This window comes from Amycolatopsis sp. NPDC098790 (genome assembly GCF_044759945.1).
Classification (GTDB): Bacteria; Actinomycetota; Actinomycetes; order Mycobacteriales; family Pseudonocardiaceae; genus Amycolatopsis.
Window position 1 is genome coordinate 1 of record NZ_JBIWAI010000012.1, and the last position, 109,762, is coordinate 109,762.

General features: G+C 71.8%; 93 protein-coding genes and 1 other RNA gene. 33 read left to right on the plus strand and 61 right to left on the minus strand.

All coding sequences use genetic code 11. The features are described from left to right. Nucleotides 1–409 precede the first annotated feature (409 nt). The 3 genes from ACIQWX_RS49215 to ACIQWX_RS49225 all read right to left on the minus strand — a co-directional run bounded on the left by ACIQWX_RS49215 (nt 410) and on the right by ACIQWX_RS49225 (nt 4,807). Complete coding sequence (locus tag ACIQWX_RS49215; protein WP_400886888.1) at nt 410–1,966, minus strand: amidase; 1,557 nt, start codon at nt 1,964–1,966, stop codon at nt 410–412. Beyond that, on the minus strand, nt 1,966–3,309 hold the full coding sequence (gene glnA / locus ACIQWX_RS49220) for a type I glutamate--ammonia ligase (RefSeq protein ID WP_086676528.1): 1,344 nt from the start codon (nt 3,307–3,309) through the stop codon (nt 1,966–1,968). The genes ACIQWX_RS49215 and glnA overlap by 1 nt, the downstream gene beginning before the upstream one ends. Before the next feature lie 217 nt (nt 3,310–3,526). Continuing rightward, complete coding sequence (locus tag ACIQWX_RS49225) at nt 3,527–4,807, minus strand: MFS transporter (protein WP_400886891.1); 1,281 nt, start codon at nt 4,805–4,807, stop codon at nt 3,527–3,529. An 87-nt stretch (nt 4,808–4,894) separates the two neighbouring features. Here ACIQWX_RS49225 and ACIQWX_RS49230 point away from each other — a divergent pair, with 87 nt between their 5' ends. Further along, a complete protein-coding gene (locus tag ACIQWX_RS49230) occupies nt 4,895–5,551 on the plus strand; it encodes an LppX_LprAFG lipoprotein (RefSeq protein WP_400886894.1) in 657 nt (218 codons plus the stop codon). Between the two features lie 25 nt (nt 5,552–5,576). Here the strand turns inward: ACIQWX_RS49230 and ACIQWX_RS49235 are convergent, their stop codons facing one another. Next, entirely contained in the window at nt 5,577–7,133 is a 1,557-nt protein-coding gene (locus ACIQWX_RS49235; protein ID WP_400886897.1) for an alpha/beta hydrolase, read from the minus strand. A gap of 156 nt (nt 7,134–7,289) precedes the next feature. Here ACIQWX_RS49235 and secA2 point away from each other — a divergent pair, with 156 nt between their 5' ends. The 3 genes from secA2 to ACIQWX_RS49250 all read left to right on the plus strand — a co-directional run bounded on the left by secA2 (nt 7,290) and on the right by ACIQWX_RS49250 (nt 12,052). Further along, nucleotides 7,290–9,641 (plus strand): accessory Sec system translocase SecA2, encoded by a 2,352-nt coding sequence (gene secA2 / locus ACIQWX_RS49240; protein WP_400886900.1) that lies wholly within the window; start codon nt 7,290–7,292, stop codon nt 9,639–9,641. Between the two features lie 78 nt (nt 9,642–9,719). Then, on the plus strand, nt 9,720–10,271 hold the full coding sequence (locus ACIQWX_RS49245) for a DUF5565 family protein (protein WP_400886903.1): 552 nt from the start codon (nt 9,720–9,722) through the stop codon (nt 10,269–10,271). Nucleotides 10,272–10,330: 59 nt separating this feature from the next. Further along, nucleotides 10,331–12,052 carry an NAD+ synthase gene (locus ACIQWX_RS49250; RefSeq protein ID WP_400886906.1) on the plus strand — a complete coding sequence of 574 codons (1,722 nt, stop codon included), beginning with the start codon at nt 10,331–10,333 and terminating at the stop codon, nt 12,050–12,052. On the opposite strand, the gene ACIQWX_RS49255 is transcribed toward ACIQWX_RS49250, so the two are convergent. Together ACIQWX_RS49255 and ACIQWX_RS49260 are read right to left on the minus strand one after the other, a co-directional pair. Continuing rightward, nucleotides 12,049–12,663 carry a VOC family protein gene (locus tag ACIQWX_RS49255; RefSeq protein ID WP_400886909.1) on the minus strand — a complete coding sequence of 205 codons (615 nt, stop codon included), beginning with the start codon at nt 12,661–12,663 and terminating at the stop codon, nt 12,049–12,051. The two genes, ACIQWX_RS49250 and ACIQWX_RS49255, sit on opposite strands and share 4 nt — an antisense overlap. A gap of 7 nt (nt 12,664–12,670) precedes the next feature. Further along, entirely contained in the window at nt 12,671–13,999 is a 1,329-nt protein-coding gene (locus ACIQWX_RS49260) for a S8 family peptidase (RefSeq protein ID WP_400886911.1), read from the minus strand. Between the two features lie 91 nt (nt 14,000–14,090). Between ACIQWX_RS49260 and ACIQWX_RS49265 the strand changes: the two genes are divergently transcribed. Then, complete coding sequence (locus tag ACIQWX_RS49265) at nt 14,091–14,615, plus strand: methylated-DNA--[protein]-cysteine S-methyltransferase (protein WP_400886913.1); 525 nt, start codon at nt 14,091–14,093, stop codon at nt 14,613–14,615. 4 nt (nt 14,616–14,619) lie between these two features. On the opposite strand, the gene ACIQWX_RS49270 is transcribed toward ACIQWX_RS49265, so the two are convergent. From ACIQWX_RS49270 to lysX, 3 genes are all read right to left on the minus strand, one after another. Then, nucleotides 14,620–15,210 (minus strand): DinB family protein, encoded by a 591-nt coding sequence (locus ACIQWX_RS49270; RefSeq protein WP_400886915.1) that lies wholly within the window; start codon nt 15,208–15,210, stop codon nt 14,620–14,622. A gap of 74 nt (nt 15,211–15,284) precedes the next feature. Then, complete coding sequence (locus ACIQWX_RS49275) at nt 15,285–15,860, minus strand: hypothetical protein (protein ID WP_400886918.1); 576 nt, start codon at nt 15,858–15,860, stop codon at nt 15,285–15,287. A gap of 64 nt (nt 15,861–15,924) precedes the next feature. Further along, complete coding sequence (gene lysX, locus ACIQWX_RS49280; RefSeq protein WP_400886920.1) at nt 15,925–19,248, minus strand: bifunctional lysylphosphatidylglycerol synthetase/lysine--tRNA ligase LysX; 3,324 nt, start codon at nt 19,246–19,248, stop codon at nt 15,925–15,927. A gap of 238 nt (nt 19,249–19,486) precedes the next feature. Here lysX and panB point away from each other — a divergent pair, with 238 nt between their 5' ends. Then, nucleotides 19,487–20,350: a 3-methyl-2-oxobutanoate hydroxymethyltransferase gene (gene panB, locus ACIQWX_RS49285; protein ID WP_400886923.1), complete on the plus strand. Its 864-nt coding sequence runs from the start codon at nt 19,487–19,489 to the stop codon at nt 20,348–20,350. Here the strand turns inward: panB and ACIQWX_RS49290 are convergent. Next, on the minus strand, nt 20,347–21,219 hold the full coding sequence (locus ACIQWX_RS49290) for a cytochrome c oxidase assembly protein (RefSeq protein WP_400886926.1): 873 nt from the start codon (nt 21,217–21,219) through the stop codon (nt 20,347–20,349). The two genes, panB and ACIQWX_RS49290, sit on opposite strands and share 4 nt — an antisense overlap. Then, nucleotides 21,209–22,135 (minus strand): undecaprenyl-diphosphate phosphatase, encoded by a 927-nt coding sequence (locus ACIQWX_RS49295; RefSeq protein WP_400886928.1) that lies wholly within the window; start codon nt 22,133–22,135, stop codon nt 21,209–21,211. The genes ACIQWX_RS49290 and ACIQWX_RS49295 overlap by 11 nt, the downstream gene beginning before the upstream one ends. A gap of 412 nt (nt 22,136–22,547) precedes the next feature. On the opposite strand from ACIQWX_RS49295, the gene pip reads away from it, so the two are divergent. After that, complete coding sequence (pip, locus tag ACIQWX_RS49300; RefSeq protein ID WP_400886930.1) at nt 22,548–23,486, plus strand: prolyl aminopeptidase; 939 nt, start codon at nt 22,548–22,550, stop codon at nt 23,484–23,486. Here pip and ACIQWX_RS49305 read toward each other — a convergent pair. Then, a complete protein-coding gene (locus ACIQWX_RS49305; protein ID WP_400886931.1) occupies nt 23,472–24,023 on the minus strand; it encodes a TetR/AcrR family transcriptional regulator in 552 nt (183 codons plus the stop codon). The genes pip and ACIQWX_RS49305 overlap by 15 nt on opposite strands. A gap of 59 nt (nt 24,024–24,082) precedes the next feature. On the opposite strand from ACIQWX_RS49305, the gene ACIQWX_RS49310 reads away from it, so the two are divergent. After that, nucleotides 24,083–24,862, plus strand: a complete 780-nt coding sequence (locus tag ACIQWX_RS49310; RefSeq protein ID WP_400886933.1) for an SDR family NAD(P)-dependent oxidoreductase — start codon at nt 24,083–24,085, stop codon at nt 24,860–24,862. Here the strand turns inward: ACIQWX_RS49310 and ACIQWX_RS49315 are convergent, their stop codons facing one another. The 6 genes from ACIQWX_RS49315 to ACIQWX_RS49340 form a co-directional block, all read right to left on the minus strand. Continuing rightward, nucleotides 24,863–25,057: a hypothetical protein gene (locus ACIQWX_RS49315; RefSeq protein WP_400886936.1), complete on the minus strand. Its 195-nt coding sequence runs from the start codon at nt 25,055–25,057 to the stop codon at nt 24,863–24,865. Nucleotides 25,058–25,223: 166 nt separating this feature from the next. Then, entirely contained in the window at nt 25,224–26,021 is a 798-nt protein-coding gene (locus ACIQWX_RS49320; RefSeq protein WP_400886939.1) for an ABC transporter permease, read from the minus strand. Between the two features lie 8 nt (nt 26,022–26,029). Further along, nucleotides 26,030–26,869: an ABC transporter permease gene (locus tag ACIQWX_RS49325; protein WP_400886942.1), complete on the minus strand. Its 840-nt coding sequence runs from the start codon at nt 26,867–26,869 to the stop codon at nt 26,030–26,032. A gap of 76 nt (nt 26,870–26,945) precedes the next feature. Then, nucleotides 26,946–28,148: an ABC transporter substrate-binding protein gene (locus ACIQWX_RS49330; protein WP_400886945.1), complete on the minus strand. Its 1,203-nt coding sequence runs from the start codon at nt 28,146–28,148 to the stop codon at nt 26,946–26,948. Nucleotides 28,149–28,165: 17 nt separating this feature from the next. Then, nucleotides 28,166–29,227: an ABC transporter ATP-binding protein gene (locus tag ACIQWX_RS49335; protein ID WP_400886948.1), complete on the minus strand. Its 1,062-nt coding sequence runs from the start codon at nt 29,225–29,227 to the stop codon at nt 28,166–28,168. An 8-nt stretch (nt 29,228–29,235) separates the two neighbouring features. Continuing rightward, nucleotides 29,236–30,657: a gamma-aminobutyraldehyde dehydrogenase gene (locus ACIQWX_RS49340; protein WP_400886951.1), complete on the minus strand. Its 1,422-nt coding sequence runs from the start codon at nt 30,655–30,657 to the stop codon at nt 29,236–29,238. A 111-nt stretch (nt 30,658–30,768) separates the two neighbouring features. Between ACIQWX_RS49340 and ACIQWX_RS49345 the strand changes: the two genes are divergently transcribed. Both ACIQWX_RS49345 and ACIQWX_RS49350 read left to right on the plus strand, forming a co-directional pair. Continuing rightward, nucleotides 30,769–31,497, plus strand: a complete 729-nt coding sequence (locus ACIQWX_RS49345; RefSeq protein ID WP_400886953.1) for a FadR/GntR family transcriptional regulator — start codon at nt 30,769–30,771, stop codon at nt 31,495–31,497. A 34-nt stretch (nt 31,498–31,531) separates the two neighbouring features. Next, nucleotides 31,532–32,245 (plus strand): cache domain-containing protein, encoded by a 714-nt coding sequence (locus ACIQWX_RS49350; protein ID WP_400886955.1) that lies wholly within the window; start codon nt 31,532–31,534, stop codon nt 32,243–32,245. 11 nt (nt 32,246–32,256) lie between these two features. On the opposite strand, the gene ACIQWX_RS49355 is transcribed toward ACIQWX_RS49350, so the two are convergent. Further along, nucleotides 32,257–33,720 carry a PucR family transcriptional regulator gene (locus ACIQWX_RS49355; protein WP_400886957.1) on the minus strand — a complete coding sequence of 488 codons (1,464 nt, stop codon included), beginning with the start codon at nt 33,718–33,720 and terminating at the stop codon, nt 32,257–32,259. Nucleotides 33,721–33,819: 99 nt separating this feature from the next. Between ACIQWX_RS49355 and gabT the strand changes: the two genes are divergently transcribed. Together gabT and ACIQWX_RS49365 are read left to right on the plus strand one after the other, a co-directional pair. Further along, on the plus strand, nt 33,820–35,175 hold the full coding sequence (gabT, locus tag ACIQWX_RS49360) for a 4-aminobutyrate--2-oxoglutarate transaminase (protein ID WP_400886960.1): 1,356 nt from the start codon (nt 33,820–33,822) through the stop codon (nt 35,173–35,175). Continuing rightward, nucleotides 35,172–36,599: an aldehyde dehydrogenase family protein gene (locus tag ACIQWX_RS49365; RefSeq protein ID WP_400886962.1), complete on the plus strand. Its 1,428-nt coding sequence runs from the start codon at nt 35,172–35,174 to the stop codon at nt 36,597–36,599. Before gabT ends, ACIQWX_RS49365 begins: the two co-directional genes overlap by 4 nt. On the opposite strand, the gene ACIQWX_RS49370 is transcribed toward ACIQWX_RS49365, so the two are convergent. Next, complete coding sequence (locus ACIQWX_RS49370; protein ID WP_400886965.1) at nt 36,571–37,344, minus strand: helical backbone metal receptor; 774 nt, start codon at nt 37,342–37,344, stop codon at nt 36,571–36,573. The two genes, ACIQWX_RS49365 and ACIQWX_RS49370, sit on opposite strands and share 29 nt — an antisense overlap. After that, nucleotides 37,341–38,741: an RNB domain-containing ribonuclease gene (locus tag ACIQWX_RS49375; RefSeq protein ID WP_400886968.1), complete on the minus strand. Its 1,401-nt coding sequence runs from the start codon at nt 38,739–38,741 to the stop codon at nt 37,341–37,343. Before ACIQWX_RS49375 ends, ACIQWX_RS49370 begins: the two co-directional genes overlap by 4 nt. A 132-nt stretch (nt 38,742–38,873) precedes the next feature. Between ACIQWX_RS49375 and ACIQWX_RS49380 the strand changes: the two genes are divergently transcribed. Next, complete coding sequence (locus tag ACIQWX_RS49380) at nt 38,874–39,818, plus strand: AAA family ATPase (protein ID WP_400886971.1); 945 nt, start codon at nt 38,874–38,876, stop codon at nt 39,816–39,818. Nucleotides 39,819–39,824: 6 nt separating this feature from the next. On the opposite strand, the gene ACIQWX_RS49385 is transcribed toward ACIQWX_RS49380, so the two are convergent. From ACIQWX_RS49385 to ACIQWX_RS49445, 13 genes are all read right to left on the minus strand, one after another. After that, on the minus strand, nt 39,825–40,022 hold the full coding sequence (locus ACIQWX_RS49385; RefSeq protein ID WP_400886974.1) for a hypothetical protein: 198 nt from the start codon (nt 40,020–40,022) through the stop codon (nt 39,825–39,827). A gap of 31 nt (nt 40,023–40,053) precedes the next feature. Continuing rightward, nucleotides 40,054–43,680 (minus strand): hypothetical protein, encoded by a 3,627-nt coding sequence (locus ACIQWX_RS49390; protein ID WP_400886977.1) that lies wholly within the window; start codon nt 43,678–43,680, stop codon nt 40,054–40,056. Nucleotides 43,681–43,781: 101 nt separating this feature from the next. Further along, nucleotides 43,782–44,783 carry a C40 family peptidase gene (locus ACIQWX_RS49395; RefSeq protein WP_400886980.1) on the minus strand — a complete coding sequence of 334 codons (1,002 nt, stop codon included), beginning with the start codon at nt 44,781–44,783 and terminating at the stop codon, nt 43,782–43,784. A gap of 2 nt (nt 44,784–44,785) precedes the next feature. After that, complete coding sequence (locus ACIQWX_RS49400) at nt 44,786–45,385, minus strand: hypothetical protein (protein ID WP_400886983.1); 600 nt, start codon at nt 45,383–45,385, stop codon at nt 44,786–44,788. 3 nt (nt 45,386–45,388) lie between these two features. Further along, a complete protein-coding gene (locus ACIQWX_RS49405; protein WP_400886985.1) occupies nt 45,389–47,467 on the minus strand; it encodes a magnesium transporter in 2,079 nt (692 codons plus the stop codon). Between the two features lie 94 nt (nt 47,468–47,561). Next, nucleotides 47,562–50,531, minus strand: coding sequence for an ATP-binding protein (locus ACIQWX_RS49410; RefSeq protein WP_400886988.1), 2,970 nt, complete (start codon nt 50,529–50,531; stop codon nt 47,562–47,564). 3 nt (nt 50,532–50,534) lie between these two features. Then, nucleotides 50,535–51,005 carry a hypothetical protein gene (locus tag ACIQWX_RS49415; RefSeq protein WP_400886991.1) on the minus strand — a complete coding sequence of 157 codons (471 nt, stop codon included), beginning with the start codon at nt 51,003–51,005 and terminating at the stop codon, nt 50,535–50,537. Nucleotides 51,006–51,014: 9 nt separating this feature from the next. After that, nucleotides 51,015–51,281, minus strand: coding sequence for a hypothetical protein (locus ACIQWX_RS49420; protein WP_004562703.1), 267 nt, complete (start codon nt 51,279–51,281; stop codon nt 51,015–51,017). 449 nt (nt 51,282–51,730) lie between these two features. After that, entirely contained in the window at nt 51,731–52,588 is an 858-nt protein-coding gene (locus tag ACIQWX_RS49425; protein WP_400886993.1) for a hypothetical protein, read from the minus strand. A gap of 85 nt (nt 52,589–52,673) precedes the next feature. Beyond that, nucleotides 52,674–53,078: RNase P RNA component class A (gene rnpB, locus ACIQWX_RS49430), an RNA gene on the minus strand. 80 nt (nt 53,079–53,158) lie between these two features. Next, nucleotides 53,159–54,409, minus strand: a complete 1,251-nt coding sequence (locus ACIQWX_RS49435) for an NAD(P)/FAD-dependent oxidoreductase (protein WP_400886996.1) — start codon at nt 54,407–54,409, stop codon at nt 53,159–53,161. Then, nucleotides 54,406–55,191 (minus strand): ferredoxin, encoded by a 786-nt coding sequence (locus ACIQWX_RS49440; RefSeq protein WP_400886999.1) that lies wholly within the window; start codon nt 55,189–55,191, stop codon nt 54,406–54,408. The genes ACIQWX_RS49435 and ACIQWX_RS49440 overlap by 4 nt, the downstream gene beginning before the upstream one ends. Nucleotides 55,192–55,199: 8 nt before the next feature. Next, nucleotides 55,200–55,877, minus strand: a complete 678-nt coding sequence (locus ACIQWX_RS49445; protein WP_400887002.1) for a DUF4142 domain-containing protein — start codon at nt 55,875–55,877, stop codon at nt 55,200–55,202. Between the two features lie 234 nt (nt 55,878–56,111). Between ACIQWX_RS49445 and ACIQWX_RS49450 the strand changes: the two genes are divergently transcribed. From ACIQWX_RS49450 to ACIQWX_RS49465, 4 genes are all read left to right on the plus strand, one after another. Then, nucleotides 56,112–56,690 (plus strand): sigma-70 family RNA polymerase sigma factor, encoded by a 579-nt coding sequence (locus ACIQWX_RS49450; RefSeq protein WP_400887003.1) that lies wholly within the window; start codon nt 56,112–56,114, stop codon nt 56,688–56,690. Continuing rightward, a complete protein-coding gene (locus tag ACIQWX_RS49455) occupies nt 56,687–57,328 on the plus strand; it encodes a zf-HC2 domain-containing protein (RefSeq protein WP_400887006.1) in 642 nt (213 codons plus the stop codon). Before ACIQWX_RS49450 ends, ACIQWX_RS49455 begins: the two co-directional genes overlap by 4 nt. A 31-nt stretch (nt 57,329–57,359) precedes the next feature. Next, nucleotides 57,360–60,140 (plus strand): AAA family ATPase, encoded by a 2,781-nt coding sequence (locus ACIQWX_RS49460; protein WP_400887009.1) that lies wholly within the window; start codon nt 57,360–57,362, stop codon nt 60,138–60,140. A gap of 189 nt (nt 60,141–60,329) precedes the next feature. Continuing rightward, entirely contained in the window at nt 60,330–61,571 is a 1,242-nt protein-coding gene (locus tag ACIQWX_RS49465; protein ID WP_400887011.1) for an SLC13 family permease, read from the plus strand. On the opposite strand, the gene ACIQWX_RS49470 is transcribed toward ACIQWX_RS49465, so the two are convergent. The 4 genes from ACIQWX_RS49470 to ACIQWX_RS49485 all read right to left on the minus strand — a co-directional run bounded on the left by ACIQWX_RS49470 (nt 61,555) and on the right by ACIQWX_RS49485 (nt 66,229). Then, the gene (locus tag ACIQWX_RS49470) at nt 61,555–63,297 is read right to left on the minus strand and encodes a hypothetical protein (protein WP_400887014.1); all 1,743 of its coding nucleotides are present in this window, start codon (nt 63,295–63,297) and stop codon (nt 61,555–61,557) included. The two genes, ACIQWX_RS49465 and ACIQWX_RS49470, sit on opposite strands and share 17 nt — an antisense overlap. Before the next feature lie 184 nt (nt 63,298–63,481). Then, on the minus strand, nt 63,482–64,663 hold the full coding sequence (locus tag ACIQWX_RS49475; protein ID WP_400887016.1) for a bifunctional RNase H/acid phosphatase: 1,182 nt from the start codon (nt 64,661–64,663) through the stop codon (nt 63,482–63,484). Then, nucleotides 64,660–65,397, minus strand: coding sequence for a zinc ribbon domain-containing protein (locus ACIQWX_RS49480; RefSeq protein WP_400887018.1), 738 nt, complete (start codon nt 65,395–65,397; stop codon nt 64,660–64,662). Before ACIQWX_RS49480 ends, ACIQWX_RS49475 begins: the two co-directional genes overlap by 4 nt. Nucleotides 65,398–65,407: 10 nt before the next feature. After that, nucleotides 65,408–66,229 (minus strand): Nif3-like dinuclear metal center hexameric protein, encoded by an 822-nt coding sequence (locus ACIQWX_RS49485; RefSeq protein ID WP_400887021.1) that lies wholly within the window; start codon nt 66,227–66,229, stop codon nt 65,408–65,410. Between the two features lie 31 nt (nt 66,230–66,260). On the opposite strand from ACIQWX_RS49485, the gene ACIQWX_RS49490 reads away from it, so the two are divergent. The 4 genes from ACIQWX_RS49490 to ACIQWX_RS49505 all read left to right on the plus strand — a co-directional run bounded on the left by ACIQWX_RS49490 (nt 66,261) and on the right by ACIQWX_RS49505 (nt 69,105). Beyond that, nucleotides 66,261–66,818 (plus strand): chorismate mutase, encoded by a 558-nt coding sequence (locus tag ACIQWX_RS49490; RefSeq protein ID WP_400887023.1) that lies wholly within the window; start codon nt 66,261–66,263, stop codon nt 66,816–66,818. Between the two features lie 267 nt (nt 66,819–67,085). Continuing rightward, the gene (locus tag ACIQWX_RS49495) at nt 67,086–67,544 is read left to right on the plus strand and encodes a low molecular weight protein-tyrosine-phosphatase (RefSeq protein WP_400887025.1); all 459 of its coding nucleotides are present in this window, start codon (nt 67,086–67,088) and stop codon (nt 67,542–67,544) included. A 60-nt stretch (nt 67,545–67,604) separates the two neighbouring features. Beyond that, on the plus strand, nt 67,605–68,438 hold the full coding sequence (locus ACIQWX_RS49500) for an SURF1 family protein (RefSeq protein ID WP_400887027.1): 834 nt from the start codon (nt 67,605–67,607) through the stop codon (nt 68,436–68,438). A 49-nt stretch (nt 68,439–68,487) separates the two neighbouring features. Next, nucleotides 68,488–69,105: an FMN-binding negative transcriptional regulator gene (locus ACIQWX_RS49505; RefSeq protein WP_400887028.1), complete on the plus strand. Its 618-nt coding sequence runs from the start codon at nt 68,488–68,490 to the stop codon at nt 69,103–69,105. A 730-nt stretch (nt 69,106–69,835) separates the two neighbouring features. On the opposite strand, the gene ACIQWX_RS49510 is transcribed toward ACIQWX_RS49505, so the two are convergent. Both ACIQWX_RS49510 and ACIQWX_RS49515 read right to left on the minus strand, forming a co-directional pair. After that, complete coding sequence (locus ACIQWX_RS49510; RefSeq protein ID WP_400887030.1) at nt 69,836–70,726, minus strand: cobalamin biosynthesis protein; 891 nt, start codon at nt 70,724–70,726, stop codon at nt 69,836–69,838. Between the two features lie 73 nt (nt 70,727–70,799). Continuing rightward, nucleotides 70,800–71,483: a FadR/GntR family transcriptional regulator gene (locus tag ACIQWX_RS49515; protein WP_400887033.1), complete on the minus strand. Its 684-nt coding sequence runs from the start codon at nt 71,481–71,483 to the stop codon at nt 70,800–70,802. Between the two features lie 103 nt (nt 71,484–71,586). On the opposite strand from ACIQWX_RS49515, the gene ACIQWX_RS49520 reads away from it, so the two are divergent. The 4 genes from ACIQWX_RS49520 (at nt 71,587) to ACIQWX_RS49535 (ending at nt 74,358) form a co-directional block, all read left to right on the plus strand. Then, the gene (locus tag ACIQWX_RS49520) at nt 71,587–72,081 is read left to right on the plus strand and encodes a gluconokinase (protein WP_400887035.1); all 495 of its coding nucleotides are present in this window, start codon (nt 71,587–71,589) and stop codon (nt 72,079–72,081) included. Then, nucleotides 72,078–73,445 carry a gluconate:H+ symporter gene (locus tag ACIQWX_RS49525; RefSeq protein ID WP_400887037.1) on the plus strand — a complete coding sequence of 456 codons (1,368 nt, stop codon included), beginning with the start codon at nt 72,078–72,080 and terminating at the stop codon, nt 73,443–73,445. Before ACIQWX_RS49520 ends, ACIQWX_RS49525 begins: the two co-directional genes overlap by 4 nt. 86 nt (nt 73,446–73,531) lie before the next feature. Further along, nucleotides 73,532–73,855 carry an ArsR/SmtB family transcription factor gene (locus ACIQWX_RS49530; protein ID WP_400887039.1) on the plus strand — a complete coding sequence of 108 codons (324 nt, stop codon included), beginning with the start codon at nt 73,532–73,534 and terminating at the stop codon, nt 73,853–73,855. Beyond that, the gene (locus tag ACIQWX_RS49535) at nt 73,852–74,358 is read left to right on the plus strand and encodes an SRPBCC domain-containing protein (RefSeq protein ID WP_400887041.1); all 507 of its coding nucleotides are present in this window, start codon (nt 73,852–73,854) and stop codon (nt 74,356–74,358) included. The genes ACIQWX_RS49530 and ACIQWX_RS49535 overlap by 4 nt, the downstream gene beginning before the upstream one ends. Nucleotides 74,359–74,413: 55 nt before the next feature. Here ACIQWX_RS49535 and ACIQWX_RS49540 read toward each other — a convergent pair whose 3' ends face one another. From ACIQWX_RS49540 to ACIQWX_RS49565, 6 genes are read right to left on the minus strand one after another with little or no spacing between them, the layout of a single operon-like run. Continuing rightward, nucleotides 74,414–75,382 carry an N-acetylglucosamine kinase gene (locus tag ACIQWX_RS49540; protein WP_400887044.1) on the minus strand — a complete coding sequence of 323 codons (969 nt, stop codon included), beginning with the start codon at nt 75,380–75,382 and terminating at the stop codon, nt 74,414–74,416. Beyond that, complete coding sequence (locus ACIQWX_RS49545; protein ID WP_400887046.1) at nt 75,379–76,644, minus strand: 6-phospho-beta-glucosidase; 1,266 nt, start codon at nt 76,642–76,644, stop codon at nt 75,379–75,381. The genes ACIQWX_RS49540 and ACIQWX_RS49545 overlap by 4 nt, the downstream gene beginning before the upstream one ends. Then, on the minus strand, nt 76,641–77,531 hold the full coding sequence (locus ACIQWX_RS49550; RefSeq protein WP_400887047.1) for a carbohydrate ABC transporter permease: 891 nt from the start codon (nt 77,529–77,531) through the stop codon (nt 76,641–76,643). The genes ACIQWX_RS49545 and ACIQWX_RS49550 overlap by 4 nt, the downstream gene beginning before the upstream one ends. After that, entirely contained in the window at nt 77,528–78,514 is a 987-nt protein-coding gene (locus tag ACIQWX_RS49555) for a carbohydrate ABC transporter permease (RefSeq protein ID WP_400887049.1), read from the minus strand. Before ACIQWX_RS49555 ends, ACIQWX_RS49550 begins: the two co-directional genes overlap by 4 nt. After that, nucleotides 78,511–79,872 carry an extracellular solute-binding protein gene (locus tag ACIQWX_RS49560; protein WP_400887050.1) on the minus strand — a complete coding sequence of 454 codons (1,362 nt, stop codon included), beginning with the start codon at nt 79,870–79,872 and terminating at the stop codon, nt 78,511–78,513. The genes ACIQWX_RS49555 and ACIQWX_RS49560 overlap by 4 nt, the downstream gene beginning before the upstream one ends. An 11-nt stretch (nt 79,873–79,883) precedes the next feature. Continuing rightward, the gene (locus tag ACIQWX_RS49565; RefSeq protein ID WP_400887096.1) at nt 79,884–81,095 is read right to left on the minus strand and encodes an ROK family protein; all 1,212 of its coding nucleotides are present in this window, start codon (nt 81,093–81,095) and stop codon (nt 79,884–79,886) included. A gap of 233 nt (nt 81,096–81,328) precedes the next feature. On the opposite strand from ACIQWX_RS49565, the gene ACIQWX_RS49570 reads away from it, so the two are divergent. Continuing rightward, nucleotides 81,329–81,805 (plus strand): hypothetical protein, encoded by a 477-nt coding sequence (locus ACIQWX_RS49570; RefSeq protein WP_400887052.1) that lies wholly within the window; start codon nt 81,329–81,331, stop codon nt 81,803–81,805. On the opposite strand, the gene nudC is transcribed toward ACIQWX_RS49570, so the two are convergent. The 5 genes from nudC to ACIQWX_RS49595 all read right to left on the minus strand — a co-directional run bounded on the left by nudC (nt 81,777) and on the right by ACIQWX_RS49595 (nt 88,775). Further along, complete coding sequence (gene nudC, locus ACIQWX_RS49575; protein ID WP_400887054.1) at nt 81,777–82,796, minus strand: NAD(+) diphosphatase; 1,020 nt, start codon at nt 82,794–82,796, stop codon at nt 81,777–81,779. The two genes, ACIQWX_RS49570 and nudC, sit on opposite strands and share 29 nt — an antisense overlap. Next, nucleotides 82,796–84,175 (minus strand): M16 family metallopeptidase, encoded by a 1,380-nt coding sequence (locus ACIQWX_RS49580; RefSeq protein WP_400887056.1) that lies wholly within the window; start codon nt 84,173–84,175, stop codon nt 82,796–82,798. Before ACIQWX_RS49580 ends, nudC begins: the two co-directional genes overlap by 1 nt. Continuing rightward, nucleotides 84,172–85,464 (minus strand): M16 family metallopeptidase, encoded by a 1,293-nt coding sequence (locus tag ACIQWX_RS49585; RefSeq protein ID WP_400887057.1) that lies wholly within the window; start codon nt 85,462–85,464, stop codon nt 84,172–84,174. The genes ACIQWX_RS49580 and ACIQWX_RS49585 overlap by 4 nt, the downstream gene beginning before the upstream one ends. Nucleotides 85,465–85,527: 63 nt before the next feature. Further along, nucleotides 85,528–87,060: a DUF2207 family protein gene (locus tag ACIQWX_RS49590; protein WP_400887059.1), complete on the minus strand. Its 1,533-nt coding sequence runs from the start codon at nt 87,058–87,060 to the stop codon at nt 85,528–85,530. 2 nt (nt 87,061–87,062) lie between these two features. Then, nucleotides 87,063–88,775: a DUF2207 domain-containing protein gene (locus ACIQWX_RS49595; protein WP_400887061.1), complete on the minus strand. Its 1,713-nt coding sequence runs from the start codon at nt 88,773–88,775 to the stop codon at nt 87,063–87,065. Nucleotides 88,776–88,886: 111 nt separating this feature from the next. On the opposite strand from ACIQWX_RS49595, the gene ACIQWX_RS49600 reads away from it, so the two are divergent. Further along, nucleotides 88,887–90,569, plus strand: a complete 1,683-nt coding sequence (locus tag ACIQWX_RS49600) for a neutral zinc metallopeptidase (RefSeq protein WP_400887064.1) — start codon at nt 88,887–88,889, stop codon at nt 90,567–90,569. On the opposite strand, the gene ACIQWX_RS49605 is transcribed toward ACIQWX_RS49600, so the two are convergent. Continuing rightward, complete coding sequence (locus tag ACIQWX_RS49605) at nt 90,566–91,558, minus strand: RDD family protein (RefSeq protein ID WP_400887065.1); 993 nt, start codon at nt 91,556–91,558, stop codon at nt 90,566–90,568. The genes ACIQWX_RS49600 and ACIQWX_RS49605 overlap by 4 nt on opposite strands. 34 nt (nt 91,559–91,592) lie before the next feature. Here ACIQWX_RS49605 and ACIQWX_RS49610 point away from each other — a divergent pair, with 34 nt between their 5' ends. Further along, nucleotides 91,593–92,600, plus strand: a complete 1,008-nt coding sequence (locus tag ACIQWX_RS49610; protein ID WP_400887066.1) for a stage II sporulation protein M — start codon at nt 91,593–91,595, stop codon at nt 92,598–92,600. Here ACIQWX_RS49610 and ACIQWX_RS49615 read toward each other — a convergent pair. Genes ACIQWX_RS49615 through ACIQWX_RS49635 form a run of 5 tightly spaced genes read right to left on the minus strand, consistent with a single transcriptional unit; the run spans nt 92,597 to nt 97,838 of the window. After that, nucleotides 92,597–93,889, minus strand: coding sequence for a DUF58 domain-containing protein (locus ACIQWX_RS49615; RefSeq protein WP_400887069.1), 1,293 nt, complete (start codon nt 93,887–93,889; stop codon nt 92,597–92,599). The genes ACIQWX_RS49610 and ACIQWX_RS49615 overlap by 4 nt on opposite strands. Before the next feature lies 1 nt (nt 93,890). Then, on the minus strand, nt 93,891–94,856 hold the full coding sequence (locus ACIQWX_RS49620) for an AAA family ATPase (protein ID WP_400887071.1): 966 nt from the start codon (nt 94,854–94,856) through the stop codon (nt 93,891–93,893). Further along, a complete protein-coding gene (locus tag ACIQWX_RS49625; RefSeq protein WP_400887072.1) occupies nt 94,853–95,992 on the minus strand; it encodes a DUF4350 domain-containing protein in 1,140 nt (379 codons plus the stop codon). Before ACIQWX_RS49625 ends, ACIQWX_RS49620 begins: the two co-directional genes overlap by 4 nt. Next, the gene (locus ACIQWX_RS49630; RefSeq protein WP_400887074.1) at nt 95,989–96,630 is read right to left on the minus strand and encodes a DUF4129 domain-containing protein; all 642 of its coding nucleotides are present in this window, start codon (nt 96,628–96,630) and stop codon (nt 95,989–95,991) included. Before ACIQWX_RS49630 ends, ACIQWX_RS49625 begins: the two co-directional genes overlap by 4 nt. After that, the gene (locus tag ACIQWX_RS49635) at nt 96,624–97,838 is read right to left on the minus strand and encodes a hypothetical protein (RefSeq protein ID WP_400887077.1); all 1,215 of its coding nucleotides are present in this window, start codon (nt 97,836–97,838) and stop codon (nt 96,624–96,626) included. Before ACIQWX_RS49635 ends, ACIQWX_RS49630 begins: the two co-directional genes overlap by 7 nt. A gap of 250 nt (nt 97,839–98,088) precedes the next feature. Here ACIQWX_RS49635 and ACIQWX_RS49640 point away from each other — a divergent pair, with 250 nt between their 5' ends. Beyond that, on the plus strand, nt 98,089–99,105 hold the full coding sequence (locus ACIQWX_RS49640; RefSeq protein WP_400887080.1) for a neutral zinc metallopeptidase: 1,017 nt from the start codon (nt 98,089–98,091) through the stop codon (nt 99,103–99,105). Here ACIQWX_RS49640 and ACIQWX_RS49645 read toward each other — a convergent pair. Next, nucleotides 99,098–99,526: a hypothetical protein gene (locus ACIQWX_RS49645; RefSeq protein WP_400887099.1), complete on the minus strand. Its 429-nt coding sequence runs from the start codon at nt 99,524–99,526 to the stop codon at nt 99,098–99,100. The two genes, ACIQWX_RS49640 and ACIQWX_RS49645, sit on opposite strands and share 8 nt — an antisense overlap. Before the next feature lie 77 nt (nt 99,527–99,603). Further along, the gene (locus tag ACIQWX_RS49650) at nt 99,604–100,686 is read right to left on the minus strand and encodes a potassium channel family protein (RefSeq protein ID WP_400887082.1); all 1,083 of its coding nucleotides are present in this window, start codon (nt 100,684–100,686) and stop codon (nt 99,604–99,606) included. 79 nt (nt 100,687–100,765) lie between these two features. On the opposite strand from ACIQWX_RS49650, the gene ACIQWX_RS49655 reads away from it, so the two are divergent. Both ACIQWX_RS49655 and ACIQWX_RS49660 read left to right on the plus strand, forming a co-directional pair. Next, nucleotides 100,766–101,134: a hypothetical protein gene (locus ACIQWX_RS49655; RefSeq protein WP_400887085.1), complete on the plus strand. Its 369-nt coding sequence runs from the start codon at nt 100,766–100,768 to the stop codon at nt 101,132–101,134. Nucleotides 101,135–101,256: 122 nt separating this feature from the next. Next, entirely contained in the window at nt 101,257–101,775 is a 519-nt protein-coding gene (locus ACIQWX_RS49660; protein ID WP_400887087.1) for a hypothetical protein, read from the plus strand. A 3-nt stretch (nt 101,776–101,778) separates the two neighbouring features. On the opposite strand, the gene ACIQWX_RS49665 is transcribed toward ACIQWX_RS49660, so the two are convergent. Together ACIQWX_RS49665 and ACIQWX_RS49670 are read right to left on the minus strand one after the other, a co-directional pair. Continuing rightward, nucleotides 101,779–105,018 (minus strand): ATP-dependent helicase, encoded by a 3,240-nt coding sequence (locus tag ACIQWX_RS49665; RefSeq protein ID WP_400887089.1) that lies wholly within the window; start codon nt 105,016–105,018, stop codon nt 101,779–101,781. Nucleotides 105,019–105,106: 88 nt separating this feature from the next. After that, a complete protein-coding gene (locus ACIQWX_RS49670) occupies nt 105,107–108,280 on the minus strand; it encodes an ATP-dependent helicase (protein ID WP_400887102.1) in 3,174 nt (1,057 codons plus the stop codon). A gap of 172 nt (nt 108,281–108,452) precedes the next feature. On the opposite strand from ACIQWX_RS49670, the gene ACIQWX_RS49675 reads away from it, so the two are divergent. After that, the gene (locus ACIQWX_RS49675) at nt 108,453–108,776 is read left to right on the plus strand and encodes an MGMT family protein (RefSeq protein ID WP_400887091.1); all 324 of its coding nucleotides are present in this window, start codon (nt 108,453–108,455) and stop codon (nt 108,774–108,776) included. Nucleotides 108,777–108,804: 28 nt separating this feature from the next. Beyond that, nucleotides 108,805–109,662, plus strand: a complete 858-nt coding sequence (locus ACIQWX_RS49680) for a siderophore-interacting protein (protein WP_400887094.1) — start codon at nt 108,805–108,807, stop codon at nt 109,660–109,662. Nucleotides 109,663–109,762 lie beyond the last annotated feature (100 nt).

The following is a 109,762-nucleotide window of genomic DNA, read 5'->3' on the forward strand; positions in this document are numbered from 1 at the left end:
ATTTAATGCTCTCAAAGGAACCTCATACGAGGTTCAATACATAAGCTCTACTGGCTTAGTTCACTAGCACACTGTTGAGTTCTCAAGCAACACACTCCGGACTCACCGCCTTATCAGCGGCTTTGTCCTCGGCAGTTGTTCCAAGCGATATTCAAAGCTTTTGGTCGAGCATGCCTCAGCCTACGGTGTTAGTCGTAGGGATTCGGCGGCCGCTCGTGGGCCGACGCTGAACATTACCCGGTCCGATCCGCGGTGTCAACCCGCTCGGCCCGGCCGGATCTTCGGGGCTTGCGGCCCCGGGGCGACCCGGTGTTCCTGGCGACGAAGAGAAGATTACATGCCCCGAAACCGGTCCCGAACAGGGGGGTCACTTAACGCCATTGCTGCAGGTCAGAGCGTGTCCAACGCCCTACGACGGCAAGGTCGCCAGGTAACGCGGCGGGACGCGGGCCGGAGCCACCCGCGAGAAGTCCGCCGCGAGCGCCAGCATGCGGGCGTCCGACCACCGGGCGCCCATGAACGAGATACCCACGGGCAGCGGTCCGGCAAACCCGGCCGGCACGGTCACGTCCGGGTAGCCCGCGACCGCGGCCGGGGTCGACGACGGGATCACGTCGTTGTCGCCCACCGCGCAGTCGGTCTTCCACGCCGGCGGGTTGGTCGGCGACGCGATCGCTTCCAGGTGGTACTTCGCCAGGGTCTCGTCGAGCGAACGCCGCGCGAGGTCCGACAGCTCGGCGCGGCCGGCCAGGTAACCCGGGTCGGTCGGCGGCGGCGCGGCCAGTGCCTGCTCGAACAGCTCCTGCCCGGCGAAGCACGTCCGCTCGAGCGGGTCCGCGCGGTTGTAGGCGATCAGGTCGGCGAGGTTCCGCGGACCGGTCGGGCGGGTCGCGAGGTAGGCGTCGATGTCGCGGTGAAACTCCGTGAGCAGCGCCGGGAACTCCAGTTCCAGGAGCCGGTCCTGGTACGGCGGGGTCACTTCGACGACCGTCGCACCAGCCTTGACCAGGGAGTTCTTCGCCGACGTCATGATCGCGTCGGTGGCCGGGCCGAGCACCGGGAGGCGCCACAACCCGATCCGCGCGCCGCGCAGCACGCCCGGCCGGAGCAGCTTCGCGTAGTCCGTCGGCTGGGAACTCGGGTACTTCAGCGTGGCCGGGTCCGAAGGGTCCCGCCCCTGCAGGACCGACAGCGTGAGCGCGACGTCGACGACGTTGCGGGCGATCGGCCCGGCGGTGTCCTGCTCGGCGGAGATCGGCACCACGCCGGTGCGGCTGACCAGGCCGAGGCTGGGTTTGTGGCCGACCGTCGCCGTCATGCCCGCGGGGCAGACGATCGAGCCGTCGGTCTCCGAACCGATCGCGACCTGCGCCAACGACGCGGCGACGCCGGCCGCGGACCCGGCGGACGACCCGCACGGGTTGCGGTCCAGCACGTACGGGTTGTTCGTCTGCCCGCCCACGCCCGACCAGCCCGACGTCGGCTTCGCGGCGCGGAAGTTCGCCCATTCGGACAGGTTCGCCTTGCCCAGGATGACCGCTCCGGCGTTCCGCAACCGGGTGATCAGCGTGGCGTCCTTCGCCGGGTAGCTCCGCAGGGCGCGCGAGCCGGCGGTCGTCCACTGGTCGCGCGTGTCGACGTTGTCCTTGACCAGCACCGGGATGCCGTCGAGCGGTCCGCGGAGGCGGTGCGCGCGACGCCGGGCGTCGCTTTCGGAAGCCTGTCGCAGGGCCGAGGGGTTGAGCGCCAGGACCGCGTTGACCTTGCCGTCGAGCCGGTGGATCCGGTCGAGGTACGCGCCGGTCAGGCCCACCGCGGTGAGCCGGCCGGCCGCCATCCGCGTCTGGAGTGACGGGATGTCGGCGGAGTCGAGGTCGAACTTCGGCGGCGACGCCACCGCGGGCGCCGCGGGGACGAGCACGAGTGCGGCGGCCAGGATCGCGAGGAACACCGGCCGCCGCCCCATCAGAGCACCGGGAGGAGCGTTCGGAGTTCGTACGGGGTGACCGCGCTGCGGTAGTTGTCCCACTCCACGCGCTTGTTCCGGAGGAAGAAGTCGTAGACGTGCTCGCCGAGCGCTTCCGGCAGGAGTTCGGACTTCTCCATCTCGGCCAGCGCCTCCCCCAGGTTCTGCGGCAGCTGGGCGTACCCGGCGGCGCGCCGCTCGGCGTCGCTCAGCTGCCAGATGTTGTCCTCGGCGGGTGGCGGCAGCTCGTAGCCCTTCTCGATCCCCTTCAGCCCGGCGGCCAGGATGACCGAGTACGCCAGGTACGGGTTGCACGCCGAGTCCAGGGTACGGATCTCCACCCGTCGGGATGACGCCTTTCCGGGTGAATACATCGGGACGCGGACCAGCGCCGAGCGGTTCGCGCGGCCCCACGAGACAGTCGTCGGGGCTTCACTGCCGCTGATCAGGCGTTTGTAGGAGTTCACCCACTGGTTCGTGACCGCGGAGATCTCCTTGGCGTGGTGCAGCACCCCGGCGACGAAAGCCTTGCCGGTCTCCGACAGCTCGTGCGGGTCCTCGGCGTCGTAGAAGGCGTTGCGGTCGCCTTCGAACAGGCTGACGTGCGTGTGCATGCCCGAACCGGGCTGGTCGGTGAACGGCTTGGGCATGAACGTCGCGCGCACGCCCTGGGTCAGCGCGACCTCCTTGACGACGTAGCGGAACGTCATCACGTTGTCGGCCATCGTCAGCGCATCGGCGTAACGGAGGTCGATCTCCTGCTGGCCCGGTGCCCCTTCGTGGTGGCTGAACTCGACCGAGATGCCCATCGCCTCGAGGGTCTCGATGGCGTGGCGGCGGAAGTGCGTCGCCGTGGCGTGGCTGGCCTGGTCGAAGTAGCCGCCGTTGTCCGCGGGCTCCGGCTCGCTGCCGTCGTCGGGCATGGTCGAGAGCAGGAAGAACTCGATCTCGGGGTGGACGTAGCAGGTGAAGCCGGCTTCGGCCGCCTTCGACAGCTGGCGGCGCAAGACGTGCCGCGGGTCGGCCCACGACGGCGAGCCGTCCGGCATCGCGATGTCGCAGAACATGCGGGCCGAGTAGGGGCCGCCGTCGGGGGTTTCCCACGGCAGGACCTGGAAGGTGGCGGGGTCGGGCTTGGCGACCATGTCCGATTCGTAGACGCGCGCGAAGCCCTCGATGGCCGAGCCGTCGAAGCCGATGCCGTCGTTGAAAGCGCCTTCGAGCTCCGCCGGCGCGACCGCGACGGACTTGAGGAACCCCAGCACATCGGTGAACCAGAGACGGACGAAACGGATGTCGCGCTCCTCGAGCGTGCGGAGCACGAATTCCTGCTGGCGATCCATGGCCGCACCCTAACGACAGCGTGTTAACGGGATGTTTCACGACGCGCCGGGGGTGGCGAAGTCACGTCGCGAGCACCGGGACGGGCTTCTTCGCGCGGGCGATGGTGGGCTGAAGGTGCCCTTCAGCGCGCCCGATGCGGTGAAGGGCACCTTCCGCGCGTCACATGGGAGGAAGGTGCCCTTCAGCGCACCGCGAGACGCGCCGGGGGTGGCGAAGTCACGTCGCGAGCACCGGGGCGGGCTTCTTCGCCCGTGAGATCGCCAGTGACGCCACCGAGGCGAGCACCGCCAGGACCGCCGCCGAGTACCAGGCCACGTTGTAGTTCCCGAGCTGGTCGCGGACCAGGCCGGCCGCCGAGGCCGCGAACGCCGCGCCCAGCTGGTGGCTGGCGAAGACCCAGCCGAACACGATCGGGCCCGCGTCGCCGAAGGCTCGGACGCACAGCGCCACCGTCGGGGGGACCGTTGCCACCCAGTCGAGGCCGTAGAACAAGATGAACGCCCACATGCTCGGCTGCACCGAGTCCGTGAACAGCTGCGGCAGCAGCGCCAGTGACAACCCGCGCAACGCGTAGTAGACGCCCAGCAGGATCCGCGGGTCGACGCGGTCGGTGAGCCAGCCCGAGAAGATCGTGCCGACCACGTCGAACACGCCGACCAGGGCCAGCAGGCCCGCCGCCGTCGTCTGGGGCATGCCGTGGTCGTGCGCGGCCGGGACGAAGTGGGTTCCGACCAGGCCGTTCGTCGTCGCGCCGCAGATCGCGAAGCCGATCGCCAGCAGCCAGAACGTGCGTGTGCGAGCAGCCTGGCCGAGCACCGAAAGCGCCCGGCGGGCCGAGCCGGTCTTCGACGCCGGGCGTGCGACCGCCGCCTCCGCCGGTGCGCCGTACGCCGTGGTGCCGATGTCGGCCGGGTGGTCGCGGATGACCAGCAGGACCACCGGGACCACCGCCAGCGCCGCGATCGCGATCACCAGCGACGCCGTCCGCCAGCCCGAGCCCACCGCGAGGTTCGCGATCAGCGGCAGGAAGATCAGCTGGCCGGTCGCGCCCGCCGCGGTCAGGACGCCGGTGACGACGCCGCGGCTGCGGACGAACCACCGGGTCGCGACCGTCGCCGCGAAGCTCATCGCCATCGAGCCCGTGCCCGCGCCGATGAACACGCCCCAGCAGAGGATCAGCTGCCAGCTCGCGCTCATGAAGACCGTGCCGGCCGCGCCGACGGCGATGACGAACAAGGCCGTCGCCGAGACGCGGCGGATGCCGAACCGCTCCATCAGCGCCGCCGCGAAGGGCGCGAAGAGGCCGTAGAGGACGAGGTTGACCGAGACGGCCGAGCTGATCGTGGCCGTGGACCAGCCGAACTCCTGGTGCAGCGGGTCGATGAGGACGCCGGGGGCGGAGCGGAAGCCGGCGGAGGCGAGCAGCGCGACGAACGCGGCACCGGCGATCAGCCAGGCGCGGTGCAGCTTCGGGGCGGGACGGGTCTCAACAGTCACCCAGGCAGTCTCGCCGCGCGCGCGAGACGTCGAAAGTGGCCGGAAGGACAGCGCTCGAAAGGATCGGGCCAACAGTAGGCTCGGGGGATGTCCCGCTTCGCCCTCCTGCTCGTGCTCCTGCTGACGGCCGGCTGCACCGGATCACCGGACACCCGCGGGCCGTTCCCGGCGGGGTCCGAGCTGATCCGCGACGCGGCGACGTCGTTCGCCGAGGTCCGGAGCGTGCACTTCGCCGCCGGCGTCAACGGCGTGCTGCCCGGCTTCCCGCTCCGGCTGATCGAGGGCGACGCGACCCTCGACGGCGGCGGGGCCGCGACCGGCACCGCCGACGTCCAGGACGGCGAAGGCCACACCAAGTACCGCTTCACCGTGCGGGACGGCCAGGTCAGCACCGAAGCCGGGAACGCGCCGCTGCCCGAGATCTACGCGGTCGGCCGCTTCCTCGGCCCGTCCGCCGGCTTGAAACGGCTGCTCGACGGCGTCACCGACGCGAAGACCGAGGGCCGGGAGAACGTCGACGGCGCCGCCGCCCTGCGCGTCGGCGGCCGGGTGCCCGCGGCCGTCGCGCACGGCGTGCTGCCGCAGGTCGACGCCGACGTCATCGTCAAGGTGTGGGTGTCGGCCGAGGGGCCGCGACGGTTCGCGCGGCTGTGGGTGCAGATCCCGCCGGCCGGGGACCACCTCAGCCCGGTGATGATCGAACTATCGCTGACCAGGCAGAACGAGCCGGCGGACCTCGGCTAGCAGGGGGTCTCGGCGGCCGTTCCGCCTACTGCGCGGTGCACCGGGTCCCGTCCGGCGGCAGCGTCCCGTCGACGAGGTAGTCCGCGCCCGCCTCGTCCACGCACTTCACGCCCTGCAGGAACACCGTGTGCTGGGTGCCCTCGAAGGTCAGCAGCGCGCCCTTCAGGCCCTTCGCGAGGTTGACGCCGGCCTGGTACGGCGTCGCCGGGTCGTTGGTCGTCGAGATGACCAGCGTCTTCGCCAGGCCTTCGACGTTCGGCACGTGCGGTTCGGAGGTGTTCGGCACCGGCCAGAACGCGCACGCGTCACGGGCCGCCGACGCCGGGCGGCCGTCGTCGAGGAACGGCGCCACCTGCACGTACTCCTCCTGCGCCTTGAGGATGACGGCCGGGTCCGTGACACGCGGGTCGTCGACGCAGCGGATCGCCGTGAAGGCGTCCTGCGTGGTGCCGTACTTGCCGTCGGTGTCGCGCTCGTTGTAGACGTCGGCGAGCTTCTCCAGCGTCGCGCCGCGCTGCTGGCGCAGCTCGTTGAGGCCCGAGTTGAGCGTGTCCCAGAGGCTTTCCTGGTAGAGCGCCTGGATAACGCCGGTCGTCGCGTCCTCGTAGGAGAGCTTGCGGCCGTCGCCGACCGGGACCGGGAACTCGATCAGCGGCCGGACGAGGTCCTGGAACGCCTTGACCGCGCCGTTCGCGTCCTGGCCGAGCGCGCAGTCCTGCTGGGCGGTGCACCACTTCGCGAACTGGGTGAACGCCGTCCCGAAGCCCTGCCCCTGGGCGACCAGCGACTCGACCGCGTCCTGCTCGGGGTCGACCGCGCCGTCGAGGATCATCGCGCGGACGTTCTTCGGGAACGCTTCGGCATAGGCCGACCCGATCCGGGTGCCGTAGGAGTAGCCCAAATAGGTCAACTTTTCGTCGCCGAGGACCGAGCGGAGGACGTCCAGGTCCTTCACGACGTCCCGGGTGCCGACGTTGGCCAACATCCCGGTGCCGTCGTCGGTGCGCTCGGCGCACTTCGCGGCGAAGTCCTTCTCCTGCGCTTCCTGCTTGAGGACGCCGGCCGGCGAGCCGTCGGTCTCGCTGTCGTCGGCGCGGTCGGCGTCGCGCTCCTGGTCGGTCAGGCAGTGGATGGCGGGCTGGCTCGCCCCGATCCCCCGCGGGTCGAAGCCGACCAGGTCGAAGCGCTTGGCCAGGCCGGTGCTCGCGGCCGGCTTGGCCAGGCCCGCGGCCGCGACCATGCCCGACGCGCCCGGGCCGCCGGGGTTGACCACCAGCGAGCCGATCCGGTCGCCGGTCGCCTTCTGGCGGAGCAGGCCCAGCGTGATCGTGTCCCCCGCCGGCTTGGCGTAGTCCAGGGGCACGGTCAGCCGGGCGCACTGGACGTCCTTCGCCTGGAACGCCGACCTGCTGTCCTCCGACGTCGCGTAAGGTGCGCAGTCGCCCCAGCTCAGGCTCTGGCCGTAGAACCGCTCCAGTCCGGCGGGGACCGGCCCGGACGGCGGGTGCGACTCGGTCGTCGGCGCGACCGGTGCCGGCTTGCCGGTGGACGTGCAGGCGGCCAGCGAGGCCGCGATCAGCACGGATGTCGCAATTGCGGTGATCCGGCGACGTCCGGACCTGGCGCTGGGATGAGGGAACACGGTTGGATCGTCCCATCCGGCCGCGGAACTCGAACGCACCACCGCCACGTTGGGTGGGGCAGGCCGGTCGAGCGAAGAGAGAACGGGAGACCAGGGGTGGCAGCACTGATCAGCCGGGTGGGCAAGAAGCTCCGCCGGATCATCCAGCGGCCGGGCAGCGTCGAGCTGACCCGCTACGAAGCACTGCTGCCCGCGGTCGAGAAGCTCGAACCCGAGCTCGAGAAGCTCTCCGACGCGGAGCTGACCGAGCGGGCGGGCGAGCTGCGCGAGAAGCTGAAGGACACCGCCTTCGGCGACGACCAGCTGGTCGAGGTGTGCGCGCTGGGCCGCGAGGCCGCCCGCCGGGCGCTGGGCGAGCGCGCGTTCGACGTCCAGGTGCTGGGCACGATGGGCCTGCTGACCAAGCACGTCGTGCAGATGGAGACCGGTGAGGGCAAGACGCTCGCCGGCGCGCTCGCCGCGGCCGGGTACGCGATCCGCGGGAAGCGCGTCCACGTCGTCACGGTCAACGACTACCTGGCCCGACGCGACGCCGAATGGATGGGCCCGGTCTACGCCCTGCTCGGCGTGTCGGTCGGCTGGGTCGAGCCCGCGCACTCACGCGAAGAGCGTCGTGAGGCCTACGCCAAGGACGTCACGTACGGCGCCGTCGCCGAGATCGGCTTCGACGTGCTGCGCGACCGGCTGGTCACGAACGTCGACGACCTCGTCCAGCCGGCCCCCGAGGTCGCGATCGTCGACGAGGCGGACTCCGTGCTGGTCGACGAGGCCCGCGTCCCGCTGGTGATGGCCGGCTCGATCGACCACACCGACGCCGACGAAGAGGTCGCCAAGGTCGTCCGGCGGCTGCGCCTCAACCTGCACTACGAAACCGACAGCGAGGGCCGCAACGCCTGGCTGACCGACGCCGGCGCGTCCGTCGTCGCGAAGTCGCTCGGCCTGGAGGTCGACGACCTCTACGGCGAGACGGCGTCCGACCGGCTCCCCGCGGTGAACGTCGCCCTGCACGCGCACGCGCTGCTCACCCGCGACGTCGACTACCTCGTGCGTGACGGCAAGGTCCAGCTCATCAACGCCGCCCGCGGGCGCGTCGCCGAGCTGCAGCGCTGGCCGGACGGCCTGCAGGCGGCCGTCGAGGCGAAGGAGCAGGTCACCGCGACCGACCGCGGCGAGATCCTGGACTCGATCACCGTGCAGGCGCTGCTGGCGCGCTACCCCGAGGTCGCCGGCATGACCGGTACCGCGGTCGCCGTCGCCGAGCAGCTGCGCGAGTTCTACGAGCTCGAGGTCGCGGTCATCCCGCCGAACACCCCGAACATCCGCGAAGACCAGGAAGACCGCGTCTTCGCGTCGCCGTCGCAGAAGCTGCGGGCGATCGAGGAGGAGATCCGCACGGTCCACGAGACCGGACGGCCGATCCTCGTCGGCACCCAGGACGTCGCCGAGTCCGAAGAGCTGGCCGAGAAGCTCGCGAAGGTCGACCTCGAGTGCGTCGTGCTCAACGCGCGCAACGACGCCGAAGAGGCCGCGATCATCGCCGAGGCCGGCAAGAAGGGCGCGGTCACCGTGTCCACGCAGATGGCCGGCCGCGGTACCGACATCCGGCTGGGCGGCACCGACGGCGCGTCCCGCGACGAGGTCGTCGAGCTGGGCGGGCTGCACGTCATCGGCACTGCGCGGTACCCGTCCAGCCGCCTCGACGGCCAGCTGCGCGGCCGCTCCGGCCGCCAGGGCGACCCGGGCAGCGCGATCTTCTTCGCGAGCCTGAACGACGAGCTCGTGCTGTCGAACGCGCCGGACGTGCCCGAGGGCATCGTCGACGACGAGGAGACCGGCGAGATCACCGACAACGCGGCGCTGCGGCAGCTCAACCACGCCCAGCGCGTCGCCGAGGGCGTCGACCTGGAGATCCACCGCAACACCTGGCGCTACACGCGGCTGATCGAGCGGCAGCGGCGCGACCTGCTGGTGCACCGCGACAAGGTGCTTCGCACCGCGTACGCGGCGGAGCAGCTGGAGAAGGCGCACCCGGAGAAGTTCGCCGAGCTGAAGGAGAAGCTCGGCGACGGCGAAGAAGGCCAGGAGAAGCTGGAGCAGATGTGCCGCGAGGTGCTGCTGTTCCACGTCGACCAGCTGTGGTCGGACCACCTGGCGTACCTGACCGACGTCCGCGAGAGCATCCACCTGCGCGCGCTGGCCCGCGAGACGCCGCTGGACGAGTTCCACCGCGCGGCGATCCCGGAGTTCCACAAGATCATCGGCGAGGCCGACGCGCGGGCGGCGAAGACCCTCGAAGAGGCCGAGCTGACCGACGAGGGCATCGACCTCGGCGAGGCGGGCGTCCGGCGGGCCAACACGACGTGGACCTACCTGGTGCACGACAACCCGTTCGACTCCGACTTCGAGCAGACCATCAAGAAGGTCCGGAGCATGATCAAGCGGAAGTAGCCTTTTTTCCGCGAAAACCCCCGTCCGGTTAGCCCGGGCGGGGGTTTTCTCGGTTGCCCGGGCCGGAAGAATCGGGGCATGCGCAAGATCCCGACTCTGTTCCGTCGCGACCCCGAAGACCTCCGGCGCGTCACCCGCGAAGTGCACCCCGAGTGCCAGTGGGTGCTCGACGGCCAAGGCGTGGCCACCCGCAAGTACGACGGCACCTGCGTCCGGCTCGACGAGTCCGGCACCTGGTGGGCGCGGCGCGAGGTGAAGGCGGGCAAGGACGCGCCGGACGGGTTCGAAGCCGTGCAGACCGACCCGGAGACGGGCAAGACGGTCGGCTGGGAGCCGGTCGGGCAGTCGCCGTTCGCCGCGTTCTTCGACGAGGCGCTCGACGGGCTCTTCGGTGCGGCGCCCGGCACCTACGAGCTGTGCGGGCCGAAGGTCAACGGCGATCCGGAGAAGCTCGGCGCGCACCGGCTGGTCCCGCACGCGACCGCGCAGGAGTTCGCCGGCGTCCCGCGCGACTTCGACGGGCTGATGGCGTGGCTGCTCGCGCACCCGGAGTTCGAGGGCGTCGTCTGGCACCACCGCGACGGGCGGATGGCGAAGCTCAAGCACCGGGACGCGGTCGCGTCCACCTAGCGTGGCGTTTCGCCCACATTCGCTCGGCCTCCCGGGTGACGGTGGGACAGAATGGCGGCATGCCGCAACTGCGCATTGCGCTCGCCCAGGTCAACCCCACCGTCGGCGACCTCGACGGCAACGCCGACCTGCACGTCTCCTGGACCCGCCGGGCCGCCGAGGCCGGCGCCCACGTGGTCGTCTTCCCCGAGATGTCGCTGACCGGCTACCCCGTCGAGGACCTTTCGCTGCGCAAGACGTTCGCCGCCGCGTCCCGGGAGGGCCTCGAGTCGCTGGCGCGCCGCCTCGACGACGCCGGGTGCGGTGAGGTGCTGACCTACGTCGGCTACCTCGACCTCGACGAAGTCGGCCCGCGCGACGCCGCCGCCGCGCTCTACCGCGGCGAGGTCGTCGCGCGGCAGTTCAAGCACCACCTGCCGAACTACGGCGTCTTCGACGAGCACCGCTGGTTCAAGCCGGGCACCACGCTCGACGTCGTCCGGTTCCACGGCCTCGACATCGGCATGGTCGTCTGCGAGGACATCTGGCAGGACGGCGGGCCGATCTCGGCGCTGGGCCGCGCCGGTGTCGACCTGGTCGTCGCGCCGAACGCGTCGCCCTACGAGCGGTCCAAGGACGAGCAGCGGCTGCCGCTCATCGCGCGCCGCGCCGCCGAGGCCGGGGCGCCGCTGGTCTACACCAACCAGGTCGGCGGGCAGGACGACCTCGTCTTCGACGGCGACTCGCTCGTCGTCGGCGCGGACGGGACGCTGCTGGCGCGCGCACCGCAGTTCGTCGAGCACCTGTCCGTGCTCGACATGGACCTGCCGAAGACCGGGTACGCGGGCGACGGTGCGTACGAGGGCCTGGAGGTCCGACGGCGCGTCCTGAGCGAAGAACCGCTGCCCGCCTATGAGCCCACCGCCGAGCCGGTGATCAGCGAACCGCTGTCGGACGAGGCCGAGGTGTGGCACGCGCTGGTCATCGGGCTGCGCGACTACGTGCACAAGAACGGCTTCTCGTCGGTGACGTTCGGGTTCTCCGGCGGCATCGACTCGGCGGTCTGCGCGGCGCTGGCGGCGGACGCGCTGGGCGGCGACAACGTCTACGGCGTCTCGATGCCGTCGAAGTACTCGTCGGGCCACTCGAAGGACGACGCCGAGGACCTCGCGCGGCGGATCGGGGCGCACTACCGCGTCGAACCGGTCGAGGACATGGTCCGCGTGTACGTCGAGCAGCTTTCCCTGACCGGCCTGGCCGAGGAGAACATCCAGGCGCGGACCCGCGGCATGCTGCTGATGGCACTGTCCAATCTGGATGGTCACCTGGTGCTGGCCACGGGCAACAAGACCGAGCTGGCGGTCGGGTACTCGACGATCTACGGCGACGCGGTCGGCGCGTTCGCCCCGATCAAGGACGTCTTCAAGACGCACGTCTGGCAGCTCGCGCGGTGGCGCAACGCCGAAGCGGCCAAGAACGGCGAGACCCCGCCGATCCCGGAGAACTCGATCTCGAAGCCGCCGTCGGCCGAGCTGCGGCCGGGTCAGGTGGACACCGACTCGCTGCCGGACTACGCGCTGCTCGACGACATCCTCGACGACTACGTCGAGGGCGACCGCGGGTACGCCGACCTGGTTTCCGCGGGCTTCGACCCGGAGACCATCGACCGCGTGGTGCGGATGGTCGACAAGGCCGAGTACAAGCGGCGCCAGTACCCGCCGGGCACGAAGATCACGTTCAAGGCGTTCGGCCGCGACCGGCGGCTGCCGATGACCAGCCTGTGGCGCGAGGGCAAGGCCTAGCTCAACGCGACCTGGCGGCCCTCCGGGGTGCGCAGCGCCGCGGTCAAGGTCGCCTTTTCCGTGCGGCGCACCAGGAACTCCAGGCCGAGCGCGTCGGTCGCCGTGTGGACCCAGGACGGGTCCGGGTGCGTCGCCGTCACCATCAGCAGCGGGAGCGACGGCAGGCCGCGCGTCGTCGGGTGCGGGGTCGTGCCCCAGTCGATGAGGAACGGGCGGAGCGTGCCCGGGGCGCTCGGCGGGGTCAGGCGCCAGTGCAGCGTCTCGCCCTCGGCCGTCGCGCGGGACATCTCCAGCGCGTCGCCCGGGTCGAAGCCGTGCGCGCGGGCCTCGGCGATCGTCGCGTCGAGGTCGGTCGTGCGGACCGCCCAGGCGACCAGCGCGGGCTCGGCCAGGTCGTCGATGCCGAACGGCCGGGGCACGTCCGGGTCCGGCTGCGCCGGGTCCGGGCCGATCACCTCCAGGTACATCCCCGCCCCGAGGTCGGCGAGGTGGTTGGCGGTGCCGAGGCCGACGTGGCTGCCGCCGGGCGCCGGGGTGACCCCGGTCAGCTCGGCGACGCGGGCGACGGCGTCGGCCAGATCGGGACCGGCGTAGACGAGGTGATCGAGCACGCCGTCATCATCCCGCGCCGACCGCGCTCGCCGCATCGACCACCCCGTGGCCGTAGTACGTCGTGCCTGCCGGGGTCGCCCGGCACACGGCGTCCGGGCACGGCAGCGGCGTCGCGGACGCGTAGAGGGCACGCTTGACCCGCTCGGCGCTCCACCACGGGTGTTCGCTCGCGATCAGGGCGGCGACGCCGCTCGCGTGCGGCGCGGCCATCGACGTCCCGCTCGCGGAGCGGTATTCGCCGTTCGGCCACGTCGACCAGACGCGCGCGCCGGGTGCCGCGACGCTGATCCGGGACGCCGAATAGTTCGAGAAGCTCGCCTTGACCAGCTTCTCGTCCAGCGCGCCGGTGCCGACGACGCCGGGCAGCTCGTGCGGCAGCCGGGTGCACGTCGGGTCGATCGCGCGTTCCACCGGCGTGCTGTCGGCCGGGCTTTCGCGGTCGACCGAGCGCGTGTCGAGGTCGATGCCGGCGTTGCCCGCCGAGGCGACCACGAGGACGTTCCGGCGCTGGGCGTAGGCGACCGCGCGGCCGACGGCCAGCTTCGCCGCGGCCTGGTCGGGCTGGTCGTCGCAGTTGTAGCGCCACGGGATCGAGCGGTAGCTGTTGTTGGTGACGGCGAAGCCGTGTTCGGCGGCCCAGACGAACCCGCAGACCATGCTCTCGGCCGTCTCGGTGTCGTCGAGTTCGGCGAGCTTCACCGCGGCGATGCGGACGCCGGGGGCGACCCCGACGACGCCGGATCCGTTGCGCGCCGCGGCGATCGTGCCGGCGACGTGCGTGCCGTGGCCGTCGAGCGTCGGCCGCCAGGCGCCGGGACTGCGGTCCGCCCAGCCGGACAGGCACGACACGGAATCCCCGCGGTCGAAAGCGCCGGCGAGGTCGGGGTGGGTGTCGTCGACGCCGACGTCGAGCACGCCGACGACGGTGCGGCGGCTGCCGTCGGTGACCTCGTGCGCTTCGGGCAGGTGCAGCGCCGGGACGTCCCACGCGGTGCCCTCGGGCGGGACCAGGCCGGTGTTCGGCGAGTTCGGCCCGGTGTAGCGGACGTCCTTGCGGGGCGCGAAGAACTCCTTCGGGATCTTCGCGGTGCGCGTCGCGCCGACGGCGTCGATGCCCGGCGTTTTCCGGACCTTCGCGGCGAAGTCGTCCTTCGCCGTGTACGCGACGACCACGCCGATCTGCGGGTACGCGGCGACGACCGTGCCACCGGCCTTCTGCACGGTCAGCGCGGCCCACCACGCGTTGTGGGCGACGACGACGTGCGGCATGACGAGCGGGTCGGCCGCCGCGGACAGGCCGAGCAGGACCGCTGCCACCAGGATCGCGCGTCGCACCGACTGCCTCCTCGAACTCGGCAATTGCCCCAAACCGAACCTAGCGGTCCGGCGCCTCCGGGGGACCCCTCTTCGGTCGTAGGCTGATCGCATGACAACGGGGTTCACGGTGTTCGCCACGGCGATCGGGCCGTGCGGGCTGGCGTGGCGCGACGACCTCGTCGTCGGGACGTCGCTGCCCGGTACCGACCTGCGCGCCCGGCTTGCGAAGCGCTTCCCGGACGCCGTCGAAGGCCCTCCGCCGCCTTCGGTGCGGACGGCCGTCGACGGCATCGTGGCGCTGCTGGCCGGCGCACGCGAGGACCTCGCCGCGGTTCCCCTCGACCTCGCCGGCGTGCCGGAGTTCCACCGCCGCGCCTACGAGGTCGCGCGCGCGATCCCGCCGGGCAAGACCCTCACCTACGGCGAGATCGCGCACCGCCTCGGCCTGCCCGGGTCGGCGCAGGCCGTCGGGCAGGCGATGGGGCACAACCCGTTCCCGATCATCGTGCCGTGCCACCGCGTCCTCGCCGCGGGCGGCAAGGACGGCGGCTTCTCGGCGCACGGCGGGGTCGCGACCAAGCGCCGGATGCTGGTGATCGAAGGCGCGCTGGCCGACGAGCCGACCCTGTTCTGACCGGCTAGGCCGGCGTGGTCGCCGCCTGCCACGGCTTGATGAACGGGGACTCCGGCCAGCCTTCGGCCGCCGCCATCAGGGGCATCGCCGTGCCGCCGTCGACGTGCTCGCGGACGATGTCCGCGTGACCCGCGTGGCGGGCCGTCTCCTGGATCAGGTGCAGCAGGACCCAGCGGACCGACCAGGCGTCGACGTCCCGCGGGAACCACGGCACGCCCTTCGGCACCGGGACCGCCTGCCCCAGGTCCTCGATCCCGCCGATGACCTCGGCCGTCCGCGCCGCGACCTCGTCGTAGCGGGCCAGCACGCCCGCCAGGGTCTCGTCCGGGAGCAGGCGGTGCGCGTCCTGGTACTCCGCGATGCTCTCCGCGAACGGCTTCTGCGGCACCTGGAGCACCGTGTCCATCCAGCTGTACTCGGTCGCCGCGACGTGCTTGATCAGCCCGCCCACCGAGAGCGAGCTCTTCGTGGACGCCGCTCTCGCCTGATCGTCGGTCAATCCGTATGCCGCCAGCTTCAGCACGTACCGCTGCTGCTCCAGGAAGCTCAGCAGCCCGTCCCGCTCGTCGGCCACCGGACGCACGTTTCCCGCCATGTCGATCCACTCCTTCGCGTTCGTTGGATGGATCGTGCCACCCGGCACCGACGATCCGGGCGCGAACGGCGCGATCAGAGGCCGCCGCGGGGGGTGTGCCGCGGCGCGGGCTTCACGAACGCGTACGCCCCGCCGACGCCGTAGAGGACGGCCCGCACCACCTGCTCGAGCCGGCTGACCACCCCCTCGGCGGTGTCCAGCTGCCGCGCGAGCACGAGGGCGGCCCAGGTGCCGAGCACGACCACGAGCCCGGCGACGGCGAGCGCGCGCCAGCCCGGCGGCCACCACAGGATCAGGCTGATCACTCCGACCACGAGCACGACGGTCGCCAGTGACGAGAACGCGGCGCTCTGCTCGGGGTAGGCGGCCTGCAGCAGCGCGACCAAGCCGAACGCGCTCACCGAGATCGAGCTGAACCGCGCCGTCCACTGGACCGGGCCGAGCCGGTGCAGCGGCGGCCCGGCGAGCAGGAACGCGACCCCGGAGACGGCCAGCAGCACGCGGAACACCGGAGGCCCGTTCAGCAGCGCCTCGACCGGGTCGTGCACCGGCGAGACGCCCGTCGGGACGAAGAACTCCAGGAGCCACCCCGAATACGCCAGCACGGCCAGTCCCATGAGGAGGGCCGAGGTGATCCGAGCCGTGCGCACGAGGCACACATTAAGCGACCCCGCCGGTTCCGGCGGTACCAGCGTGATCAGATCGATCGACTCGTTATGCCTGCGGACGGACGAAGGGGAACAGGACCGTCTGGCGGATCGAGGCCCCCGTGAGCATCATCAGCAGCCGGTCGACGCCCAGTCCGAGCCCGCCGGTCGGCGGCATCCCGTGCTCCAGGGCGAGCAGGAAATCTTCGTCCAGCTCCATCGCCTCGACGTCGCCGCTGGCCGCGCGCAGGGACTGCGCCTCCAGCCGCCGCCGCTGCTCGACCGGGTCGGTCAGCTCGGTGTAGGCCGTGCCGACCTCGGAGCCGAACGCGATGAGGTCCCAGCGCTCGGCCAGCCGCGGGTCTTCGCGGTGCTGGCGGGTGAGCGGCGAGACGTCGGTCGGGTAGTCCGTGTAGAAGGTCGGCAGCACGGTCGCGCCTTCGACGAGGTGCTCGAACGCCTTGAGCACCAGGTCGCCGTGGCTCGGGTCCTCCCCCACCGGCACGCCCGCCGCGTGGCAGAGCCGGCGCAGGTCGGCCACCGGCGTCGCCGAATCGACCTGCTCGCCGAACGCCGCGGAAACGGCGTCGTGCACCGTGATCACCGGCCAGTCGCCGGAGATGTCGTGCTCGGCGAGCTTGCCGTCGGCCCCGGGCCGGCGCACGATCTGGGCGCCGTACGCCGCTTCGGCCGCGTGCTGGACCAGCTCGCGCGTCAGTGTCCGCATCGTGTCGTAGTCGGCGTAGGCCTGGTACGCCTCGAGCATCGTGAACTCGGGGTTGTGCGTCGCGTCGACGCCTTCGTTGCGGAAGTTGCGGTTCAGCTCGAAGACCCGCTCGACGCCGGCCACGCACAGCCGCTTGAGGTACAGCTCGGGCGCGATCCGCAGGTACATGCGCATGTCGTAGGCGTTGATGTGGGTGACGAACGGGCGGGCGTTCGCGCCGCCGTGGACCGTCTGCAGCATCGGCGTCTCGACTTCGAGGTAGTCGGCGTGGTGCAGCCGGTCGCGCACCGCGCGGACCACCGTGGACCGCAGCCGCAGCATGTTCGTCGAGTCCGGGTTGACCGCGAGGTCGAGGTAGCGCTGCCGCACCCGCGTCTCCGGGTCGGTGAGGCCCTTCCGCTTGTCCGGCAACGGGTGCAGGCACTTCGCGGTGACCGTCCACTCGTCGACGAGCACCGAAAGCTCGCCCCGCTTGGACGTCACGACCTGGCCGCCGACGCCGACGTGGTCGCCGAGGTCGACCCCGGTCCGCCAGCCGTCGAGGTCGAGCGCGCCGGCTTCCAGCATCAGCTGGATCTCGCCGCTGAAGTCCTTGACGCGGGCGAAGCACAGGCCGCCGAAGATGCGCAGGTTCAGCACGCGCCCGGCGACCCGGACGCGGTGGCCGGTGGCGGTGTCCGGGGCCAGGTCGCCGAACTTGGCGACGACGTCGCCGATGTGGTCGTCGCGGCGGAAGCCGACCGGGTACGGGTCGATCCCGGCCTCGCGCAGCTTGGCCAGCTTCGCCATCCGGACGCGGACCTGTTCGGGCCGCCGCACCGGCTTCGCCGCCGGGACGGCCGCGGACTCCTCGATCTCCCGGACGTGCGCGACGAAGTCGTCGCCGACCGTCTCCAGCCGCAGCGACCGCGACCGCCCGGTCGGGACGAACCCTTCGAGCGCGCCCGCGACGATGCCGACGCGCGGGAGCCGCCGCGCCGAGGAGTAGCAGAGGAACCGCGGTTCCCACTCCGGCCCGTACTTGGCGTTGGACCGGTACAGCGACTCCAGCTGGAAGAACCGCGAAGCGACGCTCAGGATCCCCTTCCAGGCCCGCAGGACCGGGCCGGCGCCGATGCGCTCGCCTTCGGAGAAGACCGCGCGGAACATGGCGAAGTTGAGCGAGATCCGTTGCGCACCCAGGTGCGGCCCGGCCGCGACGACCTCGGCGATCATGTACTCGTTGAGGCCGTTCTCGGCGTCGCGGTCGCGGCGCATGAGGTCGAGCGAGAGCCCGCGCCTGCCCCACGGCACGAACGACAGCAGGCCGCGCAGGTCGCCTCGGGCGTCGTAGGCCTCGACCATCACGCTGCGGCCGTCGCTCGCGTCGCCGAGGCGGCCCAGCGCCATCGAGAAGCCGCGTTCGGTCTCGGCTCCACGCCAGGCCTGGGCGCGGGCCAGCAGCTCGGCCATCTCCTCGTCGGGGATCTCGCCGTGCCGGCGGACCTTCGACGTGTAGCCGGCGCGCTCGATGCGTTTGACGGCTTGGCGGACCGAGCGCCGCTCCGGCCCGGCGAGGCTGAACTCGCGGACGTCGAGCACGGCTTCGTCGCCGATCTCCAGGGCACGCAGGCCCGCGCCGGTGTACGCCTTCGCGCCGCGCTCGCTCGCGCCGAGCACGCCGGGCGTCCAGCCGTAGGTGCGCGTCTCGTCGAGCCACGCGCGCACGGCGTCCGGCCACGCCTCGGGGTCGCCGATCGGGTCGGCGCTGGCGACGCTGGTGCCGCCGAGCACGCGGTAGGTGACCGCCGCGCGGCCGTTCGGCGAGAAGACGACGCTCTTGTCGCGCCGGGTCGCGAAGTAGCCGAGGGAGTCGTCCTCGCCGTGCTCGGCGAGCAGCTCGCGCACGCGAAGCTCTTCTTCGTCGGTACGCAGGCGACGGCTGCGCACGCCGCGGAAGAGCATGTACAGCGCCGCGGTGGCGACGGCGGTGGCGCCGAGGTCGAGGAAGACGTCGAGCCAGGCCGGCCCCTCGCCGACGCCGATCCGGCGCAGCTGCAGGTTCTCGCCGGTGGCGTGGTTGACGACCCAGGCGAACCGCTCCCACGAGTCGCCGAGGTGGCCGGGGAACGCCTCCGCGAGCGCCCAGCCGACGAGGATGAGCGCGGTGAACCCGCCGAAGAGCATCGCCAGGCCGTCGCGCCAGGCGCTCGGCGCGAGCCGGGCCGGGAACGCCGGGCGCAGGGCGAGCAGGAAGAAGATCAGGACGACCGACAGGACGTCGGCGACCGTGAGGGCCCACAGCTGGACCGGGATGTGCCGGACCTGCCGCGACCCGAGCGAGAGCAGCTCCGGCGACCACAGCAGCGTCGCCTGCAGGGCCAGGGTGAGCACCAGCCCGACACCCTGGAACAGCACCAGCGTGTACAGCGCGGCCTTCTTGCGGCGGCGCAGCGCCCCGCCCAGTACGACCAGCAGCAGCACCATCACCAGGCTCGCGCTCGTCGGCACGCTCAGGCTGGAGAAGGCCATGTCGACGCCGTTGAGCAGGCGCCCGTGCGGGCCGTTCGTGAACAGGAGGAGCACCGAGAACACCGCGGCCAGCTGGACCACGGTCGCGACGATGCCGCCCGCCTTCGCCTTCCAGGCCGGCAGGCGCGGGCGCGTGCTCGCGAGGGTTCCCATCGTTGCTTTCGTCGCCTTTCGCGGCCGATCGGTGGTCATGCCTGCTTATTGACGTAAGTGAACACAGGTTGGTTGTCCCCGGGCATCAACCTGAAGGCTGACGACCCCTGCTACCCGGGGGTGTGAAGCTGGTCGCACGGGGTTGGGGCCGCTCCGGGGCCGTGTCACGCTTTGAGACGCCTCTGCTCCACGACCCGGGGACCTCGCCGAGGCCTCGAGGGAAGGACGGTCGACGACGATGTCTGCCAGCGCCGAAGAACCCGCCCCGTACGGCACCGGATCCGGCCCCAAGCCGGCGACGGGCCGGAAGGTCCGCGTCCACCACCTGCGTGAGCTCAAGGAACGCGGCGAACCGTGGCCCATGCTCACCGCCTACGACATGTACACCGCCGCGCTGTTCGACGAGGCCGGGATCCCCGTGCTGCTCGTCGGCGACTCCGCGGCCAACAACGTCTTCGGCTACGACACCTCGCTGCCGGTGACGGTCGACGAGCTGCTGCCGCTCGTCCGGGCGGTCACCCGGTCGGTCAAGCGGGCCCTCGTCGTCGCCGACCTGCCGTTCGGGTCCTACCAGCTCTCGCCGCAGCAGGCGCTGGAAACCTCGGTGAGGTTCATGAAAGAGGGCCGCGCGCACGCCGTCAAGCTCGAAGGCGGACGGCGGTTCGCCGCGCACGTCGAGGCGCTGACGTCGGCGGGCGTGCCGGTGATGGGCCACATCGGGTTCACCCCGCAGAGTGAACACAACCTCGGCGGCTACCGGGTGCAGGGGCGCGGCGAAGCGGCGGACGTGCTGCTCGCCGACGCGCTGGCGCTGCAGGAGGCCGGGGCGTTCGCGGTGGTGATGGAGATGGTGCCCGCCGAAGCCGCCAAGCGCGTCACGGCGGAGCTGAAGATCCCGACGGTCGGCATCGGCGCCGGCCCGGACTGCGACGCGCAGGTGCTCGTCTGGCAGGACATGGCCGGGCTGCGCCGCGGCAAGGCACCGCGGTTCGTCAAGCGGTACGCCGACGTCGCGACGGTGCTGCAGAACGCGGCGACGGCGTTCGCGGAGGACGTCCGCCGCGGTGAGTTCCCGGCCTCGGAGCACGCTTTCCACGACTAACCCCGGTTCCGGAACCGCTCGGCGAGGTCCGGGTCGTTCTCCCACCACAGCCCCGATGTCGTTGCGGCGCCCGAAGCGGCCTCTTCGTCCAGCTGGACGTCGATCTGCTTCGCGCGCCGCTCGTCGTCGCGGGCCCAGCGGACGAACAGCGCCACCACGAACGGCAGGCCGGCGACGTCGCCGCCGATCCACAACACCCCCGCGCCGATGATCTGGTCGGTGCGCGGGTCCGGGCCGTGGCCCGGGTGCGCGGCCGCGTAGTGCGCGGGCGCGAGCAGCGGGCCCAGCCACAGGACCAGGCCGAGCGCGCCGTCGAAGATCACCTCGGTGAACGCGATCCACACCGACACCAGGTGCGGGTCGCGCCGCGGGGTCGGGTCAAGGCCGAGCCGGGTCCAGAAGTAGACGAACCCGGCCAGCACGAGTGCCAGCCGGACCAGGCCGTCGACGAACGACGACCGCAGCACCAGGTCGTAGAGCGGGGTCAGGTACAGCACGAGCACCGGCACGACCAGGGCGAGCGTGACGACCGGCGGGAACGTCAGGGCGCGGGCGAGCGGGCCGCGGCCGTGCCTGCGCAGCCAGGGGGCCGCAACGGTGTCGAGGAGGAGCCGGATCGGCGAGCCCAGGGCCAGCAGCAGCGGCGTGATCATCAGCAGCGTGACCGTCTGGACCGCGCGGACCCAGAAGTACGTCGTGTCGTAGACGGCCAGCGGCGAGCAGGTGACCAGCAGGATCGTCGCGAGGCCGGCGACGAACGCCGTCGTGCGGCCGCGCGGCCACCCGCGCCCGTGCGCCGCGCGGACGTAGAGCGTGCCGAGCACGAGGACGGCGAGCAGCGCGGGGACGTCGAGCACGTCAGACCGCAAAGAAGAGCAGGCTGCCGATTCCGGCGACCACGCAGTAAATGGCGAACGGGGTCAGAGTGCGCGTTTCGAAGTAACCGGTGAGGAAACGGACGGAAATGTACGAAGCGACCCCGGCGACGACGCTGCCGACGAGCGCCGGGCCGAGCGACGCGTGGTTTTCCGGGGCGAACAGCGTCGGCATCTTGAGCACGCCGGCCGCGAGGATGACCGGGGTGGCGAGGAGGAACGCGAAGCGCGCGGCGTCCTCGTGGCCGAGCCCGCGGCGCAGGCCGGCGACCATTGTGATGCCGGATCGGCTGATGCCCGGCAGCAGCGCGAGGATCTGCGCCGCGCCGATCAGCACCGCCTCGCCGACGCGCAGTTTCGCCAGCCGGACGTCGGTCCGCTCCTCGACGGTGACCGCCCGCATGACGAGCGTCTCCTCGGTCGAGAAGTCCACTGTGTCCGCTTCTTCGGCCGGCTTCGCGCGCGAGAACTTCTCGGCGGCGTAGAGGACTCCGCCGTTGAGCGCGAGGAAGATCGCCGACGGCACCGGCTTGCCGAGGAAGTCGCGCAGCAGCCCTTCGAGCAGCAGGCCGGCCAGCCCGACCGGAATGGTGGCGAGCACGAGCAGCCACGCGAGGCGCTGGTCGGGCGTGCGGACTTCGCGGTGCCGGATCGACGTCCAGAGGCCGCGGATGATCCGCACCCAGTCCTTCCGGAAGAACAGCACGAGCGCCAGCGCGGTGGCGACGTGCATCGCGACGAGCACCGCGAGGTACGGCGAATCCTTGCCGATCGACAGGTCCCGCTGCCACGATCCGCCGAGCCAGGCGGGCAGCAGGATGCTGTGGCCGAGACTGGACACCGGAAACAATTCCGACACCCCCTGCAAGGCGCCGACGACAATCGCCTCGAGATAGGTCACCGCGGACATTCCGTGCCTTTCCGTACGGCTTTTCGAAACCCCGACACCGGAAAGTACCGGCCCATTCGTTAACGACCAGCAAGCGACCCCGGCGCGCTCAGCGTCCTCTCAGCGCATGTTCACGTATATGAACTTCAATCATGTCCTTGACTAGTGTTCGAGGTGTGGCTTAGCGTTTAGCCCGTCGCCGCCACGACGAAGATTCGGACCCTCGACGAGGAGGACGGGAATGCTGCGTGTGCGGATCGTCATCAACGCCCCCTTCTCGCCGGACCCGGCCGCTTCGGGCGGCTGACCCCCGGACCGGGAGCCCGCTCAGCCCGGCGGCGGGGGCGGGCTCCCACCTTTCTTGGTCGTCGTCCCGGCTCTCGGCGGCGGGGTGTCGGGGCGACGGCCAGGACCCTCCGGCAAAGTGTCGGGCATGGACGAGCTGTACCCGCCGATTCCCGCGCGTGCCGAAGGGTTCCTGGACGTCGGCGACGGCCACCGGATCCGGTGCCAGGAGGCGGGCAACCCGGCCGGGAAACCGGTCGTGGTGCTCCACGGCGGGCCGGGCAGCGGGATCGCGCCGATGGCCCGGCGGCACTTCGACCCGGCGGCCTACCGGATCGTCCTGTTCGACCAGCGGGGGTCCGGCCAGTCGACGCCCGGAGCGGACGACCTGCGCGCGAACACGTTGTGGCACCTGGTTTCCGACATGGAGAAGCTGCGCGAGCGACTCGGCATCGAGCGCTGGCAGCTCTTCGGCGGTTCCTGGGGTGCGACGCTCGCGCTCGCGTACGCCGAGACGCACCCTTCGCGCGTCAGCGAAATCATCCTGCGAGGCGTCTTCACCGTCCGGCAGAGCGAACTCGACTGGATCTACCGCGGTGGCGCGGCCAACCTCTTCCCGCGCGAATGGGAAGCCTTCCTGGCGCCGATCCCGGTCGCTCTCCGGGACGACCCCCTCGCCGCGTACGCCTCCCTGCTCGAGGACCCCGAAGTCCGCCACCGGGCCGCGATCGCGTGGAGCACCTGGGAAGGCGCGACGGTTTCCGTGCAGCCGCAGGACTCCTTCGTCAGGCAGTACGCGGACCCGGCGTTCGCGCTGACGTTCGCGCGGCTCGCGGTCCACTACTTCCGCCACGGCGCCTGGCTGGAGGACGGCCAGCTGATTCGCGACGCCGGAAAGCTCGCGGGCATCCCGGGCGTGCTCGTCCAGGGCCGCTACGACACGGTGTGCCCGCCGACCACGGCGTACGAGCTGCACCGGGCGTGGCCGGGTTCGGAGCTGAAGCTCCTGGAGGGCGCCGGGCACGCGGTGACGGACCCGGGTGTGCTGGCCGCGTTGCGCGCGGCGACGGACTCATTCCGCGAGTAGCACCGCGAACACCCGCTCGAGCTTGGCCTGCAGCACGGCTTCGTCGGCGTGCGCGAGCGCGGTGCTGCCGAGGAGCGTGCGCATCACCCAGAACCCGGCGATCACGGACAGGGCCAGCGCCGGGCTCGCGTCCTCCCGCCCCGGGAGCCGGTCGACCAGGTGCTTCTCGACGTGGCTTTCGATGCCGGCCCGCAGGATTTCCGCGGCCCGCGGGTTGGGCGCCGAGCGCAGCATCAGCAGGAACGGGTCGAGCCGCTCGGCGTCCGGAGCCGTCCGGCGCACGAGCGACGCCGCGAGGTCCGCGGCGAGCGTCGCCGGGTCGTCGGTGAGCACGGTCCGCTCGGCCATCGCCGCCTCGACGACCTCGGCGAAGAGGCCTTCTTTCGAGCCGAAGTAGCGGTTGACGAGCATCGCCGTGACGCCGGCGGACTCGGCGATCTCGCGCACGCCGACGCCGTCGTAGCCGGCGCGGGTGAACGCTTCGAGCGCGGAGTTCAGGATCGCTTCCCTGGTCGCGGCGGCGTTGCGGGGTCTCATGTATACGAGTGTAGACTTGAACTAAGTCTACAGGTGTATACCTCTTGGGAAGGTTCCTCATGGATCTCGAAATCGCTGGTAAAAGGGCTCTCGTCACCGGATCCAGCGCAGGTTTGGGCGAGGCGATCGCGCGACTGCTGGCCGCGGAAGGCGCGTCGGTGGTCGTGCACGGCCGGGACGTCGCTCGCGCTTCACGGGTCGCTTCGGAGATCGGCGCGTCCGCGGTGGCGATCGGCGACTTGTCGACCGACGCGGGCGCGGACGCCGTGGCTTCCGCGGCGGGCGACGTCGACATCCTGGTCAACAACGCCGGCTCGTACGACCACCTGGGGTGGACCGACGCGACGGCCGCGGACTGGACGGCGATGTACGAGGCGAACGTCGTCTCGGCGGTCCGCATGATCCACCGGTGCGTCCCGGGCATGCGCGACCGCGGCTGGGGCCGGGTGATCCAGATCGGCGGCGGGCTGGCGATCCAGCCGATGGCGATGCAGCCGCACTACACGGCGACGCTGGCCGCGCGGCACAACCTCGCGGTGTCGCTGGCCCGGGACCTCGCGGGCACGGGCGTGACGTCCAACGTGGTCTCCCCGGGCGCGATCCTGGTCGACTCGGTCCGTGAGCTGCTGACGTCGATCGCCCCTGCCCACGGGTGGGGTACCTCGTGGGAGGAGATCGAGAGCGCGGCGGCCCGCGACCTGGTGCCGAACGACATCGGGCGGCTGGGCCGTCCGGAGGAGATCGCGGCGGCGGTGGGCTACCTGGTGAGCCCGGCGGCGGCGTACGTGAGCGGCGCGACGATCCGCGTGGACGGCGGCACGATCCGCTCAGCGCACTAGTCACAGCAGCCCGGCCTGGTGCAGTTTCAGCACTGCGCCGGCCAGGGCGGGTGCGGCGCCGATCAGCAACAGCCTCAACACGCGCACCGCGCGGTCGGCGCGACGGTGGTTGCGGTCGAGCACTGCCACTGCAACGACGAACGAAAGCAGCAACAGCAGGTAGCCGGCAGCCGCCGCGATGAGCCAGTCCCGCATCGCACTCCTTCCTCACCTGAAAGATCAGGTGAGGGCACGACTTTCGGGCCCGCTTCGCTTCCTATCCGATCAATTACAATCTGGCAAACCTGAGTATGCATATCCGCCATGCATCATGCGCATCGATTCGACGATATGGCTCACGTACGCGTCCGGGCTCAGCGCACTAGAGCCGACCGCCTGAAGCTGTGTCGCCGGACAGGCGCTGTGCCAAGTACACCGGGACCGTCGACACCACGATCAGCACCGCCGCGACGACGTTCACGATCGGCGCCTGGTTGGGCCGGAACAGGTTGTTGTAGATCCAGATCGGCAACGTTTCCATGCCCGTGCCCAGGGTGAACGTCGTCACGATGATCTCGTCGAACGACAACGCGAACGCCAGCAGCCCGCCCGCCAGCAACGCCGAGCGCAGCATCGGGAACGTCACCAGCCGGAACGTCGTGAAGCCCGTCGCGCCGAGGTCCATCGACGCCTCCTCGAGGCTGCCGCCCATCCGGCGCAGCCGCGCGACGACGTTGTTGAACACGACCACGATGCAGAACGTCGCGTGCGCGATGATCGCCGTCAGCAGGCCCAGGTTGATGCCCAGGATCGTCCGGAACGCGTTGTTCAGCGCGATGCCCGTGACGATCCCCGGCAGCGCGATCGGCAGGATGATCAGCAGCGACACGGGGTTGCGCCCGAAGAAGCGGTAGCGCTGCAACGCGAACGCCGCCATCGTGCCGAGCACCAGGGCGATCGCCGTCGCCGCCAGGCCGGCCTGGACGCTCGTCCACAGCGCGTTCAGCGCTCCTTCGTTGGACGCCGCCCGATTCCACCACTCGAGGGTGAACCGGGTCGGCGGCCAGCCGAACGTCGTGTCCGCGTTGAACGAGTTGAGCAGCACCACGACCAGCGGGAAGTAGATCACCGCCAGGCCGAGCCCCAGCGCCGTCCACAGCACCACCCGGGAGGTACGCACATGAGCTCCTAGAGGTTGTCGAGCGCGCCGGTGCGCCGCACCGCGGCCAAGTAGCCGAGCATGATCACGACCGGCACCGTCGCGACCGTCGCCGCGAACGGGAGGTTGTTGGCCGCGCCGATGTTGTCGTAGACGACGTTGCCGAGCATCTGGGACGTGCCGCCGACGATCTTCACCGCGATGTAGTCGCCCAGGGACAAGGAGAACGTGAAGATCGAGCCGGCCACGATCGCCGGGAACGTCAGCGGCAGGATCACCGAGCGGAACGTCCTCAGCGACTTCGCGCCCAGGTCACCCGAAGCGTCCACAAGGGAGTCCGGCAGCCGGTCGAGGCCCGCGTAGATGGGCAGGATCATGTACGGCAGCCAGAGATACGACAGCGTCACGATCGTGGCGGTGACGCCGTACCCGGGCGAGATCGAGCTCAGGGCGCCGTTGCCGGAAAACATTGAGCGCCACGCGTACGCCTTCACGAGGTAGCTGGCCCACAGCGGGGTCATCACCAGGATCACGAGGATCCGTTGTGCCCGCGGCGAAGCGAGCTTGGCCATCGCGTACGCCATCGGGAACGCGACGACCGCGTCGATCACCGTGACCAGCGCCGCGATCCCGACCGTGCGGAAGGTGATCGTGCGGTACACCGCGTCGGTGAACAGCGTCTTGAAGTTGTCCAGCGACCACTCGATGACGACCTGGCCGGTGAAGCTGTCGGTGTGCCAGAACGCCGTGACGAACAGCGCGGCGAGCGCGCCCAGATAGGCCAGGCCGAGCCACAGCAGCGGCGCCGAGAGCAGGAAACCCAGGCGCAGCTTGGGTTTCCGGTAGAAGAAGGCCGAGACGGCGGTCATCACACCTCGCAGGGAAAGGTCCGGGGCGGCGGGCGGAGTGGGGGGACACAGCCCGCCGCCACCGGGGTTCGGAGGGTCAGCCCTTGATTTCGGTCCAGGCCTTCGTCCACTCGCCGTAGTCCTTGCACTTGACGTCCGTGCGGCCGTCGAGGCACTGCTGGATCGGCGTGGTCCAGTACGCGATCTTCGCCGCGTACCCGGCGTCGTTGGCGTGGTAGGTGTCGCAGAGCGTCTTGTCGGTCATCTCCGCGCACGCCTTGGGGTTGGCCGGCGCCTCGCCGAAGTACTCGGCGACCTGGGCGTTGACCTTCGGGCTGATGATGTAGTCGAGCCACTTGTACGCGCACGTCTTGTGCGCCGACTTCGCCGCGACCATCCAGGTGTCCGACCACCCGGTCGCGCCTTCGCTCGGCACCGACGCCTCCAGCGGCGCGCCCTCGCCCTTGGTCAGGTTGACCGTGACCTGCCAGGCGGTCCCGACGACGGCGTCGGCGTTCTTCAGCGCCTGGGATTCTTTCAGGTAGTCCGACCAGTACTCGCTCACGAGCGGACGCTGCTGCTTGAGCAGGTTGACCGCCGCGGTGAACTGCTTGTCGTCCAACGCGTACGGGTTCTTGATGCCCAGATCCGGCTGGTGCGCCTGCAGGTACAGGGCAGCGTCGGCGATGTAGATCGGCGAGTCGTAGGCGATCACCTTGCCCTTGTAGGGCGAGTTCGCGTCGAACATCACCGACCACGACGTCGGCGCCGGCGTCACCTTGTCCGTGCGCCAGGTCAGCAGGTTCGCGCCCCAGCCGTGCGGAATGCCGTAGGAGACGCCGCCGACGCTGTTCCAGGACTTGTCCTTCAGGAACGGCTGGACGTCGGCGTAGTTCGGGACGAGCGCGGTGTTCACCGGCTCGGCGTCGCCGGAAGCGACGAGCCGCAGCGACGCGTCACCCGACGCGGAAACGACGTCGTACTGCCCGGTCTTCATCAGCGTGACGGCTTCGTCGGACGTGCCGAACGGCTTGACGTTCACCTTGCAGCCGGTCTGCTGCTCGAACGGCGTCACCCAGTTGACCTTCGGGTCGTTGGAGCCGTTCTCCGCGTACCCCGGCCAGGCCAGCACGTTCAGCTGGCCTTCCGGCTGCCCGAGCGCCTTGAGCGCTTCCAGCTTCGGCGGGGTGAACCCCTGCGCGCCGGGCGGCGCGGACGAACTCGTGCCCGACGTGCCACATGCAGCCAACAGCAGGCTGGCGCCGAGCAGGCCGGCAAGCCGCGTCTTCCTGTTCTTCATGGCAACCCTTTCGAGGACTACTGGACCTGGAAGCTGTGTTCGTTCCGCCAGCTCAGGCGGACGCGGCCGTCCGCCAAAGCGCCTTCGGTGTTCTGTTGGACGACCGAAAGCTGCCCGCCGGCGTCGAGCGCGACGGCGTACCGCACGGTCGCCCCGGCGTAGACGACGTCGGTGACCGTGCCGGTCGCGCTGGTGTGCCCGGCCGCCGCGGGCTCGGACAGTTCACCGTCGATGCGGATCTTCTCCGGCCGGATGCTGAACAGCCCCGGCCGGCCGATCACGGACTCGGCGCCGCGCCCGCCCAGCAGGTTCGACGTGCCGACGAAGCCGGCGACGAACGCGCTGGCCGGGCGTTCGTAGACGTCCTCGGGCGTTCCGAACTGCTCGATCCTGCCGTCGTTGAACACCGCGATGCGGTCGCTCATGGTGAGGGCTTCGTCCTGGTCGTGGGTGACGAAGACGAACGTGATGCCGACGTCCCGCTGGATCTGCTTCAGTTCGAGCTGCATGGCCTGGCGCAGCTTGAGGTCGAGCGCGCCGAGCGGCTCGTCGAGCAGCAGCACCTTGGGCCGGTTGACCAGCGCGCGGGCGAGGGCGACGCGCTGGCGCTGCCCGCCGGACAGCTGCGCGGGCTTGCGCGAGCCGTAGTCGTCCAGCCGCACGGTCTTCAGCGCTTCGAGCGCGCGCTCCCGGCGTTGCTGCTTCGGGACGCGCTTGACCTTCAGGCCGTACTCGACGTTCTGCTGCACGGACATGTGCGGGAACAGCGCGTAGTCCTGGAACACCGTGTTGACGTCGCGCTCGAAGGGCGCGAGGCGGCTGACGTCCCGGCCGTCCAGCTCGATCGTGCCCTCGGTGGGCAGCTCGAAGCCGGCGATCATGCGCAGCACCGTCGTCTTGCCGGAGCCGGACGGACCGAGCATCGAGAAGAACTCGCCGGGCGGGATGTCGAGGTCGACGCCGTCGACCGCGTGGACGTCGCCGAAGTGCTTGCGCAGCCGGGAAAGCCGGATCGCCGGGCGCGTGCTTTCCGGCGCCGCGGGCTCTTCCCGCGTCTCGGACGGTGCTTGGTTGGGCATCGCGACCCTCACAGTGCGCTCATCACGTGCTTGACGCGGGTGTAGTCCTCGAGGCCGTACAGCGAGAGGTCCTTGCCGTAGCCCGACTTCTTGAACCCGCCGTGCGGCATCTCGGCGACCAGCGGGATGTGGGTGTTGATCCAGACGCAGCCGAAGTCGAGCTTCGCCGCGAGGCGCATCGCGCGCTGGTGGTCGCGGGTCCAGACCGAGGACGCGAGGCCGTACTGCACGGCGTTCGCGGACTTGAGCGCTTCGGTTTCGTCGGCGAACCGCTGGACGGTGATGACCGGGCCGAAGATCTCGTTCTGGCTCAGCTCGTCGTCCTGCTTGAGCCCCGAGACGACGGTGGCTTCGTAGAAGTAGCCCTCGTCGCCGGCGCGGTGTCCTCCACAGTGGACGGTCGCGTGCTCCGGCAGCCGGTCGATGAACCCGGACACCTTCTCCAGCTGGGCTGCGTTGTTGAGCGGACCGTAGGCGACGTCTTCGTCGTCGGGCTTGCCGGTCTTCGTGCTCTCGGCCTGCCGGGAGAGCGCCGCGACGAACGTGTCGTGGACTTCGTCGGCGACGAGCACGCGGGTCGCGGCGGTGCAGTCCTGGCCGGCGTTGAAGTAGCCGGCTACGGCAATGGCCTCGGCGGCCGCTTCGAGGTCGGCGTCGCCGAAGACGATCACCGGCGCCTTGCCGCCGAGTTCGAGGTGGACGCGCTTGACGTCGTTGGCAGCACTGCGAGCGACTTCGATGCCGGCCCGGACCGAGCCGGTGATCGACACCATCGCCGGGATGTCGTGCTCGACCAGCGCCCGGCCGGTGTCGCGATCGCCGCAGACGACGTTGAACACGCCCGGCGGCAGGAACTCGCCGGCGATCTCGGCGAGCAGCAGCGTCGACGCCGGCGTGGTGTCGGACGGCTTGAGCACGACCGTGTTGCCGGCCGCGAGCGCGGGCGCGATCTTCCAGATGGCCATCAGCAGCGGGTAGTTCCACGGCGTGACCTGCGCGCAGACGCCGACCGGCTCGCGGCGGACGAACGACGTGTGGCCTTCCAGGTACTCGCCCGCGGACCGGCCTTCGAGCACACGCGCGGCGCCCGCGAAGAACCGGACCTGGTCGAGGATCATCGGGATCTCTTCGGCCATGGTCAGCGCGATCGGCTTGCCGGTGTTCGCGGACTCGACCCGGACGACCTCTTCGGCGCGGGCCTCGAGGGCGTCGGCGATCTTCAGCAGGGCGAGCTGGCGCTGGGCCGGCGTCGTCGCGCGCCAGGTCTCGAACGCGGTCGCGGCGACCTGCAGCGCGTTGTCGACGTCCTCGGGCCCGGCGATCGGCGCGGTGCAGTAGGGCCGCCCGGTGACCGGGTCGATGATCTCCGCCGTCCGGCCCGACTTGGACTCGACGTACGCGCCGCCGACGTAGTGCTTCAGCTCCTGCACGGTGCCTCCTGGCTGCGGTCGGGAGCTAAAACATATGAGTTCATATGTAATAGGACAAGAGGATCAGGCAAGATTGGTGCGAACGGGTTGCCGGCTAGGCGAAGGGTCACGATGCGCAAGGGCATGTCGCACAGCGCGCGGTCCGCCATGTTCGCGCCGCTCGGCCAGGTCGGCCGGGCGGAGGCGGTGGCGGCGCGGCTGGCCGACGCCATCACGCTCGGCCTGCTCGCCGACTCCGAACAGCTGCCCAGCGAAGCCGACTTGAGCGCGCAGTTCGGCGTCTCGACCGTGACGGTCCGGGAAGCGCTCGTGGCGTTGCGGCAGCAGGGGCTGGTCGAGACGCGGCGGGGACGCAGCGGCGGCAGTTTCGTCCGCGCGCCGGCCAACCCTCCCCCGGACGAGTGGCGCTCGCGGCTGCGCGAAGTGTCGCTGTCCGATTTGCGGGACGTGGGCGACCACTACCTGGCGATCGCCGGGGCGGCGGCGAAACTCGCGGCCGAACGCAGCTCGCCCGAGGACATCGAGCGGCTGCGCCTGGCGGCCGACGACCTCCGGACGGCGCACGGCATCGACTTCACGCGGGCGGAGCGGCAGTTCCACCTGGAGGTCGCGGCGGCCGCGCAGTCGCCGAGGCTGACGCACGAGGAACTCCAGCTGCAGACCGAGCGCGGCGGGCTGCTGTGGTTGCCGCTGGGCGCGCATCCGCACGAGGAGCACGTGGCGATCACCGCGGCGATCGCGGCCGCGGACGGCGAGCTGGCCCGCAAGCTGACCGAGGAACACATCCTCGGCGCGCTCGACCGGCTCGCGGACGTGCACCTCGACCTGCTCGCCCCCTAAACTCCGCTTTACTCCGCGCATCGAGGTGAGCACCGTGAACGACACCCGCACGCTGGCCGGCGACGAGGTCGTCGAGCAGGTTTCGGCGCTGGTGGAAGGGGTCTTCGAACGGCTGAAGCCCCTGCTGGCGGCGGCCGAGTCGGTGCTGGCCGAGGCGCCCGCCGCGGCGGCGTTGCACCGGATCCGCCCGCAGGTCATCGAAGCCCTCGGCGGCCTGGTCGTCGGCGCGGGCTTCGTCAGCGCCCCGCGCGTGCTGGCCGACTCGGAGTTCGGCTTCGAGTGGTGGACCGCGGGTTCGCCGCCTTCGCAGCTGTTCATCAGCCTGGACCCGGCCGCGGAGAACTTCCTGGACTACACGCGCCAGTCGTGGTTCACGGTCCCCCGCGACACCGGCCGGCGGCACATCAACGGCCCGTACGTCGACTACCTGTGCACCGACGAGTACACGCTGACGTTCACGATTCCCGTGTCCCGCAGGGGTTCCTTCGCGGGAGTGGTGGGCGCGGACGTGTACGTGCGCGAGTTCGAGAGGGCGGTGCGTCCCCGGCTGCGGTCGCTGGGGCGCGGGGCCGCGTTGCTGAACGCGCAGGGGCGGGTGATCGTCTCCAACAGCGTGCGCCAGCCGACGGGGTCGCTGGTGCGGGAGGCCGACGTCCCGGCGTGGTGGTCCGCGGGCGCGGAACCGGGGCCGTCCTTGCGGCGGTGCGGGGATTCGCCGATCGTGCTCGTGAGTGAGAAACAGGGTTAGAACACTGTTTCTCACTCACGAGCCTGCAGCGCCACCCAAAGTTCCGCGCGCACACCCGGCGAGTCCAGGTCGCGGCCCAGCAGTTCGCCCGCCTTGCGGATCCGGTTCCGCAGCGTGTGCCGGTGGACGCCCAGCCGGGCCGCCGCGACGTCCCAGTGGCCGTGGTGCTCCAGCCAGCAACGCAACGACTCGAGCAGGTCTCCGCGCCCCGACTCGTCGTGCTGGCGCAGCGGGGCCAGCAGGTTCTCGCCGTAGATGCGGGCCACCACCGGGTCGATCAGGGACAGCAAGCCGCGGGCCGAGTGTTCGGCGTAGGTGACCAGCGGCTTGCCTTCGGCCTCCGCCGCGCGGGCCGCGAGGTCGGCTTGCTCCGCTCCCGCCGCGAAGTTCTCCAGCGACACCGGATCGGCCAAACCCGCGTACATCGGCCCCACCGTCGCCGCCGCGGCGAGCGCGCGGTCCAGCACGTCGCCGCCCGACCGGCCCGCCACGAGCACGGCCGAGCCCGACTCGGCGAAGAACAACGACGGCTCCCCCTCCAGCGCATCGCACACCCGCCGCCGCTGGCCGGGACCGCCGGCCAGCGCGACCAGCGCCCACGGCGGCTCCGGCGGCTCGCCCCACACCGTCGTCATCACCCCGAACGCCAGCTCGTGCTGCCCCGCCGCCAGCAGGTCGACCAAGCCGGTCCGCAGGAGCCGCCACGCGTGCGTGAGCTTCGAATCCTGTTCCAGCGCCAGGGAAAGCAGGGCGACGGCGGTGTTCACGACGTGCCGTCCGGCGGTGTCGAGCGGCACGGCCGTGCCGACCGCGAGCGCCCGCCGCGCCCGCGTCGGAAGGGTCTGCAGCACGACTTCGTGCCCGTCGAGCTCGAAGACCCGCGTACCCGAGCGAAGCTGCTTCAGCTCTTCGCGCACTTCGTCGGCGTAGGACATCCCGTGGCCCGCTCCCTCGGCGCCCGCGGTGTCGAGGAGCAGCACCCAGCCGTCGACGAGCTTCGCCAGCTTGCGCAGCACCCCCGACGGGCCGCCGCGACCCACCGCTGTACGCGTCAGCTCCTGCTGGGCGCGGCCGATCCGGACCGTCGTCGCGTACTCGTCGGCCGCCACCGCCCGGGACACCGCGCGCGTGATCGCGATGAACGGCGTCTCGCGCGGCACCTCCAGCACCGGCAGCCCCACGGACGCCGCCGTCTCGACGAGCGAGCGCGGCACGGACTCGTGGCTCAGCCCGACGCCGAAGCCGAGCGCCGCCACCCCCGCGTCGACCAGCCGGCGGACGTACGCCGGCGACGTCTGCTCGTCCAGGGCCAGCCCGGTCGTGAGCAGCAGCTCGCCGCCTTCGAGGAACGCTTGCGGGTCGGTCAGCTCCGTCGGGTGGACCCAGCCGATCGGGCGGTCCAGGAGGTCGTCGCCGGTCAGCACCCGCAGCCCGAGCGGGCGGTCGGCGGCCAAACCGGCCAACGTCAGTGCCATAACGGCCAACTATACGCGCCGATATCGCCAGAACGGCCACCTGACGACCGTCCGGTAACCGCTCATCCTGAGGACGTCCACCGACTTCAGGAGCACGCCGTGACCGCAAGCACCACCGCCGAGCCGCAGGCCCCGGCGCCCCGGCAGCGCAGGCTGCGCACCGAGATCCCCGGCCCCGCCTCGCGCGAGCTGCAGGAGCGCCGCGCGAACGCCGTCGCCGCCGGGGTCAGCTCGGTGCTGCCCGTCTACGTCACCTCCGCCAGCGGCGGGCTGCTCACCGACGCCGACGGCAACGTCCTGATCGACTTCGGCTCCGGCATCGCGGTGACCAACGTCGGGCACTCCGCGCCGGCGGTCGTCGACCGCGTCCGCAAGCAGGCGTGCTGGTTCACCCACACCTGTTTCATGGTCACGCCGTACGAGGGGTACGTCGAGGTCTGCGAGGCGCTGGCCGAGCTGACGCCGGGCGACCACGCGAAGAAGTCGGTGCTGTTCAACTCCGGCGCCGAAGCCGTCGAGAACGCCGTGAAGATCGCCCGGACGGCGACCGGGCGCCAGGCCGTCGTCGTGTTCGACCACGCCTACCACGGCCGCACCAACCTGACGATGGGCATGACCGCGAAGTCCGTGCCGTACAAGCACGGCTTCGGCCCGTTCGCGCCCGAGGTCTACCGCGTGCCGGGCTCGTACCCGTACCGCGACGGCCTGTCCGGCCCCGAAGCCGCCGCGCTGGCGATCGACCGGATCGAAAAGCAGATCGGCGGCGACCAGGTCGCGGCCGTCGTATTAGAGCCGATCCAAGGCGAAGGCGGTTTCATCGAGCCCGCGCGCGGCTTCCTGCCCGCGATTTCGGCGTGGTGCCGCGAAAACGGCGTCGTGTTCGTCGCCGACGAGGTCCAGACGGGCTTCTGCCGCACCGGTTCGTGGTTCGCGTCCACCGACGAGGACGTCGTCCCGGACCTCATCGCGACGGCCAAGGGCATCGCGGGCGGCCTGCCGCTGTCGGCGGTCACCGGCCGCGCTGAGCTGCTGGACGTCGTCGGGCCGGGTGGCCTCGGCGGCACGTACGGCGGCAACCCGATCGCGTGCGCGGCGGCGCTGGGCTCGATCGAGACGATGAAGACCGAGAACCTCGCGGACTCGGCCAAGCGCATCGAAAACGTTGTCCTGCCACGGCTTCGCGCGCTGGCTTCCGAGACCGGCGTGATCGGTGACGTCCGCGGGCGCGGCGCGATGCTGGCCGCGGAATTCGTCAAGCCCGGGACGACCGAGCCCGACGCCGACCTCACCAAGCGCGTCGCGGCGGCCTGTCACCGGGCCGGCGTGGTGGTGCTGACCTGCGGCACCTACGGCAACGTCGTCCGGTTGCTGCCGCCGCTGTCCCTGTCCAACGACCTGCTCGACGAGGGCCTCTCGGTCCTCGAGCACGCTGTCCGCACGGAGGCTCGCGCATGACTTTCCCCTTCTGGGTCGCCGGAAAGCCGGTGACCGGCGGTTCTTCGGTCGACGTCCGCCACTCCTTCGACGGCTCGACGGCGGGGTCGCACTTCGTGCCGTCCACTTCGGACGTCGAAGCCGCGGTGCAGGCCGCGCACGACGTCGCCGACGAGTTCGCGACGCTGCCCGCGCACGTCCGCGCCGGCGCGCTGGACCACGTGTCCCGGGCGTTGGGTGAGCGGTCCGAGGAGATCGCCCAGCTGATCACGGCCGAGTCCGGCAAGCCGCTGAAGTGGGCCCGCGGCGAGGTCGGGCGCGCGGTGTCGACGTTCCGCTGGGCCGCCGAGGAGGCCCGCCGGTTCTCGGGCGAGCTGCAGCGCCTCGACACCGACCCGGGCGGCACCGGCCGGCTGGCGCTGGTCCGGCGCGTCCCGCGGGGCCCGGTGCTGGGCATCACGCCGTTCAACTTCCCGCTGAACCTGGTGGCCCACAAGGTGGCGCCGGCGATCGCGGTGGGCGCGCCGATCGTGCTGAAGCCGGCGCCGGCGACGCCGCTGACGGCGTTGCTCCTGGGCGAAATCCTGGCCGAGACGGACCTCCCGGCGGGCTCGTGGTCGATCCTGCCGGTGGACAACGAGACGTCGTCGCGGCTGGTCGAGGACCCCAGGCTGCCGGTGGTGTCGTTCACCGGCTCGGTCCCGGTCGGCTGGGCGATCCGCGACCGCGTCCCGCGCAAGCACGTGGCGCTGGAGCTGGGCGGCAACGGCGCGGTGCTCGTCTGTCCGGATTGGACAGATCTCGACTTCGCGGCGCAGCGGATCGCGACGTTCGCGATGTACCAGGCGGGGCAGTCGTGCATCTCGGTGCAGCGGGTCTACGTGCACTCGGATGTGTACGACGCTTTGGCTTCGAAGGTCGTCGAGCAGGTCGCGTCCTTGCGCACCGGCGACCCGCGGGCCGAGGGTGTGGACGTCGGCCCGCTGATCAACTCCGCTGCCGCCGAGCGCGTGGAATCCTGGGTGTCCGACGCGGTTTCGGCGGGCGCTCGCTTGCTGACCGGCGGCGGGCGCTCGGGAGCCACCGTGGAGCCGACGGTGCTGGCGGACGTCCCGGAGGACGCGTCGGTGATGGCCGAGGAGGTGTTCGGGCCGGTGGTCTCGCTGGTCCGGGTGTCCTCGGTGGCCGACGGGGTGGCGCGGATCAACGCGTCTCGCTTCGGGCTGCAGGCGGGCGTGTTCACCCGCGACCTGCCGACGGCGTTCGAGGTGTCGGCGGCATTGAAGGTGGGTGGCGTGCTGGTCGGTGACGTGCCGAGCTTCCGAGCCGATCAGATGCCGTACGGCGGGGTGAAGGACTCCGGAGTGGGCCGCGAGGGCCCGGCGTCCGCGATGGCGGACTTCACCGAGGAGCGCGTCACGGTTCTGACGGGATTGACGCTGTAAGAGCCGCGTGGGCCTCGACGAGTGATGGTCCGTACCACGTGAGGTGGCGGCCCGAGACCAGGACGTACCGCGCGTCCGGGAAGTGGTCCGGGCCGTCCTCCTCCGTGAACAAGTACGGCTCGTCCGGCAGGACCAGCAGATCCGCGTCCGCCGTGAAGTGCGCCCGCAGCTCCTCGATCTCCGGTCGCGGGTACCGCTCGTCCGAACCCGCGTACACGTTCGCCACGCCCACGCGGCGCAGGACGTCGCCGCCGAAGGTGTCGCGGCCCAGGACGATCCACGGCTTGCGCCACACCGGGACCACCGCGTGGAACCGCACCGGCCGGGTCTCGCGCCAGAGCTCCTCCGCCGACACCAGCCACTCCGGCTCGTCCAGCTCGTACGCCTGCGTCAGGATCCGCCGCAGCGAGCCCAGCGCGGCCGGCACCGACGCCGCCGCGGCCATCACCCACACCGGGATCCCGTTGGCGCGCAACCGTTCCACGTCCTCCGGGCGGCTCTCCTCCGAGTTGGCCAGCACGAGGTCGGGCGCCAGGTCCAGGACCCGGTCGAGCTTCGGGTACTTCGACCCGCCCACCCGCGGCACGTCCAAAGTGGACGGATGCGTGCAGTAGTCCGTCGCACCGATCAGGCGGCCTGGCGCGCTCAGCTCGACCGCTTCGGTCAACGACGGCACCAGCGAAACCACGCGCGAAGCCGGGCCGGACAACGGGACCGGCTCGCCCAGATCGTCGACGAGAGTCATGCGCGTTCGAACGACACCTTCCGCTTCTCGACGTCCACCGCGGTCAGCCGGACGCCGATCCGCTCCCCCGCGGTCAGCTTCTCCCCCGCGCACTTCGCCATCACGGTCGGGTCCTCGACCAGGATCTCCGCCTTGTTCTCGTCCGCGCGCAGCACCACCGCGCTGAACTCGCCGCCGATGTGCTCGGCCAGCACCCACGCCTCGACCTGGTCGATGCACGCGCGCTCGACCTTCGCGGCCAGCGTGTCCGACGCCGTCATGCGGTCCGGGACGTCCGCGAGCGCCGCCCGCACCCACGCCGGCACGTCGCGCCCGGCCGAGACGGCCAGGCAGATCTCCGTCGCGAACCGGTCGACCAGCCGCCGGATCGGCGCCGTCACGTGCGCGTACGCGCCGCCGATGCCCGCGTGCGTCGTCAACGCGGGCAGTTCGCCGTCGAACGCCGTGTAGCCCGCGCCGCGCAACAACCGCGTCGTGTCCGCGTAGAGCGCCATCGACGCCGGCTGGCCCGGGTCCAACCGGGACAGGAACTCCGAGACGGTCGTCTCCGGCGCCCACGCGATGCCCAGCGCCTCGGCGGAGCGGCGCAGCCAGTCGACGGCCTCGGGTTCCGGGTCGGGCAGCGTGCGCAGGACGCCGACCCGCGCGTCGATCATGATCTTCGCCGCGGCCATCCCGGTGAGCAGCGAGATTTCGGCGTTCCACGCGTCGACGACGGTGCGCGGCCGGCGCGCGAGGACCCAGCCGCCGTCCGGGTCGCCGCTGATCTCCTGCTCCGGCAGCTGCAGCTCGACGGCGCCGCGCCGGACGGCCAGTTCACGCCGCCGCCGGCCCAGCTCGGGCAACGCGGCCACCGACGGGTGCGGGTTCCCGGCGTCGAGCGCGGCCTGGACGGTCTCGTAGTCGAACTGCTCGGTGGACCGGACCAGTGCGCGGCGCACCCGGGTGGCCGTCGGCTCGCCCGCTTCGTCGGTCTCGATGGTCCAGAGCACCGCGGGCCGGATCTCGCCGGGCAGCAGGCTCGCGGCGCCTTCGGACAGGACCGGCGGGTGCAGCGGGACGTTCCCGTCGGGCAGGTACAGCGTCTGGCCGCGCAGGCGCGACTCGCGGTCGAGCGCGCCACCGGGCGGGACGAACGAGGCGAGGTCGGCGATCGCGTAGTGCACGCGAAAGCCGTGCGCGGTCTTCTCGACGACCATCGCCTGGTCGAGGTCCTTGGCGCCAGGCGGGTCGATGGTGACGAACGGCAGGTCCGTCGCGTCTTCGCGGCGCTCGGCCAGCGGATCGAGGACCGCCGCCTCCGCCTCGGCCAGCACGTCGGGCCCGAACGACTCCGGCAGCGAAAACTCGGCGCGCAGCGGACCGAAGTCCCCGCCCGCCGAGTGTGTCCTGATCACCAGGGGAGGCACCCCCCAACCCTAACCCCGGAAGGGGCCGATGATCGCCCGATCGGGCGCGGGCCGGTCGGGTGTACGTTGACTGTCAATAATGAAAACCGTCTTCATTCTCATTTTCGGGAGGGGCTCCTCGTGAAGATCGCGTTCGTCGGCAAGGGCGGCAGCGGCAAGACCACGTTGTCGTCGCTGTTCGTCGCGTACCTCGCCGACGCCGGCCGTCCGGTGCTGGCCATCGACGCCGACATCAACCAGCACCTCGCGGTGGCGCTCGGCGCGACCGAGGAGGAAGCGCTGGCCTGGCCGACGCTCGGCGACAACATGGCGCTGATCAAGGACTACCTGCGCGGCGACAACCCGCGGATCCCGGACGCGGCGTCGATGATCAAGACGACGCCGCCGGGCCGCGGGTCCCGGCTGGTCCGGCCGTTCGAGGACAACCCGGTGTTCTCGGCGTGCTTCCGGCAGCTGGGCGGCGTGCGGCTCGGCGTCACCGGGCAGTTCGACGAGGACGACCTGGGCGTCAAGTGCTACCACTCGAAGGTGGGGGCGGCGGAGCTGCTGCTCAACCACATGGTGGACGTCGAGGACGAGTACGTCGTGATGGACATGACCGCGGGGGCGGACGCGTTCGCGTCGGGGCTGTTCACGCGGTTCGACGTGACGTTCCTGGTGTGCGAGCCGACGGTCCGCAGCGTGGGCGTGTACCGCCAGTACGCGGACTACGCACGCGACTACGGCGTGCGGCTGGTGGTGGTCGGCAACAAGGTGACCGACGCCGACGACGTCGAGTTCCTGCAGGACCAGGTCGGTCCGGCGCTGCTGGGCTGGATGTCGGCGTCTGGGCACGTGCGGGCGGCGGAGCGCGGCACGGCCCGGCCGATCACCGAGCTCGAGCCGCGCAACCTTTCGACGCTGCGCTCGATGCAGGCGGCGGTGGACGCGGAGCACCGCGACTGGGCGCGTTACCAGCGCCAGGCGGTGGAGTTCCACCTGCGCAACGCGCGCGCTTGGGCGGGCGCGGACTTGGCTGCGCAGGTGGATCCGGAGTTCGTGCTCAGTCCGGAGTTGGCGGTTTAGCCGCCGTCACTCGTCGTTCCACGAGGCATCGGCGGCGTCGGCCTGCCGGGTCCGTTCCTTGGCGATGTCGAGCGCCCGCCGGGCGGTGGCTTCATCGGGGTACGGGCCGAGCAGGTCGACGCTGCGGCTGCGTTCGAGGTGCTCGACCTGGTGGGTGCGGGTGTTGTAGTACCACCCCTGGTCCGGGTTCGGGTCTTTGGACATGGACTCAGGTTCGCACTCCCGGGCCGTTTTTTCAGCGCTTGTACCGGTAGGGGATTTCGGTCGGCTGCCCGGTGGGGCCGAAGTCCGGCGGTTCTTCGGGGTCTTTGGACTCGGCGAACTCGTCGAACCACCCGCGCGGGGTCCCGCGTGGTGGGGTCGGGGGGTCCTGCTGGTCTTTGGAGGGTTGCGGGAGGGGGGTGTCCGGACCGGGGAAGACGGGCCGCGCGGTGGGTGGGGTCGGCGGCATGGTGCCGGGGCCCGGGAAGACAGGGCGCGCGGGGGCGGCGTGTCGGGTCGGGAAGGGCTGGGGGGTGGACTCCGGGCCTGGGAAGACGGGTTTGGCGGGCCGAGCAGGCGGAGTGGGATTGGCCTTCCACGGCGGCGCGGCAGGTTGCTGCGGCAACCCGCTGGGCGGTTGATGCTGAGCCGCAGGCGACTGCCGCTGAGCCGCGGCGGGCTGCTGCTGTGGGGCAGGCTGTTGCTGAGCCCCAGCAGGCGACTGCGGCGAGGCAGGCGGTTGCTGAGCCCCAGCAGGCGGCTGCTGTGGACCAGGCTGTTGCTGAGCCGCAGCGGGCAGCTGCTGCGAGGCAGGCTGCTGCTGAGCCGCAGCGGGCAGCTGCTGCGAGGCAGGCTGCTGCTGAGCCCCAGCGGGCTGCTGCTGCGAGGCAGGCTGTTGCGACCCGGCAGGCTGCTGCTGGGCAGGCTGTTGCGACCCGGCAGGCGGCTGCTGCGAGGCAAAGGGAGCCTGTTGCGACCCGGCAGGCGACTGTTGCGAGGAAGGCTGCTGCGACCCGGCGGAAGGTTGCTGCGGGGTGCCGAGCGACTGCGCCCCAACAGGCGGCTGAAGGCCCTTGGGCCGCTGCGGGGCAGGCGACTGGAGGCCGCTGGACGGTTGCTGCGAGCCAGACGGCGGCGGCCCAATGAGCGATTGATGCTGAGCCGCAGCAGGCGACAACGGCGGAGCAGGCTCCTGAGCCGCGGCGGGCAGTTGCGACTGCGGCTTCGGCCCAACGGGCTGCTGATGCCCGGTCGGACGCGGTTCGACAGGCGGCGCCGGCTCGGCAATCGCCTGCGGAGCAGGCTCCTGAGGCCGCTCCGCCGACTCAACATGCGAGTGCGGCGAAGCCACGACAGGCAACTCAAGAGGCGGTTGCGACTCCACCACCGACTCGGCAACCGGTCGCGGCTGATCCTCGACCACCGGCTTCGACTCACCAGGCCGCTGGGGCGCCACTTCCGACTCGGCAACCGGAGGCGGCTGGTCAGCGGCCGCCGAAGGCGGCTCCGACGCGGCAGGCGATTGCTGGTCTTTGGCTGTCGAACCCACTTGAGATTCACCAGACGACTGCGGCTGCGCCGCCGACTCGGCAGGCGGTTGCCCCTGTTCCGTGGCCACGGACTGCGGCTCCGGCTCGACAGGCTGAGCCCCACCAGGAGACTCCGGCTGCGACTCAACAGACGGCCGCGACTCCACCGCCGATTCAGTGGGCGATTGCTGCTGATCCACGGCCTCCGGCGGCGGCTCAACCGGCCGATGCGGCTGGGCCGACGGCTCGACGATCGGTTGCTCGTGAACCGTGGCCGACGATTCCGACTGCAAGTCGACGGGCAGTTGCTGCTGCGCCGGCGCCTCGGTGACCGGTTGCTCCTCGCCCTCGGCAGCCGGCTCCAGCCCCTTCTCAACGGGCAGTTCCGGTCGCAGGTCCGACTCCGCGACCGGTCGCGGCTGGTCAGTGGCCGCCGACGGCGACTCCGGCTCGACACTCGGCTCCGGTTGCGCCCCCGACTCGGCAGGCGATTGCTGCTCGCCCGCGGCCGCCGGCTCAACCGGCGGCACAGGCTGCACCGTCCATTCGGCTGGTGATTGCTGCTGAGTCAAGCTCGACGATTCCGACTCAACAGCCCGCTCGCGCTGTGCCTCCCACTCGGCGACCGGTTGCAGCCGGTCATCGGCCGCCGACTTCAGCTCGAAGGTCGGCTCCGGCTCCGGCTCCGGCTCCGGCTCCGGCTCCGGCTCCGGCTCCGGCTCCGGCTCCGGAGGCGATTGCCGCTCATCCGCGGCGTCCGGCCCCGGAAGCGACTCCGGCTCGGCAGCCAGCTCCTGCCGCGCTTCGGACTGCGCGGACGATTGCTGCTCGCCCGCGGCGGCCGACTCTGGCTCCGGCTCGACAGTCGACGCCAGCTCCGTAGGCAATCGCCGCGGCTCCGCAGCCGCGGACTCCGGCTCGACAGCCGACGTCGGCTCAGCAGCCAATTGCCGCCGCTCCGCAGTCGCCGACTCCGATCCAACGGGCGAACGAGGCTGCACCGTCGACTCGGCCGGCGACTGCTGCGGGGCCGCGTTCGGCGATTCCCGCTGCAGGTCAGGCGCCAGCTGAGGCTGCGCCGACTCGGCTGGCGACTGCCGCGGATCCACGATCGGCGACTCCGGCTGCGACTCGACAGGCCGCACCTCCGACTCGGCGGCCGCTGACCCCTCACCGGTGGCCGCCAATTGCTGCAACTCAGCAGGCTGCACCGCAGACTCGGCGGTCACTGACCCCTGGCCGGTGGCCGGTGACCGCCGCGGCTCAGCAGGCTCCACCGCCGCCTCCACCGGCGATTGCCGTTGCTCCGCGGCCGCCGACTCCGACCCAACAGGCGGTCCAGGCTCCACCGCCGCCTCCACAGGCGATTGCCGCCGCTCCGCAGCCGCCGACTCCGGCTCAGCAAGCGGCCGAGGCTCCACCGTCGACTCGGCCGGCGACTGCTGCGGAGCACCAACGGACGACCGCCCACCGACAGAGGGCTGTTCCCCGCTCACAGGAGAAAGCTGCTCCTGCCCGACAGCCGAAGCCCCCGTATCGACAGAAGCCGGCGCGACAAAACGCGGCAGCTGCGCTTCACCAGCAGGGACCTCGGGAGCGGCCGTCGTCGGCCCCTCGGAAGCCGCCGGCGGCGCAGCAAAAGCCGCCTCCGGTGCACGCGCGGCAGAAGCTTGCGGCGCACCCGGTTCCGGAGCCGCATGGCGAGGCGACCCAGCAGGCGAACCCTCCCCCGGCCGCCCCCACCGCTCAGGCGTCCCCGGGACCGACTGTCCCGGAGGCGGCTGCGGCACCGTCCGCCAAACCGGCGCCGGCCCGATGTTCATCGGTGCGGGCGCCTGACCAGGCGCCGGCGGCGACCCCACCGGCGGCGCAGGACGCGCAGCCGGCCGTGGGATCGGGTCGAGGCACGACACCAAAACCGACGTGTTCTCCGGGTCCTCCACCTTCCGCCCGCTGCGTTCGCGGTAGACCATCTCGCCGTCGGCGTCCATCTCGACCAGGTAACCCGCCTCGGCCAGCTGTTCCTCGTCCAAGTCCGCCAGCCGCTCGTACCTGGACGGCACCACCCGGTAGATCGGCCACGCCAGCGACGCGTGCTCAGCGTGGAACTGGGCCAGCAGCGCCGCCATCTGGTGCTGCCACGGCAGCGACATCCCCTCCGCCAACGACCTGGGCAACACCACGTACCCCGGGTCCACACCCGGGTAGCCCTGGGCCAGCTGGTCGGCCAGCGGCGTGCTGGACGCGGGGCGCGCCGACTGCCTCGGCGGCTGGGGTGCGCCGAACAGCGCCGCCGGGTCCTGGGGCGAGCCCGTGCCGGGCTTGCCTCGTTTGCCGAATTTGCGTCCCACGTGCTCATCCTCTGCCAGTACGCGGTCACCTGCTCGTGGAAGCGGCCGCGACGTCGGGTGAATCGGCCGGCCCCGTTCGGGTCAAGGGCCCTCAACCCATGCTAAACGCCGGGCCGGACCGCCTGCGGTACGACTTCGGCCTCGTCGAACGAGAACGCGCGCGTGTGCACCGGCACGCCCGTCTGCTGGGCCTCGACGACCTTGCCGTCGCCCAGGAACATCATCACGTGGTGGATCGTGTCCGGGTTCGACGGGTCGTTGGCCAGGAAGATGAGGTCACCGGGCTGCGCCTCGCGCACCGGGAGCAACGCGCCCGCGTGGTACTGGTCGCGCGACACCCGGGGCAGGATGATCCCGGCCGATTCGTACGCCCGGAGCATCAGGCCCGAGCAGTCGTACGAGCTCGGGCCCGTGGCGCCCCACACGTACGGCTTACCCTGCTCGCCCAGCGCGAAACTGATCGCCTTCCCGGCGGCCTGGCTCGGCGGCAGCAGCTGGCCGAGCCCGGTGCCGCACGCGACGACGTCGACGACCTGGCCGACGTTCTCCACCAGCGTCGCCGCCATCGGCTCCCACTTGTGGTACCGGTCCGGGAAACCCGAGCGCTCGACGGCCTGCGCCGCGTCGCCGGGGCGCTTGTTCTCCCAGTCCGGCACGCCGAGGAGCACGTCGTAGAACTTGTTGACCGCGTACGTCGGGTCGGTGACCTGCGCCACCGTCCCCCAGCCCATCGACGGGCGCATCTGGAAGATGCCCTGGGAGTCGCGGTCGCCGTAGGTGAGGTTGTGCAGCCCGGACTCGGTCATCCCGGCCTGGATCGCGACCTGCCACGCGCGCGGCGCCAGCGACCGCTGCTTGCCGACCGAGATGATCAGCGCGACGGTCCCCTTCTGCTCGTCGTCCAGCTTCGACGCGTCGACGGTGCCCCGGTCGCCCTCGCCGGGCTGGGTCGGCCCGACCGAGGCGTCGCAGCTCATCAGCGACACGCCGTGGGCCTGCGCCTGCTGGTTGTCGATGACCACCTTGGCGGCGACGGCGGTGACGATGAGGGCGCCGATCGCGACGAACACGACCAGCCCCAGCCACAACCCCAGCCGCCGCACGGTCAGCTCGCCTGGTCGTAGTCGGCGACGCGCCAGCCGGCGTTGGTGTTCACGACCGTGATGGCGAGCTTCGGCCCGTCCGTCGGGATGGTCAGCTGCACCGAGCTGGTGTACGACGTCCCGACGACCGGCTCACCGGTGACCTTGGTGGCCGGGATGTTCGCCGGGTCGACCGACGCCATCACCGGCAGGTACTCCTCGGTCGTGAACGGCTTCAGCTGCGCCAGCCACTGCTCCGACGTGATGCCGGCGGGGTGGTTGACCCACGCCGCGGCCCACTCCTTGGCGACGCGGACGGCGTCGCCGTTCGGCGCGGCGATCGTCGGGGTCGCAAGGGGCGCGGACAGCCGCGTCGGCAGGTTGGACGTCGGGACCGGCGCCGCGACGCCCGGCGGGGTCGTCGTGACCGACGTCGTCGGCCCGGTGGTGGGCGACGCCTTGGCCTGTGGCTTGCCGACCACCTTCGGCAGCACGATGCCGAGCGCGGTGACCAGGATCGCGAGGACCACCAGCGTCCCCATCAGGTGCCGGGGCGAGCGCAGCGGCCAGCCCCACAGGCGGCGGTAGACCGCGGCGCGGCCGCGGTTGGTCCGGATCGGCATCGGTCACCGCCCCATGGCTTGGTCGGTGTCGCGCTCTTCGCGCACCTCGATGCCGCGCGACGGCCGGTACAGCACGAAAACCGGCTTGCCGGCGACGACTTCGGGGTCGACGCGCCGCGGTTGCGCCCGCACGCCCGGCGTCCGCGGCACGTCCTGCGGCGCGTAGTCGCTGAAGCCGGACTCCGGCGTGCGCAGGTCGGACGGGACGACGACGGGTTCCGGCTCGTCGTTCCAGCGCCGGTCGGCGACCGGCGAGGTGTCGACGCGCCGGCTTTCCCCCCGCGTGGTCGGCCGCCCGCCGGCCCCGACGACGACGTAGTCGCCGGGGTCGCCGTTGGCCGGGTTGTACTGGCCGAACACGGGGGCGCCGGGCCGGCCGCCCGCGGGCAGCGCGCCCGCGGAACCCCCGCCGCCGACGGCTCCCGGCCAGGCACCCGACCACGCCGCGGCCGGCCGGGACGCACCGGAGCCGTTGTCGAGGCGCTGGGCGTTGGCGAAGATCGTGGCCTCGGGCCGGAACCGGCCACCACCGGCGGTGGCGCCGAGCGGGCCGCGCTGCTCGCCGTCGACGACGTCGTCGGTGTCGCGCACGGTCTGCCAGAACTCGTCCTGCGGGGTCGGCCCGTTCTTGTTGCGCCGGAACCGCGAGAAGATCCCGCCCCCGGGCGACGGAACGGCGGCGCCGACCATGCTGACCGACATCTCGACCATCTGCCACAGGCGCCGCACCGGGCGACCGACCATGAACAGCAGCACGGTGATGAGCCCGGCGAGGACCATCTGCGTGAGCATGTTCAGCGAGTTCCCGGCGTCGAAGATGGCTTGCAGCAACAGGGCGTGCACCCCGGCGAGGACCGAGAGCACGACGAGGTTGAAGGCGACGCCACCGGCGACCTTGAGGACGCGGCGGAGGATTTCCGGGTGCAGGAGGGCGACGAGGCCGATCAGCGGGGCGGTGAGGGCGAAGAGGCGGATGAGGACCTGGGCCAGGAGGACACTTGCCTTGGCCAGGAGCTGGAAGAGGGAGTAGACGAGGGCTTGGCCGAGCGAGAGGAAGCCTGCGCCGGTGCGGCCGCCCGCCTCGCCGGTGAAGTAGCCGGTGGCGGGGCCGAGCTTGGTGGAGATGTCCTTGTAAGCGTTTTTCTTGCCGTCGATGACACCCTGGTTGCCGTCGTCGCCGTTCACCAGCTGGTTGCGGGTGAACGCCTGCGCGTCGAGCAGCGGCTTGCCGAACTGCTCCGCCTGCGGCGCCGTGGGCGTGCCGAACTCCCCGCGAAGCCAGTTGTTGTAGACGATCTGCGTGTGGAGCTGCGTGGGCAGGATGTCGCGGATGATCCGGTCGCCGCTGTCGTCGACGAAGCCCGCCTGGATGTTCGTGGTGGTCTGGACGATCGCTTTGTCGATCGGGTCGAAGTAGCGCAGCATCGCCAGTGACGACGCGGCGAGCCACACCCCCGCCAGTGCGTAGAGCGCCCGTTTGCTGACCGCGGCGAGGTCACCGCGCCAGATGTTGCGGAACATCATGATCGACAGGATCAGCGCGACCAGGCCGAACAACTGGGCGTAGATGTTGTTGTAGACCTTTTCGGCGCCCGACTTCACGGCGGCGTAGATCGGGTTCAGCAGGCCGCCCTCGAGCACCGTGTAGTGCAGCGAGTTGGTCGCGCCGACGATGTTCTTGCCCAGGTTGAACAGCTGGTTGCCACCCCAGGTGTCCAAAGTGGACCCGGCCGGGGTGAGGTTGAGGCCCGAGCAGTTGGTCTCGAAGGTGTTCCAGACCATGCCCGCGTAGCTGTAGTCGATGTAGGCGCTGTTGGGTTCGCCGTGGCCCTCCGGCGGGTCGATCGCGCCGACCATGCCCGCGCCCGGCCGCTCCGGGTTCGGCGCCTCGCCACAGGCGGCCGCGCTGGCCGCGGGGGCCGTGGCGATGGCCTGCAGGCCGAGGACCAGCATGACGGCGAACATCGTCGCCTTGCGGCTCGGGACGCGGCGCGCCTTCGGGCCTTCCTTGATCCGGCGCTTCAGCGCGTGCCACGCGGCGGCCAGCGTCAGCAGCACCGCCAACGTCAGCAGGGTGTTCATGCGGCACCCTCCGCGGTCGCCCGCACGGACACCGGGAGACGGAAGACCCGCCCCTGGGTGCCGGAGGCGCGGCTGCTTCGGGCCCGGGCGGCGCTCATGCGGCGTCCCGGCCGGTGCCGCCCTTTCCGCCCGTGCGGGCGTGCTGCTGCCCGCCGTTGCCGTTGCCGTTGGCGGACACCCCGCCCTCCACCTCGCCCGTCTCGGACGCCAAGGGATCCGGCGCGCCCAAGAGGTTCTCGTCGGCGAGGCCGACCTCCAGTTCCGCCGCCAGCTCGAAGTCCTGCTCCAGCTCGATGTCGTCCTCCGGCGGGACCGCGACGTACGGCTTCTTCTCCTCCGCCGGCAACGCCAGCTCGTTCCCCGGCCGGCGCGATGGCGCCGCGTCCTTGGAACCCGGGGTCGTGTCCATGACCGCCCGCAGGTGGTCCAGGTGCGGACCCGAGAAGTCGACGCGGATGCGCTCCACGCCCCCGGCACCGTCGCCGAAGATGAACTGGCGCGGCTCGACGTCCCGCTCGAGACCGCTTCGCTGCGCGCCGGGACGACGGCCCAGAGCCGCGACGACCTGCTCGTAACCGACTCCCACCGGGACCTTCAGCAGCCGCAAAGCGTCGGCCTGGGCGTCGTCGTCGTCCAACCGCCCGACGAACACCGAGTCCAGCAGGGCCACGAAACCCTGGATCTTCAAGAAGTCCGCCGGGATCTGGGACGACAGCAGCACCCGGACGTTCCACTTCCGCGAGTCACGCGCGAAGCGGTTCATCAGCACGCGCCCGGTCGGGACCTCCGACAGGAAGAACGCCTCGTCGATCCAGACGCCCTTGCGCATCTCCTTCGGCTTCTCGTACACCGACCGCTGGGTCAGCCACGCCGCCAGGTTCAGCATCTCGACGCCGAGGGACTCCGCGTCCGTCCAGTACTCGCGGGGGACGCCGTCCTTAGGGAGCGTCAGGCCCGCCATCGTCAGGACCGTCAGCCGGTCGTCGCGCGTCTCCGAATACGGGTCCGCGTCCGTCTCCGGGATCAGCAGCGCCATCCGCTCGCGCATCTCGTCGAGGAAGTCCGCGACGACGCCCGCGTGCTCGTGGTGCTCCGACGAATCCCGCCGCAGCGCATCGATCACCTGGCCGGGATCCGCGTCGAAACGGCCACCGACGGCCCGCACCGCGCGCAGCAGCACGATCCGCGTCTGGGCCATCCGCGAGACCTCGTACGGCAGGACACCGGTCAGGACGTCCAGCACGAGACGCCGTCGCGTCGCGCCCGCAAGGGCTTTCTCGCGGCGCCAGGAGCGCTCGGGGTCGTCCTCGTCCATGAAGTGCTCGATCAGCGGCTCGGCGACCACCCGGTACGGGTTCAGGATCCCCGGCTGCGCGTTGAGCAGGTTGATCGGCCGCGCGTACGGGCGCAGCTCCGGCAGGTCGCACAGCCGCGACAGCGGCCCGGACGGGTCGAGGATCGTCCAGTTCGCCCCCGCGCGCAGCGTCTTGTAGACGATGCCGCCGCCGAGGAACGACTTACCACCACCCAGGCCCGCCACCATGGCCGTCAGGCCGGAGCCGTCCCGGATCTCCTGGGCCATCCACGGGTCCCAGGCCACCGGGCGCCGCGTGGCCGTGCACGTCTCGCCGAGCAGGATGCCGCGGCGGTCGCCGACCTCGGCCGTCGCCGTCGGGACCGCCGAGGACGCCCAGACCACCGAGCCGCGGCGCATGTACGCCGCCGAGGCCAGCGGCTCGCCCGGGATGAACTCCCGGGCCAGCGCGTACTGGGCCTCGGGGTGCTCGATGGCGATCTTCGGCTTGTAGAGGTCGAGCAGCTGCTGGGCCAGGCGCAGCGCGTCGCGCTCGGTCGGGCCGGACACCGCCAGCCGCCACCACGAGCGCACCCGGGTGGCCAGCGCGGTGAAGCCCGACGTCATCTCGTCGTCGATCTCCAGCACCCGCCCGGCCTGCCGCGACAGCGACTGCGGGGGTTCCAGCTCGTGCTCGTCGGTGTAGTGCTTGACCTGCGAACGCACCTTGTTCATCTGCCGCTGCAGCTCGCCGGCGACCTCTTCAGGCCGCCGGACGTAGATGCGCGCGGACACCTCGACCGCGGCCGGCAGCCGGTCGGCGTGCTGGATCCACGGGTCGTCGACCTCGGGGATCTGCAGGCCGTGCATCTGCCCGACGGTCAGGACGGCCAGGTGCCGCGAGACACCCGCGTTGGAGCCGGTGCGGCCGCGGACGGTGACCGTCGGCGCGTACGGGTCGGCGTAGTAGTCGGCGGCGTCGGTGAAGCTGGCCAGGTCCTCCGGCTCCCAGGCCGCGCCGGGCACGGCGGGCATGTTCCGCGGCGCGGGCAGGCCGAGGGAGCACGAGCGGTGCATCAGCCAGGACATCTCCTCGGCGTGCACCGGACGGCCTTCCAGCCCCGCGCTGCCGATGACCTGGTCGAGGTGCTCGACCTCGGAGTCCAGCGCGGTCAGCTCGGCGTCGACGGCCTCGGGCAGGATCTTGCGCAGCACCGGCGCGGCCCGCTCGACCGCGCGGTCGACCATCCGGCGGGTCTGCACCTGGACGCCCAGGTAGACCTCTTTTTCGGCCATCGAGCGGCCCATCAGCTGCTGCTGCTCGCCGATCAGGTAGTCGTCGAACGACAGCGCGCCCGGGACGTCGCCGGGGCGGCCGTGGGCGTTGTAGACGTGCGCCTCGGCCCACATCCGGATCGGGTACGGCCGGTTCGTCACGCGCAGGTGCAGCCAGCGGCCCTGCAGCTCGGCGTACTGGCCGGCGATGGCCGCGACGAGGTCGCGCCGCTGCGAGTCCGACCGGAACGACCAGCGCTGCGGCGCCAGCCGGTACCAGGCGTAGACCTCGACGCCGGTGCGGACCAGGTGCCCGTCGATGCTTCGCACCGCGATCGACGGGGTATACGCGGGGATCGCCTGCTCACCGGTCAGGCGACGGCCCTTGCCGCCCGCCGAACCGTTGCGCGGCGCGCGGACCTGCTCAGGCGGTTGCCATGCGCCCGAGTGCGTCTCCCGACCCCGTTTTCCTCGGCTACCGCCGCGACCGAACAACGACTACCTCCCGGCCCGAGCCGTGCTGCCACGGCTCCGGCGCGCTCGTGGTGTTCCCTGGGTGAACTGTGCGCCGTGGTGCTGGTACTGCCGCCTCCGCTTGTGCTTCGGCAGCGGGCGCTCGGCCCGTACCCGGACGCGGCTGGCGCTGACCGCGCCGCCCGTGCCCGTGGTCACCTCTCTGGGGGTGTTGAGCTCGCGCCCGGCCATCGTGACCACGGTGCCCAGCGGGCGTTCGTGGCTGATCTTGGCGGTGAGCAGCCGCGTGATCACGATGGTGGCGACGAACGCCCAAGCCGTCGAGAAGAACCCGAAGCTCCACCCCGCCCAGCGTTCGATGCCGAGGACGACGAAGAACGCCGGGATGCCGATGAGCCACGCGACGTAGCGGGCTCGCCAGGGAAAAGTCGCTTTCGGCGGGCCGAGCCACACGGCGTCGACCCGGTAGACCTCGTCATCAGTCCTGATCCGCACGCCGCCGCCTCAGCCGGTGAACAGGCCGGCGATCCACTGGCCCACGTTCACGCCCGCGCCGCTGACCGCGAGACCGATGATGGCGAGCGCGATGACCACGCCGGCGAGGCGCCGCATGACACCGGCGTTGTCGCCCTTGCCGCCGCCCAGCCACAGGAGCAGGAGGGCAACGGCCAGCAGCACCAGGGGGATGACGTTGTCGAGGAGCCACTGGCGCACGTTTCCCGTGCCCAGTTCGCCGGCGGCCAGCGTGTCGAGGGTGGTCAAGGTCATCATCGCGATACTCCCGGTGCGCGGTGGGGCCCGCGCGGCTGTGGCTCAGGCGGTGCTTCGAACATAATGGGGGCTACGAGGGGTAGTGGTCAAAGCGCGCTGCGTAGATGACGGCTGGCTTGTCAACCGGTGTGGCGGGCAGGGCACACGAAACTCCACGCCCACCATCATCGCGGCAAGGGCCCTCGGGTTAAAGACCGGGCACCCATCATTCTCAGTGTGCTGACGAACTCACCCCATTGCCCGGGATTTGCTCACTGTGGGTACTGACAACCGAGCCGTTGTGCGGCCCGGAACAGTGTGACATGACCCGAACGGACCCGTCGCGCGAGTCCGTTCAGTTACAGCCTCTCGGCCGGTCGGCGGCCATGTCGATCTTGGAGCCCCCGGTTGTCCGTCACCCGGCGCTCAAAACCTCACACGCTTTTCACTACATAGCGTGATCTTCGCAGTCAGGAGCGGCGCTGGGCGAAAACGCCCTTCGGGAACGCCCCGGCGGCGACCACGCGGCGCGTGAGGTCCCGGCCGAGCTCCTCCAGCCGGGCCAGCTTCTCCGCCCCGAGGTGGTCCCACGGCCCCCGCGCGGCGGCCTCGGTGGCCGCCTCGACGCGGTCACGGACTGCGACGCCTTCGTCGGTCAGCGCGCCTTCGCCGTCGAGGAGCCCGCGGTCGCGCAGGCCCTGCTGGGCGGCGGTCCACTGCTCGTCGCTCCAGCCGCGCGTCAGCTTGGCGGAGTCGACGGTGAACCCGGCCCCGGTGGCGACGTGGGTGACGAGCGCTTCGACGCCGCTGAGGCCGTTGAGGAGGAGGGCGGCGATGTGGCCGTCGCCGCGGTGCTCGCGCAGCAGCGTGATGGCGTGCCAGAGCGCGAGGTGCGGCGCCTCCGGCCAGTCGAGGCCGGCGTGGGCGGCGTAGAGGGGCCGTCCTTCGACGGCGCACCCGGCGGTCGCCTCGCGGGCGAGTTCGGCGGCCTCGACGACGTGGTCGCTCTTGAGCTCGCCTTCGCCGAGGAGCCGGGTCAGGGCCTGGTCGACGCCGTCGAGCCGGGCTTCGAGGATCTGTTCGGGCGACGCGAGGGTCCAGGCGCGCGGGATCACGCGCGCGACGACCTCGGGGTTGAAGTTGTAGAAGGTGGCGGCGACGACCTCGGGCCCGACGGCGCCCATGGCCGCGGACCGGCTCGCGAAGTACGGCATCCGGCCGGGCCGCAGCCCGATGCCGGTGAGGGCCTGGTCCACCTCGGGCGCGAAGTACGCCAGAGCGTGAAGGGAGTCGAACGCCGACTTGAACCGCTTCTCGTCACCCGCCATGGGCGCACCCTACTACCGGGTAACCACGCATGGACAGGCCGACGGGGACGTTCGCCGCAGCGAACGTCCCCATCAGCGCTTGGCGCGGACGAGCGGGCATGTAAGCCGGATCCTGTTCCCCGGTCGCCTCACGGCTCCCGGGGCGGCGGCCATCCATCTCGGCCTGCCGTCGCCGGCAGGCTCCAGCGGCCTACCCGCAGGCTCGGACGGGCCGTCCTCGAACGCCTGCGCAGAAGCCCGAGGGCTCCCTCTTGGCCTTGCTCCGGGTGGGGTTTACCCAGCCGTCCCGGTCACCCGGGACGCTGGTGGTCTCTTACACCACCGTTTCACCCTTACCCCGGCCCTCGTGAAGCACAGGGGCCGTGGCGGTCTGTTTTCTGTGGCACTGTCCCGCGGGTCACCCCGGGTTGCCGTTAGCAACCACCCTGCCCTGCGGAGTCCGGACTTTCCTCGGACCGGTTCCCCGGCCCGCGACCGCCCTGCCTGCTCGTCCGCGGAGGAGATCGTAGCCCAGCCGGTCCGGACGTCGCGAAAGAGCCGTTCACCGCGCCGGACGCGCTGAACGCCGGTTCAGTACCCGGCCACCGCCCGGCTGTGCGGCCTGGGCCGCTCGGATTCCGGAGGCCGCTGCGGCGGCACCACCGACGGCGCGGGGTACTGCCGGGCCAGCTCCGCCGTCCAATGCAGCACCGCCGCCGGGCTGTCCAGCCCGATCAGCCCGACCAGCCGCCCGTCCCGGACGAACCCCGTGATCGGCCGCGTCCCCGGCACCGGGGACTCCAGCAGCACCGTGTCCGACCCGAGCATCGGCCGGCCGGCGACCTGGATGCGGACGCCGTGCTGCTCCGACCAGTACCGCGGCACCGGGGTGTAGGCCGGCGCCCCGGCCGGCCCCGTCAGCAGGTTCTCCGCCGCCGCGCGGCTCATCTCCACCGCGTTGAGCCAGTGCTCGTCGCGCCGGGGCGTCGCGTCGTAACGCAGGTTCGGCCAGCGGGCGACGTCGCCCGCCGCCACGATCGTGTCCGAGCCCAGCACGTGGCACGTCGGCCCGCAGACGACGCCGTCGTCCAGCGGCAGTTTCGCCCCGCGCAGCCACGACACCGCCGGCACGCTGCCGACCGCGACCACCACGCACGCCACGTCGATCGCCCGCCCGTCGGCGAACTCCAGGCCGACCGACCTCGTTCCCGGGCGCCACCGGCGGATCGTCGTTCCCAGCTCCAGCCGGACGCCGCGGGCGGCGTGCAGCGCCGTGAGCCAGTCGCCGATGTCGGGCCCGAGGACGTCGGCCATCAGCGCCCGCGCCCGGCCGATCAAGACCACCTCGCGGTTCATCTCGCGCAGGCTCGACGCGACCTCGCAGCCGATGAACCCGTCCCCGACCACCGCCACCGGGCCACCACTGGTTGCCAGCGCGCGTTGCAGCGCCGTCGTGTCGGACAGCGTCCGGACGACGACGACCCGCGGGTGGCCGTGCGGCGCGCCGGGCATCCGGCGGGGCTCGACGCCGGTCGCGATGACCAGGCCGTCGTAGCGGACCTCTTCGTCGCGCAGGTGCACGACCTGCCGGTTCGGCGACAACGCCGTGACCGGGCTGTCGAAGTACCACTCCGCGTCGACTTCGAGGGGGTCGGCGAGCAGCGTCTGCGCGCGGCTGACCGCGCCGGTCAGCAGGCTCTTGGACAGCGCCGGGCGGTGGTAGGCGATGTCGGGCTCGGCGCCGAGGACGACGACTTCGCCGTCGAACCCGAGTTCGCGCAGCCGTTCGGCGGCGCGCAGGCCGGCGAGACCGGCTCCGGCGATGACGATGCGTTCGCTCATCGGGTCGCTCCCAACACGTGGATGGCTCTCATCGGACAGGCGCGCGCGGCCGCGCGGACGTTCGGCGTTTCCCCGGCACCCGGCCGTTTCTCGTACTCGAGCAGCCCGTCGTGGCCGAGCTGGAAGACCCCGGGCGCCTCGGACTGGCAGACGCCGTAGGAGTGGCAGCGCTCGCCGTCGACGTCGACGCGCAGCGCGGCGACCTCCGGCTCGGGCTCGACGAGGCCGGCCCGGACCAGCGCCGACGGGGGCAGCACCCGCAGCGCCGACAGCAGCACCGGCGGGACGAGCAGCGTGATCCCGGCGAGCCAGACGACCGAAAGGTGCCCGCTCGAAACCGCGCCGAGCCACGCGTGCACCGCCAGCAGCGCGATCGCGAGGTAGCCCAGCTGGTGGAAGCGCAGCCAGCGGCCGCGGCGCAGGCCCGCGGTGACCGACACGGCGACGACCAGCTCCAGACCGGCGATGCCCAAGGCGTGCCGCGGCGAGCCGTCGTAGAAGGGCAGCAGGAGGTCGGCGACGCCGAAGGGGTCGTCCTCGAGGAAGAGGAACGTCAGCCCGTGCACGGTGCCGGTGGCGAGGGTGAACGCGGCGAGCAGGCCGTGGCCGGTGCGCAGCGCGTCCCGGCCGCTGAACCGGCGGACCCAGCCGGTGGCGGCGAGCACGCCCCAGCACAGCGTCAGGCACATGCAGAGGTAGGTGAGGCGGCCGGACAGCGCGGCGGCCTCGGCGATCCCGGTGTCGTGCGGCGACACCGGGAACAGCGCGGCGGACGGGGACATGGACGGGCTTACCTCCGGGTGCGCGGCGGGGTCCTGCCGGGGGTTCCGAGCAGGCGGAGCAGGCCGAACGTGGCGACGGCGGCGACGGCCACGAAGCCGGCCCCGAGTGCGAAGTCCCCGGCGCCGAGCGTGTCGTCGGTGCCGTCTTCGGTGCCGGAGACGAGCAGGGACGTGGTTTCGGCGAGCCCGGTGCTTTCGAGGAGCGTCAGGTGGCCGAGCGAGGTGTCGACGGCGGTCTGGGCGAACGCGCGGACGTCGTCGTCGCGGGTGCCGGCGCGGACGGCGGAGGCGAGGGCGAAGAGGGTGCCGTACTCGGCGCGCAGGCGGTTGACGTAGGCGTGGTCGAACGCGTCGCCGGAGTCCGCGGCGAGCTCGCCCGCCCAGGCGCGTTCCTGCTCGGTCGGCTCGGACGGGAGGGTGATGGCGAGCCGGTCGGCGACCGCGCGCAGGGCGACGCCGAGGCGGGCCTGGTCGTCGGCGATGCGGACGGCGACCGCGCGGACGCGCCGGTTCGTCGCGCGCTCGGCGGCCTGCCTGCTCGCCGGCGTCGCCCACAGCGCGTGCTGCTTCAGGCGCGTCAGCAGGGTGCGGTCGGTCTGCTGCAGCTCTCCGGCGGAAGCGGGGAGAACGCAGCCGAGCACGAACGCGGTCGTGGCGGCGAACAAGGCCACGAATCGGAACGGCATCCGTTGTCCCTTCGCGAAGTAGTCCTCACTGGGGGTTACGGGGAAAAGGCGTTCAGCGGTTCTCGCCGTCACCTTTTAGTGACTGTGACGTGCGTCACAGGACAGAATTTGAACCAGTCCGGTTTTGGCCACGGCTAATGGGGCACGAAAACTAATGCATATGGCCTATTAAGTGTTTGTGCGCTACGCTCCGAAGGCCCCACGGTCCGCCACTCAGGTGAGGTTGCGAGCTTTATGGAAGCACCGGGCAGAGAACGTCACGGCCACGTCGGCCTCGCCTCGTCCGCGACCGCGGTGCGAACGCGCCCCGACGCGGGAGACGACCTCGTCCCGCTGCTCTACAAGGACTTCCGCGCGACCCTGTTCGCCCAGGTACTGGCCCTGACGAACCACGACCGGCAGTGGACCGAGGATGTCGTGCAGGAGACCATGATCCGCGCGTGGCAGCACTCCGGCACGCTCGAACGCGAGCCCGGAATGCTGCGCGGCTGGCTGCTCACGGTGGCGCGCCGGATCGTCATCGACGGCTGGCGAAATCGCCGGGTCCGCCCGCAGGAGGTCGCTCTGGAGATCCCCGAAAACGCCGAGCCCACCGATCGCACGGACAGTTCGTTAGCGGCACTAACGATTGGCCGGGCATTGTCGGAACTGGACGAGAAATATCAGGCCGTCATCGTCGAGACCTACCTCGCCGGAAACACGGTCCGGCAGGCGGCGACAATTCTGGGAATTCCCGAGGGAACCGTCAAATCGCGGTTGTACACGGCGATGCGGCAATTGCGGAAAGCGCTCGGGGAAGTGGCGGTCGGATGAGGGCGGAGCACCGGGCGGCGGCGGCCTACGAACTGGGTGTCCTCGACGACGCGGAAGAGTTCGAAACCCACCTGCGCGGTTGTCCCCGGTGCCGGGAACTCCTGGCGGAGTTCCACCCGGTGTCCGAGGCACTCGGGGAGGCGGTCCGGCTCGGGTACCTCCCGGGCGGCGGTTCCCCCGGCGGCGGGGCTCCGGAGTCAGGCGGCTCCTCCGGCGCCGGTTCCCCGGTCTCCGGTGGCTCCTCCAGCGCCGCCTCCCCGGGCTCGAGTCGATCCGCCGGCGCCGGCTCCCCGATGCCTGGCGGCCCCGCCGGTGCCGGTTCCCCGGTCTCCGGTGGTTCTTCCGCCGTCGACCCGGCTTCCGGCACCATCCGGCAGCCTGCCGCCGGCTACCCGGCGCCGAGCGGCGGCGCGGCCCGGCACCGGAAGCCGGGTGCGTTCTCGCGCCGGCGGGGGATGGCCGCCGGCGCGTTCCTGCTGCTCGCGCTCGGGGCGATCCCGGTGGTCGCCCGCGCTGCCCGGCCGGCCACCGCGAGAACCTGGTTCGCCTCCGCTGCGTCCATCGTCTCCCCTGCTCACGTCGTGGCCGGAACCGGCCGTGACCTGCGGGATCCCCCGTGGCGGGCCGGTTTCCAGTAGTCTGCCCCAACCCAACATGAAAGTCCTTACGGTGGATACCGAAGTAAATCCCGAGCACCCCGTCAGCGGGGCTTCGGTACCGAAGCGCCCCGCCCCGCGGCTCCCCGGCCGCGAGCCCGAGATCGGCCGCCTGACCAGCCTGTTCCCCGTCGCGCTCGACGGCACGGCCGCGAGCGCCGTGCTGGTCGGCGAGTTCGGCATGGGCAAGAGCGCCACGCTGCACACCACCGCCGCGCTGGCCGCGGACGCCGGCTTCACCGTCGCGATCGCCACCGGGTCGCGGCTGGAGAGCCACCTGCCCGGCGGGGTCGCCCGCCAGCTGGCCGACGCGCTGGACGAGCCCGGCACGCCGCGGCCGCCCGTCAAGGACCTGTGCGGGCCGGCCGGCGAGAGCGAGGCCCTCGACCTCTTCTTCCGGATCGTCCGCGAAGCGACCGAGCGGGGTCCGCTGTTCCTCGGCATCGACAACGTCCACCTCGCCGACGCCTGGTCGATGCGGTGCCTCGCCTACATCCGCCACCGCGTGCTCGACCTGCCGGTGTTGATCATACTGACGTCCTTGATCGGCCACCCGCCGCACCGCGAGGTCGCGCTGCTGGAGATGGCGGGCTGCACGCCGGCGACGATCACCCTCAACGGCCTCGGCGACGCGGGCGCGGCCGAGATCCTCGGCCTCGCCCAAGGCGAGCTCGCGACCGCGTGCCGCGAGGCGACCGGCGGCAACCCGTACCTGCTGCAGGCGCTGCGGCCGCGGCTGCTGCCGGGCGCCGATCCGCAGGAGCTCGGCTCGTCGCTGATCGGGCAGGTCCTCCACACGCGGATGGAGGAGTTCCCGCACGCGCCGGCGATCCTGCAGGCCGCCGCCATCCTCGGCGAGGACGCCGGTTTCGACCTGCTGGCGCAGCTCGCCGGCGTCGACGAGTCCGACGCGCTGCAGGCGATCGACACGATGGTCCGCCTGCACGTGCTGAACAACAGCAACTCCCCGACGCTGACCTACCCGTTCGTCCGCAACTCCGTCCTCAAGGACATGCCGAAGACCACGCGCGCGGTCAACCACGCGCGGGCGGCGAAGCTGCTGTCGGAGGCCGGCGCGCCCGCCGAGCGCGTCGCCGCGCACCTGCTCGACGCGACGTCGATCCGGATCCCGTGGGGCGTGGACGTGCTGCGGCTGAGCGCGCGCAACGCCGTGTTCTCCGGCCGGTCCGAGCTGGGCGCGCGGTACCTGCGGCGGGCGCTGGAGGAGCGGCTGACGTCGGGGCGCCGGGTGGCCGTGCTGCTGCAGCTGGCGCACGCGGAGTTCCAGGTCGACCCGCCCGCCGCGGCGCAGCGCGTCCGGGAGGCCGTCGACACGATCGGCAACCGCGACACGGCCGCGTTCATCGCGTCGGCGATGCTGCTGTCGCTCTGCGGCGGCCAGGACGCGCGGCTGGCGATCAGCGCGGCGGGCCAGATCGCGGCGCGGCTCGACGCGGGCGGGCCGGACGCCGTCTGGCCGCTGCTGTGCATGACCTACCTCGCCGAGGCCGGCAGCCGGCTCGGCCCGCCGCCGGAGTTCCGCGACTTCGAGGAGCAGTGGGCCCCGCTGACCGACCCGGCCGCGCAGCGCAGCCGCTCGGCACTGCTGGCGCTCGACGCGGTCCGCAGCGGCGAGTCCGCGCAGGACGCCGTCGGGCACTTCGCGGACGCGTTGACCGGCGACGACGGCGAGCTGTTCGAGCAGCACTACTTCTTCACGCTGGCGACGTCGGTGCTCGCGGACGAGCCCGCGCACGTCGACCGGCTGTGCCGGGTCCTCGACGTCGAGCGCGAGCCGTGGGACGTGCACATCCCGCACGGCGCGCTCCCCACCCTGGCCCGCGGGATCGCGCTGCAGGCCAGCGGCGACCTGCAGCGGGCGAGCGTCCACTTCGAGTCGCTGCTGCGGCGCTTCGACGAGCGCGGCGGGACGACGACGTGCCCGGTCGGCGTGCTGTGCGCGGCCAAGCTCGTCGAATGCTGGGTGGACCTGGGCCGGTTCGAGGCGGCGACGTCGCTGCTGGACCGGATGGACTTCGTCGCGAGCCAGGGCCTGTTCACCCACACGTACCTCCTGTACGCGCGCGGCCGCCTGCGCGTCGCGACCGGGTACACGCGGTTCGGGTTCGAGGACCTGCTCAGCTGCGGGCGCCGGCTCGCCCACCACGGCATGCGGTTCCCGGGTTTCGTGCCGTGGCGCGCGCACGCGGCGCGGGCGGCGTTGGCGCTGGGCCAGGCCGACGACGCGGCCCGGCTGGCCGAAGAGGACATGAACGCCTCGGCGCGGTGGGGCGCGGCGCGGCCGCTGGGCACGGCGTTGACGACGCTGGGGCTCGTCCGCGAGGACGACGAAGCCGAGCGCGCGCTGACGAAGGCGATCACGACGCTGCGCTCGTCGCCGGCCCGGCTGCAGCTGGCGACGGCGCTGACGGAACTGGGCACGCTGCAGGCGCGCCACGGCCAGTCCGAGAAGGCCATCGAGACGCTGCGGCCGGCCGTCGAGCTGAGCGAGCACTGCGGCGCGCGTCCGCTGGCCCGCCGCGCGGCGGAGGAACTGCGCTCGGCGCGGCGGGCGCTGACCCCGGCGAAGGACAACGAGCACGGCTTGACGCGGCAGGAGAACCGCATCGCCGTGATGGCCGCGCAAGGGCTGACGAACCGCGAGATCGCGACGGCACTGCACCTCACGCGGCGAACGGTGGAGCTGCACCTGTCCGGTGCGTACCGCAAGCTCGGCATCCCCGGCCGCGCGGAACTCGGTGGCGCGCTGGCGAAGTCACAGCGCGGCGGGTGAGTTCCCACCGCGTGGACGCGCGTTGACCGCCCCCGGCGGCGTTGCTTTGCGCGGCCAAGCGAAGTTCACCGCCGGCTCACGATCAGTCCGATGTGGACTCGGCGAGCGGAATTGTCGGTGCCTTCCGGTAGCGTGGAAAACGGGGGCGCCCCCGGCCGGCCCGCGCCGCGCGTCGATTAGCGTGGGTGCGTGAACTTCTGGGCCGGGGCGGGCAGCCTGGCGCTGCTGGTCGGCGTGCTGGTCTTCGCCATCGTGCGTCCCCGCGGCTGGCCCGAAGCCGTCGCCGCGGTGCCCGCCGCCGGCCTCGCGCTCCTGCTCGGGCTCGTCCGGCCGGAAGCCGCCGGGAGCCGGGCCGTCGAGATCCTGCCGACGCTGGGCTTTCTCGCCGCCATCCTCCTCGTGTCCTTTTTGGCCAGTGTGGACGGCGTCTTCACCTGGCTCGGCAACCGGCTGGCCGAAGCCTGCCACGGCAAGCCGCGCCGGTTGCTCGTCCTCACCTTCGCGGCGGCGGCCGGGGTCACCGCGATCCTCAGCCTGGACGCCACCGTCGTCCTGCTCACCCCGGTCGTCCTGGCGACGGCGACGAGCCTGCGCCTGCCGGCGAGACCGCACGTCTACGCCTGCGCGCACCTGGCGAACTCGGCCTCGACGCTGCTGCCGGTGTCGAACCTGACGAACCTGCTGGCGTTCGGCGCGTCCGGGCTGACCTTCGCCGGGTTCACCGCGGCGATGGCGTTGCCGTGGCTGGTCACGATCGCCATCGAGCTGGTGGTGTTCCTGCGTTTCTTCGCCGCGGACCTGCGCCCGCGCGAGACCGCCGAGCCCGAACAGCACCTGGACCCGCCGGTGTTCTCCCTGGTCATCCTCGGCCTGACACTGGTGGGGTTCGCGCTGGGCCCGCTCGGCCACGTCGAGCCGGTGTGGATCGCGGCACTCGCGGCCCTGGTCCTAGGCACCCGCGCGCTCGCGATGGGCAAGATCAAGCCGTGGCAGCTGGTGACGGAGGCCGCGCCGCAGCTGTGCCTGTTCGTGCTGGGCCTGGCGGTGGTGGTCGAGGCGGTCTCGGAGCACCTGCTCGGCGGCCTGCTGCTCGACGTCCTGCCGACGTCCACCGGCCTGGTGGACCTGCTGCTCGCGGCCGGGGTGGCGGCGCTGCTGGCCAACCTGGTCAACAACCTCCCGGCGACGCTGATCCTGCTGTCGGTCCTGGGCCCGCACCCGGCGCCGGGCATCCTGCTGGCGGTGCTGCTGGGCGTCAACATCGGCCCGAACGCGAGCTACCTGGGCTCACTGGCCACGCTGTTGTGGCGCCGCACGCTCCCCGGCCACCCGTCGGCGAAGACGTTCCACGCCCTCGGGGCGATCACCACGCCCCTGTGCCTGGCCGCGGCGACCGGGGCGTTGTGGCTCGGGCTCAGCTGGGCATCGTGATCGTCTGGCCCGGCTTCATCGTCGCGCCGCAGTCGTCCAGCGGGCCGCCGAACCGGTCCGCCGCCACCGCCGGGATCGTCTTCGCCGCGTACTCCTGCGCCGCCTTCAGCTTCGCCGGGTCCGTCACCGCGTCGCGACGCACCCAGTCGCCGTTGCGCAGCCCCTCGATCGGCGACGAGTAGATCAGCACGTAGTCGCGGTCCAACCGCGGGTCCAGCGCGATCCCGTTCCCCGCCGCCCACGGGCCCCACGAGTGGATGAACGTCGGCTTGACCGTGTCGAACACGTAGTCGCGCAGGCCAGCCAGGTCGTTGTCGTGGACCAGGTCCGCGATCGGCTTGTTGACCAGGCCCGCCATGTCCACCAGCTCGAGCCGGCTCGTCATCGACGAACCGCCGAGGTCCGGCAGCAGCAGCGACGCCTTCTGGAGGCCCAGGATGTCCGCGTACGTGTTGAACCCGCGGCCGAACCGGTCGGCCACCAGGCACGCCGTGATGTTCGGGTTCTTCGCGAACTTGTCCGCCGCGGCCGCGAACCCGACCGCCGACGGCACGAACGCCGCCACCAGCACCACCACGATCCCGGCCCGCAGCAACGCCCGCCGGTGCTTGAGCAGCTCGCCCGCCGAGAGCGTGCCCGCGATGACCGCCAGCGCCCAGATCGGGCTGGCGAACCGGTGCTGGTACATCCAGTCGGCGACCATCACGCCGTACGCGACGATCCCCAGCCCCAACGGCACCAGCAGCGCGATCAGCGAACGCCGCCACGGCGCCTTGACCAGCGCGAACACGATCACCAGCGCCAGCAGGACCACGCCGGCCCAGCCCGCGTAGCCCGCCAGCTCGAAGGGCCGCTTCACCGCGTCGAACCCGGGCAGGCCCTGCTGCTTGGCCACCGACGGGTTGGCCAGCAGCCGCCCGAACTCCGCGTGCCGCCAGACGACGTACGCGCCGAACGGCACCGCGAACGCCGCCACCGACAGCAGCGCCAGGCGGAAGCTCTTCCAGAACAGGCCGCCGCGCAGCAGGAAGAGCGCCGCCAGCGGGTACGCGCCCGCGTAGATCAGGCCTTCCGGGCGGGTCAGCGCCGCGAACGCGACCATCACGCCCGCCCACAGCGCGACCTTCGGGGTCAGCAGCCGGTCGTTGCGCACCGCCACGAACAGCGTCACCGCGAGCGTGACAACGGCGAACGCGAACAGCGAGTTCTCCAGGCCGGACACGACCCAGATGACGAACGACGGGATCGTCGCCAGCGTCAGGCCGGCGATCAGCGTGGCCAGCCACGCGAAGCGCGTGAAGATCTGCTTCGCCGCGATGTAGCACGCGGTCAGGATGCCGCCGGTGAACAGCAGGCCCAGCGCCTTCGGGAACAGCACGTAGTCGGGGATGCCGAAGATCGCGCCGTGGTCGAAGAGGCCGACGAGCTTGCCGAGGCCGAGCAGCACCATCCACGTCGGGTCGGAGAAGCCCTCGACCGGCGGGGCGCCCGGCTGCAGCACCGGGCCGAGGCCGTCGGCGAAGCTGCGGGCGTAGGAGAACGTGATGGCGGCGTCGTCGACGATCCAGTGGCCGTAGCGGGTGGCGTGGGCGGCGACCGCCGCGACGCCGGCGAGCACGGCCAGCACCGGCGCGAGCCGCGCACCCCAACCCCGCTTCGTGGTCGCGGGCGCGGGGTCCTCGGGGACGTCGCTCGGGGAGGTCTCGGTGAGTGCGCTAGCCGTCATGTCCTCGTCACTGTTCCGCCCGCAGGCTTCTGCCGGTGGGATACGCGCGAGCTGGCGCCCCCTGAAGTGGACCCATCAGTGGATCCGCCACCGCGGCGACGCGGTCGAGACACTGTAGCCAATACCCCATCCGGGGTCCGCCACGCGTCGGCATTGAGCGTGATCCACCCCACATTTGTGCCGATCAGGCCAGGTGCGAGGTGTCGTTGACCAGCCGGACCGAAGCGTTCCCGTCCGGGTAGAACTCGACGATCGACAGCGACGCCAGGTCGAGGTGCAGCCGGAACAGCAGCTGCGGGCCCGCGTCGAGGCCCATCCGGAGCAGCGTCTTGATCGGCGTCACGTGGCTGACCAGCAGCAACGTCTTGCCGCCGTGCTCGGCGATCAGCTCGTCGCGGGCCTTGCGGACGCGCCGGTGGACGACGTCGAAGCTCTCCCCGCCGGGCGGCGGCACCGCGGCGTCGCCGAGCCACGAGGAGTGCAGTTCCGGGTCGCGGTCGGCCGCTTCGGCGAACGTCAGGCCCTCCCAGTCGCCGAAGTCGGTCTCGATGAGGCCGGGGTGGGTCTCGACGCGGCCGCCGAGCGCGTCGGCGACGGCCTGCGCGGTCTGCTTCGTGCGCGTGAGCGGCGAGGAGATGATCGGGACTGCCTCGCCGTCGACGACCAGGCCGTCCATCGCGGCCAGCCGCTTCGCCGCCGCGGCGGCCTGCGACCGGCCCAGCTCGGTCAGCGGGACGTCGCCGCGGCCGGAGTAGCGGCGCAGCGCCGACATCTCCGTCTGGCCGTGGCGCAGCAGGAGCAGCCGGGTCGGCGTGCCCTGCGCACCGGTCCAGGCGACCGTCGCGCGGTCGGGTTTGCGGGTCGGCAGCTTCGGCTTCGGCGTTCCTTCGGGGGTCCGGGTGGCGGAGCCCCCGGCCCGGGACGAAGTCCCGGCTTGTCCCAGCGACGCGGCCGGCTTGCCGGCGGCCGCGTCCATCGCCTCGTTGGCGAGCCGGTCGGCGTGGGAGTTCTGCGCCCGCGGGATCCACTCGTACTTCACGCGCGAGAAGCCGGCGGCCAGCTCCTTGGCGCGCTCGGCGAGCGGCTGCATGTCCGGGTGCTTGATCTTCCAGCGCCCGGACATCTGCTCCACCACGAGCTTCGAGTCCATCCGGACGTCCACAGTGGACGCACCCAGCTCGGCCGCCGCGGCCAGGCCGGCGATCAGGCCGTTGTACTCGGCGACGTTGTTGGTGACGACGCCCAGGCTTTCCTTGCGCTCGGCGAGGACCTCGCCGTCGCTGTCCTTGACGACGGCGCCGTAGCCGGCCGGGCCCGGGTTGCCGCGGGAACCGCCGTCCGCCTCGATGACGACGTGCGACGTCACAGACCCGACTCCATGGTCCGGACCAGCACCGCGCCGCAGTTTTCGCACTGGATGACGTCGTCCTCCGGCGCGGCCTTGATCTCGGCGATCGTGTTGCGGTCCATCTCCAGCTGGCACGCGCCGCAGCGACGGGCGCGCAGCAGCGCGGCGCCGATGCCCTTGTGCTCGCGGACGCGCTCGTACAGCTTGAGCAGCGGCTCCGGGAAGCGCGGCAGCAGCTTCGCGCGGTCTTCGTCGCGCCGCGCGCGGGTGGTGTCCAGGTCCTTGAACGCCTCGTCGCGGCGGGCGGTCGCGGCGGCGACCTCGGCCTCGGCCTTGTCGACCTCGGCGCCGGTGCGCTGCGCGTCCAGGCCGAGGGCCTCGCGCTGCTCCATCAGCTCCAGCAGGTCGTCTTCGAGCGCGCTCTGGCGGCGCTGCAGGGTCTGCAGCTCGTGCTCGATGTCGGTCATCTGCTTGGAGTTGACCGACCCGGACGCCAGGAGCTTGCGGTCGCGGTCCTCGCGGGCGCGCACCGACTCGATCTCCTTCTCCTGCCGCGCGATCTCGCGGTCGAGGTCGGAGGCGGCGGTCTCCACGGACACGAGCGCGTCGCGGCGCTCGCGGGCCGTCTTCTCCCCCGCGTCGATCTCGGCCAGCTCGGGCAGGGTGCGGCGGCGGTGCGCGGTGCGCGAGAGCTCGGCGTCCACCTTGGCGAGCTCGAGCAACTTGCGCTGCACGGCGGGTTCGGCCTTCACGGTGCTCCTCTTAGATCGATGTGCGCTCGGCGCGGACGTTCCACGGGTCGGTGCACCGCGTGGAGACGTGAACGTCGACGTTACCCGCAAACGCTTCCGCCACGAGCGCCGAGGCTTGCCCGCACCAGGGCCATTCGGACGCCCAGTGGGTCAGCCCGACCAGCGCGGGCACGGCGCCCGGGTTCGCGAGGTGCTCGCCGGCGGGGTGATGGCGCAGGTCGGCGGTGACGAAGGCGTCGACCCCGGCCGCGGTGGCCTGCTTCAGGTAGGAGTCCCCGGCGCCGCCGGAGACGGCGACGGTGCGGATCGGGCGGTCGGCGTCGCCGGCACCGAGGACACCGGGCACGGTCGCCGGGAGGGCGTCGGCGACGCGCTGGACGAACCGCGAGAACGGCTCGGCCGCGGGCAGCTCGCCGAGGCGGCCGATGCCGGTGACGCCGTCTTCGTTGGGTTCGAGCGGGCCGGTGACGCGCAGCCCGATCGCCTCCGCGAGGGCGTCGGACACGCCGGGGTCGGCCGAGTCGGCGTTGGTGTGCGCGCAGAAGAGGGCGATGCCTCCGCGGATCATGCGGTGCACGAGCGCGCCCTTGGCGGTGTCGGCCGGGACGCCGTGCACGCCGCGCAGCAGCAGCGGGTGGTGGGCGACGATCAGCTGCGCGCCGAGCGCGGCGGCCTCGTCGACGGTTTCGGCGACCGGGTCGACGCAGAAGAGCACGCGCGTGACGGGCTCGCCGGGGTCGCCGCAGACGAGGCCGACGGCGTCCCACGACTCGGCGAGCGCGGGCGGGTACGCCTGCTCCAGGACGGTGGTGATTTCGGAAAGCGCGGGCACCGGGGGATCTTCGCATGTACGGTCCCGGGCCATGCGAGTACTGGCTGTGCTCATCGCGGTGGTGTCGGGCCTGGTCCTGGCTTCGGTTCCGGCTTCGGCTTCGGCGCCTGGTCTCTGGCGGCTCACCGACCTCGCCGCGCAGCGCGTGGCGATCGCCGACCAGGTGGCGGCGGCGAAGTACGGCACGCCGTCCCCGATCGACGACCCGGTGCGCGAGCAGCAGATCTACGACTCGGTGTCGGCGCAGGCGCCGGCGCTGGGCCTGGACCCGGCGGACGCGGTGCGGTTCTTCCGCGCCCAGATCGAGGCGAACAAGCTGGTGCAGCGCGGGTGGTACGCGCGCTGGGACGCGCACCCGTCGGAGGTGCCGTCGACCCGGCCCGACCTGGGCGAGATCCGCCCGGTGATCGACCGGCTGAACTCGGGACTGCTGACGGAACTGGCGGCGACGCTGCCGGTGCGTTCCGCGCGGTCGTGCCCGGCCCGGCAGCTGGTGGCGGCGGAGGTGGCGGACGTGGTCCACCGGTTCGACGCCCTGCACGCGCGGGCGCTGGGCGAAGCGACGTCGGCGACCTGCCTGCCGCGCTGATCTTCGCGCCGGAGCGGCCACCGCACCCTCGCCGAGGGGCGCCCCGGCGGCGGGTCCACCGCCGCCGCCGCGAGCGCCCGGTGGAGCGTCAGTTGCAGTTGCCGCAGCAGCCGCAGCCCTGACCGGTGCACTTCGAGCAGCATCCGTGCATGATCGCTCTCCTTCCGGTTCGCGTCCTCGCGCGATCGACGCTAAGTGGCCGCGCGGGGGCCCGGGTACCGCCGAGCGAGCGGGTGACCGGGTGAACCGGCCGGTTACGCTCGCGGAGTGACGCACCTCGTCTTCGTCTGCTCCGGCAACATCTGCCGCTCCCCCATGGCCGAGCTGGTCTTCCGCGCGAAGCTCGACGAGTCCGGGATCGGCGACGTCCGCGTGACCAGCGCGGGCATCGGCCCCTGGCACGCCGGCGAGCCCGCCGACAAGCGCGCCCGCGCCACGCTCAAAGCGCACGGCTACCCCACCGCGCACGTCGCCTCCGAGGTGTCGGACGAAGACCTCGGTGCCGACCTGCTGCTGGCCGCCGACGAGGGCCACGCCGAGTTCCTCCGGGCGCGCGTCGGCGATCCGGCGAAGGTGCGGCTGCTGCGGTCGTTCGACCCGTCGGCCCCCGAAGGCGCCGAGGTTCCGGACCCCTACTACGGCGGTGACGACGGCTTCGAGGACGTCCTCGGCATGATCGAACGCGCGGTGCCCGGTTTGCTGGATTGGGTGCGTTCGCGCGGGTAGGGGTCACAGCCGGCGGAGGTCGGCGGGCGGGCGCACCGGGGCACGGCCTACCGTGGTGGGGTGCGGTTGCGGTTCCTGCTCAAGCCCGGGTGGCTGGCTCTGACGGTGGTGGTGTTCGCCTTCGCCATCTGCTGCTTCACGCTGCTCTCGCCGTGGCAGTTCAGCCGCAACACCGAACGCGAGCAGCAGAACTCCGCGCTGGAGGCGTCGTTCACCGCCGCGCCCCTGCCGCTGGCGCGGCTGCTGCCGCCGGGCAGCGTGCCCGACCAGCGCACCGAGTGGCACCTCGTCTCGATCAGCGGCCAGTACCTGGCGGACAAGGAAGTCGTCGCGCGGCTGCGGACGGTCCAGGGCGAGGGCGCCTTCGAGGTGCTGACGCCGATGCGGACCACCGACGGGACGGTCGTCCTGATCGACCGCGGGTACGTCCGGCTCGACAGCAAGTCCGGCGTGCTGCCGTACGCGCCTCCGCCGCCGGGGACCGTTTCCGTGACGGCCCGGGTGCGCGCGGACGAGACGGACCCGAAGAACCGGGACGCGTTCGCCGACGCGTCGACCGGCGGGCAGCTGCAGAGCTACGTCGTCGACTCGCGGGTGGTCGCGCGGGCGGGGAAGCTCGACATCCGGCCGGGGTACTTCCAGCTCGACACCGGCCAGCCCGGCGTGCTGGGCGCGTTGCCGCTGCCGCAGACGGACTCCGGGCCGTTCCTGTCGTACGCGCTGCAGTGGATCGCGTTCGGCGCGATGGCGCTGCTGGGGTGGCTGTACTTCACCGTCCGTGAGCTGAAGCCGGGTGGAGCGCTGGACGCGTCCGCGGCGCCGACGCAGCGCCGGAAGTCCGTCGCGGAGATCCTGGCCGAGGACGAGCTCGCCGAAAGTGGCCATCAGAAGTAGCTGCTCATTGGCTCTTCTTCCAGGCCACTCGGGGTGGTGACATGGGGTCATGCTGATCCACCCGTGGGACGCCGCATCGGACGCGGAGTGGCGCGCCTGGCTGTCCACGCACGACTTCGGCCAGCTGATCGCCGGCGGCAAGGACCGCGACCTGCCGGTGGTGACCCCGGCGCACTTCGCATTCGACGGCGCCGACACGATCATCACGCACCTGGCGCGCCCCAACCCGATCTGGCCGCTGTTGGAGGAGCACCCCCGGGCGCTGCTGACGGTGGTCGACGACTACACGTACATTCGCGCGGACTGGAACACGGCCGGCGATCCGGCGGTCGGGGTGCCGACGTCGTACTACGCGACGGTGCAGTTGGAGGGGTCTGTCCGGTTGGTCGACGACCCGGTCGCGAAGGCGGCTCTGCTGGAGAAGCAGCTGCGCCACTTCGAGACGGACGGCGCCCGGGCTCGGGTGAGCGCTGGTCCGGAGTCGCCGGATCGGCGGTTGCTGCCGGGGATCCGCGGGATCGAGTTCACGATCACGGGGGTACGGGCGAAGTTCAAGTTCGGCGGTAACAAGACCGACGAGGACCGGTCGCGGATCGGGGCTCGGCTGGCGGAGCGGGACGGGCGCCTCGACGCGGAGGCCTTGGCCCAGCTGCGCCGCCGGGCCTGACGAGACTCACGGCAACCCGCCCTTCCCTGGGGGCTCCGGCGAAGTCGGCGGCAGCACGGCCGACGGTCCCGCCAAACGTCTTGAATGAGTCATTCAGGACTTGGGAGGTCCTGAATGACTCATTCAAGACACTCGGGCTTCGCTTCAGCGGCCCCGGAACGCCGACTTTGCCGGCCTCGCCACTCCCAGGCAGGGCTCCGGCAAAGTCGCGGGGCAGGCCGCCATCCGCCGATGACCGGCTCGCCGGATGTCGTGAATGACTCATTCAGGGCTTGGGAGGTCCTGAATGAGTCATTCAGGACGTCGGCCGAGCCGCTGCGAGAGCGAGCCTGACGAGACTCACGGCCCCCGCCCTTCGGCGGTTTCTAGCGGTCATTGCAACACTGCTGCTGGCTGTGGTTGGTGTTGAGTAACTGTGTCATGCGTTCGGCTGGGCTGTCCCAGCCAAGGGTCATTCTCGGGCGGTCGTTGAGCTCGACGGCAACCATGTCCAGGTGCTCGGCGGCCGTTGGTGTTCTCCGGCGGAAGCGCGGCTTGGGCGGCCTCGGCCCGCCAGCGTTTCCCGGTCCGGGAGCAACTCCTGAGCACTCAGGTGTTGCAACCACCCCTAGAAACCACCCTCCCTGGGGGGCGTCCCCCTTGGCCAGTCTACCGGCGCCGACCGACAAAACCGCTGGAAAGCGAGCCGAGCGCGGCAGCTGTCCACATCGGCCGCCACCTGTGGACAACGTCAGCGCGAACGGCGCCAGAACCCCGCGACCACCGCGAGCACCACCGAAGTGACTCCGGCCAGCCACCCCACTACCCGAGACAACTCCACCGCCCGCGTCACATGCCCAGCGTCGGGATTCCGCCCGACCCCCAGCACCGGCAACTCCGCCACCCCGTGCGGATAAACCGTCCGCCCGCCAACACGAACCTCCAGCGCCCCCGCGAAGGCCGCCTCGACGCGGCCCGCGTTCGGGCTCGGGTGCGCGATCGTGTCGCGGCGCCAAGCCCGCCAGGCCCCGCCCGCCGATCCGCCGACCACCGGGGCCGCCAACACCGTCAACCCCGCCGCCACGCGGGTCGGGACCAGGTGGACCAGCTCGTCGAGCCGGTCTATCGCCCAATGCCCCCGCCGGCCCACCCGGGCCCGGCGCAGCAGGCTCACCGTGCGCGCTCCGAGCAGGCCCGGGACCCCCGCCACCGCGCCCCACACCAGCGGCGCCACCACCGCGTCCGACGTGTTCTCCGCGACCGTCTCCACCGATGCCCGGGACAGCCCCACCAGATCCAGGCCGTCGGCCACGCGGGGGTCCAGTTCGGACAGTGTCGCGCGGGCCGGGTCGAAGCGGGACTCCTCCAGGTCGCGGGCCAGTTCCGTGCCCTGCAGGGCCAGGCCGGCCGCGCCGAGGACCGCCCACGTCGTCACGGCCGTCGCCGAGGCCTGGACCAGGGGACGGCCGCGGCCGGCGCGTTCGAGCAGGAGGCCGCCCGCCACCGCGAGGCCCGCGACCACCGCACCCGGACGCTGCGGGAGGCGGCGGAACGCCGTCACCGGGAGCCGGCGGCGGGGATCGCCGAGGGCGCCGTCGGCCGCCACGCCCAACACCAGTCCGATCGCGCGCGCCGCGCTCACCCGTGCCCCCCGGCAGAAGAAAACTCCAGTACCCGAGGAGGCTACTCGACCCGGCAACGCCGTCCGGAAAGCCCTACTCGACCAGCGCCGCGATCTCGTCGCGCGCCTGGACGACGATGTCCCGCATCGCCCGCTCCGCCCGGTCCGCCTCCCCGGCGGCGACCGCCGCGGCCACCTCCAGGTGCCACGCCACCGCCTCGGGCTGCGGTTCCGGCGGCATCAGCCCGTGCCCGGTCCGGCCGGTGAGCACCTCGGCGACGATCTCCGACAGCTGCGCGAACATCGGGTTCCCGGACGCGGTGAGCAGCAGGTCGTGGAACGCGATGTCGAACTCGAGGAACGTCGTGAGGTCGCGCGCCCGGGCCGTGCGCGCCAGCCGCTCCCCCAGCGCGCCGAGCCGGCCGCGCTCCTCCGGCGTCGCGCGCAGGGCCGCGTACCGCGCCGCGCACGGCTCGATCGCCGAGCGCAGTTCGTTCAGCGTCGCGAGCGCCGCCGGACGCGCCGGACCGTCGAGCTGCCACCGGATCAGCCGCGGGTCGTAGTGGTTCCACTCCGCCGGCTCCCGCACGATCACACCGACCCGGCGCTTGCTGCTGGTCAGCCGCATCGTCTCGAGCACCCGGACGACTTCACGCGCCACCGTCCGCGAAGCACCGAAGCGCTCCTGAAGCTCTTCGGAGCGCAACACGGTGCCCGGCTCCAGGGAGCCGTTCGCGATCGCCGCGCCCAGCGCGTCCAGTACCTGCTCGTGCCTCACCGGACCCAACCTAGCGATCTTACTCGATTAAGTAGTACTTCATCTTGAATAAGTAGTACTTTTGAGTTTGACTCACCTGGGCACAACGAAGTGGGAGGTGCGGATGACCGTCATCGTGGTGATGGGGGTGTCAGGCTCCGGCAAGACGACGATCGGCACGGTGCTCGCGAACGCACTGGACGTCGAGTACGCCGAAGCGGACACGTTCCATCCGCAGGCCAACATCGACAAGATGACCGCGGGCCACCCCCTGACCGACGAGGATCGCGCCCCCTGGCTCGAAGCCATCGCCGGCTGGATCCGCGACCACCAGGACTCCGGCGGCGTCGTGACGTCGTCCGCGCTCAAGCGCCGGTACCGCGACGTGCTCGGAACCGGCGGTGCCGTCTGGTTCGCCCACCTGCACGGCGACCGCGAAATCCTCGCCGAACGCATGAAGTCGCGCTCGGGCCACTTCATGCCGGTGTCCCTTTTGGACTCCCAGCTCGCCGACCTGGAACCCCTCGAAGCGGACGAGCCCGGCGCGGTCTTCGACATCCGCGAAACGCCGGCCGAGATCACCGAAGCCGCCCTCACCGCCTTCCGGGAGCACGCGTGAACACCGTCCTCGCCGCCGGCTGGACCGGCCACGACACCCGCCTGATCATCGCGACGGTCGTCGCGATCGCCGTCATCGTCGTGCTGATCACGAAGGTGAAGCTGCACCCGTTCCTGTCGCTGGTGCTCGGCTCGCTCGTGCTCGGCCTGACCGCCGGGATGCCGGTCGACAAGCTGCTGAAGAGCTTCACGAATGGCGTCGGCAGCACGGTCGCGTCCGTCGGCATCCTGATCGCCCTCGGCGCGATGCTCGGCAAGCTGCTGGCCGACTCCGGCGGCGCCGACCAGATCGTCGACACCGTCCTCGGCAAGGCGCGCGGCGCCGCGCTGCCGTGGGCGATGGCACTGGTCGCCGCGCTGATCGGGCTGCCGATGTTCTTCGAGATCGGGCTCGTCATGCTCATCCCGGTCGTGCTGCTCGCGGCCAAGCGCACCGGAAAACCGTTGATGCTGCTCGGAATTCCGGCGGTCGCCGGGCTTTCGGTGCTGCACGGCCTGGTCCCGCCGCACCCGGGTCCGCTCGCCGCGGCGGGCGCGCTGAACGCGAACGTCGGCGTCACGCTGGCGTTCGGCCTGCTCGTCGGCATCCCGACGCTGGTCATCGCGGGCCCGCTGTTCGGCAAGGTCGCGGCCCGGCTCGTCCCGGACGCGACACCGCCGGAGCGCTTGATCCCGGAGCGCGCCGACACGGACAAGCCGCGCCCGAGCTTCGCCGCGACGCTCACGACAGTGCTCCTGCCGGTCGTGCTCATGCTCGCGAAAGCGCTCTCGGACATCCTGCTGGCCAAGGACAACGGCGCTCGCAAGATCCTCGACTTCGTCGGTGACCCGCTGATCGCGCTACTGGCGGCGGTGCTCGTCGGCATGGTCCTTTTGGGCCGCCCGGCCGGTTTGGATCGGGCGCGACTGTCCACTGTGCTCGCCGACTCGCTGGGCCCGATCGCGGGCATCATCCTGATCGTCGGCGCGGGCGGCGGCTTCAAGCAGACGCTGGTGGACGCGGGCGTCGGCGACGTCATCACGGGCCTGGCCAAGGACGCGAACCTGTCGCCGCTCCTGCTCGGCTGGCTGGTCGCGGTGGCGATCCGCCTGGCGACGGGCTCGGCCACGGTCGCGACGGTCTCGGCGGCGGGCATCGTCGCCCCGCTGGCGGCGACGATGGACCCGTCGCACAGCGCACTGCTGGTGCTCGCGATCGGCGCCGGGTCGCTGTTCTTCTCGCACGTCAACGACGCCGGGTTCTGGCTGGTCAAGGAGTACTTCGGGCTGTCGGTCGGGCAGACGCTGAAGAGCTGGTCGGTGATGGAGACGCTGATTTCGGTGGTGGCGATCGCGCTGATCCTTCCCCTCTCCCTGATCGTCTAGCTGCGGACGAAGGCCGCCACCCACCGCGGGTGGCGGCCTTTTTCACTCGTTGACATGTGACCTTTTGGTCACCTATCATCGCTGACGTGCCCGACGACGACCTGGTGTTCAAGGCGCTGGCGGATCCGACCCGCCGGTTCCTGCTCGACCTGCTCTTCGAGCGTGACGGCCGCACGCTCACCGAGCTGGAAACCCAGGTCGAGATGACCCGCTTCGGCGTCATGAAGCACCTGAAGCTCCTCGAAGAAGCCGGGCTCGTCGTCACGCGGAAGGAAGGCCGGGAAAAACTCCACTTCCTCAACCCCGTGCCGATCCGGCAGATCCACGACCGGTGGATCGACAAGTACACCGAACGCCACGTCACCGCCCTGCTCGACCTCAAGAACGAACTGGAAGGCGAAGAACCATGACGACCACCGTGCAGGTCCACCGCGTCTACATCAAGGCCACCCCCGAGCGCATCTGGGAAGCCATCACCAAGCCCGAGTGGACGCGGAAGTACGGCTACACCGGCCTCGCCGACTTCGACCTCAAGGTCGGCGGCAAGCACCGGACCCGCCCGACGCAGGAGTTCATCGACGCCGGGTACACCGGGGACCTCGTCGACGGCGAAGTCCTCGAGGTCGACCCGCCGCGCAGGCTCGTCATCACCTGGAAACTGCTGATGGGCGACGGAGAAATGGGCGCCGAGCCCTACACCACGCTCACCTACGACATCGAGGCGACGAAGACGGCCGGCACCAGACTGACCGTCACCCACGACGTCACCGGTGCGCCGCTCACCGCCGCGATGGTCGGCGGGGACAACGAGGACATCAACGCCGGCCCGGGCGAGAACGCCGGCGGCGGCTGGACCTGGGTGCTCTCGGACCTCAAGTCCCTGCTGGAGACCGGCGAAATCCTGGTGCCGTAGGGGGGTCTGACGGAGCCCGTCCCGCGCCGCTTCGGGACGGGCTCCGCCAGGGTCTTCAGACGCGCTGGGTCGCCGCCTTCAAGGCCGCCTTCGCGGCCTCCGAAGCGCCCAGCGTGTCGAGTCCGAACAACGCCGCTCCCACCACCGGGTTCACGTCGACGACGCGGACCACCGCGCGCGGCGCCACCTTCAGGCACCGCTTTTCGATCTCCGCGATCACCGGCGCGCCGATCCCGGTCAGGACACCGCCGCCCAGCACGATTTCCGGGGCGTCCTCGGTCAGGTCCAGCTCGCGGAGGATCACCGCCGCGAACACGCTGACCTCCTCGACGAACCGCGTGACGATCTCCTGCGCGACCTCGTCGCCGGCCGCGGCGACCTCGAACAGCAGCGGGCACAGGCCGTGGATCGACGCCGCGTCGATCTCCTCGAAGTGCAGGCCCTGCACGACGTCCAGCAGCGTCGGCTTGCCGAAGAACGCCGCCACCGCGGGCATCAACGCGGTCCGCGGGCCGCGGCCGTCCTCGGCGCGCACGGCCCACCACAGCGCCTCTTCGCCGAGCCGGTAGCCGCCACCCCAGTCGCCGGAAATCTTGCCCAGCGCGGGAAAGCGATGGACGCGGCCGTCCGGGCCGACACCGGCGCCGTTGATCCCCGCGCCGCACACGACCGCGACACCCACCCCCGCGCTGCCCGCCCGGAGCAGCGCGAGGGTGTCGTTGCCGACCGTCAGGGTGTCGCTCCACCCGCGCGCGGACAGCGCCGCGTGCAGCGCTTCCTCCTCGCGCGGGAAGTCCAGCCCGGCCAGGTACGCGGACGTGTGCACCGCGAACGGCTTGTCCCCGAAGTCCGGGTACGCCTCCAGGACCAGGCCTTCCAGCGCCGTGACGCAGGCCGCGACGCCGATGTTCTGCGGCGACGCGCCGGGGCCTCTCGACTTCCCCAGCACGACACCGTCGTCCGAGATCACCAGGACCTCGGTCTTGCTGTTGCCGCCGTCGATCGCGATGACAGCGGGCCTCATCCGCGCGCCCAGGGCAGGTACTCGCGGTTGATCTGCACGAGCGAATCGGCCAGCGTGTCGGCCTTCGTGTACTGGCCGACCAGCGGGTGCGCCAGCAGCGCGTCCGCCACGCGGTCGCGGCCGCCCTTGACCGCCACCTCCAGCGCGAGGAACTCGTACGCCGTCGTCGCCGCGATGAGGCCGGAGAACTGCGGCTCCACCGGCGCCTGCGGGATCGGGGTGGCGCCAGAAGAGTCCACAGTGGACCGCGCTTCGATGACGGCGTCGTCCGGCAGGAACGGGAAAGTCCCGTCGTTGCGGACGTTGACCACGTGCTCCTCGGCCGGCCCGCCCGCGGTCAGCGCGTGCACCAGCTGCACCGCCGCCTCCGAGTAGTACGCCCCGCCGCGCTTTTCGAGGGACTCCGGCTTGGTGTTCTGCTCCGGGTCGAGGTAGATCTTCAGCAGCTCTTCCTCGACGTCGGAGACGACGTCCGCGCGCGGGCGCTCGGTGCGCTGCTTGGTGACCTGCTCGTCGTGCGCGTAGAAGTACTTCAGGTAGTACGACGGCACGACGTTCATCCGCCGCAACCACTTCTCCGGCACACTGACCTCATTGGACAGGTAGTCCAAGTGCTGCTCCAGCAGCTCGGGCAGCCGGTCGACGCCGTCGACGAGCGCGCCGCGCTCCCAGCTCAGGTGGTTCAGTCCGGTGTGGACGAGCTTGACGTCGTCCGCGCCGACGCCGAGCAGCTTCCCGAACTGGCGCTGCAGGTTGATGGCGACGTTGCACAGCCCGACCGCGCGGTGACCCTCGTTGAGCAGGGCGCGCGTGACGATGCCGACCGGGTTGGTGAAGTTGACGATCCACGTGTCGTCGCCCGCGATCTTGCGAACGCGGTCGGCGATGTCGAGCACCACCGGCACCGTGCGCAGCGCCTTCGCCAGCCCGCCCGCACCGGTCGTCTCCTGGCCGACGCACCCGCAGGCGTGCGGGAACGTCTCGTCGGAGCGCCGGGCTCGCTGCCCGCCGACGCGCAGCTGGATCAGCACCGCCGACGCGCCGTCGACGCCCTCTTCCAGCGACTGCGTGGTCCGCACGCGCGCCGGGTGGCCGGCGTGGTCGAGGATGCGCTGGCTGAACCCGCCGACCGCCTCGACGCGGTAGGCGTCCGGGTCGACCAGCACGATCTCGTCGACGTCCAAAGTGGACCGGCGCCCGGCGATCCCGTCGATCAGCTCCGGCGTGTAGGTGGACCCGCCACCGACGACTGCCAGCTTCATCCCTTGACTCCCGTGAATGTGATGCCCTTGACGAACGACTTCTGCGCGAACACGAACAGCACGATCACCGGCGCCATGATCAGCGCGGTGGCGGCCATCGTCATGTTCCACTCGACGTGGTGCATGCCGCGGAAGGAGGCGATGGCCAGCGAAAGCGGCCAGTGGTCCTGGTTCTCGCCGGTGTAGAGCAGCGGTCCGAAGTAGTCGTTCCAGGTGAACAGGAAGCAGAACATCGCGGTGGCCGCGATCCCCGGCTTGGCCATCGGGATCAGCACCCGGACCATCGCCTGGAACTCGTTGCAGCCGTCGATCTTCGCCGCTTCGATGTAGTCCTTCGGAATGGTGAGGAAGAACTGGCGCAACAGGAAGATCGAGAACGCGTCGAAGAAGAAGTACGGCACGATCAGCGGGACCAGCGTGCCGGTGAGGCCCATCCGGACCCACAGGTCGTACAGCGGCACGATGGTGACCTGCGGCGGCAGCAGCATCGCGGCCACGGTCAGCATGAAGAACAGGTTCTGCCCGCGCCACCGCAGCTTCGCCAGCCCGTAGGCGGCCGGGATCGCCGAGAGCAGCGCGCCCGCCGTCGCCAGCGCCGAGTACAGCAGGCTGTTGCCGAAGTACTCGAGCAGCGGCGCCTTCTTGAACACCGTCACGAAGTTCTCGAAGTGCCATTCGCTCGGCCACAGGCTGGCCGTCATCGCCTGGTCGCTCTTCATCACCGCGGTGAGGAACACGAACAGCAGCGGCAGCGTGAAGATCACGCCGAGGGCGATCCCGGTCGCGTGCAGCGCGATCCAGGACAGCCGCCGGTCCCAGGTCCGCTTGAACCGCACCTTGGGCGGCACGCCCGCCGGTTTCTGCGGCGCTTCGGCCAGTGCGGTCATGCCCCCTCCTCCTGGTGCTGGGATTTACGCAGCTGCCGCACGAGAATCCAGGTGAACCCCGCGCTGACGATGAACAACAGCACGGCCATAGCCGCCGCGTAGCCCATGTTGAAGTACCGGAAACCCTGTACGTACAGCCAGATCGGGTACGTCAGCGTCGAGTTCTGTGGCGCGCCGATGAGTTTCGAGTTGCCGGCGACGTCGGCGGTGCCCGCGGACGCGGAAGCCGCCACGATCGCCTGCGTGAAGAACTGCAGCGCGTAGATGATCGAGTTGACCACGCCGAACAGCAGCACCGGCGAAATCGACGGCAGCGTGACGTGCCAGAACCGGCGGACCGGGCCGGCGCCGTCGAGCTCCGCGGCTTCGTATTGCTCGGTCGGGACGTCCAGCAGCGCGGCCAGGATGATGATCATCAGCTCGCCGGAGCCCCACAGCGCGAGCAGCGTCAGCGCGGGCTTCGACATGGCCGGGCTGTTGAACCAGAGCCCGCCGTCGATGCCGATGAGCCGCAGGAACCGGTTCACCGGACCGAATTCGGGGTTGAACACGAAGACGAACGCCAGCGTCGCCGCCGCGGGCGGAGCGAGCGTCGGCAGGTAGCAGAGCGTGCGGACCAGGCCGACCCCCGACTTGAGCCGGGAGATCACCGACGCGATGCCGAGGGAGAACAGCACCCGGCACGTCGTCAGGATGACCACCAGCCACAGCGTGTTGTACGCGGCCGTGCCGACGAGCGGCTCGGTGGTGAACATCCGGACGTAGTTGTCGAACCCGATGAACTGCGGCGGGTTGATCAGGTCGTACTTGGTGAAGGAGTAGTAGACCGTGGCGATCAGCGGGTAGCCGAAGAAGACCAGGAACCCGACGAGCGCCGGGGCCATGAAGAAGAAGACGGTCCGGCGGCGCTTGGCCCGGCGGGCCCCCGCCCGCGCCGTTGCCGGCGCGGACGGGGAAGCCTTTTCCGCGAGGGTGGAGGTCATCCGCCCGCGCCCTTCTGCTTCAGTTCGTCGTTGATCTGCGCGTCGACCTTCTGCAAGCCAGCGGTCAGGTCGGGGATCGAGCCGGCCTGCCACTTCTCGGCGAAGTCGTTGACCGCCTTGAGGTGCGCGTCACCGATCGGCGTGGTCTGGTTCGACACGAGCTTGCCGCTGTCGTATATGTCGAGGAACGTCTTGAACTGCGGCTGCAGGTCGAGGCGCGGCGACGTCAGCGAGGCCTTCGTGCTGGGCACGTTCTTCAGGCCGTTGGCCATGTCCACCAGGGTGTCGGTGTCCAGGGTGACCTGCTTGATCAGCTCCCACGCGGCGCCGGGGTTCTTGGCGCCCTTGGGGATCGCGATGATCGTGCCGGTGGTGAAGGCACTGCCGTACTTGTCCGCCATGGTGGTGAGCACCGGGGCGGGCGCGGTGGCGTAGTTCAGGGTCGGCGCCTGGTCCTTGATGAACGCGGTGCGGAACTCACCGTCGTAGATCATCGCCAGCTTGCCCTTCTGGAAGCCGTTGTCGGCGGAGTACTCGTCACCGAGACCGGCCTTGAACTTCTCGACCTTGTCGTGGCCGCCGAGCGCGTCGATCAGCTTCTGCTGGAACTCGAACATCGCCTTCCAGCCGGGGTTGGTGGCGAGGTCCGACTTGCCGTCCGGGCCGAGGAACGGCGCGCCGAAGTTCGGCGCCCAGTACTGGGCCTGGTTGGCGTAGAACGGCATCGACGGCAGGAAGCCGGCGACCTTGATCGAGCCGTCCGCGTTGTACTCGGTCAGCTTCTTGGCGTCTTCGAGCAGCTCGTCCGTGGTCTTCGGCGGCGAGGTGACGCCCTTCGCCGCGAACATGTCCTTGTTGTAGTAGAAGCCGTAGACGTCGGCGAGCATCGGCATGGCGCACCGCTTGCCCTGGTACTCGGTGTAGCTGCGGACCGCGTCGGGGATCTGGTTCAGGTCGATCTTGTCGCGGTCGATGTAGGGCTTGAGGTCCTGGAAGCTGCCGGTGGAGCACCAGGCACCGAGGTTGTCGGTGTAGAACGAGATCGCGACGTCGGGCGGGTTGCCGCCGCGGATCGACTGCGTGAGCTTGTCGTCGTCCTGGTTGCCCTCGTGCTTGATCTCGATGTTCGGGAACTTCGCCTTGAGCTTGTTCAGGCCCGCGGTGACCACGCCGTACTCGCGGTCGGTGAACTTCGAGTACACGGTGATCGTGATCTTGTCGTCCTTGCCGGGCGCGGCCGCCGCGTCACCACCGCCGCTCGGCGCGGCGGCGCCGGAACAGGCGCTCGTCAGCAGGACGGACGCCGCGGCGGCGGCCGCTAACAGGGCGCCACGGCGGGTCCGGGTGGTAGGGGGCATGGCCCTCCTCCTCATCGGTTGGGGCTGCTACTCGGTTGGGGACGGGTGCTGCCGGCCTCGGACCTGCGCGACCCGAGGAGCGTGGGGGTGACGACGCCGAAGACGTCCTCACGGGCGGTGGCCAGCGCGGACTGCAGCGCGCCGGCGCGAACGGCGTTGCCCTGCACGGAAGCGCAGCCGACGGGCGTGCGCGGCAGGACCAGTTCGTGGAGCTTTTCCTGCACCAGCGCGGCGAAGTCCTCGCCACCGGCGCGGCTGGTGTCGCCGCAGAGGAGCACGAGCTGCGGGTCGGCGATGGCGACGAGGTTGGCGACACCGCCGGCGACCCTTCTCGCCAGATCGTGGAGGAACGGGCTTTTCCCGGCTTTCTCGACCGCTTCCCAAGCGGTCGCGGCCTGGATGCCGTGCGCGGCGGCGAGCCGGCAGATGGCGGGCGAGTCGACGAGGTTGCCGAACCGGGCGCCGGCTTCGGGCCAGACGTCCCCGGTGTCCACAGTGGCCGGATCGGGCACGCGCATCCAGTCGATCTCGCCCCCGCCGCCGGTGGCCCCGCGCAGCAGCCGGCGCCCGATGACGACGGCGCCGCCGACGCCTTCGGACAGCCAGACCATGACGAAGTCGTCGACGTCCTGGGCCTGCCCGACGCTCATCTCCTCGACGGCGACGAGGTTGACGTCGTTCTCGATGAGGACGTCGACGCCGAGCTCGTCGGAGAGCTTCTGCGGGACGTCGAAGCCGAGCCAGCCGGGGATGTGCGGGGCGGAGGAGAGCAGGCCGGTCCGCGGATCGAACGCCCCCTGCGCGCCGATCACGACGTGGGCCAGGTCTTCTCTGTTGATCCCGGCCGCTTCGGCGACCGTTTTGAGAGCTTCGCCGAAGGTTCCGACGACGTCGGCACCGGCGTGCACGGGCAGCGGGGTGCGGTGTTCGGCGAGCACGACCCCGGCGACATCGGCGACGACGAAGTCCGCGACGTGCGGCGTGAGATCGACGGCGGCGACGAAGGCGAGGCTGCCGTTGGCGGCCCAGAGCTGAGCCCGAGGACCTCGGCCGCCACCCCGGACACCGGCTTTGACGACGAGGGTGTCCAGTTCGAGCCGGGTGATGAGCTGCGCGGTGGCGGGCTTGGACAGACCGATGGCGAGTTCGAGTTCGGCGCGGGTCAGCGGGCCTTCCCGGAGGAGGACCTCGATGGCGGCGCGATCGTTGATCTCGCGCAGCATCCGCGGGCTACCGGCTCGCACTCGTCGTCTCCCGACTTAATTAGGATACTTTACAGACGGTTTCGCAGGACTGTAGTGAGCCGGAGCACAGCCGTCAACGGTCTCGTGAAACGACCAGGTAACGCCTCGACGGGCGCTGGGCCAGGTGGCGGAAACACCGGTGAACGACTTGCGCCGGTGTCACCGGGCCCGGTCAGCGGATTTCCGGTTGCGTGGCTGGGGATGCTGGGAGCATGGAGACGACCGGCCCACCCGATGACGTGCTCGGCTGCCCGGTGCCGATCGCCCGGTTCGTCGCGCGGACGGACCTCGCCGTCGTCGCGCTGCAGCACGTGGTCGCCTACCCGGGCGGCTGCGGCCTCGTCGTGCACCTGTCCGTGCGCCGGGGCTCGCTGGACCTCGCGACGTGGCAGAACATCGACGCAAGCCACGCGGGCGGCGACTTCGAGCCGGCCGACCTGCGATTCCGCGTCAGCGGGGGCTCAGTGATCGAGATCAGCGGCGGCGCGAGCTACGACGACCACCGCTACCGGGGCGACCGGCAGCTGTGGCTGTCACCGCTGCCGGCCGAGCCGGTCGAGTTCAGCGTGGAGTGGCGGAAGGTGGGCCTCCCCCGCACCGCCACCACGCTCGACGGCCGGGCGATCGCCGAAGCGGCGGAGCACGCCCAGCCGTACTGGCCTACTCCTCCGCGTCCGCCCAGGCCTTGAGCATCACGCGGGCGATGGACGAGTTCCCCGGCAGGATGATCTCCGCCGCCCCGCCGGCGATCGGCGTCGGGCGCGAACCCTCGCCCCGCACCGAACTGTTCGCGAACGCCTCGCGCACCTCGTCACGCGAAACCCACAGCGCCTCTTCGATCTCGCCGTCCGCCGGGACCAGCGGCAGCGATCGATCCGCCCTCGCCGTGAAGCCCAGCATGATCGACCGCGGGAACGGCCACGGCTGGCTCCCGAGGTACCGGACGTCCGAAACCGACGCGCCCACCTCTTCGCGGATCTCCCGGACCACGCACGCTTCCAGGGACTCCCCCGCCTCGACGAACCCCGCCAACACCGAATACCGCCCCGCCGGCCAAATCGGCTGGCGCGCCAGCAGCACGTGCGATCCGTTCACGCCCTCCGACGAGTGGACCAGGCAGATCACCGCCGGGTCCGTGCGCGGGTACTCCTCGCGGCCGTCGTTCGTGCACTTGCTCGCCCAGCCGAACTGGATCAACTCCGTGGGATGCCCGCAGCGCGTGCAGAACTTGGCCTGGCGACGCCAAAACCGCAACGCCTGGGCCGTCGTGAACAGGCCCGCCGACGTGTCGTCCAGCAGGTCGCCGTACCCGCGCAGCTCGACCCAGACCTCGCCGTCCGCGCGCGGGACCTCCTCGACGAACCCCCAGCTGCCCGCCATCTTCACGGTGTCGGCCGAACCCGACGGGCCGCCCGGCAGCGACCAGTAGTCGACGTCCTGCCACTCGCCGAGGAACACCGCGTCCGCCGGCGGTTCAGCGCCGAAGTCGATCGCCTTCCGGAACGCCAGCACCGACGTTCCCTCGACGACCGGGGTGCGCCCGGTGTCGTCCAGCAGGACGACCCGGGCGTCGGCCCAGCGCGACAACAGCCGCGACGGGTTGGTGCGCAAGCCTTCCTGACGGTCCACAGTGGACCGCGACAAGGTCGGCAGGGCACCCAGCGAGAACGGGACGGACATCAGGCGGGCTCGCCCACGACGACGTCGCCCAGGGACAGCAGCTTGCGCTCCAGCACACCCGCGTCGCCGACCACCACGCCCGTGAACCGCTTGGGGGCGAAGTACTTCAGCGCCGCTTCCGCGACCTCGTCAGCGGTCACCGCCGCGACCCGCGCCGGGTGCTCGTTCAGCCACTCCAGGCCCAGCCCGGTCGACGCCAGCGCCAGCACCTGGCCGGCCAGCCCGGACTGCGACGACGTCGAGGTCAGCAGCGAGCCGATCGCGTACTGCCGCACCGATTCCAGCTCGTCGCCGGTCGGCGGGACCTGGCCGAGGCGGCCCAGCTCGTAGCGGGTCTCCAGCAGCGCCGGCGCGGTCGCCTCGGTGGCCGTGTCCGCGTCGACGTTGACCACCGCCGTGCCGTCGGTGAACTCGAACCCGGAGTGCGCGGAGTACGTGTACCCCTTGTTCTCGCGGATGTTCTCCACCAGCCGCGACGAGAAGTACCCGCCGTAGGCCAGGTTCGCCAGCTGCAGCGCCGCGTAGCCCGGGTCGGTGCGCGGCACGGTCTGCGCCGACAGCCGGATCTGCGACTGCACGGCCCCGGCGCGCGGCACCAGCAGCACGTTCGGCCCGGTCAGCTCCGGCAGCGGCGGCAGCCGGACGGCGGAGCGGTCGGACGCCCAGCCGCCGAGCACCTTCTCCAGGTCCGCGATCACCGCGGCCGGGTCGATGTCGCCCACCAGCACCAGAACCGCGCCGCGCGGCAGCACCGAAGCCTGGTGCAGCGCCCGGACCTGCTCCGGCGTCACGACGGCGACGTCTTCGGCGCGCGGGACCTCGCGCGTGGCCGGGTGGTCGCCGTAGCGGTGCTTCTGCAGCGCCTCACGCGCGATCGTGCGCGGCTGCGTCCGCGAGACGGCGATCCGCTCGACGAGCCGCTCCTTCTCGCGCGCGATCTCCTCGTCCGCGTACGTCGCCGCGGTGAGGACGTCGCCGAGGACGTCGAGGAACGTCGGCAGCTTGTCGGCGAGCGCGGATCCGGTCAGCACCAGGCGTTCCGGGTCGACGCCGGCGCCGATGTCACCGCCGATCAACGCCAGCTCGGCGTCGATCTCGATGCGGTTGCGGCGCGCCGTGCCGGTCAGGATCGTCTCGGCGAGCACCTCGGCCGTGGCCGGGTGCAGCGCGTCGTCGCCCGCGAACGGGATCCACAGCCGGGCCTCGACCAGCGGCACGGTCGCCTTGCGCACGGCCAGCACCCGCAAGCCGTTGGTCAGCGAAGTGTCCACATGGGACAGATCGGCGGCCGCGCGCTGCTCGCCGAGGGGCGGCAGCGGGCGCGGCCCCCGCGTGGTGCGGCCGATCTCGTCCGCACTGCGGTGCGTTGCAGAAGTCACTGCTCGTTGGTCCCTTCCGAAGCGGGCTTGACCACCAGGACGGCGCGCGCGTCGGGGCGCAGCGCCTTCGCCGCCGCCGAAACGGCTTCCGAGGTGACGGCGGACATCCGGTCCGCGAGCTTGTACACCAGCGACGCGTCGCCGTAGAGCAGCTCGAACGAACCGAGGGCCAGCGTCCGGGACACCAGCCGGTCGTGCTCGGAGTGCAGGCTCGCCGTCCAGCGGGCGGTGACCTTGCGCAGCTCCTCCTCGCTCGGCGGGGTCTCGGCGAGCTTCTCCAGCTCGTCGTCCAGCGCGGCGAGCACCCGCTCGCGCGGCACCTCGTGCGGGTGGATCAGGGTGACGGTGAACGTGTCGGGGTCGCGCGCCTCGAACGGGCCGAACAGCCCGGCGCCGGCGCCGATGTCGACGACCAGGGGCTCCTTGTGCACCAGCCGCTGCTGCAGGCGGGAGCCGTCGCCGTCGGTGAGGACGCCGGCGAGCACGAGGTAGGCCAGGTAGCCGTCGACGTCGTTGATCGGGTCCGGCATCCGGTAGCCGATGCCGAGCGCGGGCAGCGGGGCGTGCGGGTCTTCGACCTCGCCGCGCAGCTCGGTGGTCGGCAGCGGCTCGGCGAACGACGGCCGCTGCGGCGCGGGCCGGTGCGGGACGTCGCCGAAGTGCGTCTCGATCAGCTTCTTGGCGTTGTCCACCTCGAAGTCGCCGGCCACGGTGAGGACGGCGTTCGCGGGCGCGTAGTAGGTGTCGAAGAACGCGGCGCAGTCCTCGACCGTCGCGCTCTCGAGGTCCTCGAAGCCGCCGTAACCGTTGTGCGCGTTGGGGAACGTCGAGTACAGCACCGGCGGCAGGGTGATCCACGGGAACCCGCCGTAGGGCCGGTTCAGCACGTTGAGCCGGATCTCCTCCTTGACGACGTCGATCTGGTTCGCCAGGTTCTCGGCGGTCAGCTTCGGCGCGCGCATCCGGTCGGCCTCGAGGAACAGCGCGCGCTCGAGCGCGGCGCTCGGCAGCACCTCGAAGTAGTCCGTGTAGTCCGGGTGGGTCGACCCGTTGAAGGTGCCGCCGCTGGACTGGACGTGCCGGAAGTGGGCGAGCTTCTCGAGGCTCTCCGAGCCCTGGAACATCAGGTGCTCGAAGAGGTGCGCGAAACCGGTGCGCCCCTCGGGCTCGGAGCGGAAGCCCACGTCGTAGTGGACACTGACGCCGACCACCGGCGCGGTCGCGTCGGGTGCGAGGACCACCCGCAGACCGTTGTCGAGGGTGTATCGGACGAGCTCGGGATCGGCCATGGCCCCACCCTACGACGACCCACCGGTTCCCCGCGTGCCACCTCGTGAGTGAGAAACAGTGTTCTAACCCTGTTTCCCGCTCACGAGGTCCTGGAGGCGGGCGCGGTGAGCGGCGGCGAAGGTGCCCGCCAGCGCCGTCGCGAAGGATCCGGCCTGGTCAGGGGTGATGTCGCCGTCGTGCCAGTAGACCGGCGGCGGGTGCTCGAGGCCGGCGAACGCGGCGACCCACGGGCCTAGTTCGCCCAGAGCTGACGCGTACGGGAGGCCGCGCGAGAACACCAGCTCGCGTTGGGGTTTGTCGAAGTCCTTCGCCCGGGTGGTGGCCAATTCTTCGGCGAGGCCGCGCAGCCGCCGCGCGACCTCGGCGCCCGCGTGACGGCGTTCGGGCAGCACCGCCGAGACGGCGACGGCGGCGACCCCGGCCAGCGCGAGGATGACGCCGAGCTGGGCGTACCCGGCCGTCAGCGCCAGGAGCACGGTCAGGAACACGCCGTAGAAGACGACCCGGATCCCGGCGCGCCGGAGCCGCCCGGTCGCGAGCCAGCCGCGGCCGGCGAGGTCGGCGTGCAGCTCGGTCCGGGGAACCTCGACGTGCCGTTGCCGCAGTTCGGCGAGGGTCACCGAGTCCTCCGGCAGGACGGCTTCGTACACGGCACGCTCGAAGGTCGTGAGGTACGCGTCGGGCGGGTTGCGGCGGGTCAGCCGGGAGCCGTCGCTCACCCACACGTAGTTGCGGACGGCGAGGTCCAGCACGGTCGCGGCCAGGTCGGCGGCCCCGGCGCGACCGTGCAGCAGCACCCCGACGTGCCCCGGCAGCATTCCCGCCGGCGACGCGAACTCCCCCGTAGCTTTCACGTGAAAGCTCCCACCTGGGCGCGGAGCTTTCACGTGAAAGCTCCGCCGGGCGAGGAGGACCCACGCGGCCGCGGCGAGCAGGAGCAAGCCGAAGCCGGCCCAGGCCCAGCCGACCGGGGCGGTGAGCACGAACGCGCCGGCGATCGTCTTGGCCGGCACCAGGACTTCGTTCGCGGGGACCGTGCCCGCGGGCAGCTCGACCGTCGCCGTCATGCGGTCGCCCGCCGCGAGGTTCTGCTGGCTGAACCGCGTCAGCCCGGCGTGGTCGATCTGCGCGGCGGCGCACGGGAAGCCGCCGATCACGCAGTCGACGGCGACCGGGATCTTCGGCGCCGCGAAGGAGGCCCGGACGAACTTCAGGTCGGTGCTCCAGCCGCCGGCCAGCTCCCAGGTGACCCGGTCGCCGGCGACGGCACCGTCCACTGTGTACCGGACGATCGACGTGCCGGACGTCAGGTGGACGGTCAGCGCGTCTTCGTCCACCTGGGCGGTCCCGCTGCCTTCGAGGACGACGTCGCGGACGCCGTAGGCGCGGTCGCGGTGGTGCGGGGCGGCGACCCGCAGCGGGACCCGGCGGTCCATCGTGACGCCGTTCGGCACGGAGATCGCCTCGGCGACCGAGAGCGAGCCGTCGCGCTCGACCTTGAGCTGGACCTCGGCGCTCTGCGGCACGGTCGGCAGGGGCGGCTGGTCCACCGGCGCCGCCGCCAGGACCAGCGCCAGCACCGCCCCGGCGAGCACGGTCAGCGGGCGGTGCGGCCGGCCGCGGTGAGCAGCCCGTCGAGCGCGGTCAGGAAGGACGGGAAGTGCGTGCCGAACCGGCGCAGGTCGTGGTCGGCTTCCATGCCGCCGTACCAGTAGAGGCCGGCCGAGCCGTCCGACGCCGGGTTGAGCGCGGCGAAGGCGCCGAGCCAGCGTTCGGTGTCGCCCAGCACGACCGCGTACGGCAGCGAGCGCGAGAACACCATCTCGCGGTCGGCGGGCGGGATGTCCTCGGCCTTGGCGGTGTGCAGGTAGTCGAGCAGGCCACGGACCTGGCCGACGAGCGCCCGGCCGCGCGCGGTGCGCGACGGCAGCAGCGCCGCCGCCGCGGCGACGGCGAGACCGGCCAGCGCGACCGCGACGCCGAGCAGCGCTTCGCCGACCGTGAACGTCAGGACGGCGGTGGCGGCCGCGCCGAGCGCGAAGATCCCGGCGCCGATGCCGGTCAGCCGGCCGCGCGCGGTGTCCGGGCGACGGGAGAACCAGCGCTTGGTGACGACGTCGGCGTACATCGCGTCGCTGATCTTGCGCAGGTCGAGGGTGCCGCGGGCGCGCAGCTGCGAGACGAGCACGGCGTCGGTGCCTGCCGGCAGCAGCGTCTCGTAGACGGCGCGCTCGAAGTCGTGGAGGTGCTCGTCCGGTGGATTGCGGCGGGCCAGCTGCCAATCCGGGCCCGGTACCTCGGCGAGCCAGAGGTAGTTGCGGACGGCGAGGTCGACGACGGTGGCGCTGATGTCGACGACGTCGACGGTCTCGTCGACGACCGTGCCGACCTGGCCGGGCAGGACGCCGTCGGGGCTGGCGAAGAAGACGCGGTCGCCGTCGCGCAGGAGAACTTCGACCGGGCCGGTCGCCGTGGTGAGGGCGCCTTTGTCCTCCTTGCGCCGGCGGTGGACGTAGAGGCCGCCCGCGACGAGGAAGACGAGCAGCAGCGCGAAGGCGATGCCGGTCAGCGGGGTGAACGCGAAGGCGGTGGCGAAGAGGCCGACGTCGGCGAACTTCGCGGTGGCCGGGACGGTGTTCGCGGGCAGGCCGACGAGCAGGTCGACGCGGTCGCCGGGGCGGACGTCGTTCTGTTCGAGCCGGACGACGCCGGTGTGGTCCAGCTCGGCGAGGGTGCAGCGCTGGTTCGAGCCGATGGGGCCGGCGAAGCAGTCCACAGGGGACAGTCGTGGCGACGGCGCGAGGAAGGAGGCGGTGAGCTTGGCGAGCGGGGTGTCGAAGCCGCTGGCGACCTGCCACCGGGCCTGCTGGCGGCCGCTCTGGTCGGCGACGGCGCCGTCGACGGTGTAAGTGACGGTGGACGCGCCGCCGGTGAAGGTGAGGACGAGCTGGTCGCCGGTCAGCTGGCTGGTCGCGGCGCCTTCGGTCTTGACGTTGCTCACGGCGAAGACGCGGTCCTGGTCGTCACCGGCGGAGACCTTGAGGGGGACGCGCGAGGTGAGCTGCTTCCCGCCGGGGACGGTGACGTGCTCGGTGACTTCGAGGGAGCCGTCGCGCAGGACCTTGAGGGCGACGTCGGCGGTGGCGCCTTCCGGCGGCTGGACGTCCTGGCCGCTCAGTTGCTGGGGTTTCTTGACCTGCTCGGATGGGACGTCCGGCAGCACGGGCCCGGCGGACGGCCCCTGCGCGGCGGCGGGCCCGGCGGAAAGCAGGACCATGACGGCGGCCGCGGCCACCGTCCCCCATTTCATCGACACAGCACCACACCCTAGAGCACTCGATCTATGCTGACGCCCGGAACGGCGAGATCACCGCAGGTACGCCGCTTCCGACGGGGAAATCGCACGGGGGGTTCCACTTTCATGACGCACGGCCCGCAGGGTCCCGGTTTCGGTGCTGGTCCCGGCCCGCACGACCCGCGGCGGCCGGTTCCGCCGCCGGGGGCCCGGCCGTTGCCGCCGCCGGGGGTGCGGCCGCTGCCGCAGGGACGGCCGGGACAGGGGCCGGGTGGGCAGCCGCCGCACACCCAGCCGGGGCAGGCACCCGGCGGCGCACCGGGCCAAGGCCCCGGCGGGCAGCCGAGGCAAGGGGCGGGCGGGCAGCCTGGCCAGCCACCACACACCCAGCCGGGGCAGGGACCCGGCGGCGCACCGGGCCAAGGCCCCGGCGGGCGGCCGAGCCGGCCTCCCGGCGGCGCTCCGCAAGGCCCCGGCGGGGAGCCGGGCCATGCGCCCGGCCCGCGGCAAACACCGCACACCCAGCCCAATCCGACTCCCGGCAGCGCACCCCAGCAAGGTCCCGGCGGCACGCCGGGGCCGTGGCAGGGCGGCGCGCCCGGGCAGCCGCCGTTTCCCGGCCAGCCGCCTCGCGGTCCGCAAGGCACCCAAGGCTTCCCCGCGTCCGGTCCCTACCCGCGCCCCGGGTTCCGCGCCCCTCTCCCACCTCCGGCCGCGGCCGCGCCGCCCGTCTTCACCCCCGCCTACCCCGGCCCGCCACCAGGCTCGCCCTTCGGCCCGCGGTTCGCGCCCGGCTACCGGCCCTACGTCGCCAAGAAGTCGAACACCGGGGTCATCGTCGCCGTCGCGATCATCGGGATCGTCGCCGTCGTCGGGGGGCTCGTCGCGGCCGTCGCGCTCATCGGGGGGAGCACCCGGCACGTCGCCGATGCCGGGTACTCGAGCACTTACCCCTCCGACACCTACGAAACCACCTCCGCCGACGAGACCACCGAGACCACGTCGTCCACCGAAGAGACCACCACCAGCCGGACCACCGAGCGCACGACCCGGACGTCCGAACAGCCGAGCGGCCCGCGCTCGGTCGTCGCGACCGGGAACAACCCCATGTTCGGCAGCCCCGACTACGGCCTGCAGAACGTCCCCTGCTCGCTGAGCCGCTGGGCGACCGACCAGGGCAGCGCCACCCGCTTCTTCCAGTCCGGGATCGCCTGCCTGGACGCGATGTGGTCGCGCATGCTCGGCGCCGTGGACCTGCCGTTCCGGTCGCCGAAGCTGTCGGTACCCCAGTCGTTGTCGGAGTCGTCGACGCCGTGCGGCAGCGGCGGCACGACGACCGGGGTCACGCCGTTCTACTGCCCGTCCAACGACACGATCTACATGCCGATGGACCGCATCGAGGTCGACGTGTGGGGCAACCACCCCGGCCCGTACCTGTCGATCCTGGCCCACGAATACGGCCACCACGTGCAGAACCTGGCCGGCATCTCCGAGGCGTACGGCAACCAGCGCTACGACGCGGGCGCCGACTCGGCGGTCGGCCTGGAGCTGTCACGCCGGATGGAGCTCGAAGCGCAGTGCTTCTCGGGGATGTTCCTCGGCTCGGCGTCGGTGTCCGGCGGCTCGGTCGACAAGAACATCTACAACGAGGCGTGGAACGCCCAGGACCGCGGCGACGACTACGCCCGCAACGGCAAGCGCGACCACGGCAGCGCCCGGCACAACATCTCCTGGTGGCAACACGGCGCGACGAAGAACCGCAACCAGCAGTGCAACACGTGGCTTTCGGCCTCGGGAGACGTCTCCTAGCTCGGCGGCGCGAACGGGTTTTCGGCCGCCGGCGCCGGAGTGCCGGACGGCGGGGTCGGCGGATCCACCTCGGCCACGGGTCCAGGTGCGACGGCGCCGGTCGGCGATCCGGCCCCGGCCGCCGACCAAGGCGACGGCTGGGCGCTCGCCGCGTACCCCGCCCGCATGAACCCCGGCTGATCCGACGGCACGTGCCCGCGCGCCGCCTCCACCTGGGCCGCGTACGCCTGCATCGCCCGCGCGTGGTCCCGGTTGCGCCGCTCCGCCAGCACCGCCGCCAAGAACGCCCACGGCGGCACCCCCGGCGGCACCGGCGTGCCCAGCGCGTTGCCCACCTGCTGCGCCAAACTCCACCCCAGCGCGTGCGCCGCGTCGGGAGCCAGCTGGCCGAACCGCGCCAGGAACTGGCGGCTCGCCAGCGCGAGGTCGTCCGGGAGCCGCGTCAGGTCCAGCTGGGCCGCCCAGCCCTCGAGGCCCGGGGGCATGCCGATCGCCGGGTAGCCCGCGCTTTCCGGGACGCGGTCGCGGATCACCAGCGTGCCCGCCAGGAAGTCGCCCACGCGGCGGCCGTCGGACGAGCACAGCGACACGATCACCGCCACCGCCCCGAAGATCCCGAGCGCCCAGAAGTCGATGACGAACCCCGCGAGCCCGCGGGTCAGCGCGTGCCGGAAGCGGATCGGGCCGCCGTCGACGCGGACCACCCGCAGGCCGATCGCCATCTTGCCCAGCGACCGGCCGCGCGAAAGCGTCTCGAACAGCACCGGGTAGCCGACCAGGATCAGCACCAGGAACACCAGGATCAGCGTCAGCGCGAGCGACTCGTCCTCGCCCGGCACCGTGAGCGTCAGGACGAAGAACGTGACCAGCAGCATCGCGCACTGCACGAGGACGTCCAGCAGCATCGCCAGCGCGCGGCTGGCGAGCTTCGCGACGCGCAGGTCCAGGACGACGGCTTCCCCGGTGACCAGCTCCGATTCCTCGTGCACCGGCCCAGCGTAGCGACCGGATAGGGTGACCGGTGTGGATGTGGACGTCTTCGTCGCGACGCACTCGGCGGAGTGGAACCGGCTCGGCGAGCTGACCCACCGCGGCGGCAAGCTGACCGGCGCCGAGGCCGACGAACTGGTGACGCTCTACCAGCGCACCGCGACGCACCTGTCGATCGTCCGCTCGGTCGCGCCCGACCCGGCCCTGGTCAGCCGGCTGTCCGGGCTGGTCGCCCGCGGCCGGAGCGCGATCTCCGGGTCGCACAACCCCGCGTGGCGCGAAGTCGCGCTGTTCTTCACGCGCCGCTTCCCCGCCGCCGTCTACCTTTCGCGACGCTGGTGGATCCCGGCCGCGCTGGTGTCGATCGCGGTGATGGCGGTGATCGCCGTCTGGGTCGCCGGCGACCCGAACGTCCGCGCGTCGATCGGCAGCGCGGACGAGCTGAACCAGCTGACCAAGCCCGGCGGCGAAGCCGAGGCCTACTACTCGACGGGCCCGGCGACGTCGTTCGCCGCGCGCGTGTGGACGAACAACGCCTGGGTGGCGGCGACGTGCCTGTTCCTGGGAGTCGCGCTGGGCCTGCCGGTGATCGGCGCGCTGTGGATGAACGCGCTCAACGCGGGCGTGATCATCGGCGCGATGAGCGCGGCCGGCCGCGGCGACGTGATGATCGGCCTCCTGCTCCCCCACGGCCTCCTGGAGCTGACGGCGGTGTTCGTCGCGGCGGGCACGGGGCTGAAGCTCGGCTGGACGGTGGTGGATCCCGGCCGCCGGTCCCGCACTGCCGCGTTGGCCGAACAGGGCCGTTCGGTCGTCGTGATGGCGCTCGGGCTGGCGTGCGTGCTGTTCGTGACGGGCATCATCGAAGCGTTCGTGACGCCGTCGGGCTGGCCGACGTGGATCCGCGTGGGCATCGGCGTGCTGGTCGAGGTGCTGTTCCTGGTGTACGTCTTCACGTTGGGCCGCCGCGCGGCGAAGGAAGGCGAAGTCGGCGACCTCGACGCGCGCGACGCCGGCGACTTCCTGCCCGAAGCGGCTTAGAGCCGCCCCGCCGCCTTCAGCGCCAGGTACCGGTCCGCCAACGCCGGCGGCAGTTCCTCCGGCACCGCGTCCACGACGCTGACCCCGTGCCGCCCCAAGCGTTCCGTCACGCGCTGCCGTTCCGCCACCGTCCGCGACGCCGCCGCCGCGTCGTACACGGCTTCGGCGTCATCGCGGCCCGAAAGCATCTCCGCCACCCGCGGGTCCGCCACCGACGCCACGATCAGCTCATGCCGCGCGGTCAGCGAACTCAATACGGGGAAAAGCCCCTCCTCCAACGGCGCCGCGTCGAGCCCGGTCAGCAGGACGACCAATGCCCGCCGCCGCGTCCGCTGGAGGACCTCCGCGACCATCCCCCGCGAGTCCGTCTCGACCAGCGAAGGTTCCAGAGGCGCCATCGCGTTCACCAGCGACGTCAGCAAAGCAGCCCCCGAGGACCCCTGGACCGCGGCTCGCAAACGCCGGTCGTACGCCAGCAGGTCGACGCGGTCGCCCGCGCGAGTGGCCAGTGCCGCCAACAACAACGCCGCGTCCATCGCCGCGTCCAGGCGCGGGGCGTCGCCGACGCGGCCGGCCGACACGCGGCCCGTGTCGAGGACCAGCACCACGTGCCGGTCGCGCTCGGGACGCCACGTGCGGACCATGACGTCCGCCGCCCGGGCCGTCGCGCGCCAGTCGATCGAGCGGACGTCGTCGCCGATCACGTATTCGCGCAGCGAGTCGAATTCCGTGCCCTGGCCCCGGATCAGGACCGCGTTGCGGCCGTCGAGCTGCTGCAGCCGCGCCAGCCGGGACGGCAGGTGCTTGCGGCTGTGGAACGGCGGCAGCACGCGCACGGTCCACGGCACCTCGTGCGAACCCTGCCGCGCCGCCAATCCCAACGGCCCCACCGACCGGACCGTCACGCGCGCCGCCGTCCGGTCGCCGCGCCGCGACGGCCGCAGAGAAGTCACCAACGCCCGCCGCTCCCCCGCCGGGACGCGCAAAGCGTGCCGGTCCGCGGCTCCGGCTGAAGGCGGCCACGCGTCGCGCAGCACCCCCCGCACCGCCCGGCGCCCGGGATTGGCGACGACCAGCGTCACCTCGCACGGCTCGCCGAGCCGCACCGAGGTAGCACCTGACCTCTGAAATGTCAGTGGCCGAACACCCCCGGCCAGCACGAGGTCGACGACCACGAGCAGCACGAGCACCCCGCCGACCGCGAGGATCCCGAGGTCCGACGGCGCGAGCAGCCCGACCACCAGCGCGCCGAACAGCGCGAGCAGCCCGAGCCTTCCGGTGACCGCCATGTCAGCGCGGCACGGGCACGGACGCGAGCACGCGGTCGAGGACGCCGTCCGCGGTGACGCCTTCCAGTTCGGCCTCCGGCCGGACGTCCAGGCGGTGCCGCAACGCGGGGCGCGCCAACGCCTTCACGTCGTCCGGGGTCGCGTAGTCGCGGCCGGCGAGCCACGCCCAAGCCCGCGTCACCGCGAGCAACGCCGTGGCACCACGGGGAGAAACGCCGATCCGCACCGACGGCAGCTGCCGCGTCGCCCGGCACAGGTCGACGACGTACCCGATCACCTCGGGCCCGACCGTCACGCGCGCGACGGCTTCGCGCGCCGCGGCCAGCTCGGCGGCACCGGCGACCGCCTTGAGCCCCGCCGCCGCGAGGTTGCGCGGGTCGAAGCCCTGCGCGTGCCGCCAGAGGATCCCGATTTCGTCCTCACGGGACGGCGCCGGCATCGTCAGCTTCAGCAGGAACCGGTCCAGCTGCGCTTCCGGCAGCGGATACGTGCCTTCGTACTCGACCGGGTTCTGCGTGGCGATCACGATGAACGGGTCGGGCAGCGGCCGCGACTTGCCGTCGAGCGAAACCTGCCGCTCCTCCATCGCCTCCAGCAGCGACGACTGCGTCTTCGGCGGCGTCCGGTTGATCTCGTCGGCGAGCAGCAGGTTCGTGAACACCGGGCCTTCGCGGAAGGAGAACTCGCCGCTGTGGGCGTCGTAGACGATCGAGCCGGTGACGTCGCCGGGCATCAGGTCCGGCGTGAACTGCACGCGCGTGGTCTCCAGGTCCAGCGCCGCCGCGAGCGCCCGCACCAGCAGCGTCTTCGCCACGCCGGGGACGCCTTCGAGCAGCACGTGCCCGCGGCACAGCAACGCCAGGATCAGCCCGGTGACGGCGGCGTCGTTGCCGACGACGGCCTTGCCGACCTCGGCGCGCAGCGCGATCAGCGCGTCCCGGGCCCCCGTCGCGTTCTCGCTGGTCAAGTTCGCCCCACCTCTCGTTCCACCCTGTCCAGTTCGCCGGCCAGCCGGACCAGCGCCGGGTCGTCCGGCACCGGCGGGCCGTACAGCACTTCGCCGATTTCGGGTGCCGGCCGCCCGGTCCGCTCGCTCACCGAGTGCACCAGCGCGGCCGCGTCGGCGTCGCGCGGCAGGCCGAGCACGGTCCGCAGCCGGGTCCGCGCCGCCTCCCGCAGGGTCTCGCCCGCGTGGTCCGCGGCCTTCGCCCGCCGGTAAAGCCGGGCGCGGCCCTCCGCGGTTTCGGCCGCGCGGACGACGATCGGCAGCGGCTCGGTGACGACCGGGCCGAGCCGGCGCGCCCGCCACAGCGCCAGCAGCGCCACGGCGACGAACGCCTGCGCGGCACCGTAGTACCAGCCGTCGGGGATCAGCTCGAAGATCGACTTGCGGGTGTCGTCGAGCCCCGGGTCGGCCGTGGACGGCAGGTACCAGACCAGCGTCGGGTGCTGCCCGAGCAGGCGCAGGCTCAGCGCCGCGTTGCCGTCGTCGGCGAGCCGGGCGTTGGTCAGCGGGGCAGGCGAGCCGAGCAGCGTCGTCGTGCCGCCGGAGTCGGCGAGCTGCAGCAGCGTGCCGCCGCCGTCTTCGCCGGGGTAGCACGACCGTGCGCCGGGCGAGGCGTAGCCGATCCCGCCGAGGGTGACGTCGCCGGCCGCGACGGCCGCGGCGACCGTGCACTGGGGACGCAACGTGCCGACGTCGCTCTGGCCGACCGGGTGGACCAGCGGTAGCGAGTCCTGCAGCGTCGGCGCTCCCGGCGTCACGAGGACGACGTCGGCGGCGTGCTGCCGCAGCGCGTCGAGCCGCTTGGCCGGCACCAGGTCGGGCTGGGTGACCAGCAGCGTCGCGTCTTCGCGGACGGCCGCGTCGGCTTCGTCCATCGAGTGCGCGGTGCGGACGTCGACGCCTTGGTCCCGCAGCAGCTGCGCGAGCGCGTGCGCGCCACCGGGTTCGTAGGAGCCGGGTTCGAGGGCGCCGTGGGTCTGCTCGCCGCGGCCGAGCAGGAGCAGCGCGCCGGCGGCGAAGATCAGTGCGACCAGCGCGAGCGGAATCCGTGCGCCGCGCCAGATCCGGCGCACGTCCGGCGAAACCGAGGTGGTCACGAGACCGCCATGGCGACCGGACGCTCGCGGCGGCAGCGTTCGTCCAGCTCGGTCAGCGTGGTGTACGCGGCTTCGGTGCCGTCGCGGCCGCCGTAGTGGACGTCGTCGAACAGGCGCGCGCCGTGGCGCAGGTCCGCGGCGACGTTCGGCAGCAGCACGCCGGCCTCGGCGGCGGCTTCGTCGGCTGTCCGGCCGGAGCGCGTGTCGAGCAGCGCGCGTTCCTCCAGCGCCCGCACGACGGCGCGGAAGCGGTCGCGGACGGCGTCGTCGTACCGGCCGGCCGCGGCGGCTTCGGCGGCCGCGCGGCGGTAGTCGTCCGCGCTCTGCCGCTTCCCGCCGAAGACGACCCGGTCGGCCCGGGACGCGCGGGCGATCTTGCCGGTGCGCAGCCGGATCACCACGACGAGCACGATCAGCACGACCAGGACCAGCAGCACCCCGAAGATCCCGCCCGGGACGACGTTCGACACGCCGTTCAGCAGCTTTCCGACCTGCTCGGCGAGCCACTGCCCGAACTCCTGCAGCGCGCTCGGCCGGGCGGCCTGGTACTTCGGGTCCGACAGCTCCTCCGCGGCGGCGCGACGGGCTGAGTCCCGGTCGATGTCGACCGGGACGTCCGTGAGCAGCAGCGTCACCATGCCTGCGGCGGCTGGACACCGGCCGCGCGCGCCAGCTCGATGTCCATGCCCTCGCGGCGCATCCGCTGGTCGAGGTAGACGATCACGGTGACCAGCGCGACGAACGGCGTGGCGATGGTGCCGGAGATGATCTGACCCACCGACTGCAGGAGCAGGTCGCCGGTGCCGGGCACGACCGCCGCCCTCGACGGGTCGAAAATCCCGCTGAACAGGCCGCTGCCGAGGCTGAACGGCAGCTGGACGATGCTGCTGATCAGCCACTCGATCAACCCGGCCAGCAGCAGGATGCCGAACACCCGCCAGAACGCGCCCTTGACCAGGGCGGCCGACCGCGAGAACGCCTGGCGGAAGGTACCCCGCTCCAGCACGAGCGCCGGGCTGGCCAGCGCCCAGAACACGTACGCGGCGATGCCGGGGACGAAGCACAGCAGCGCGCCGATGGTCGTGGCGAGCGAATAGACGAGCCCGACGGCCAGCAGCGGCAGCAGCCGCGGCTGCACTTCGCGCCAGGCGACGCCGAACGTGACTTCGCGACCCAGGGCCGCCCGGCCCATCACCGCGGCCAGCAGGCCGTTCGCCACCGCCGTCAGCAACGTGGCGAGCAGCGTGGTCGGCAGGAGGGCGAGCAGCACGTCGCCGAGCGTTCCGAACACGGCGTTGCGCAGCTCTTCTTCCGTCGCGCCCGGGCCGAGCTCGGCGGTCGTGGCCAGGCTCTGCAGGTCGTCGAGGACGAACTTCTGCACGAGGAAGGTGATCGCGGCGGTGACCACGGCCAGCACCGCGCCGATGCCGAGGATCAGCAGCGGGTGGCGGCGGATCGCGGTGATCGCGCCGTCGAGGATGTCGCCGATGTTGAGCGGACGCAGCGCGATCACGCCGGGCTTGCCGAGCCCGTGCGGGCTCCAGGGCCGCTGCTGTTGGTGCGGCGGGACCTGCTGGTACTGCGGGGCGCCCCACTGCGGTTGCGGCCCGCCGTACGGGGGCTGCTGCCCGGCGGCCGGGCGCTCCCAGCCCGGCGGCGTGGCCGGTCCCGGGCTCGCCGGGGCGTCCGGCGGCTGCCAGCCGCGGGGCGGCGTCGCCGGTGACGCGGAGTGGCCTTCGCCGGGCTTCGGATCACCCGTTCCGGGGGCGGGAATCTGCGGGACGCCCTGGCTGGGTGTCGGCGTGTCGTCGCCCTGGCCGCCGGGCGCGCCACCGGTGTCTGTCATCGAAGCCCCTCGCCTGCAGTGCCTGCTTGCCCACACTCTTTCAGAGCCGCTTGCACCCGGCCAGACCTGGGGTGACGTCCGGACGCGGTGACGCGGCGCGCACGGACGGGTGCGAGAGGCCCCGTTCCCCCGATATGCTGAACGGCGGGATCGGGTACCCCCGGTCCGTACCGAGACCCTTCGGGACTGCCTAGTGACGCAACCGCCCCACGGCCGGGTACCGCCTCGCGGGACCGTGCAGCCGCCGCCGGTGCCGGATGCGCAACCGGATCTTCCCTGGCTGGGCCGTCCCCACACCGTCTCCGCGCCGCGTCGCCGCTCCCCGGCGGCCGTGATCGGCGTGTGCCTCGGGGCCGTGGCCGTGCTGGTGCTCGGGCTCGTCGCGATCGTCGTCCTCAACCGCAGCGAAACGCCGTCGGCCAACGCGAACTTCCGCGACACGCCGACGTCGCAGGACCTCCCCTCGCAGCTGCCCGGCGGCGCGGGTGCCCCGGCGTCGGCGTCGCCCCCGCCGACCGAGCTGTCGACGCCCAGCCCGACCGGACCGCAGAAGATCCTCAAGCTGGCCGACCACCCGATCCTGCAGGACCCGAACGCCGGCCTGCAGAACCGCGTCTGCACCCTGCCGCCGTGGCAGAGCACGCAGGACGGCGCGGAGGCGTTCTTCACCGCCGCCAGCAAGTGCCTGGACGCGGCGTGGGGCCCGTTCCTCGAGGCCTACCACCTGCCGTTCACCCCGCCGGCGTTGCACTTCCCGACCGGCGCGAGCTTCGAGACCGAGTGCGGCACCATCCAGGTCGGCATCGCGACCGCCGCGTACTACTGCGAAAACAACCTGTACGTCCCGTTCCGCGGGCTGCAGACCGACCAGTACGGCAACAACCCCGGCGTCTACCTGGCCCTGTTCGCCCACGAGTACGGCCACCACGTGCAGGAGGTCGCCGGGCTGATGGACGCGGCCTGGCAGAAGATCTACGAGGCAGGCCAGAACAGCCCGGCCGGGCTGGAGATGTCGCGGCGCAAGGAACTGCAGGCCCAGTGCTTCTCGGGCATGTTCCTCGGCGCGCACGTCGACCAGGGCGGCACGATCAGCCGCGACATGTACAACAAGGCCTGGAACGACCAGGAGACCCGCGGCGACAACACCTCCCGCAGCCACGACCACGGCACGAACGCGCACTACGCGTCCTGGTGGCGGGCGGGGGCGACGAGCAACCGGATCGCCGACTGCAACACCTTCGCGGCGCCGTCGTCCGAGGTCAGCTGACCTTCGGGGCCGGCTTCGGTCGCAGCGGGATGCTCAGCCAGAGGTAGACGAACATCCCGCCGGAGAAGCAGGCGAACACGAGCAGGAACAGGCCGATCGGGCGCCGCGCGTCCGACGCTCCCGCCGATGTGTCCGCGGCCCGGACGGTGACCGTGCCCTGGTCCGGCAGCACCTCCGGGACGCCGACCTCGACGCGCTCGCCCTGGCCGTGCCCGCAGCCGTTCAGCGTGCCCTCGTGCGTCTTGCCCGCGACGGTGAACTTCACGGTCTCGACGGCGTCCGGCCGGTCGCACGGCGCGGGCTTGGTGACCTCGGCCTGCACCGGCGCGCCGAGGTCGTCGTTGGAGATGCCCAGCAACCCGGGCCCGGCCAGCCAGGCCAGCAGCACGACGAGCACGCCCGCCGCGGCGGGGATCGCCACCGTGGGCCACTTGAGTGCGAGGGATCGCGGGGGCACTTCGCCATGGTTCCAGATCCCCCGGCCGATTCCCAGGCCGCCTACCGCTGCTCGATCTTCTCCGCCGAGGTCACCTTCTTGACGTAGAGCAGCTTGTCGCCGGGCTCGATGGCGTCGGCCTGCGGGGCGTCCACGCGGTACAGGACGCCGTCGCGGACCAGGCCCAGGACCAGGTCGGACAGGTGCCGCGGCGAACCGCCCTCTTCGGACGGCTCGACCGCCCGCTCGGCGATCGCGAGGCCTGACTCGGGCGTGAGCAGGTCCTCCATGATGTCGACGACCAGCGGCGTCGACGTCGCCATGCCGAGCAGCCGCCCGGCCGTCTCGCTGGAGACGACGACCTGGTTGGCGCCCGACTGCTTGAGCAGGTGGACGTTCTCCGCCTCCCGCACCGACGCGACGATGTGCGCCTTGGGCGCCAGCTCGCGGGCGGTGAGCGTGACGAGCACGGCCGTGTCGTCCCGGTTCGGGGCGACGACGACCGCCCGCGCGTGCTGCACCGCGGCGACGCGCAGGACGTCGGCCCGGGTGGCCGAGCCGTGCACGGCGACGAGCCCGAGCGCGCTCGCCGCGTCCAGGGACTGCTGGTCGGTGTCCACGACGACGATCTGGCCCGGTTCGACGTCTTCGTCGCCGAGCAGGGCGTTGACGGCGGACCGGCCCTTGGTGCCGAACCCGACGACGACCACGTGGTCGCGCACCTTCGTCCTCCACTTCTGGATCTTGAACGCCTGCCGGGAGCGCTCGGTGAGCACCTCCAGGGTGGTCCCGACCAGGACGATCAGGAAGAGCACCCGCAGCGGGGTGATCACCAGAACGTTGACCAGGCGGGCGGACGACGTGGCGGGCGCGATGTCGCCGTAGCCGGTCGTCGACAGCGAAACGGTGGCGTAGTACAGGCTGTCGAGCAGGGACAGGCCGTCGCCGTTGGCGTCGCGGTAGCCGTCGCGGTCGACGTACACGATGATCACGGTCAGCAGCAGGGCCAGCGTCGCGCCGATGATCCGCTTCACGATCGAGCGGAGCGGGCTGACCGTCAGCTCGGGCATCTTCAGGACGCCGACGAGCTCGTGGTCCGGCCGGTCGGTGAGACTGCCCAGCGGCAACCGCTTCAGGGCCCTCATGCTGGCAGGTGTCGAGCGTCACTCACGCCCGGAGGATAGCCGAACGGGGTACCCGGCCGCCGCGTGGAACGATCGGGTCATGGCCAATTCACAACGACCGGCCCACCTGCTGGCCGGTGTGCTGGGCACGATGGGCGTCCTGCACTTCGCGGTCCCGAAGCCGTTCGACGGGCTGATCCCGGCTTCACTGCCGGGGTCGCGGCGGGCGTGGACGTACGGTTCGGGCGTCGCGGAGCTGGCGGTGGGGGTCGCGGTGGCTCATCCGCGCACCCGCCGGCTGGGCGGCTTGGCAGCGGCGTTGTTGTTCTTGGGGGTGTTCCCGGGGAACGTGAAGATGGCGGTGGACGCCGCCGGCGCGCCGGCTCCCCAGCGGGCGATCGCGTGGGCCCGGCTGCCGCTGCAGTGGCCGCTGATCGCGTGGGCGCTGAAGGTCCGCGACCGGGCCTGATGCCGTCGACCGGACGGACCATCGGGCACGGACAACGCCCCGCGCACTGCCCCCTCGCCCGCCGACCGCCGGCTCCGATCTCCCTAGCGTGAACGGAAATTCCGTCCACCCGGGAGGTCCCGATGTCCATCCGCCGATTCGCGCTCTGGAGCGCCGCCGCCGTCACCGCCTGCGCGGCCGCCGCCGGGGTCGTCAGCGCCCTGCCCGCCTCCGCCGCGCCGGCCTCCGCCCAGGACGTCTTCGTCAAGACGACCGGGACCACCGAGCTCTCGCCGTACGCCGGGATCTACGTCGGCAACGGGTTCGTCAGCCTGACCGGCGGCACGGGGTACTGGGTGGTGACGGCCACCGCGACCGTCGTCAACTGGGGCCCGAGCGACTACTACCGCTGCCGGCTCACCGACGCCGACGGCCGGCTGCTCAACACCTCGGCAGCCGTGGTCGGGAACGGCACGGCGCCGGGCAACGCGGGTTCCGGCTCGCTGGTCGTCCCGATCACGGTCACCGGAGTCGTGTACACGGGCAGCAACGGCAACTGGGTCAGCTTCGGCTGCGGCCACGACGGCGGCAACCGCCCCAGCCGGGTCGACCCGGGCGCGACCGTCTGGGCCCACCGCAGCGCCGAGCTGGCCTTCAGCTGACCATCACGCCTCGGGGATGTCCCGCAGCAGCCGGCGCAGGCCTTCGGGGTCCAGGAGGTCGGCCGGGCGGATCGTGCGGTTCGCGCGGACGTAGTGGAACGCCGCGCGGACCCGCTCCACCGGGACGTTCTTCAGCGCCGCCCACGCCATCCGGTACGCCGCCAGCTGGACCGCCAGCGTCGGCTGCCGGGACTCCGGCGGCACCGAGCCCGTCTTCCAGTCGACGACCGTCCAGCCGCCGTCCGGGTCGGCGAACACCGCGTCCATCCGGCCGCGCAGCGTGATGCCCTCGACGTCGGCCGTGAACGACACCTCCACCGCGTGCGGCACCCGCGTCGCCCACTCGCTCTCCTCGAACCGCGCCTGCAGCTCCTCGAAGTCCGCGTCGGGGGCTTCGCCGAAGTCGGCCGCGCCCGGGAGGTCGTCGATCTCGATCAGCTGGTCGCCCGAGAAGCGGCGCTCCAGCCAGCCGTGGAACTCCGTGCCGCGGCGGGCGAAGCTGTTGGGCTCCATCGGGAGCGGACGCCGCAGGTCCGCCGCCAGCTTGCCCGCGTCGTCGGCCAGCGAGACCAGCTGGCTCACGGTCAGCCGCGACGGCAGCTGGACCCGGTGGACGTGGTCGTCCTTGCGCGCCCACTCTTCGAGCAGGACGTCGGTGTCGGTCAGCCAGCCGTCCGGATCGTCCTCTTCGGACTCTTCTTCGTCCGGAGTGGACATGGCTTCGGACACCAGCTCCACCCCGGTCTGCACGCCGGTGCGGCGGTCGGCCAGCGGGTCGACCGGCCAGCGCCCCTTCCGCGAGTCCGAAACCAGGGGGTTCTCGTCCTCCTTTTCCGGCTCCGGCGCCCATTCCGCGAGCTGTCCGACGCCGGTCTCGCGCAGGACGTCGCCGATCTCCGTCAGGAACTCCGACGGCCCCTTGTACCGGCTGCTGCTCTCGTTCCACCAGTGCCCGGACACGATCAGCGCGTGCTCCGACCGCGTCAGCGCGACGTAGCAGAGCCGACGTTCCTCCGCCTGCTCCCGCTCGACGAACCCGGCTTCGTGCAGTTCCAGTCCTTCTTGGACTTCCTTGCGGTCGTAGCCTTCCGCGATCCGCAGCTCCGGCAGGTCCTGCGAGTCACCGCGCAACGCGGCGGGCAGCGACGTCGCCGTCCGCAGCCACGACGACGACCGCCTCCGGCCCGGGAAGACGTCCTGCACCAGGTGCGGCACGGCGACGACCTCCCATTCGAGCCCCTTCGCCGAGTGCACGGTCAGCACCTGCACGCGGTCCGGCACGACCTCGACCTCGCCCGGCGTCAGCCCGTCTTCGGCGTGCGCGGCGGTGTTCAGGTAGTCCACAAAGGACAAGAGCGTCGCGGTCGGCGCCGTTTCGGCGTAGTCGGTGACGACTTCGGCGAACGCGTCCAGGTGCGCGCGCCCCGCGGATCCCGGGCGGGCCAACGATTCGACGTCGAGGAGCATCGTGCGTTCGACGTCGGCGACGAGCTCCGGCAGCGACTGGTCGAGCCGCCGCCGCAGCGCCGCCAGCTCCCAGCCGATCCGCCGGATCCGCTTGTACCCCTCTTCGGAGTACCGCTCCGGCGCGCCCGGCTCGTCGATGGCGTCGATCAGCCCGGCCTGCTCGACGCGCTCCACGACCAGCTCCGGCTCGTCCGTGGCCTTCTCTGGACTGGAAAGTTCGCCGGCCCGCCGCCACAACGCGGCGACGTCGGCGGCCGCGAGCCGCCAGCGCGCGCCGGTCAGCAGCCGGGCCGCCGCGCTGCCCGACAACGGGTCGGCGAGCACCTTCAGCGTCGACACGAGGTCCGCGACCTCGGGCTCGTCGAGCAGCCCGCCGAGCCCGACGACCTCGACCGGCAGCCCGCGCGCCCGCAGTTCGGCGGCGATGGGCGCCATGTCGGCGCGGCGCCGCACGAGCACCGCGGCCGTCGGCGGTTTCCCGGTCTCTTCCTGCTGGGTGTGCCACCGGCGGGCCATCGCATCGGCCACCCACTCGCGCTCGGCGCGGATGTCCGGCAGCAGCGCGGCCGCGATGTCGGCGGGACCGGCGCCTTCGCGCGCCCGCAGCCGTTCGACGCCGAGGCCGCGCGCCCGCAGTGGTTCGGCGATCGCGTTGGCGAGGTCGAGGATCTCCGGCGGGTTGCGGAAGCTGGTCAGCAGGCCGAATTCATACGCGGGAACCAATCTTTCGCCGTCGTGGCGGGGAAAGTCCGTGGTGAAGCGGGGCAGGTTGGCCGCGCTGGCGCCGCGCCAGCCGTAGATGGCCTGCGCGGGGTCGCCGACCGCGGTGACCGGCATCGGCTGGTTTTCGACGCCGCCGAACAGCGCCCGCAGCAGGACGCGCTGGGCGTGCCCGGTGTCCTGGTACTCGTCGAGGAGGACGGCACCGAAGCGTTCCCGCTCCCCCCGGACGACCGAGGGGTACCCGCTCGCCAGCTGAGCGGCCAGCGACATCTGGTCGGCGAAGTCGAGCGCGCCTTCGTTGCGCTTGCGGCGGTGGTACTCCTCGACGAGCGGCAGCAGCGCGAGCCGAAAGTGCTGCGCGGCCATGATTTCGGTGAGCTTCTGCGGGAGCGCGGCCCGCTGTCCCTTGGCGCGCGGGGCGTTCTCGATGACGCGGCACATCCACGTCGTGTACTCGGCGAGCTGCTCGACCGAGATGAGGTGCTCGCCCAGTTCACCGGCCAGCTGCAGGAGGTCCGCGGTGACGGTCGGCGGCACGCGGTCCGTGTCGAGCTCGTTGTCCCAAGTGGACACGACCCGGTGCGCGATCTGCCACGACGACGTTTCCGAGAGCAGCCGCACGCCGGGTTGGACGGGGAGCCGGAGGCCGTGCTCGGAGAGCAGCCGGCCGGCGTAGGCGTGGTAGGTGAGGACGGTCGGCTCGCCGGCGACCACAGTGGACCGCAAGCCGCCACTCGGATCGAGCCGGTCGAGCAAGCCGGATCCGGCAAGCCGCCGAAGCCGCGCGCGGACGCGTTCGCCGAGCTGCCGCGCGGCTTTCCGGGTGAAGGTGAGCCCGAGGACGCGGTCGGGGGTCACGATCCCGTTGGCGACGAGCCAGACCACGCGCGCGGCCATGGTTTCGGTCTTCCCGGCCCCGGCCCCGGCCACGACCAGCGACGGTTCAACAGGTGCGGCGATGACAGTGGCTTGCTCAGGAGTCGGCCGGTGCAGCCCGAGGGCATCGGCCAGCTCGGCAGGCTCAACGGGATTGGCGACGACGAGCGGACTCACGCACCCACCCCACCGAACGCGGAGCTTTCACGTGAAAGCTCCGCTTTGCGGAACAAAGCGGCACTTTCACGTGAAAGTGTCGGGGTGGTCACGGGCCCGGCACCTGCCTGCCCTCGGGGCGCAGCGGGCAGCACCCGCGGGCCGGGCACCGATCGCAGTCCGGGTTCTCCTGCGCCTGGTAGTCCGGCCCCGCCGCCGACGCCGCCGCGTCGCGGACCAGCTCCAGCCACTGCTTGCCGCCCACCTCGTCCAACGGCGGCTGGGACCGCTCGGTCGACCCCGTCTTGTTGTTGCCCTTCGCGACGTAGACCAACCGCGCGCCACCGGGCTCGTTGCTGCCCTTGATCGCGCCCAGCAGCACCGCCAGCTGGTACGCCGCCAGCTGCGGGTGCTCCTCCGCGTCCTTTCCGGACACCGGGACCTTGCCCGTCTTGATGTCGACGATCACCGGCCGCCCGTCGGCGTCCAGCTCCACCCGGTCGACCCGCCCGCGCAGCAGCACCCGGACCTCGTCCTCGCCGCCGGCCGGCAGCTCGACCTCGATGTCCTGCTCGACCCCCGCCGCCTTCAGCTCCGCCCGGCTGCGCTCCAGCCACGTCACGAAGTTCTGCAGCATCTGCTCGACCCGCCGCCGCTCCCGCCGGGAGAACCACGGCGCCCCGGCGTCGACGCGCACCCACGCCTCGTCCAGCGCGGCCTGCAGCTCGGCGTCCGTGCGGCCCGACGCCACCGCCTGCGCCAGCCCGTGCACCAGCGTCCCGGTCACCGCGGCCAGCTGCGCCGGGTCGGAACCGCCGTGGCGCTCGATCATCCAGCGCAGCGGGCACTTCGTCAGGATTTCCACTGTGGACGGTGAGATCCGGACCAGGTCGCCGGGCCGGTGCACCGGCTCGTCGGTCGACGCCGGCAGCAGACCGTACCAGGTGGACGGATGCGCGCCCGGCACCTTCGCCTCCGCCAGCCGGGCCAGCTGCTTGGCCGCGCGCCGCCGGCGCACCGGGTCGGCCTTGTCGTCGCAGACGACCTCGCGCAGCTCCCCCACCAGCTCGGCCAGCACCAGCGACCGCCCGGGCGGCTTCATCCGCGAGTCGAGCCCGCCGTCGTCGGCGCCGTTCTCCTCGAGGTCGTCGAGGAACCGCGACGGCTGTTCGTCCTCTCCGGACACCGCCGTGACGAGCAGTGTCTGCTTCGCCCGGCTCATCGCCAGGTAGAACAGCCGCCGCTCTTCGGCGAGGATCGGCGCGGTCGCGGAGACGGCGTCGTCGTCCACACCGGACATCAAGTCCTTCAGCCGTTCCACGCCCAGCACGGACCCCCGCAGCCGCAGGTCCGGCCACGCTCCTTCTTGGACACCCGCGACGGCGACGACCGTCCACTCGCGACCCGCGGCCGCGTGCGCGGTGAGCAGCGAGACGCCGTCCGAAGGCACCGCCGCCGGAGCGAGCGTGTCACCCGCGATCTGTTGCGCCCCCAGGTAATCCGCGAAGGACGCGACGCTCGCGCGCGGCAGCCGGTCGACGTACCGGCCGGCGGCGTCGAACAACGCCACGACGGCGTCGAGGTCGCGGTCGGCCTGCGCGCCCAGCGATCCCCCGCGTTCGACCTGCTTCAGCAGCTTCTCCTGCAGCCGGCTTTCGGTCCACAGCTGCCACAGCACCTGCTCGACGCCGTCGCCGCGCGCCACCGCCTGGTGCGTGACGCGCAGGAGCCCGCCGACGCGCCGCACCGGCTCGGACTCGGCGTCGGCCAGCCCGGCGAGGATGTCCCCGCCGCGCAACGCTTCGACGAGCAGTTCGTCGCTCGACCGCTGCCCGCCACCGGCCAGTTCGAGCCGTCGCAAACCACGCCGCAACCGCCGCAGCGCCAACGGATCCGCGCCGCCGAGCGCCGACGACAGCAGCATCTCGGCGAGGTCGACGTCGAGGAGTTCCGGCGCGGGCGCGAGCTTCAGCACGGCCAGCAGCGGCCGCACCGCGGGTTGACGCGCCAACGGCAGTTCCTCCGTCGCCGACCCGATCGGGACGCCGGCGGCACGTAAAGCCCGTTGCAGCACCAGGAAAGTCCGCGCCGGCGAGCGGACGAGCACGGCGATCTCCGACCACGGCACGCCGTCGACGAGGTGCGCGCGGCGGAGCTGGTCGGCGATCCAGCTGGCCTCCGCGGCCGGGGTCGGCATGACGCGGACCCGCACGTTCCCGCCGGTCGCCCCCGCCGGCGGCAGGATCTTGCGGTGCTGGGACAGCCCGGGCAGCGTCGCGCCGATCTTCGCCACGGCCAGGCGGACGGCCGGGGCGAGCCGGTGCGACGTCGTGAGCGTGACGGTCCGGCTGCCGTCCGGGTCGGCGTCGGCGAACAGGCTCGCATCCGCCCCGCGGAAGGAGAACACGTTCTGATCGGGGTCGCCGGCGACGACGAACTCCGCCGCGGTGTGCCCGATCACCCGGACCAGGCCGGTCTGCAGCGGGTCGAGGTGGTGGGCGTCGTCGACGAACAGGTGCCGCACGCGGGTGCGCTCGCGTTCGCGCAGCTCGTCGTCGTCCTCGAGCGCGAGCAGCGCGGAGGTGACCAGCTCGGCGGCGTCCAGCGCGGGCGCGCTCGCGACGCCGAGGGCGTTGCCGCCCGCGCCCTGCAGCTGCGTGACTTCCTCGTACTGCGCCCAGAACTGCCCGGCGGCGACCCACTCCTCGCGGCCGCGGCGGCGGCCCAGCTCGGCGAGGTCCTCCGGGCCCAGCCCGCGCTCGGCGGCGCGCATCAGCAGGTCGCGCAGCTCCTCGGCGAACCCGGGAACCATCAGCGCGGGCCGCAGCTGCTCGGGCCAGTAGCCGGCCTCCTCGTCGAGGTCACCGGCCAGCAGCTCGCGGACGACGACGTCCTGCTCGGCGCCGGCGAGCAGCCGCGGTGGCGGGAGTTCCTCGGCCATCGCCTCCAGCCGCAGCAGCGAATACGCGTAGGAGTGGACCGTGCGGACGAGCGGCTCGCGGACGGTGCGGGGCAGCGGCCGCGCCTGGTCGGGGTCGAAGGTGAGCCGGCGGGTGATGTCGGCGCGCAGCGCGTCCGCGGCCTTGCGGGACGTGGTGAGCACCAGCACGCTCTCCGGGTCGGCGCCCTCGGCGATGCGGCGGGTGGCGGCCGACGCGAGCAGCGACGTCTTGCCGGTGCCGGGACCGCCGAGCACGCGGCGGAACCCCTCGGGCGCGGAGAGCACGCGGCGGGCGCCGTCGTCCCAGGTGAACGTGGGTGCGTCGGTGATCGGCGTGCGCACCAGCCGCGCGTCCGCCCGCCCCGTTCGCCTCGTGTTCACCCAGCGATGGAACCACGCCCGCTCACCCGGGTGGCGCACCGGCACGCCTTAACGCGGGCACGTTCGGTGAAGGTGCCGGAGCGTGCGGCGGGCGGCCACGAAAAGTGTCGGTGGTGTCCGGCACAGTAGGGGCATGGACGACGTTCTGCACGAGCGCGTGCGGGAGATCATCGAGTCGGTGCCGGCCGGCTCGGTGGCCACGTACGGCGACATCGCGGCGCTCGCCGGCGCGCCCTCGCCGCGGATGGTCGGCGCCATCCTGGCCGAGGACGGGCACGACCTGCCGTGGCACCGGATCCTGCGCGCGAACGGGACCCCGGCGCCGCACCTGGTGCACGACCAGCTGGAGCGGCTGCGCGCCGAGGGCGTGCTGGCCGACGGCCAGCGCGTCGACCTGCGCAAGTACCGCTGGAAGCCCGACGGTGACGAAGATCCCGGTGAGGAGGGACTGTTCTGACCGCTGTTTTTTAGGTTAGCCTCGCCTAATGACGACACAGGTGGAGCGGCCGGCTTTGACGTACCACCGGGCGCGGGTGACCGCGGTCCGGACGGTCACGCCGCAGATGGTGCGCGTGACGTTCGAGTCGGCGAGCTTCCGCGAAGTGCCGCCCGGGGCGCCGGACCAGTACGTCAAGGTCTTCTTCCCGCAGCCCGGGCAGGAGGAGCCGCGGCTGCCGGAGGGCGGCTCCGACGTCATGTCGTGGTACCGGACGTACCTGGCGATGCCGGACGACGTCCGCCCGCCGATGCGCACGTACACGGTCCGGGCGCACCGGCCGGAGGCGGCGGAGATCGACGTCGACTTCGCGCTGCACGGCGACACCGGGCCGGCTTCGGCGTGGGCGTCGCGCGCGGCGGCGGGTGACCGGGTCGCGTTCACCGGGCCGTACGGGCTGTACGACGTGCCCGTCGGCACCGACTGGCAGCTCCTGGTCGGCGATGAGACGGCGCTGCCCGCGATCGGCGCGATCATCGAGCGCCTCCCGGCGGGCACGCGCGCTTCGGCGTACATCGAGGTGTCCGAGCGAGGCGAGCGTCAGACGTTCGAGACGCGCGGAGCGGTCGAAGTCCACTGGCTGGTCCGCGGGGCGCGGCCGATGGGCGAGGCGCTGCTCGACGCGGTACGCACGGCGAGCTTCCCGGGCGGAGCGCCGTACGCGTGGGTGTCGGGCGAAGCGGGCGTCGTCAAACTGGTGCGTCGCCACCTGGTGCGCGAGCGCGAAGTCGACAAGCGGCGGATCTGCTTCACCGGCTACTGGCGGCAGGGGATCAGCGAAGAAGCGGCGAGCCGCGAAGCGGTCCGCGCGGCCGATGCGGGCGAGGCACCGGCCGAGGAGGACTGAGCCCAAGCGCCCCAATGGGGTTGTTTCATCGTGGTTTGGCCTGGTCACGGTGGGTTGACTGGGCCTGGTAACAGCTCATGCCTGCGCGTGTCGGACGCTG

Excerpts from the sequence above, each read along its gene's own strand:
- ACIQWX_RS49215 (WP_400886888.1), bottom strand. The coding sequence starts at position 1,966 with ATGGGGCGGCGGCCGGTGTTCCTCGCGATCCTGGCCGCCGCACTCGTG.
- glnA (WP_086676528.1), bottom strand. The coding sequence starts at position 3,309 with ATGGATCGCCAGCAGGAATTCGTGCTCCGCACGCTCGAGGAGCGCGAC.
- ACIQWX_RS49230 (WP_400886894.1), top strand. The coding sequence starts at position 4,895 with ATGTCCCGCTTCGCCCTCCTGCTCGTGCTCCTGCTGACGGCCGGCTGC.
- ACIQWX_RS49245 (WP_400886903.1), top strand. The coding sequence starts at position 9,720 with ATGCGCAAGATCCCGACTCTGTTCCGTCGCGACCCCGAAGACCTCCGG.
- ACIQWX_RS49250 (WP_400886906.1), top strand. The coding sequence starts at position 10,331 with ATGCCGCAACTGCGCATTGCGCTCGCCCAGGTCAACCCCACCGTCGGC.
- ACIQWX_RS49265 (WP_400886913.1), top strand. The coding sequence starts at position 14,091 with ATGACAACGGGGTTCACGGTGTTCGCCACGGCGATCGGGCCGTGCGGG.
- ACIQWX_RS49270 (WP_400886915.1), bottom strand. The coding sequence starts at position 15,210 with ATGGCGGGAAACGTGCGTCCGGTGGCCGACGAGCGGGACGGGCTGCTG.
- lysX (WP_400886920.1), bottom strand. The coding sequence starts at position 19,248 with ATGGGAACCCTCGCGAGCACGCGCCCGCGCCTGCCGGCCTGGAAGGCG.
- panB (WP_400886923.1), top strand. The coding sequence starts at position 19,487 with ATGTCTGCCAGCGCCGAAGAACCCGCCCCGTACGGCACCGGATCCGGC.
- ACIQWX_RS49295 (WP_400886928.1), bottom strand. The coding sequence starts at position 22,135 with ATGTCCGCGGTGACCTATCTCGAGGCGATTGTCGTCGGCGCCTTGCAG.
- pip (WP_400886930.1), top strand. The coding sequence starts at position 22,548 with ATGGACGAGCTGTACCCGCCGATTCCCGCGCGTGCCGAAGGGTTCCTG.
- ACIQWX_RS49305 (WP_400886931.1), bottom strand. The coding sequence starts at position 24,023 with ATGAGACCCCGCAACGCCGCCGCGACCAGGGAAGCGATCCTGAACTCC.
- ACIQWX_RS49310 (WP_400886933.1), top strand. The coding sequence starts at position 24,083 with ATGGATCTCGAAATCGCTGGTAAAAGGGCTCTCGTCACCGGATCCAGC.
- ACIQWX_RS49315 (WP_400886936.1), bottom strand. The coding sequence starts at position 25,057 with ATGCGGGACTGGCTCATCGCGGCGGCTGCCGGCTACCTGCTGTTGCTG.
- ACIQWX_RS49325 (WP_400886942.1), bottom strand. The coding sequence starts at position 26,869 with ATGACCGCCGTCTCGGCCTTCTTCTACCGGAAACCCAAGCTGCGCCTG.
- ACIQWX_RS49330 (WP_400886945.1), bottom strand. The coding sequence starts at position 28,148 with ATGAAGAACAGGAAGACGCGGCTTGCCGGCCTGCTCGGCGCCAGCCTG.
- ACIQWX_RS49335 (WP_400886948.1), bottom strand. The coding sequence starts at position 29,227 with ATGCCCAACCAAGCACCGTCCGAGACGCGGGAAGAGCCCGCGGCGCCG.
- ACIQWX_RS49345 (WP_400886953.1), top strand. The coding sequence starts at position 30,769 with ATGCGCAAGGGCATGTCGCACAGCGCGCGGTCCGCCATGTTCGCGCCG.
- ACIQWX_RS49355 (WP_400886957.1), bottom strand. The coding sequence starts at position 33,720 with ATGGCACTGACGTTGGCCGGTTTGGCCGCCGACCGCCCGCTCGGGCTG.
- ACIQWX_RS49365 (WP_400886962.1), top strand. The coding sequence starts at position 35,172 with ATGACTTTCCCCTTCTGGGTCGCCGGAAAGCCGGTGACCGGCGGTTCT.
- ACIQWX_RS49370 (WP_400886965.1), bottom strand. The coding sequence starts at position 37,344 with ATGACTCTCGTCGACGATCTGGGCGAGCCGGTCCCGTTGTCCGGCCCG.
- ACIQWX_RS49385 (WP_400886974.1), bottom strand. The coding sequence starts at position 40,022 with ATGTCCAAAGACCCGAACCCGGACCAGGGGTGGTACTACAACACCCGC.
- ACIQWX_RS49400 (WP_400886983.1), bottom strand. The coding sequence starts at position 45,385 with ATGCCGATCCGGACCAACCGCGGCCGCGCCGCGGTCTACCGCCGCCTG.
- ACIQWX_RS49405 (WP_400886985.1), bottom strand. The coding sequence starts at position 47,467 with ATGAACACCCTGCTGACGTTGGCGGTGCTGCTGACGCTGGCCGCCGCG.
- ACIQWX_RS49420 (WP_004562703.1), bottom strand. The coding sequence starts at position 51,281 with ATGATGACCTTGACCACCCTCGACACGCTGGCCGCCGGCGAACTGGGC.
- ACIQWX_RS49425 (WP_400886993.1), bottom strand. The coding sequence starts at position 52,588 with ATGGCGGGTGACGAGAAGCGGTTCAAGTCGGCGTTCGACTCCCTTCAC.
- ACIQWX_RS49435 (WP_400886996.1), bottom strand. The coding sequence starts at position 54,409 with ATGAGCGAACGCATCGTCATCGCCGGAGCCGGTCTCGCCGGCCTGCGC.
- ACIQWX_RS49440 (WP_400886999.1), bottom strand. The coding sequence starts at position 55,191 with ATGTCCCCGTCCGCCGCGCTGTTCCCGGTGTCGCCGCACGACACCGGG.
- ACIQWX_RS49445 (WP_400887002.1), bottom strand. The coding sequence starts at position 55,877 with ATGCCGTTCCGATTCGTGGCCTTGTTCGCCGCCACGACCGCGTTCGTG.
- ACIQWX_RS49450 (WP_400887003.1), top strand. The coding sequence starts at position 56,112 with ATGGAAGCACCGGGCAGAGAACGTCACGGCCACGTCGGCCTCGCCTCG.
- ACIQWX_RS49455 (WP_400887006.1), top strand. The coding sequence starts at position 56,687 with ATGAGGGCGGAGCACCGGGCGGCGGCGGCCTACGAACTGGGTGTCCTC.
- ACIQWX_RS49470 (WP_400887014.1), bottom strand. The coding sequence starts at position 63,297 with ATGACGGCTAGCGCACTCACCGAGACCTCCCCGAGCGACGTCCCCGAG.
- ACIQWX_RS49490 (WP_400887023.1), top strand. The coding sequence starts at position 66,261 with ATGCGAGTACTGGCTGTGCTCATCGCGGTGGTGTCGGGCCTGGTCCTG.
- ACIQWX_RS49505 (WP_400887028.1), top strand. The coding sequence starts at position 68,488 with ATGCTGATCCACCCGTGGGACGCCGCATCGGACGCGGAGTGGCGCGCC.
- ACIQWX_RS49520 (WP_400887035.1), top strand. The coding sequence starts at position 71,587 with ATGACCGTCATCGTGGTGATGGGGGTGTCAGGCTCCGGCAAGACGACG.
- ACIQWX_RS49535 (WP_400887041.1), top strand. The coding sequence starts at position 73,852 with ATGACGACCACCGTGCAGGTCCACCGCGTCTACATCAAGGCCACCCCC.
- ACIQWX_RS49540 (WP_400887044.1), bottom strand. The coding sequence starts at position 75,382 with ATGAGGCCCGCTGTCATCGCGATCGACGGCGGCAACAGCAAGACCGAG.
- ACIQWX_RS49545 (WP_400887046.1), bottom strand. The coding sequence starts at position 76,644 with ATGAAGCTGGCAGTCGTCGGTGGCGGGTCCACCTACACGCCGGAGCTG.
- ACIQWX_RS49550 (WP_400887047.1), bottom strand. The coding sequence starts at position 77,531 with ATGACCGCACTGGCCGAAGCGCCGCAGAAACCGGCGGGCGTGCCGCCC.
- ACIQWX_RS49555 (WP_400887049.1), bottom strand. The coding sequence starts at position 78,514 with ATGACCTCCACCCTCGCGGAAAAGGCTTCCCCGTCCGCGCCGGCAACG.
- ACIQWX_RS49560 (WP_400887050.1), bottom strand. The coding sequence starts at position 79,872 with ATGCCCCCTACCACCCGGACCCGCCGTGGCGCCCTGTTAGCGGCCGCC.
- ACIQWX_RS49565 (WP_400887096.1), bottom strand. The coding sequence starts at position 81,095 with ATGCTGCGCGAGATCAACGATCGCGCCGCCATCGAGGTCCTCCTCCGG.
- ACIQWX_RS49570 (WP_400887052.1), top strand. The coding sequence starts at position 81,329 with ATGGAGACGACCGGCCCACCCGATGACGTGCTCGGCTGCCCGGTGCCG.
- nudC (WP_400887054.1), bottom strand. The coding sequence starts at position 82,796 with ATGTCCGTCCCGTTCTCGCTGGGTGCCCTGCCGACCTTGTCGCGGTCC.
- ACIQWX_RS49585 (WP_400887057.1), bottom strand. The coding sequence starts at position 85,464 with ATGGCCGATCCCGAGCTCGTCCGATACACCCTCGACAACGGTCTGCGG.
- ACIQWX_RS49595 (WP_400887061.1), bottom strand. The coding sequence starts at position 88,775 with ATGAAATGGGGGACGGTGGCCGCGGCCGCCGTCATGGTCCTGCTTTCC.
- ACIQWX_RS49600 (WP_400887064.1), top strand. The coding sequence starts at position 88,887 with ATGACGCACGGCCCGCAGGGTCCCGGTTTCGGTGCTGGTCCCGGCCCG.
- ACIQWX_RS49615 (WP_400887069.1), bottom strand. The coding sequence starts at position 93,889 with ATGGCGGTCACCGGAAGGCTCGGGCTGCTCGCGCTGTTCGGCGCGCTG.
- ACIQWX_RS49630 (WP_400887074.1), bottom strand. The coding sequence starts at position 96,630 with ATGGTGACGCTGCTGCTCACGGACGTCCCGGTCGACATCGACCGGGAC.
- ACIQWX_RS49635 (WP_400887077.1), bottom strand. The coding sequence starts at position 97,838 with ATGACAGACACCGGTGGCGCGCCCGGCGGCCAGGGCGACGACACGCCG.
- ACIQWX_RS49650 (WP_400887082.1), bottom strand. The coding sequence starts at position 100,686 with ATGAGGGCCCTGAAGCGGTTGCCGCTGGGCAGTCTCACCGACCGGCCG.
- ACIQWX_RS49655 (WP_400887085.1), top strand. The coding sequence starts at position 100,766 with ATGGCCAATTCACAACGACCGGCCCACCTGCTGGCCGGTGTGCTGGGC.
- ACIQWX_RS49660 (WP_400887087.1), top strand. The coding sequence starts at position 101,257 with ATGTCCATCCGCCGATTCGCGCTCTGGAGCGCCGCCGCCGTCACCGCC.
- ACIQWX_RS49675 (WP_400887091.1), top strand. The coding sequence starts at position 108,453 with ATGGACGACGTTCTGCACGAGCGCGTGCGGGAGATCATCGAGTCGGTG.
- ACIQWX_RS49680 (WP_400887094.1), top strand. The coding sequence starts at position 108,805 with ATGACGACACAGGTGGAGCGGCCGGCTTTGACGTACCACCGGGCGCGG.